This is a genomic window from Desulfurobacterium thermolithotrophum DSM 11699 (assembly GCF_000191045.1).
In the GTDB taxonomy this organism is placed as follows: Bacteria; Aquificota; Aquificia; order Desulfurobacteriales; family Desulfurobacteriaceae; genus Desulfurobacterium; species Desulfurobacterium thermolithotrophum.
In genome coordinates this window covers 401,528-497,500 of sequence record NC_015185.1, presented here as the reverse complement: position 1 = coordinate 497,500, position 95,973 = coordinate 401,528, and the positions used below count along the sequence as shown (strand labels likewise).

Here is a 95,973-nt window from a genome sequence, read left to right as displayed (position 1 = left end):
GGGTTCTTTTCACCTTTCCCTCACGGTACTATGCGCTATCGGTCGCCAGCGAGTACTTAGCCTTGGAGGGTGGTCCCCCCTGATTCCCGCAGGATTCCTCGTGTCCCGCGGTACTTGGGATCGTACCCCAGGGAGAGTGCCGAGTTTCGCCTACGGGGCTATCACCCTCTACGGCTGGCCTTTCCAGACCATTCGGCTACCCAGCACTTTTGTAACTCCCCGAAGGAGAGGCAGCTCCTTCCAGGTACGTCCCGCTACCCCGTGTGAGCAACGCCTGCCCGCTTTAACACTCACACGGTTTGGGCTGGTCCCCTTTCGCTCGCCGCTACTCAGGGAGTCTCGGTTGATTTCCTTTCCTCCCCCTACTGAGATGTTTCAGTTCGGGGGGTATCGCCTCCCGCAAAATGCGGGATGACAGGCTTTCTGCCTGCCGGGTTTCCCCATTCGGGCATCCCCGGGTCATCAGCTGTTTGCGCCTCGCCGGGGCTTTTCGCAGCTTACCACGCCCTTCCTCGCCTGCTGGCGCCAAGGCATCCACCGTGTGCCCTTAGCACCTCGGCCTGTTAACCTATCAGGAAATCTCAGTTTCCTTATTCATCTGTCAAAGACCTTTTAAGTTAATTTGGTGGAGACGGCCGGACTTGAACCGGCGACCGCCTGCTTGCAAGGCAGGCGCTCTCCCATCTGAGCTACGTCCCCACATTTCCTCTTATGGTGGGCCAGGGTGGACTTGAACCACCGACCTTACCCTTATCAGGGGTACGCTCTAACCAACTGAGCTACTGGCCCTCCTTGACAAGAGGATAAGGGACACGCACCTGCTATTCTTTAGGGGTGGGAACCTGCCCACCCCTCTCCATAAAAGGAGGTGATCCAGCCGCAGGTTCTCCTACGGCTACCTTGTTACGACTTCACCCCAATCACCAACCCTACCTTCGGCCCCTGCCTCCCTCATAAGAGGGTTAGCCCGGGGACTTCTGGTAGAGCCAGCTTTCGGGGTGTGACGGGCGGTGAGTACAAGGCCCGGGAACGTATTCACGGCCGTGTAGCTGACCGGCCGTTACTAGCGATTCCAGCTTCATGCAGGCGAGTTGCAGCCTGCAATCCGAACTGGGACCGGGTTTGGTGGGTTTTGCTCCACCTCGCGGCTTCGCTTCCCTCTGTCCCGACCATTGTAGCACGTGTGTAGCCCAGGGCGTAAGGGGCATACTGACCTGACGTCATCCCCTCCTTCCTCCGGCTTATCGCCGGCAGTCTCCCTAGTGTGCCCGGCTTTACCCGCTGGCAACTAGGGACAGGGGTTGCGCTCGTTGCGGGACTTAACCCAACACCTCACGGCACGAGCTGACGACGGCCATGTACCACCTGTGCGGCGCGCTACCCCACAAAGGGTAGCTAGTAGCCTTTCGGCTACGACACACCGCATGTCAAGCCCTGGTAAGGTTCTTCGCGTAGCATTGAATTAAACCACATGCTCCACCGCTTGTGCGGGCCCCCGTCTATTCCTTTGAGTTTCAGCCTTGCGGCCGTACTCCCCAGGCGGGGTGCTTAACGCGTTAGCTTCGGCACTGACACCTATCGGTGCCAACGCCCAGCACCCATCGTTTACAGCGTGGACTACCCGGGTATCTAATCCGGTTTGCTCCCCACGCTTTCGCGCCTCAGCGTCGGTACCGTCCTGGCTGGCCGCCTTCGCCACCGGTGTTCCTCCCGATATCTACGCATTTCACCGCTACACCGGGAATTCCGCCAGCCTCTTCCGGACCCTAGACCAGCAGTATCAGAGGCAATTCCCCGGTTGAGCCGGGGGCTTTCACCTCTGACTTACTGGCCCGCCTACGCGCTCTTTACGCCCAGTAATTTCGCGCAACGCTCGGGACCTACGTATTACCGCGGCTGCTGGCACGTAGTTAGCCGTCCCTTCCTCTCCGGGTACCGTCACGAGTGTGAGCTATTAACCCACACCCGCATCGTCCCCGGCGACAGGAGTTTACACCCCGAAGGGCTTCTTCCTCCACTCGGCGTCGCTGGGTCAGGCTTGCGCCCATTGCCCAAGATTCCCCACTGCTGCCTCCCGTAGGAGTCCGGGCCGTGTCTCAGTCCCGGTGTGGCCGACCACCCTCTCAGGCCGGCTACCCGTCGTAGGCTTGGTGAGCCGTTACCTCACCAACTACCTGATGGGACGCGAGCCCATCCCGAGGCGGCAGCTTGCAAAGCAGAGGCCACCCTTTTCACACAGCCCATGCAGGTCGTGCGCTTATGGGGTATTAGCCCGAGTTTCCCCGGGTTATCCCCCTCCTCGGGGTAGGTTGCTCACGCGTTACTCACCCGTTCGCCGGTCGCCAGCACGGGTTCCAAAAGGAACCCGCCTGCTGCCCCACGACTTGCATGTGTTAGGCACGCCGACAGCGTTCGCGCTGAGCCAGGATCAAACTCTCCAGCAAAAATATCTAAAATCCGATTTCTGGCTCAGTTCGCAAGGCTACGAGAACCTAGCGGAACACCTCAATCAAAAGCCCTCAAGGGCTTATCTATCTCCCGCAGGCGCGTGTCCCTTATTCTCCTGTCAAAGACCGCCTTCCTCAAGGCGCGATGTTTAAATTTATGCCTCTCTCCTCAGCTTGTCAACCCTTCAGCCTGTAGGCTGTAAATATATGCTTTGCAATCTTTCCGTCAAGTTTCATTTCCTTATTCAATTTTGTACAACGGCAAATATAGACCTTTAAATTTTTCTGTCAAGTGTTTGTTCGAGTTCAATACATGGTGGACACCTTGATGGTTTTTAATATATTCCTCAAACTTCTCAGCGGGAGTCTTGTAATTTAAAGAGTGATGGGGTCTAAGAAAGTTGTAAATCTTTAAATACTCAAAAAGTTTTTTATTCATCTCATCAACAGTCGGTTCTGTTCCTTCTATCATCCATAGTTCACTTTCTGTCGTTTGAATAAACCTTTCTACATGCGCATTAGTCTTGGGAGATTTCGGATAACTAAAGTAGTGTTCTATCCCTTTTCTTTTAAGATATTCGTCTAACTCCCCTAAAAATTCGCTCCCGTTATCCGTTTGAACTTTCTCTATCTTGAAGGGAAGAAATTTTTCAAGTTCTTCAAAAAACCTTCTTCCGCTCCTGCTGCTTTTTGTAGAATAAACCTTGGCAAATGCTATTCGGGTGAACTTGTCTATTGCCGTGAACTGGTAAAAGGTTTTACCGCACCAGTAGAGGTATTTAACGTCCATGAGGATTGTTCCTGGTTTGTCTGCTCTTAGTCCTTTTCTGGTGCGGTTCTTTTTCCCTTTCTGTTTCTTCCTCTTGTAGGTACTTTTTAGTTTCCAGGTTCTTTCTATTAGTCCGTGTCTTTTGAGAACCCTGTAAACTGTAGAGGATGATATTTTTACATTTAGGTATCTTTCCATGAAGGCTGCTATCTTTTCTTTGCTCCAGGTTGGGAATTTTTCCCTTATTGTGACGATGATGTGTTCTATTTCTGGTTCTGTTTGGGGTTGTCTTACTTTATGAGGTCTTTTGTTTCTGTCTTGGAGTCCTTCTATCCCGTACTTGTCGTATCTTTTTTTCCACTTGTAGAAGGTTGTTGGACTGATGCCAAAGTATCTGCATGTTTTTCTGGCGTTGCCTGTTTTGTGGTAGTACTCTATCCATTTCAGTCTTTTTTTAACGTTTCTGTCTTTTGTTAGGTCAAGTTTCTTTTTTACTCTTCTTCCTTCTTTCAGGGTTTCTTTGAATGCTGTATTTGTGCTTGATATATGGAGGGATGTTCCTTTGAATCTTTTCAATTGTTTCATCGGTGGACACCTCCTTCTGGGATTCAAAGGTTATTTTAGGGTGTCCACCTTCTATCTGAACTTCAACAGTGTTTGTTCAAGTTCAATACATGGTGGATACTTTAAGCCATTCTTTCAACATTAAAGCAGCAGCTATGTCATCGATTTCTTCTTTTTCGGTTTTTCCTAAAAATCTACACAGCTCTTTTGCTTCTAAAGAAGAGTAAGATTCGTCGATAAATACGATTTCAATTTTTTTTCCCCGTTCTTTAAGAAAAGAATCAAGTTTCAAGGCAAATTTTTTTATTTTTTCAGCCATTTTGGTTTCTTTACCTTCTGAACTTATAGGAATTCCAATAATTATTTTTCCTACATCTAATTTTTCTATCAACTCCAAGAGTTTAGAGAAAGTTTCTTTGTTGCTTTTTCTATAGATAATAGAATGAGGATTTGCAGTAAGAAGTAAAGGATCTGAAACAGCAATTCCTATTTTTTTGAAACCAACGTCAAGTGCCATTACTCTTTTCATTTTTCAACCTTTTGAAGTAGCCACTCCGATTTTTATTCTTTCTCCATCTTTAATTCTATCATCGTCACAAAGGAGCTCTCCATCTTTAACTGCTACTGCTGTTTCTGGATAGATATTTATTAATTCCATTAACTTATTTATCCTTATACTTTTCCCTTTTATTTCTATCTCTTTTTCTTTACCGTTAATTTCTAATAAAATTTTGCCCAAAATTTACCTCCTTAAAAGGATGTTTAACTATGAAAATATATCTTGATGATTGGAGAAATGCACCACCCGGATATATTCTTGTTAGAACGGTAAACGACTTAAAAGAAATAGTGAAGAAACATGGTAAAGAAATAGAGATTCTTGATCTTGATAACTATATGGAAGATTATTATCCATTTGGAGGAAATGGAATTGACTTTATTAAATGGCTTGAAGAAGCAGTTTATATAGGAGAGGTTGAACTTAACCCTAATGTTAAAATTGTTTCACACTCTTCAGATCCTCTTGCAGCAAGGAAAATAGAGGAAATTGGAGAATCTATAAAAGCTTATTTAAGGAGTAGGAGATGAAGCTATCAAAGGAAGAAGTAAAACACATAGCAATGCTTTCAAGACTTAACTTAGAAGAAGGGGAAATTGAAAAGTTTCAAGTTCAGCTAAGTGAAATTCTTAACTTTGTTGAAAAATTAAACGAGCTGGATACGGAAGGTATTGATCCAAAGTTTCAAATTATCCCACCTCAAAATGTTTTAAGAGAAGATTTGCCCGGTGTAAGTCTCTCAGGAGAAAAAGTATTTATGAATGCACCTGAAACAGATGGACAGTATTTCATAGTTCCAAAAGTTGTTAAGAAATAACAAAGATAGGAGGAAAAAATGGAGCTTATTAATAAATCATTGAAGGAGCTCAATGATTTAATAAAGAAAAAAGAAGTTAAGCCTTCGGAAATTTTAGAAGAGCTCCTTTCAAGAATAAAGGAAACTGAGCCTAAATTAAACGCTTATATTACCGTTACAGAAGAAAAAGCTAGAAAAAAAGCAGAAATTGCAGATAGAGAACTTGAAAAACTACAACCTGATGAAATTCCAGAACTTTTTGGTATTCCTCTTTCTATAAAGGATAACATAAACGTAGAAAACGTCAGAATGACTTGCGCTTCAAAGATATTGGAAAACTTTATTTCTCCTTACGACGCAACTGTAATAAAGAGATTGAGAGAAAAAGGAGCTATTTTTGTTGGGAAAAACAATCTTGATGAGTTTGCAATGGGTTCTTCAACTGAAACTTCTTACTTTGGTCCGACTAAAAACCCATGGGACTTAGAAAGAGTTCCTGGAGGTTCTTCTGGAGGATCAGCAGCAGCTGTCTCTGCAAGATCAGCTATAGCTTCTCTTGGTTCGGATACAGGAGGTTCAATTAGACAGCCAGCTGCTCTTTGTGGTGTTGTAGGTCTTAAACCTACTTACGGAAGAGTATCAAGGTATGGTCTTACAGCCTTTGCTTCTTCTCTTGATCAGATTGGTCCAATAACAAAAACTGTAGAAGATGCTGCTTACCTTATGAACATAATATCAGGACAAGATTCAAAAGATGCTACAAGTGCACGGCTTCCTGTTCCAAACTTCTTAGAAAATTTAAACAATGAAATAAAAGGTCTTAAAGCGGGACTTCCAAAGGAATATTTTGTAGAAGGAATTGAGCCTGAGGTTAAAGAAAAAGTTTTAGATGTTGTTAGAAAATTAGAATCTCTTGGAGTTGAAATAGAAGAAATATCCCTTCCAAATACAAAGTATGCAGTTGAAACTTACTACATCATTGCTCCTGCTGAAGCTTCTTCAAACTTAGGAAGATTTGACGGTGTCAGATATACCTATAGAGCAAAAAATTACGAAAACTTGATTGATATGTACTGTAAAACAAGAGCAGAAGGTTTTGGAGATGAAGTAAAAAGAAGAATAATGATTGGAACGTACACTTTAAGTGCAGGATATTATGATGCCTATTATCTAAAAGCTCAAAAAGTTAGAACTCTGATCTATCAAGGATTTGAGAAAGCCTTTGAAAAAGTTGACTTTATCGTAACACCTGTTTCACCCACAACAGCCTTTAGGCTTGGCGAGAAAACAAGCGATCCAATAAAAATGTATCTTTCAGATATTTTTACAATTGCAGTAAATCTTGCAGGACTTCCTGCTATTTCTATTCCTTGTGGATTTGACAGTAAAAACCTTCCAATAGGCCTTCAGATAATTGGAAAAGCTTTTGATGAGGTAACAATACTCAATGTTGCAAATATCTTAGAAAAAGAAATTGCATTAAATACAATACCACCTGTGTAGTTTATGTAAATCTTTATTTTGGCGGAGGCGGATAGGAATCGAACCTACCACCCCATCCTTGATGGGGCCGCCGGATTTGAAGTCCGGGGGAGACACCAGCCTCCGTCCGCCTCCAATTTGAATATTAATATCTTCTATTAAAACTTTTCTGTCAAGTGGTTGCTACTACTACTTTGTTTTTCCCCATTCTTTTAGCAGTATAAAGCGCTTGATCTGCTTTTTTTATAATGTCTTCCAGTTTACGAGATAAAGAATTATCTGCAACTCCTATACTTACACTTGTCTTGATTCCATCAATTTCTGTTTTCTCTACAGCTTTTCTGATTCGATCCGCTATTTTTCTTGCAGCTTCTAAATTGGTGTGTGGAAGAATAATTAGAAATTCCTCGCCTCCATATCTAATGGGTATATCACTTTTTCTAAGTTCGTTTTTGATTATTTCCGCAACTTTCTTTAAAACTTTGTCTCCTAGCAGATGTCCATAAGTATCATTAATCTTCTTGAAATCATCGATATCAATCATTAGAACAGAAAAGTGATATCCATATCTTTTTGAACGATGAAACTCTTTTTCAATTAATTCTTTAACTAATTCCCTTCTATATAAATCTGTAAGAATATCTTTATAAGCCTTATCTTTTAATAATTTTTTCTTTTCCTGGATAGATAACAACCATTTCTCTCTTTTAGCTACATGAACAATAAGAGAAGCAATAGAATTCAAAAATTCTCTATCTTCCTCACTTAAAGAGAAAGAGTTTCTAGGTTCTATGAATATTTTTGTATTACCATTTTCAAAAATAAAGAAGTTATCTTTATCAAATTTTAGTTTGTCTAACTTTCTCGGAATATAGTTTGATTCTTTAGAGTAGACATAAAAGTGACCATTAGTCTTTAGAATAGCAATGATGTTTTTAACGGGTAAAACGGAAGATATTTGTCTTTCGACAATGCGAAGAATTTTTGACATAAAAAGTTCCTTTATAGTTAACTCCTTTATTATTGAAAGAATGTGTCTTTTGTGTTCCTTAGCTCTAAAAGATTCAAGTTTTTCTGCTTCTATCATTTTTCCATATTCAAAGTTTTCAACAGCTAACATTATCTTTTTTATAAAATCTTTTCCCTTAATTATTGAACCATGCTGAGGAGCAATGACTTCAATATCTAGTTTTTTCAATTTTTCTATACTGTGTAGGATTATTTTTTTACAAGGCATGTATGTTTCATGAAAAGTTTTAATAGCTTCTATATATTCTTCTCCCTTTGCAAAAAGAGACCAATTTTTTTCAATCCATCCACCAAATATATCACTGGAAAAAAGTACTTTTGTTTCAGGATCATAAGTTACAATATTTCCTGCATAGTGCATGTAAGGGGTAAGAATAAACTTTAATTCTTTTCCGTTTTCTAATTCTAATTTAAACTCGTGCTGATCAACAAGATAAAAAGGAGTTAATAAGTTGTAGTGTCTAAGGAGAAAATATGTTCTCCAGTGCGTAATTATGTATCTTTCTCTATCTGGAAAAACTTTTTCTATTTCCGGAAGTGCAGATACTAAATCAGGATCTTGATGATGACAAACAATGTATTTTATATCATCTAGATTTATTAAGTATTTCAGTTTTTTCAAAGTTTCTTCAAATGTTATTAAAGAACCAGGATCAATAAGAATTGACTCCTTGCCATTTTTAATTAGGTAAGAATGACATTGAAAGAAATCATCTTGAATGTAACTACCTACCCAGTAGGTATTTTCTGCAATTTCAACGGGTTTACTAAGATCTATATTATCCATCTTTTTCCTTATAAAAATTTATTTAGAACTGTAATTTTAACAAATCATCAAGCAGCAAACCAATTTTCTTAATTAGAGGGTTTATGTTAGACATTGGAGAAGTTCTAAAAACATTGGTGCCCGGGGCGGGAATCGAACCCGCACGCCCGCAAGGGCAAGGGATTTTGAGTCCCTCGCGTCTGCCAGTTCCGCCACCCGGGCATTTTATAAAGTCAATTATAATTGTTTGATAGAAAAATTAGGAGGAAAAACAGATGAATGCAAGGGTAGGTTTTATAGGTGGTGGAAACATGGCTGAAGCTTTTATTGATGCTTTTATTAATGGAGAATTTCTTCTACCGAATCAAGTTTTTGTTTCTGACATAAATAGAAAAAGGCTTAAGTACTTAGAAGAAAAATATGGTATTAAAACTTTTAGTAATAACATTCAGGTGTCTGTAAATTCTGATATTATTTTTCTTGCAGTTAAACCTCAAATAATGACCTCTATTTTAAGAGAAATAGCAGAAACCATTTCACCTACTCAAATAATCGTTTCAATGGCTGCGGGATATCCAATAAAAAAGATAGAAGAATTAATAGGGAATGACAAAAAAATTGTAAGAATAATGCCAAACATTCTTATAAAGGTAAGAAAAGGAATAACTGCATTATGTCATAATTTTAGACTTCTTGATGAAGATTTGAAACTTGTAGAAAGTCTTCTCTCTAGCTGTTCTGAAGTTGTCAGTGTGGATGAAAAACTTTTTGATGGAGTAACAGCTCTTTCTGGAAGTGGTCCAGCATTTATTTTTCTTATGATAGAGGCATTATCTGATGGAGGAGTAAAGGTTGGACTTCCAAGAGAGGTTGCACTTAAATTAGCAATTGAAACCATAATTGGTTCTGCTATTATGGTAAAGTTAGGGGAACATCCAGAAGTTTTAAAGGATAAAGTTACGTCACCTGCAGGTACCACAATTGCGGGACTTTCAGCTCTTGAAGAAAATAGAACTCGCTATGCTTTTATGAAAGCAATAGAAGAGGCTTACAAAAGATCTATTGAAATTACAAAGCTAATAAAAGAGATGTAATGATAAAAAAACCGAAGCCAGAAAAGCGTTTTTACCGAAAGCTAATAAGGAAGAAAGAATTTCTTTCTTTTGAACTCGTAGCTGGAGAAAGTGATATTTGGGTTTCTATTCCTAAGAAAGAAGTTGCTGATTTGAAGTTTCTTAAGGAAATTCTTACCGATTATTTAATTTCATTAAGAAGTCAAATTTTATCTTACAGTGAAAGATTTCCCAAGTTTTTGAAATCATTAAAACCTCTTAAGGTAGATCTTTTAGCTCCTTCAATAGTAAAAGAGATGGCTGTTGCATCAGCGAAAGTGGGTGTCGGTCCTATGGCAGGAGTAGCTGGTGCGGTTAACAAGTTCGTAGGCAAAAGGCTAAAGTCCTTAGGAATATCACAGTTTATAGTTGAAAATGGTGGAGATGTCTTTATTTCAAGTTCTGAACCTATAGTTTCAGCTATCTTAACTGGAAATCCTAATATAGATGGAAAACTTGGAATAGAAATTCCTCCAGGGGAATGGGGACTCTGTAGTTCTTCAAGTAAAATAGGACATTCTTTAAGTTTGGGATATACTCAGATTGCAACTGTTTTATCTACTGATCCTATACTTTCAGATTGTGTTGCTACGTTTCTTGGAAATAGTAAAACGGAAGAAGAGTTTGTAAAGAGATGTAGGTCTATATCTGATATTGAGGGAACTATAGGATTAGTAAATGGAAAATTCGTGGTTTTTGGTAACTTGAAACTTGTAAAGCTTTCTTGACATGTAAACTGAATTTTTAATAAATTAATTACAATATTTGAATTAAAGGGGTTAGTTATGAAATCGAAGTTAGTTGCTTTTTTTCTGCTTTTAACAAGCAGTGCTTATGGAATTACCCTTGAGAAGGCTATAGAAACAGCACTTAAAAAGAACAATCTTATTCTTGCAAAAAGATATGAACTAAAAGAGAAAGAATCTAATTTGAAAATTTCTAAACTTCATCTTCTTCCAACTATTGATCTCTATTCAGAATACAATAAGACAACTGATCCTCCTTATGCCATAATGAACAGAATGGAAGTTCATGATTTAAACATGGTAAGCACAAACTTTAACGATCCTGGTAAATCTCAGCTTTTTAAAACGGGAGTAAGAGCAACTGTTCCTATATGGTTTGGTGGAAAGCTAAGAATAAACACAGATCTTAAAAAGAAAGAAGTAGAAGCAACTAAAAAGCAGCTAAAAAAGGATATCGAGAAAGTTATTTTTGATGTTGTTAACGCTTACTACAATCTTTTGACAGCAAAAGCTTTTGTTGAGACAGCTCAACTTGCAGTGAAAGATGCTGAAAAACGTTTAAAAGATGCTGAAGTTACTTATAGATCAGGACTTGGTCTAAAGTCAGATTATCTTAGAGCAAAAGTTTATCTTAAAGAAATGGAAGAAAACTTGGTAAAAGCAAAAAGTAATTATGAAATAGCAAAGAGAGCTCTAAACTTAGCAATAGGATTACCAATATCTCATCAAATAGAAGTTAACGAGGATCTTACCTTTAAAAATTTTCAGTTTAACCTTAGTGATCTTATAAAAACTGCTTTAAGGAATAGACCTGAACTTAAAGAGTTAAGAGTGAAACTTTCTCAAGCCAAAGATATGGAAAGACTTGCTAGGTCTGATTTTTCACCACGTATTGGAGCTTTTGGCGATTATTTCATAGCAAGTGATAAAGCTCCTTGGAATAAAGAAAATTCCAGTTGGGTCTTTGGAGTGCAAGCGTCTCTAAATATTTTTGATGGTGGTATTAAATTTGAAAAATTGAGAAAGTCAAGAATTTCCCAACTTAAAATTAAAGAATACATAGAAAAAGCAAAAAAGGGAATAGAGTTTGAGGTTTCAAAGGCATACTTTAGATTCCAGGAAGCAAAAAAAAGAGTCGAATTAGCGGAAGAAGCAATAAAGGAAGCCCAAGAATCTCTTAGAATTGTTGAGAAACGATACAAGAATGGACTTGCAACTATATCAGAGCTCCTTGACACTCAAACTGCTCTAAATCAGGCAAGAAGTAACTATGTAGCAGCTTTATCAGCTTATAGACGAGCTGTTGCTGAAATCTACTATGCAGAAGGTATCCTCAAAAATCGTTACTTTGACCTTGCTAATTAGACAACAAAATTGTTAAATTCTTTAGGCTCAACATTAGGAATATAACCATCAATTTTTAGCTACACTTGACAATATGTATCAGAAATACTATATTTCAGGGTATGAAAGCAAGGGAAGTAATGGAAATACTACGGATTTCAAGGTCAACCCTTAGGAACTTGAGAAAAGAAGGAATTTTGAAAGCTGAAAGACTTCCCAATGGACACTATGAGTTTGACCCTGAAAGTGTTTACAAGTATCTCCTTGAAAAGAGTGGAAAATCAGTAGAAAGGAAAACAGTTATTTACGCAAGAGTGTCAACTCCTAAACAGAAGCAGGATTTAATCAACCAAATAGAAGTAGCAAAAAATTTCTGTATAGCAAGAGGGTGGAAGATAGACGGGGTTTATAAAGATATTGCAAGTGCTTTAAACTTTGACAAGAGAAAAGATTTTCATCTTCTACTTAACGAAATTCTCTCCTACCGCATAGCTAAGGTGGTGATAACGTTTAAGGATAGACTTATGAGAACAGGATTTAACTTTTTTGAGAACCTGTTCAAGCGTTACGGAACGGAAATTGTTGTAATTAACAACTACACCAATGAGAAGAACGACACAGAAGAGATAATTGAAGAGATAATTACCCTTCTACATTCATTTTCAATGAAGTTTTACAGCAACCGAAGGAAAATCAGAAAGGTTTTAGAAGATGCAATCAAATAGAGTTTTGAACATTAGAATATCGGGAAAAGAGAGGAAAGAAAAGGTCAGGAAACTCCTACTTGACCTTGCTCACTTTAAAAACCTCTTAATACTTCTTATCAGGAGATACAAAGAGCTTTACGGATACTATCCGACTGACCAGTCAATCCTCTACGGACTCATAAAAGAAGGAGAATATTCCTCTAAGAAAGAAGAAAAACTCAAAAGTTTTAGAGAGGTTAAAGAAAACATCTTAAAAGATGAAGAACTTACGAGATTCTTAAAAGCTCTAAAAGAGCAGAAAAAGAAAACCGACAACAATTACATTCTTCAGCAGGTTATAAGAGACGTAGTGAAAAGTTTCAAAAGCTACAGGAAAGCATACAAAGAGTATCTAAAAAGTCCGAAAAAATTCAAAGGGACTCCCAGATCTCCAAAACCGAAGAAGCTAAAGTATTTGATGAACTTTTCGGTAGAACTCAACGTAAACACGTTTAAACGTTTAGAGGACAGCATCCTGATAAGCTTAAGAATCAACAACAAAGAATTTCTGAAAGTAAAACTACCCAAAGACTTTGACTTTGAAGTCAAGAGTATAAGACTGAAACTTTTTGGAACAGACGTTTATGCAGATGTTGTTTACAAAGCAGAACTTCCGAAAGTAGAAAAGACAGGAAAGCACGTAGCAGGTATAGACTTGGGACTCAACAACCTGATAACACTCCTTTCAACAAACAAAGACCTTAAGAGCTTTATAGTTTCGGGAAAAGAGATAAAAGCATTCAACCAGTGGTATAACAAAGAAAAGAGCAAACTCCAATCGGAAATAGACACCATCAGGAACAAGCTTTCGCAAGTAGAAGATGAAAAAGAAGGAGAAAGCTTAAAACAGTTAATTACAGAAAAACTTATAAGACTCAAAGAACTATCGGCATACAGAAAGAGGAAAATAGACAACGACTTTCACAAGATAAGCAGGAAGGTAGTTGACGTTCTAAAAGCTACTGACCACAAAAAGCTCTACATAGGGAAAGGAGCGACAGAGAGTAAGGACGGAGTGAATCTTGGAAAGAAAAACAACCAGCATTTTTGTATCAATTCCGTTCAGGAGACTAATAGAACTTATCAAATACAAAGCGGAAGAATTAGGGATAAAGGTTTTTGAAATAGAAGAACCATTTACCTCAAAGACCTCACCCTTTGCAGACATATTTGAGGTCAAAAGAATAGGGAAAGAATATCTAAAAGCGAAAGAAGAAGGGGATAAGGATTTACTTAAAGAACTCCTCATCAAGCTTAAAAAACTTACGCAAGCTGTTAGGAGACGCAGAGGAGTTTTAAAAGACAAAGTTTTAGACAAGATTTTCAATGCTGACTGTGTAGGAGCATACAACATAATCAGAGTGGGAGAGAACTCCCCAAGACTGATTAAGGACTTGAAACTTTTGTTTATTAAGCTCTGTAATCCGATTAGATTTAAGTTGACAGATTTTCTCTACAAAGTATCCTGCGAGTCTCTCTGCGAATGCAGGGGGATAGCGGGTAGTAGTTCGCTTTTAAGCAGGGTTGAGTCCTTTTGACTACCAGTTATGTGGTAATTTAACTACATTTTAATACATCTGGTAGTCAAAGGGAATACCTCGTACTCTTGGAATTTCCATAAAATTTAAAGAATCTGACTCTTTGAACGTCATACAGGATATTTAAGAAATGACATTTAACTTTTTAAAGATTAGATTTAACTTTTCAAAAGTTAGATTTAATGAAACTAGTTTCAAATTCTATGAAAATTGGGAGGAGTAATGTTTGATATAGCAGATGAGACCTTTCAAGGTCCAGTAATAAAGGTTATAGGCGTCGGAGGCGGTGGAGGAAACGCCGTTGCAAGAATGTTCGAAAGAGGAATTGAAGGTGTAGATTTTGTAGCAGTAAATACAGATGTTCAGGTTCTTTCTAAGCTACAAGTACCTATAAAGGTTCAAATTGGAGAAAAACTTACAAAAGGTTTAGGAGCTGGTGGAAAGCCAGAAATTGGGGAGCAATCGGCTCTTGAAGATGAACCAAAGATAAGAGAAATTCTTGAAGGTTCAGACATGGTTTTTATTACAGCAGGAATGGGCGGTGGAACAGGAACAGGTGCAGCTCCAATAGTTGCAAAGATTGCAAAAGATATGGGAATATTGACAGTAGGAGTAGTAACAAGGCCTTTTGACTTTGAAGGGAGAAAGAGACACGAGTTTGCAGAAGCTGGAATTAGAAGGCTAAAGGAATTTGTAGATACTCTTATGGTAGTGCCAAATCAGAAACTTATTACAGTAGCTCCAAAAGGTTTAAGCATAATAGAGGCTTTTAAGCTTGCAGACAATGTTCTTTATCAAGCTGTTAAAGGTATAACAGAGGTTATTACAAAACCTGGACTTATAAATCTTGATTTTGCAGATGTTAAGTCTGTGATGCGCAGTGGTGGTTATGCTCTTATGGGTACAGGTGAAGCAAGTGGAGAAGATAGAGCTCTCACTGCTGCAAGAAAAGCTATTGATAATCCTCTGCTTGAAAATGTTCAGGTTGAAGGTGCAAGCAAGATTTTAGTAAACATTACAGGTGGATTAGACCTTACTCTTGATGAAGCATATGCAGCTGCTGGACTTATCAAGGAAAGAGCTAAGAGGGATGACACTAACTTTTACTTTGGTGTAAGTATAGATGAATCCTTAGAAGGTTCGATAGAAGTTACCGTAATTGCTACAGGTTTTGACGAAAAGGGAAGACCTATAAGATTTTCCAGTACTGGTTTTACTGAAAGGTCTTCTACTTCTTCAATAGCTACTCCTTTTAGTAGTCAAGAAACAGTAGAAGACCTTGATATTGATATATCAAAACTTTTAGAAAGCTTAAAAGAGGAAGAATAAAGGCTTACCCCGAAAGGGGTAAGTTCTTTTATTTTAAATCTTCAAACTTTAAAGCAATTGCTCCTTTTTCTAACATTTCTTCTTTTGCTCTTTTACTGTCTCCTAAGGTCACATCAACTCCTCTTGATGCATCTTCTAAAAAGAAAACAACATATCCTAAGTTTAAAGCTCCTAAAACAGTGTTCTTTACACAGTAGTCTGTTGCTAATCCACCAATAAATACTCTTTTTATTCCTCTTTCTCGTAGTAAGGTGTCAAGAAGTGTTCCTTGAAAACCTGAATACGCTTCAAGTTCTGGTCTATCTCCTTTGTTTATTATGAAAGTATCGGGTGGAAGATTAAGCTCTTTTGCAAAGCAAGCTCCCTCACTCCATTGTACACAGTGTTTTGGCCAAAGACCTCCGTTTTCCTTGAAAGAAATGTGGTTTTCAGGATGCCAATCCCGAGTTGCAAAAATAGGTTGACCTTTAGAAACAAAAAGCTCTATGTATCTATTCAGCGGTCCAATAACTTTATCACCTTCTGGAACAGGTAGAGCTCCTCCTGGAAGAAAATCTTTTTGAACATCAACGACTATGAGAGCATCACAATAGGTTACCTTAACCATTTACTTAATCCCCTTAATTATTCTTCTACAACCAATTCAAAAGCTTTAAGTGCTATTTCTGTTGCTTTTTCAACTGTAAGTTTTGAGGTATTCAGCTTAAGATGAAATAGTTCAATTTTTGAAACATCAGCATCACAGATATCCTTGTAAAATGCCTTTTCTTTTTCATCTATTTTCTTTAGTTGCTTTTCTGCCTCATCAATAGAGATACCTACTTTTTCAGCATAAACTTTTGCTCTATCCTCAAACGGAGCTTCTACTTTTATGTGAAGGCAATTTGGATATTCTTTAAGAATACAAGCTGCCGCGTGTCCTACAATTACGACATTATTTGAAACAGCAAAGGCTACAATAGACTTTGCAAGAGCTTCTCTAAACTCTTCAAAAGTAATTCTCTCTTTTCCTTTTTCTCCTAAGATAGCTCCAAAATCTATAAAACTCCTATCAAGCTGGAAAAGGTCAAAAAGAGATAGTTTTGAAGAAACATATTCAAATTCGTTAAATTCCTCAACTTTCCATTCTGGAACGTTGAGTCTTTGTGCTGCTTCAGATAAAATTTCGCTGAAAATAACTCTGTATCCTAACTTTTCACCAATAGCTTTTGCTACATCCAATCCCAAAGAACCAAGTTCATAAGTTACGGTAACTACTCCCATTTTTCCCTCCAATAATCTTTTTTCAAAGTTTTTGTCTCCATCTAAGAGTCTATTTCTGATTTTATCAATTAACTCGATAAAGAAATCAGAATCAATGAAAGGAGGAAGAACTTCATCCAGTTGATAAAGAAAATTTTCTATCGCAGAAAGAAGTCTATTACCATAAACGGCTAATTCCTCATCTTCGTAGAGAATATCAACAGCTTCAGTAGCTCTGTTCATCTAAAACTTCCTCTAAGCTAATTTCAGGAAGATCATCTATGCTTTCAAGACCAAAATGATAAAGAAATTCTTTAGTGGTTCTGTAAAGCTTAGGTCTTCCTGGAGAATCTGATCTTCCTGCAACTTCAATTAATCCTTTTTCAAGAAGAGATTTAATAGCACCATCTGGGTTTTGTCCCCTTATCTGTGCTATTTCCTTCTTTGTTATAGGTTGCTTGTAAGCAATAATTGCTAAAACTTCAAGTAGATGTCTTGACAGTTTAACAGGTTTGTCTTCTATAAAAGGCTTAAGAAAATCTGAAAGGTCAGGAGCTGTGAAAAATTTGTATCCCCCTGCAACTTTTCTAAGGATAATACCTCTACTTTTGTACTCTTCTAGAAGCTCTTCGATAACTCTTTCTACCTCTTTTATCTCCAGTCCCAACTTTTCTGAGAGTTTCTCTAGTGCGACAGGTTCTTGAGATAGAAAAATTGCTGCTTCTATAGTCCTTTTTGTCCTATCCATCTTTCAGTATCTCTTTAACTATTTTTTCAGTAGAATCTCTGACTCCAAATTTTTTTATGTTTTCAGAAAGCTTCTTTGAAATGATTATATCAAAGAGAAGATTTTCTATTATTTTTGAGAGAGAGTCTGGAGTAAGCTCTTCTTGTCTTTTCAGTATACAACCACCTCTTTCTTGTAGTTCCTTAGCATTGTAGTACTGATGATCATCAACTGCGTAAGGAAAAGGTACAAATAAGGTTGGTATGCCAAAGAGTGAAATTTCAGAAACTGCAAGAGCTCCCGATCTTGAAATTGCTCCATCTGCTACTACATAAAGCTTCCAAATCTTTTCAAAAAACGGAAAAACTCTTGCAGTAATACCGGCTTTTTCATAAATAGACTGAAGTTCCAAAGATTTACCTTCACCTGTAATATGAACAACTTGCAGTTTATCAGAGTATTTTGAAATAAAAGGTACTGTTTTTTTCATAATTTCGTTGAGCCAAAGAGCTCCCTGACTTCCTCCAACTACTAAAAGAGTTTTTTTATAGGAATTAAGTCCTAATTCTTCTAGTATCTCCTTCTTTATCGTTTCCTTATTTTCTGCTGCTAAGACAATTTCTTTTCTTGTAGGATTTCCGGTAAAAACTGCTTTTTTCCCAAAGAACTTTTCTGCACTCTTATATCCGATGAGAACTTTCTCTGAGAATATAGAAAGTAGTTTGTTTGTTCTACCAGGAATGCTGTTTTGTTCTTGAAGAATAAGTGGAGTTCCTGTTATTTTGGCAGAGATTCCTAAGGGAAAAGAAACGTAACCACCAAAGAGAACAACTTTGTCTGGTTTAAATTCTCTTACTATTTTGAGAGCTCCTTGTACGGCCTTGAAAGTTATAAAAACATTAAAAATGCTTTTAATTCCTTTTCCTCTAACTCCTTTAACGTTAAGAAGCTTATATTTTTCTGGCAAAAGTTCTCTTTTCCTTCCTTCAATACCATTTACAGTTCCGATGTAGAAAACTTCATGTCCAAGTTCTAACAATTTTTCTGCAACTGCAAGACACGGAAAAAGGTGTCCTCCAGTACCTCCGCCTCCTAAAAGAACTTTCAAGCGTACTTCCCCTTTTCCATTATTCTAAGGTTTATCTTTTCTTCTTTTGGTAAAGATTTTGCAATACTCATAAGAAATCCTACAGCCATAAACATTGAAATTAAAGAGGTTCCTCCAAGACTCATAAAAGGAAGAGTTATTCCAGTAGTTGGGATAAGACCCAGGTTAACTCCCATATGGACTATTCCCTGAAGAAAAATATAAAGAGTGAGCCCAAGTGCCATAAATTTTCCTGACTTTTCATCAGTTCTATCTGCTATAGAAATTCCCAAGTAAAGTATAGTCAAAAAAGCAAAAAGAACTAAAATTGCACCTATAAGGCCTGTTTCTTCTGCAATGTGGGCATACATAAAGTCACTGAAGGAAAAGGTCAAAAAGAGAAGTTTTGATTGTTCTCCTTGACCAATTCCCATTCCTGTTAATCCACCTTTTGCAAAAGCTACAAAGGCTTGAACTAATTGATAACTATTGTACTTTCCTGAAGCGTGAAAGTACTGAGCTGGGTCAAAAAGCATTTTTATTCTTGCTACTCTGTAAGGAGCCGTAATAACTGCAATAGTAAACATAACTGTACCAAGCAGTGTTGGAAGTAAAATGTAACGAAGATTAAGACCAGTAATAAATAAAATAGCAAAAATAACAATTGAAAGAATCATAGCTGAACCTAAGTCTTTTTCAAGAAGAATGAGAAAAACCGGGAAAAAGGAAAGAAAAATAAAGCCTATGAATATCTTTAAAGAATTTTGAATCTCATACCACTTGTATTTTATGTAGCCAGAAACAAAGAGAATTACTAAAACTTTTGCTATTTCGGCAGGTTGTATTGAAAAGCCTCCAATGATTATCCAACTTTTGGAGTTATTTATCTCTTTACCAAACAAAAGAACAGTGATAAGAAGAAAATTAGCAATTCCATACAAAATCCATAAAGATTTTTTATTTGCTAAATTTCTATAGTCAAAGTACTTATATATTAGGAAAGAAATTGTTACTCCCATAATAAAAGCAATTCCTTGTTTTAAAGCATAAGAATAAGGAGCAATTCCACGTTTTACACAGTAAAAGTAACTACCTGTATAGACAAATAAAATACCAGCAAGAGATAAGATAATTGAAATAAAGAATATTGTAAAAGCTAATTTTCTATTATCCTGCAATCTTTTCCTCCAAAAGTTTTACAGCTTCTCTAAATTTTTCACCTCTATCCTCAAAGTTTTTAAACATATCAAAACTAGCACATCCTGGGGAAAGCAAAACTACATCGCCAGAAGATGCAAGTTTATAAGCAGTTTTAACCGCTTGAAAGATATTATCACTTATTCTTACATCAACAATATCAGAAAAAGTCTTTTTAAATTGTTCTGCAGTTTCTCCAATTGCAACTATCCCTTTTACTCTTTCTCTGACAAGTTTTCGTAAAGAAGAAAAATCCAGTCCTTTATCACTTCCACCGGCTATAAGGATAATATCTTCGTAGCTTTCAAGTGCTTTTTTTAGAGAGTCAACATTTGTAGACTTTGAATCGTTTATAAACTTTATACCGTTGATTTCAGCAACGAGCTCTGTCCGATGTGGAAGTCCATAAAAAGTTTTAAATCCGTTTAAAATTTTTTCGTTTGAAAGTTTTAGCTTTTTAAGAGCTAAGAGAGCTCCCATGTAGTTTTCTACATTGTGAATCCCTTTTAGAGGCAATAATTCTACTTCTATTTTAAAATCCTTGCAAAAGATTTTTCCCTTTTCAAAAAAGGCATCTGCTTTCCTTTTTCTACTAAAAAAGAAAAAGTTTTCTCTATTTAAATTTCTTAAGACTGGATCATCTTGATTTAAAATACAAAACTCAGAATGGCCTAAAAGCTTTAACTTTGCTTTTACGTATTCTTCAAAGCTTTTATACCTGTTCATGTGATCAGGTGTTATATTGAGGATAATAGAAATGGAAGAACGAAAATCTTTCAAATCTTCAATTTGAAAACTTGAAAGTTCCAGGACTGTTATTGAGTCGTCAGTTGTTTCCTCAGCAAAAGAGGAAAAAGGTATTCCAAAATTACCACCTATGAAAGTTTTGTAACCAGCTTCTTTAAGAACTTGATAAATTAAAGCTGTAGTTGTACTTTTTCCATTTGTTCCAGTTATAGAAATAATCTTTCCTTTAAAGTAACGATAGGCAAGTTCAATTTCTCCAATCACTTCAATACCTTTTTTCTTGTATGAAACAACGACCGAATGGTAAGATGGGATTCCTGGAGATTTAACTACAAGATCTGGAAAGTCTGGAAGTTTAGTAGGTTCTTTATCGTCATATAGAATAACTTTGTAACCTTTTTTTTCAAGGAGCTCTGCTGCAGCCTTTCCGCTTTTTCCTTTTCCAAGAACAACAGCTTTCATCTATTTTCCTCAATATTTTTTAAAAAAAATTATATAGCTCTCTAGGTTTATCACTAAAACTTATTTATCTATTCTGATTGTGAAAATTTCCTTTTTCTATTTCCTAGTACTATAGCACTATAATTAAATACAGATACTTTAAAAATTATAAGGAGGGATATTATGGCTTTCTTTTACAAGAAAAAGGAAATCAAATTTGAACCTCATCCCAAGTTTGAGGGCGTAGGCTTTGCACTTCTCATTGATGGAAAGAAAGATCCACGACTCAGTGTTTCTATGCTTGCTATAGAACCTGGGGTGGAAATCCCTATTCATATTCATGAGACTCAAGCAGATTCCATCTATGTACTTGAAGGAAAAGGTGAAGTTTACATTAATGGAGAATGGCAGGAGATCGATGCTGGGGACTATGTCCTAATTCCTCCTGGAGAAAAACACGGAGTGCGTAGCACAGGTTCTATACCTCTTAAACTTTTTATTGTGCATACTCCGCCTCTTTTTTAGATATTTAGCATCTTTCCGAATTTTCTCTTAAAGATATAGAAGGAGTGATGTAATGGTGAAGAAAACAATGGGATTTATTGGAGGAGGAAGAATTACTCGAATTATTTTAGAAGGACTGAGAAAAGGAGGTTATAAAATTCATGAAGGAACTGTTGTAAGTGATATAGATATAAAAACATTGAATGAGTTAAAAGAAAAATTTCCTGAAATAAGTGTGTCTTTTAATGATAATAGTCAGCCAGCCTCAAAAGAAATCGTTTTTATTGCTCTTCCTCTCAAAGTAGCTGATGAAGTTTTCAAAGAAATAAAAGATTATTTAAATCCAGACTCAATAGTTGTTTCTCTTGTACCCAAAATTAGCATAGCAAAGATATCCAAAAGTCTTAATGGGATTAAGGAAATAGTCCGTATGGTACCTAATGCTCCCTCCATAATAAATGAAGGGTATAATCCTGTATGTTTTTCTCCGTTCTTTACAAAAGAGGAAAAGATTGAGCTACTTTCTTTATTTAGTATTCTAGGAGCATGTCCTGAAGTTTCCGAAGAAAAACTAGAAGCGTATACGGTCTTAACTGCAGTAGGTCCAACTTATTTTTGGTTTCAACTATATCACCTACATAAACTTGCTAAATCATTTGGATTGAGTGAGCAAGAAGCAGAAGATGCGATATTGAACACAATTAAAGGTACAGTAGATACTATGTACAAATCTAAATTATCACCAGAGGAAGTTATGGATTTGGTGGCGATTAAACCATTGGAAGATGTAGAAGAAGATATAAAAAATATGTATAGCTCAAGACTTAAAAGTTTATTTCGAAGTTTAAAAGATTGAATGTTAGTTTTTAAAATCAGAAGATAGAAACATAGTAATTGAAACTTTTAAGGAGTAAGCATGTCTGATAAAAAGAAAAGCAAGAGAATATTAGACGAATTAGATATAAAAATTCTGTACTACATTTATAAAGTTGGACCAGCGTATATTAAGAAGTTATGTCAACGATTACAAGAAGATTTTGATATTATTCGAAAACATATCAAGAAATTAGAACAATTAGGTTATCTTGAACGTGTTTCAGGAAGAATAGTAGAATATCGTATTGACCGTAAAAATAAAGTTACTAAACATAGAAATCATACTTATTATAATGTAACTCGCAAAGGACGGCATTTTATTCGTAATATTGAAATAGACGTTACTGTAGATTTAAAACCACCCTATAAACGAACTTGAATTAACATGATTAAATAAAAGGTAAAGAGATGATTGATAAAAGTGTCTTTATAAAAACTTTAATGGAAAGAGCAAAAAAACTTCCTATTGGTCATTACTTGGATATTAGAACTTATAAAAGAAATAGAAGTGTATTGTTGATTAGAGAAGAAGAAGACCTATACAGAATAATTGAAAATGGTTTTTACCAAGGTGAGTTTAAAAGTACTTTCAAGGAACTAAAAAGACTTTTTAAAAAGATTCTTAAAAGGGAATTTCCTCGCAGTCATAAAATTAGACTTTACACTATGGGAGTATTTTCCGAAGAAGAGGTACATAAAATTAAAAGAAAAAAGATATGATCATGAAATTTCTTAAAATTTCAACGTTAAGTTGTTAAGTTTAAAGAAAAGGGTAGGAAAGATGTTAATTAGAAAACTAGATAATGGTGTTACATGCGCTATCAGGGAAAGAAAAGATCTTAATTCTGTAACTGTTAGTGTTTGGATAAGAACAGGAGCAGCTTTCGAAGATGACAAAACAAGAGGAATTGCTCATTTTTTAGAACATATGATGTTTAACGGAACAGAAAACTTTCCTCCAGGTTACATTGATAAAGAAGTAGAGCTCTTAGGCGGAGAAATTAATGCTGCAACTTCCTACGATTATACTTATTACTACATAAATCTTCCTTACGAACATGGAGAAAAGGCTGTTGAACTAATTTCAGAGCTCGTTCTACACCCTCTCTTTAATAATGAAATGCTTGAGAAAGAAAGACCAATAGTTCTTGAGGAGATTGCAAGAAGTAAAGATAATCCTCAAGAAATATTTTTAGAAACATTTATGGAAAAACTTTATAAAAGAGCTCCTTATAGATATCCAATTTTAGGTTTTAAGGAGACTGTTAGTTCATTTTCGATTAATGATTTTAAAACTTTTTATGAAAAGTTCTACACTCCCGAAAGGATAACTGTTTCAATAGCAGGAAAGGTAAACACAGAAAAAATTTTTGAAATTGTTGAAAAAAATTTTGGAAAGATTCAAAGAGATTCTATAGTAGTTGAACCAGAGATTGAAGAAGCTAGGGTAACTGCAGAAACTTTTGAGGTTTGTCATCCAGCAGTTGCAGTTCCGAATCTTATTTTTGGCTGGAGATTACCTCCATGTAGTAGAGAAGATGTCTACTTTGAAATACTTGACTCTCTTCTTTCTTCAGGAAGAAGCAGTATTCTCTATCAAGAGTTGAGAGAAACAGGTATAGCTTATGCAGCATATTCAAATTATCAAAATCTTTTATTTGGTTCAAACTTTTCCATAGTAGTAATAACAGATAAAGTAGAAGAAAGCAAAAAAGCTGTTAAAAAATTAGTGGAAAAAATTGTTTCTGTTTCGGAAGATGAGTTTGAGTTTGCAAAAGCGAAACTTTTTAAAGGAGAGATATTTGGTAGAGAAAGTGGAGAAGCAGAAGCTGACGCTATTGGTTATGCTTTAACTGTTATGAGAGATGCTGATTACTACAATAAATTCTTTGAAGACCTAAAAAACGTAGATTTCAAAACTTTTAAAGAGAAAATTTCTTTTCTATTAGAAGAACCTCTTATTGGAATTTTGAAAGGAGAGTAAGCCTTCAAGGCTTACTCAACACATTTAAGATTTTCTTTGAATATCTTTACACCATACTTTTCTTTAAGTTTTTCAATTTCCTTCTCAGCTAACTTTCTTGCTTTTTCAGACGTAAGCATTCTCTTAATTTGAGAGTAAGCATCACCATAAGGAAGAGTTCCTGCTGGATATCTTTTCTTAACAACTATTAAAAGAGCTCTTCCATCTGGCATTACAAGAACGTTGACATTTTTATTCTTTTCTTTAAAAACGAGAGCAGAAACAGGATTTCTGTCAATATCAGCAGATGTTACCTTCCATTCTTTACCGGTAGAATAAACATTCTTAGGTATTACTTCTTTTGGAGATTTTCCTTTTTCGATATCCAAAAGAGCTTTTTTAGCCTTATTTTCATCTGAAAACTCAAAAACTTCTATGTCTGCTCTTTCGGGAGTTTTAAGCTCAGATTTATGCTTTTCGTAGTATTCTTTAATTTCTTTATCAGTGACTTTAACTTTTGATAAGATTTTTTTCTCGAAGTCTTTTACAGCAAGATCCTCAAGTAATCTATTATAAGTTAGCTGGAAATCTGTCTTTTTATCAATTCCTTCTTTTTGTGCCAATTTTGAAAGAACATAGTATGTAACTGCTTCTTTAAGTCTTTCTTTTGGCATGTTTTTAGGAATAATAGGTTCTATATCCTTATAGTAAATGGTTATTCCATTATAAGTGGCAACAACATCGTTTGGCTTGTAACTCTTCTTCTCTTTAAACTCAATTTTATTTTCTATATTCTTTAGAATTTCGTTTCTCTTTGACTGAAACTTTTGAGCCTCAAGATTTATCCTAACTGCTTTCTCAAGTTCTGGAGTGACTTTTTTCCCTTTATAATATTTTTCTATAGCTTTTTTAACTTCTTCGTCTGAAACTTTTACTTCTCCAACTTGAGAGTTCAAATATCTATAGGCAAGTTGCCTTATTTTGAAGCTTTCTATCCTCTTCTTTACGTTTGGTTTTTCAAAAATTCCTTCATCTTGAGCAGATAAAAGTATCAGTTGTCTATCAATTATTTTCTTCAATAAGTTTTCTTTTCCTTCTTCGCCAGAGTAATATCTATTAATAACCCACTCAGGAATTGTATCTTCAATACCTTTATAGTAAGCAACAGTTATTGTTTTTCCGTCAACCTTAGCAAGTGGTGTTTCTGAAGTACAAACCTTTTCTTCCTTATTGGAAACGTTGTCTGAGTGATTAGAGTGAGAACAGCTTGATATAAGAAAGATAACTGTAGCAGCGGTTAGAAGCCTTTTCATTTTAACCTCCAAAATAAATTAATAAGACTATTTCATTCTATCATATTTTTACAATGAAAACTTTAAAATTTATCCATGAGTTTTCTTAGTATTAAATCAAAATAATTGCTGTTTTCTAAACAATTTAACCAATCTTGAGGAATAGCTGAAACTCCTAAATATCCGCCTATAAGACCACCAGTAATAAAAGCTATAGCATCTGTATCCCCACCAAAATCACCATAAGAATTAACTGCTTTAAGAACGCCTTTTCTATAGCTATTATTATTTTCCATAGCTATAAAAAGTGCTATAGAAAAAGCTTCTGGAGCGAAACTTCCGTTTCCAAGCAACACTATTAAATCGTCTATGCTTTCAATTCCCTTTAGAATTACCTGAGTAACCATGTCAAGATATGCTCTTACTATTTCTGTTTGAGCAAAGCTTCTAAGAACTTCAACAAAACCTATTCTGTCTTCTTTTGTGCTTAAAATTACTCTTCCTCCAATAACTTCTGAAGCTGCAACTGCTAAAACTCCTGCTGTGTCTATAAGAGTTTCGTCGTTGTGAGTTATAGAAGCTATTTTTGCTCCCTCTTCGTAAGACTCGTAACTACTATCCCATCTAAAAATTCCTGCTGCAAGGGCTGGAATTGCTCCGTCAATATCTGCACTTTTTACTCGAGCTTCAGCTCCATCTGCTCCACTAGCATAGGCAAGAGCTGCATTTATGTGAGAACCTGCAGGATATCTGTGAGATTTCTCATCTTTTACCCATTCTATTAGTTTGTTTATATAGAGCTCTTCATCAAATCGTCCTTTTTCAGCAAAAACTTCTAAAGCTAAAAGAAAGATTTGCGTTTCATGGGAGTACTGTCCTTTTTTAAGATAAGGACAGACTGATAAAGGAGATGGTTCTGTAAATCCTATGATTGCTCCTCCATAAGCTTTTTTTACAGTATCCCTATCCATTTCTTCTACTAAAGTTCCAAGTGCATCTCCAATAGCAGCTCCTAAGGTAGCTCCTTTTATCTTTTCATATAATGTTTCCATGTGCATTCCCCTTTTGCGTTTGGCTTTATTTACAAGGATTATAATTTAGTCATCAAAATCAAGGAGGTTTAGTGTGGAAAAATTTTATGTTACAACTCCTATTTACTACGTAAATGATATCCCTCATTTAGGGCATGCATATACAACAACTGCCGCAGACATTGTTGCAAGATTTAATAGGTTTCTTGGAAGAGATGTTTTCTTTCTTACAGGAACTGATGAACATGGTCAAAAAATACAACAAGCTGCTGAAAAAAGAGGAATGACTCCAAAAGAGTTTGTTGATACTTTGGTTCCAAAATTTAAAGAGCTCTGGGAAAAACTTAACATCTCCTATGACCACTTTATAAGAACAACAGACCCTGAACACATAAAAGCTGTTCAATACATCTTTAAGAAATGTTACGAAAATGGAGATATATATCTTGGAGAGTACGAAGGATGGTACTGTATTCCGTGTGAAACCTATCATACCGAGAAAGAGCTCTTAGAAGGAAAGTACTGTCCTATGTGTAAAAGAGAAGTTGTAAGAGTCAAAGAGGAAAGTTATTTCTTTAGGCTTAGCAAGTATCAAGATAGACTTTTAGAGTTTTATGAAGAAAATCCAGACTTTATAGCTCCTGAATTTAGAAGAAACGAGGTAATTAACTTTGTTAAACAGGGACTTAAGGATTTATCAATAAGCAGAACGAGTTTTACCTGGGGAATTCCCGTTCCTATTAACGAAAAACATGTTATCTATGTTTGGTTTGATGCGCTTACTAACTACTTAACGGCAGTTGGTTATCCTGATAATATGGATAAGGTAAACCATTATTGGCCTGCTGACCTCCATCTTGTTGGAAAGGATATTCTCAGATTCCATACCGTTTATTGGCCTGCTTTCTTAATGTCTGCTGGACTTGAAATTCCAAAAAGAGTTTTTGCTCATGGTTGGTGGACTGTTAACGGTGAAAAGATGAGCAAATCCAAAGGGAATGTTGCTAATCCGTTTGAAATTATTGAAAAATTTGGCGTTGATCAGGTAAGGTTCTTCTTATTTAGGGAAGTTTCTTTTGGACTGGACGGTGATTTTACGTATGAAAAGCTTGTTGGAAGGATAAACGGAGAGTTAGCAAACGACCTTGGAAATCTTTTTAATAGAACTCTTTCAATGCTCAAAAAGTACAGAAAAAGTATTGTTCCTGAGCCAAAGGGAGCAGAAGACGAATTAGATGTTGAGTTGAAAAACAAAGCTATTGCAACCGCTGCAAGACTAAAGGAGCTCATTCCGAAAGCAGAACTCACAAGAGCTCTTGAAGAAATTTGGCAGTTTGTTTCATTTGTAAACTTTTATATCGATAGGAGAGCTCCTTGGAGTTTAAATAAAGAAGGAAAAGAGGAACTTGATAGAGTTCTCTACAACATGGTCGAAGCATTAAGGTTCATAACTGCGTTTGTATATCCTTATATGCCTTCTTCTGCTGAAAAGATGGCTGAGATGCTAAAACTTGGTAAAAAAGCTGAAAGCTTAAGAATTTCTGAATTTGAAGATTGGGGTGGAATAAAGCCAGGAACAGAGCTTGAAAAAGGTGGTATTCTATTTCCAAGAATTGAGTATGATTCTGAAACTGGAGAGGTTTCAATAGCCAAGACAAAGAAAGGCAAATAAATGGTTAGGGGGATTTATCCCCCTTTTTTTGTTACCACTTCAAATCAAACCTTAAGCCTTCGTAATAAGAATTATTATTTCCTATTGTACCGATTAAAGAAAGTTTGCAAAAATTTCCAGACTTTAACGATATAATAATTCCTCCTTCTTCACCTACGTAACTGCCTGAAAATTGTGAGAGTCTATCGTAAAGAAACTTAATTTCCGGTTTTAGCCTATCGATTTGTTTTAGTCCAATCTTTAATTTTCTTGAAACAGTTAATTTGGCAAATCGAACGTTGCTTTCACTAGGTCTATAGATATAACCATCATTTCTAAAATATTCCTTTAGACCAAAGGTGCGAAAAGTTTTTGAGTAAATCCTATAAAGACCATAAATCTTATTTCCATAAATTTTTGTTTTTATAGAAAAGAATTCTCCCCAGCTATTATTAGTTTCTGTTCCATACTCTTTTAAATATCCAAGCTTTGTAAATTTGTTTTTATAGCTAAGTGCATAGACTGAATTGAATTCTCTTTTATTAGTCCTATAAAGGTAAGAAAATTCGAAACTTTTATATGGAACTGATAAATATAAATAGTGAAAGTTAGTACTTCCTTCTAATGTTTTTCCATTTTGTTCAAAAAAGTAACCTCCAGAGAGCTCTCGGTTAAAAGAAATACCTGTAAGATTTTCTGAAATGAAACCTAAAATAGTTAAACCTTGAAGACCTAAAGTTAAATCATTTTTCTTATAACTCAATTCTTCAAAGTGCCAAAGCTTCCTGTGAGTTTTACTGTACAAGAAGTTGTCAGCAGTGTTTCCCCAGATAACATAATCAACTTTCGAGTCTTTTCCCGTTGAGATTTTTACTTTTAGATTATCAGATTTTAGTGTTAATTTGTAAGTTGAGTGCCAAAATCCAACGTGTTTCGCTCCTTCCCATTCTTCATAACCATTTTGTAATCTATAAATTTTTTGGGAAAAGTCTCCATACTCTCCCACTATATTAAAGTAGTTTTTTACATCTAAGTTGAAACTATTATATTTATGGCGAATTGAGGAAATATCCCATCTATAGCCGCTATAAAAAGAGTATGCTCCATCTTTTCCGATGGCTGTTTGGAGAAATAAAGCTCCATTGAAGAAAGGATAATCAATTTCTCCACCAATCTCGTTACCTATTAGTTTGCCAGCAGTATCTTTTAAATGAAGTCCGTAGATTTTAAAATCAAACTCACTAAGAGAAAAGGCATAAGATACTTTTAGAAATTGAATATCTGAAAAGGAAGGTCGATAGAGAAAGCCGATTTCTCTTATTCCTTCTTTAAAACCGTAAGATGTAAAGTTTTTATTGCTATAACCAGCAGAAAATCTAAAGTTATCATAGTTAAAGCTTGAATATATAGCTGGTTTTCCATTTTCAATTGCTCCAGAAAGGAAAAATGATGAATTTCTATTCAACTGATAAGATAGCATTCCTAAAAAGACATTCTTGTTTATACCTTTACTAGTTCCTCTTGCATCAGAAATTTTTAAAAAAGAAAAGTTTAAATCATAAAAGTCTCTTTTTAACTTAAGAGAAGGACCAAAAGCATCTATGTCGTCTTCTTCTTCATTGTTAAATAAAAGATACTTTCCTTCATATCCTGCAATTTGATTCCAAACAAGAGATAAAGAATCACTCAGTCTATAAGTAAATTTACCTCCCCAAAGATAATCAGATAGAAGCGGAGAAAAGCTAAATAGCTGTTTTCCAGCAGTTAGAGTTAAATTATTGAAAATAAAATGCTCTTTTTTAAAGTAGAGCTCTTTTATATTAAAAGTTCTTATACTGTTGTCAAATAGCTTATCTTCCCTAGATGAAAAAAGAGAAACATAAGGAGCTTTTGTATTTCCAGAGATTACTGAAAGCTTAAACTTTATATCTTTTCTTAATCTAAAGAGATTTTCTACATCTAATCTATATATAAAATTATTCTTTCTTCCATCCCATTTTTCATATCCTGTTTCTCTCTTATAATTTCCCTTAAAGTTACCAATGATAAATCCTGCTTCTCCCTGAAAATTAAAATCAATAGGAGAATTTTCTGCATGAACAGGAATAGAGGAGAAAAAAAAAGGTATAGTTAGAATGATTCTTGATTTCATCTATCCTCCGGAATAGTTTGAGCTTTACTTGAATTCTACAAAAAAGAATGGAGACGAGATGAAAATTGTCGGACATGTTTCGGGAAGTGAATTACTTAAAGGGTTTGATACTGTCAGAAAGATAATTGAACTTGATATTGGAGTAGAACTTCAGTTAACGTCTAAGATACTTGATTCTTTCACTCTAAAAGAGTACGGGAAACTGCGTAAATTAGCTCAAACTAAACCCATAACGGTTCATGCTCCTTTCTTAGATCTAAATCCAGGAGCTACCGATAGGTACGTTTTAGAAGCTACAAGAAAAAGGTTTGAAGAAACTCTTATTGCCGCAAAAGTATTAGAAGCTGAAGTTATTGTTTTCCATACTGGTTTTCATCCAGCTAAAATTTATCCAATCTATGATACATGGTTAAAAACTGCCATCGAAACATTTAGATACATAGCGGAAAGAAGTTCCTGTAAAATTGCACTTGAGAATGTCTTCGATGAAGTTCCAGACCACCTTGAAAGACTCCTCAAGGAACTTCCTGAAAACGTAGGAGTATGTATAGACATAGGACACCTTAACCTTTTTTCAGAAAAACCTATAGAACTTTGGATAGAAAAATTTAAAGGTCGTATTTTCGAGTTTCACATTCACGATAATAATGGAAAAAAGGATGAGCATACAGTTGTAGGGAATGGAACTTTTGACTTTGATACTTTCTTTAAACTCTTAGAAAAGATACCTAATAGCTATATATTTAACCTTGAAAATAAAAGACCTGAGGATGTAGAAGAGAGCTTAAGGAGGATTTTAGATGATTAGGGAAATACGCATTTATCCAGATGATGTTCTGAAGAAAAAGGCTGAAGTAGTAACAGAATTTAACGAGGAACTCGAACAGCTTGTAAATGATATGTTTGAAACAATGTATAAAAGAGGTGGTGTTGGACTTGCTGCAAATCAAATAGGTATTTTAAAAAAAGTTGTTGTCATAGATCTTCATTCTGGAAAAGAAAAACAAGGAAAAGAACAGATTATTCTTATAAATCCTGAGATAGTTGCACTTGAAGGAGAAGAAGTAAAAGAGGAAGGATGCCTTTCCCTACCTGGACTCTACAAAAAGGTAAAAAGGGCTGCATATGCAAAAGTTAAGGCTCAAAATCTAAAAGGTGAAGAATTTATCATAGAAGGAGAAGGTCTTCTTGCAAGAGCTTTTCAGCATGAAATCGACCATCTCAATGGAATTGTTTTTATAGATAGGCTTTCTCCTCTTCAAAGAAGACTTGCTCTTGAGAAATACAAGAAACTTAAGAGGAAGTACGAAAGAAAGATGACTTCTCAAAAATAGATCTTTCAAAAACTTTGATTGATGTCAATGATTAAAAGTTGTACTGATATTAATTTTTTTCAAAACTTCTTAGGAGGCTAAATGATAGTTGCCATACCCGTTGAAAAAGATAGAATAAGAGTAACAAATCTGTTTGGCCCTGCACCGGGATTTATGATTATCAATACTGACACAGGAGAAAAGAAATTCATAAATAATGTTTACGCGTGTGGAGGTTGTAAGGAAGGATGTATAGAAGGAAAAAATGCTGCTGATCTCCTTGCAGAACAGAAAGTAGAAGCTTTGCTCATAGAAAAAATTTCCGAAGCACCTTTCTTGAAACTCCTGCAAAAAGGGATTGTAGTTTACGAACTACCATTGGGAACCCAAACGGTTGACGAAGCTTTAAGCCTTTTTAAAGAAGGAAAAACGAAGGTGCTATATATAAGCTCAACTTGATACCTTTTCCTAATACCCCTGAATTAAACTCTTTTTTATTAGAAACACCTATAGAACTGGGTAAACTTTACCATTCTCTTAGATAGTGCACGATATTTTGCGTAAGCTTGAGAAAAAGAGTAACCTCCTGAGATGAGTTGTCATATTGGAGTTATTCCCCAGCAAATTATGTCGTACACAATTTCTTTTAACTATTCAGCAGTTTCAAGTAACCTGTAAATGAGTTTTACTTTAAATTCAATCTTTTCTTTTAAAAGTTCTGGTGGGAAAGGAGGAAAATTACATTTTTTTGCCGTCTTAATTGCTGCTCTATCAAGGATTTTTGATCCAGAAGAGGAAACAATACTAACTTTCTTTAGTTTTCCGTTTTTTTCTATTGTTAATCCAAGTGTAACAGTTCCCTCTATCTCCATCCTCTTTGCTATAATAGGATAGTATCTATTTCTCTTTATTTCCGAAATTACAATTAATCTGTACTTATCAATGACAGAATCAATTCCGACTTCTTTTTCAATGCCGTTGTGGGAGTCATTACTACCATTATTGCCACTGTTATAATTATCAGAAACTGTTTCGTTCAATGGATTTATAATTTTATCCTTATCTTCTTCATTGCCTGCTTCTTTCTCATAATTATCTGCAAAGTTTTCTTCCATGACTATTTCCTCTGTTGTATCTTGCAAAGTATAAGGCTGAACTTTCTGTTGAATTTCTGATTGGATTGAGAGTGTTTGAAAAATCATCCAGACAAAGAACAAAACTCCCATGTTAAAGAGGATAAACTTAGCTAAAACAAACAGTTGAGCTATATGAAAGCTCTTTGTTTTCTCGTAACTTCCAACATCCTGCTTAACTTCTCCAAAAATACTCTCTATCAGTCCTCTAAACCTGTAAATTTCATCAGATTCTAAAAGCTCTTTGCATTTAAGCCTAATCTCAGATTTAATTCCCTTCCTTAATGTTTCTCTCACCTTTATGTAAGGCTTTAAGCCTGCTAACAGAACAAGCTCAATAAACTTAATGCTGTCATAAGCTTTGTCTCCTAAAAATGGCTTTCCTTTCAAAGCTCTCCATATAAATCCCCTTTCGTTTAACCACCTAACTATTTTCTCTCCAAGTTTCACTTCCGAAGCGTAACTCTCTCCAGGTAATGCAGTAAGAATGAACCTTTTTCCATCTTTTAGATGAACGCTTAATACAACAACTTTAACGTGGCTTTTTACCTCCTTTATCTCTTTGCCTCTTAGAATTTTCAATGGATAAATCTCATTGTATTTGAAGCCAGTTCCATCTATTATCAGAAATCTTAGTTCTTTATGATACTTCCCTAAGAGTCTTCGAGAGACAAAGTTCAGAAAATCTACAAGGAGAATGGAAGGTAGTTGCTTGAGTCGGTAATAATAGGTTGAAAAATCAGGAATATTCTCTCTTCCAAATATCTGAACTGCCAAATATTCAAGGTCTCTGAATGATAGGTTCCAGGCTACTTGGAGGAAAAGAAGGGTAAGAATTATCTCGTCAGGGTATTTCTTGGGTCTTCCTCTTTTGGTTTTAAAAGGATATAAATATACCAGTACAGCCTGTCCTCTCCGGTTCATGTATGTTTTTGATAGGTTGAGTACTTTGTGGAAATTTAGTCTTTTCGCTTTCATACCGGAGAGGATAGGCTTTTTTCTTAATTTTGGCAATTTTCAAACACCCTCGATTGGATTTTCCTGTTAGGAAAATTTTCGTTATTCTCGTCGGTATTTATCTCTTCTTTCTTTTTAACAGTTTTTTTGCTTATTTTCTTGACTTCGCTTTTTGTTAAATTTTCAGAGATTTTTTTATCTTTTTTAGGAAGATGTAAGGAAGGCTAACCAAAGTCTTGCCGTTCCAAGATTTTTATAACGTTGTTGAAAAAGGCAATCAGTGAGGTGAAGGTTTGAAATAGTGATTGGAAAGATAAAAATGAGAGCCTAATCAGAAAAAAGGAAGTCTAAGTTATTTTTTCTTCGTAGGGAAAGAACATGAAGGTAAGGAAAACTTGTCATCAGAATTTTAAGTCAAGGGAGCCAATTGGCTCCCTTGGTTTTAAACTTTAATTCCTTTCTTTTTTTCAACCATGTCTCTCAAGTAGTCAAACCACTCGTTAAGTCCTTCTCCTGTTTTAGAAGAAATAACAAAAATTTTAAGATTTGGATTTAGAGAAAGAGCTTCTTTTTTTACTTTCTCTACATCAAAATCAAAGTAAGGAAGAAGATCAGCTTTTGTAATAATAAAGACATTTGATGTTTTAAAGGCTTTGGGATATTTGGCTGGTTTATCAGGTCCTTCTGGTACAGAAACAAGAACAACTCTTACATGTTCTCCTAAGTAAAAGGAAGATGGACAAACAAGATTTCCAACATTTTCTATAAAGAGAATATCTGGTACTTCTCCATTCATCTGTTTTTCAAGAGCGTGAAACCCTTTATGAACGAGAGGAGCTTCAAGGTGACAAGCACCACCAGTTGTAAGCTGAATAGCTGCAGCTCCTTTGGCTCTTACTCTTTCTGCATCTCTTTCTGTTTCTATATCTCCTTCAAGAACACCTATATTAAACTCGTCCTTTAAAGCTTCAATTGTCTTTTCAAGCAAGGTTGTCTTGCCTGAACCTGGAGAACTAATGAGATTTATTGCTAATATTCCTTTTTCATCAAAATGCTGTCTATTAATCTCTGCAATTCTCTCGTTTTCTTGTAGTAAGCTTTGCTTAACTTCTATAGTCTTTTTTCCTGTATCATCTGAAACTTTCATGGTACTAACTTCATGGGAATGATCATGACTTCCGCATCCGCAAACATCACACATTTTAAACCTCCTTTTTTATAGCTATTAAAACGTTAGCAACTCCTCCCATAAATTCCTTGATTTCAGCTATTTCAAAATTAGATTCTAAAAGGATATTTTTAAATTCAGTTACAGTATAGAATTTTTTGATAGATTCGAAAAGATAATCTATAGCCTCAGAATGAGAAGGAGCAACTAGTTTAGTAAAGTTCATAAATGACTTAAATATGAAATTATTAGCTTTTGTTAAACTACTTTCTTTTTCAATTCTAAAAAAGTCTAAAATTGCCCATACTCCTCCGGATCTTATTACTCTATATGCTTCAGATATAGTTAAAGTAGGTTCTGGAGAATTTCTTACACAAAAAGATGAAAAAAGAATATCTGTGCTATTATCTTTTATTGGAAAAAATCTATTATCCGAACAAACATAAAAAACGTTTTCTTTGTTTGAAAAATTTTCTTTCGCAAGTTTCAAAAGAGGCTTACTAATGTCACAGTTTATCAACTTTGCTTTAGGGTTTTCTCTTAAGAAAAACTTTCCGACATTTCCTGCTCCTGAGCAACAATCTATAGCGGTAGAAGCATTTGGGCAAATTGCTACCGCTTTTTTTACAAGCACCTTTCTCCATTTGTCTATTTGTATAGGACTGGAAAGTCTATTTATTACTTTCTCATAGTAGATGGCAAAATTACTGTTAAATATTTCCTTTACCTTCATTTTAGACCTCTATCTCTACGTCCACAACTTCTAATTCTTCACCACTAATCAAAGAAAGATTTATAGAGCCACACTTGGGACACTCTGGAAAATAGACTGAATCTGTTTCAAATTCCATTTCACAGTCGTTACACTTATATTTAACTGGTAGCTCTTCTATAAGTAGCTCAGCACTTTTTAGTTTTTCATATTCTTCTTTCAAAGTATCAAAAGCAAATTGAAATGACTCAATAACAATACCAGAAAGTTTTCCAATTCTAACTCTAACTTTTGTTATTTTCTTGGCATTTTCCTTTTCTGCCAGTTCTGAAAGGGATTGAAGAAATCCTATGGCAATAGATGTTTCGTGCATAGCTATCCTTCCTCTTCATTAAGAGCTGTCATTACTTCATCAAGGGCTTCCCATATCTCTTTAGCTTCCTTTTCATCTATTACCTCTATGGCATTTCCAACATGAACCATAACATAATCTCCAACTTTTACTCTGTCTTCTGGTAGCAGCATAAGACTAATGTTTCTTTTTACACCCTTAGCTTCAGCGATAGCCATTGGATAATTTATTTCAACAATTTTCATAGGTACACCTACACACATCTAAACCTCCTTACATTTCCTTTCCCACCAAATATCTGGATTTTCACTTTTTTCTTTTTCTTTTGGTTCAATTCCCCAATTTTTTAATGTTTCAATAACTAATTTTTCAACTTCAGGTATTTTCTTTTCTAATTCAGGAGTGAGTGTCGTTCCGGCTTCTATAGATTTAGGAATTATTCCAATTAATTTAATTTCCTTAGGACAACTTCCCTTTACTTCGTTTAAGAGTAAAACTTCCTGAAGACCAAGTTGATGTGGAGAAAGCTTTAAGGGCAATTTATCTATAAAGAAGTCTTCTTTTTCATAAATTTTTATTTCTCCAGGTTCACCTTTCGCTTTTACAACATCTATAATGAGAAGTTTATCCAAACTATCAATTTCTGACGATAAAAAAATACCAGCAGTTCCACCATCTATTAAAACTACATTTTCGGGAAATTCATATTTTGATTTTATAACATAAAGAGCTTTAACTCCAAAACCTTCATCTTGCAATAAAATATTTCCGACTCCCATTATCCCAATTTTTTCCACAGATCTTTCCTCCTTATAAATTAATAAAGGGGGAGATTATCTCCCCCTTTCATTCTTTCATTTAAATTAAAATTATAAATTTTATTCTTTGTGAGCAAACTTGAATCCGTCGAAGATAGAAGAAATAAGTCCTTCAGGACTTTTAATATCGTTCCAAATAACAATGTAAATGTGAACCATTGCAAACCAAGCAAAGTACCAGTTAAGAATATGGTGAATAAATCTTGCTTCTTGCTGTGTTCCAAAAATTGATCCTAAAGAAACCCATAGGTTATTTTCTGGGTAGAGTAGGTATAGCCCTGTAATAAGCTGAACAATTGAAAGGATTATTGTTAGAAAATAGGAACTTCCAGCAAGAGCGTTGTGCCCGAGTCTATGCTCATGGTGATCGGTAAGATAGGCATAGTAAAGAAGTGTAGAGAATAGATTTTTGATATTTCTTCCTGTTATAGGAAGAAAATCCCACAGTTTTTCATACTTATTACCAAAGAACCAAAGGTATATTCTTGCGATAACAGCGCAGATAAAGATCATACCTGCTAAGAAGTGAATCCATCTCATATATGCCATTGTGAACTGATGACTACTTTCCATCCAAGTATTTGTCCATGGCCAGTTGATATAAAGTCCCGTAACGACTAATGCAAAAATTGATAGAGCAAAAGACCAGTGAAAGAGTCTAAATAGTATGCTCCACACATATTTCTTTTCAAAAACAGCCATCTTGCCCTCCTTATTTAGGCTTTAAAGGAGGGGGATATCCCCCCTTAAAGAGCTTTAACTTTAACTATTTCTTCTCCTTCAGTGTCAACCATGTGAACAGCACAAGCAATACAAGGGTCAAATGAGTGAACTGTTCTAAGAACTTCAAGTGGCTTTTCAGGTTCAGCTATTGGATTACCAATTAAAGATGCTTCGTATGGTCCCATTTGACCTTTTCCATCTCTTGGAGATGCATTCCATGTAGAAGGAACTACTGCTTGATAATTTTTAAGTTTTCCATTTTCTATTACGCACCAGTGAGAAAGTGTTCCTCTTGGCGCTTCGTGGAATCCACAACCTTTAATTTCTCCAGCAGGATAAGATGGTGGGTTGAAAATTTCGTAGTCTCCTCTTCCTACGTTATCAACTAACTGCTCCCACTGTTTTAGAGCAAGATCGGATAACATCTGAGCTCTTATAGCTCTTGCAATATGTCTTCCTGGTGTAGATTGAAGAGCATTTATATCTGCTTTTGTTCCTGCTAAGCTGCTAAGCATTGAAAGAGCTTGGTCAACGTACTTCTTAGTGAGTTTATGTCCTTGGGCATATCCAACAAGAACTTGCGCAAGTGGACCAACTTGCATTGGAATATAATTACCGTTATGTCTAAATCTTGGAGCTTTAGACCAAGAATACTTTTCGTTTCCATCAACATAACCACCTGGCATACCTGTATATTCAGGAATTGTATCTTCTTCCCAAGGATGTCTAGTCCAGTCGCCTTTATACCAGGAATGAGTAATATTTTCTGCAACATTGTTAATAAAGTAAGGGTCGTTAAAGCTCTTAATTGGCTTAACTGTTGATAGGTTTCCTCCTATAATTGTTCCACCTGGAAGATCAAACACTTCACCTTTCGTATCTTGAGGAAGATCAGGAACAGCAAGATAGTTATCAACTCCTCTACCATAGTTAAGCCACTCTTTATAGAAAGCAGAAATAGCAATTACATCAGGAAGATAGCAGTTATGAACAAATTCTCTAACTTCTTCAAGAAGTTGCTTAATGTAGTAAAGTCTTTCCATGTTAAGAGTTGCTTCGTTGTCAAGGTTAATAGCTGTAGATACACCACCAACTGCAAGGTTTTGGATGTGAGGAAACTTGCCACCAAGAATAGCTACTGCTTGAGTAGCTTTTCTTTGATAATCAAGAGCTTGTAGATAGTGAGTAACAGCAATAAGGTTAACTTCTGGTGAAAGTTTCATTGCTGGGTGTCCCCAGTAACCATTAGCAAAAGGGCCAAGCTGACCACTTTCAACAAATTTTCTTAGTTTATCCTGAACTGCTTTAAATACAGAAGCACCATTAAGCTTCCAATCTTGATAACTTTCAGCAATTTTTGCTGCTTTTTGAGGATCTGCTTTAAGAGCTGAAACTATATCTACCCAGTCAAGAGCTGAAAGATGATAAAAGTGAACAATGTGGTCGTGAAGTGCGTGAGCGGCAATAATGATATTTCTTATCATTTGAGCGTTGTAAGGAATTTCAAGTTGAAGAGCATTTTCTACTGATCTAACAGAAGCTAATGCGTGGACTGTAGTACAAACTCCACAGATCCTTTGAACAAACATCCAAGCATCATCTGGATTTCTTCCTTGAAGGATTACTTCTAATCCTCTCCACATTTGAGCTGAAGAATAAGCATTTTTTACATATCCATTTTCGGGTACAACTTCTATTCTAAGGTGACCCTCAATTCTTGTAACAGGATCAATTACTACTCTTTTAGCCATCTTTTAAACCTCCCCGGTGGGTTTTTTACTCTTCTGATTTAGAACCTGTAGCAAGTCTCTTTGCTACACCAATACCGGCATGAATTGCTATTGCGGCTGCTGTAACACCAAGAGCGGCTTTACCAAATTCTGTAGCACTTGCTTGAATACCTGCGCCAGGTATTTTTATGTTTGGTAATCTATCGTGGAATGGAGCCATTGTATCCCAGAAGTTTGGTTCTGTACATCCATAGCAACCGTTACCAACGGATACTGGCCATACTTCTACATCGTTAAATCTGATAACTGGACAGTTGGAGTAGGTTTCAGGACCTTTACAACCAACTTTATAAAGACAATATCCAAGCTGATGTCCAATATCTCCAAACTGTTCAACAAATCTACCTTCATCAAAGTGTGGTCTTCTTTCACAATGGTCGTGAATTTTTCTACCATATGCAAAGAGAGGTCTTCCCCATCTATCTGTAGGTGGAAGTTTCTTAAATGTTAGGTAGTAAAGAATTGTTGAAAGGAAGTTGTGTGGGTTTGGAGGACAACCAGGAACGTTAATAATAGGCTTATCCTTAATGATATCCTGAACACCTACAGCACCGGTTGGATTGGGTTTAGCTGCTTGAATTCCTCCATAAGCAGAACAAGTACCAATAGCTATTATTGCAACTGCTTTTTCTGCAGCTTTCTTAAGACTTTCAACAGCAGTTTTTCCTGCAACTTTACAATAAACTCCATCATCTTTAAGAGGAATACCTCCTTCGACTACAAGAATGTAGTTTCCTTCTTCAATAGCCTTGTGAAGATTTTCCTCAGCTTGTTCTCCAGCTGCTACCATAAGAGTTTCTTGATAGTCAAGAGAAATGAGATCTAAGATGAGAGAAGCTATATCAGGATGAGAAGCTTCTAATAAACTCATAGTACATCCTGTACATTCTTGAAAATGAAGCCAAATTACACGTGGTCTTTCAGGATCCTTAGCAGCTTCTGCCACTTTTGAAACCATTTCCATAGGTAGTCCCATGGCAGCTGTTGCAATGGCACAAGCTCTGAGGAATCCCCTACGGGAGGTGGTTCCAGGTATACCCCCCAAAAAAATGCCTCTATCCATTTTGCCCTCCTTGTATAGGGTTGTCTTTTCCTTGTCAAGATTTTACTTCTCACTTTATAAAATGTCAAGAGTATCATAAAAATTTTATTTTTTTACTTTAAATCTTCTTTATCGTTTTTATCGTTTTTATCGTTTTTCTTCTTTTCCTTAATAATTATTAAATAAAGTATATATAAAAAACATCCCTCCCCTCTTTTAGTATTTACGCTCCTTTAATTTAGTGTTAACTAAACCTTTAAAGAATAAATAATTCTAACAAAATCAAACTCTAACTAAGAAATTGGTTTATACAAATTTGAGTAGAGTATCAATAATTTCTCTTACTTCTGGATTATCTAATTTATATAAAACTTTTGTCCCCTCTTTATGAAAAGATAAAATTCCTAACTCTTTCATTAAACCGACATGTTGTGAAACTTTTGGTTGAGAAATTTGGAGTTCCTTCATTAATTCTTTAACACAAAGTTCTTTGTCGTAAACTAGGAAAAGGATTGCTAACCTTTCAGGATGACCTAAAACCTTGAGAATTTCTGCTTTTCTAATAAGCTCACCTTTTGAGATTTCGCTAAGTAAAACCATACTTAGAATACCTCCTCTTCTATGTTAATTTCACTAATACTATTCCATATTCTATAGAATCTTCTAAACCTATTATTATTCCATTTTGGTACTGGAAGTCCCATATCTACTCTTTCAAGTATGTTATCTATATTTAAGATTACTTTCTTTCTAAGCAAATTCTCAAGATATTTAACATCATTATAATTAAGAAATTTGAATTGGAGTTTTTGAGAAAAAGCTTTTTGAACTATAGAAAGAGTTCGCCACCCTCTTTCACTTCTAATTATGAAGATGGCTCTTCTTTTATCTTCGAGAGGAACGTAAGTTATATCTGAACCTCGGGCTGAAAGGTTGAGACAGTATTTACATGCACTATTAACGTAATGATGGTGTGTTTCCATATCAACCTTTATCTTTGTACCTTCAACTGTTTCTAGAATAAATCCCTCTTCTGCTACATAACTTCTTCTAACTTTACTCTTTTTTTGAGCAATGTCAAGTACTTCATACTTTAAACTTTCTTCTGTAGCTACTCCTAAACAAAGAATTCCAATTTTTAAGGCAATGGCTGTTTTAACCCAGTTGCATCCAATACCGTAGTATTGAGTCTTATTAAGACCATCCAAGATACAAGATGGAGCAACAACAGCAATCTTTTTTAGTTGATACTTTTGAATGGCTTTCTTTAGGAGAGAAATTTGTCCTCCATTAAAAGAAATATAAGATAATTCTAGATTATCAGAATTTACAAATAATTTAGGTCTTATACCAGTTTCATCTTGAGTTGTACCTATTATTCCATCTATCAGCTCTTTTTCTAACATCTTTTTCAAAACAAAATGAAGAGGATTTTCTTCTTTACAGTAAATTTCAAAAATACCCTTGAATTTTCCAAAAAGAAACTGCTTATCCAACCTTATCATGATGCTCCTCTAACTATAAACTGGTTGAGGATATGGTTTAAAACTCTGTGGACACGCAGCTAGACACGAGCCACAGTGCACACAGAGCTCAGGATTAAAGGTAGGTTTATTATATTGAAAGTTAAATCCCATAGCTTGAGAAGAACAAGCAGTAACGCATGTTCCACATCCAGTACATAACCCTTTGTTAATTATTTCTTTAACTATGTCGTAGCCTGAAGCATCTTTAGAATTTGCCATAAACTCAAAAGGTTGAAGAAAATCATCATTAACTTCTAGCAAAGCTATCATAAAGTTATAAAGTAAAGAAGGATTTGGAGGACAACCAGGAATAGCATATTTAATTTTTGGTCTTAAGAGTTCAACTTCTGTTAGAGGAATAAAAGACTGATGAGATGGTTGTGGTGCTTGGTTGCCAATACTTAACCTTCTTACACCTCCAAATGAAGCACATCCACCAACAGTAACTATTATGTTTGCTTTTTCAGCAAGTTCTTTTGCTAAATTTAAGTGTCTTTTATCTTCTATACAGAGAGCTCCCTCAACAAAGGCAATATGAAGTTTTGGAATCTCTCTTTTTTTTGTTAACCAACTAGAATAAGCAAGTTCTACTGTATCAAGAATTTCTACAAGATCTTCAAACATATCTAAAAAAGCTACTTGACATCCTGAGCAGCTTGAAAAGTGAAAAAAACCAATTTTGATTTTTATATCGGAACTATCAAAATCAAAGTTATCGCCAAAGAAGAACATCTTTACCTCTATAAGTCTTTAGTGCGCAGCACAAACCGTACATGGATCGTAAGCTCTAACTACTATTTCAACCTTAGATACAGGTATTCCTTCTAAAGCTTTTGAAATTACCATAAAATTAAACTCTGTAGGTACTATAATCTTATAATATACTATTCTTCCTCTTTTGTCCAATTTGACAATATGAATATTTGTTCCTCTTGGTGCCTCATGAACTCCAACTCCAGGTATTTCTCCATCTGAGGTAGGAAATGTTCTGTTCCACATTTCTACTTCAAATGAACGACTGGAAAGAATTTCTTCAATTCGTTCTATTGCTTCTACTGATTCTAATGCTCGTAAAATGTGGAGCTCTTTAACTCCTCCAATAGGTTTATAGTTATCAAAAAGAACTTTTCTAGCTCTTGGACCTGTTTCAACTATTTTTCCATCAACATATGGAAAAATATTGGTAATTTCTCTTTTAAGAGATGTGTGAAACAATTCTTGAGGATATTTAAATTCTATCTTACTTTTATCTATTGACTTTCCATAGAACTTATCTGTAGCAAAAAACGGTAAATCGTGTTTTCCAAAATCTTCTTCTAAATTTTCCTTTTGCCAAAATTTATCAATATTTTCCTTAAATTCCTCAAAAACCTGCTTTAAAAGTGGCTTAACTTCCTGACAAGATGCAAGAATTTTCTCCCTTACAAAATCTTCTAAAGGTTCAGAAATTCCTCCAACTTTTATATTAGGTGCATGAATGATTTCTCCTCCTATAGATTCAAGCACTTCTCCTGTAAATTTTCTAATTCTTTGAACTTTCCGTATAAAAGCAAATCTCTCTTCTCTCTTAGGAAAAATATCTTCAGAAATAACTATTTGATGAAGAAGATTATTGTAAATTCTTACCGCAAGACCTAACACTTCTCGAAGAAGTTCTGCTTCCAAAGGAACATCAATTCCAGCAGCAGATTCAACAGCTCTTGCAGAAGCTATGGAATGTGTTATCTGACAAAGCCCACAAACTCTTGAAGTAATTACAGGAGCAATAACAGCTTCTTTATCTAAAAGTAAGGTTTCAAAACCTCTAATTGGGACAAGAGCATAGTAATATCCCTTTTTAACTATTCCATTTACAACATCAAGATAAAGACCTGAATGTCCTTCAGTAAGAGGAATACCTTCCAACTTAATAATTTTTCTCAAACAAACCTCCGTAAACAGCTTGTCCTAAGGAAATTCCTCCATCATTTGGTGGGACCAACTGGTGAAGAAGAACTCTAAAGTTTTCCTTTTCTAATCTCTTTGTGAGACTTTCTGTTAAAATTTTATTTTGGAAAACACCACCAGAGAAAGCTACTATATTAATTCCAAATTTTTCTCTTAAAGATAAGGATACTTGTAATCCTATTTCAACGATGGTGTTGTGAAATTTTTTTGCAATACAGGAAATAGATACTCCTTTTTTTAAATCTTTAATGGTTTGTGTAATTACAGGTTTCCAATCTATTTCCTTGTTTAAAATATCAAATTGATAGTACTCTTTTTCTTGAGAATTTAAAGCAATCTGTTCTAAAAGAATTGCTGCTTGTGCATGGTAAGAGACAACATTTCTTATTCCGAGAATAGCAGCCACTCCATCAAAAAGTCTTCCCATACTTGATGTAGTAGCTGTGTTTATTTCCTTTTCTATCATTTGTCTTATAAATCTTATTTTCCTTTTTTCTACCTTTTTAAGAATGGTTTCGGGATCTATTCCTGCTTCTAATAGTAAAGAAACTGCTACTCTGTAAGGTTCCTTAACTGCTTTGTCTCCTCCTGGAAGTTTAAAGGTCTTTAAGTGAAAAGCTCTTTCAAACTTAGTATACTCTGCAATTAAGAATTCTCCCCCCCATATAGTGCCGTCTTTCCCGTATCCTGTTCCATCAAAGGCAAGACCAATAACTTTTTCTTTTAAAGGAACTTCATTTTCAGCCATTACAGAAATTATGTGAGCATGGTGATGATAAACTTTTACTAATTTTTCTTTAAATCTTTTCTCTCCAAACTTTGTAGAGTAATAAAATGGATGGCGATCACAAACAACAACTTGAGGTTCAACCTCGAATAAACTTAACATATCTTTTATGACTTCTTCAAAAAAACGTTCAGCTTTTGGGTTATCTATGTCTCCTATATGCTGAGAGATATAGACTTTGTTTCCTTTTGCAACTGCTATTGTATTTTTCATATGAACACCGAGAGCAAGAACTGGTCTTTTTAATTCAAATGGCAAAATAACAGGAAGAGGCGCAAAACCTCTTGAACGTCTTATTGGAATTTGTCTTCCTGCCATTATTCGGACAACTGAATCATCGCATCGTCTTGCAATACGCCTGTTATGAATTAAAGCAGCATCTGCTATTTTACCTATGATACTAATAGCTTCTTCGTTTTCTTTTATTATTGGTTCATCAGTTAGATTAGCACTTGTAGCAACTATAGGCTTTCCAAAGTCTTTAAGAATTATATGGTGAAGCGGAGTATATGGAAGAAACGCGCCAATAGTTTTGTTTTCAGGAGATATAGAATAGGCTAAATCTGTATTTTCTTTCTTTTCTAAAATTACAATTGGCGATTCTACAGACTTTAAGGCTCTTTTCTCTAAGGAAGATATATAAGCATACTTTTTTGTCGTTTCAAAATCTGGAAACATGACAGCAAAAGGTTTTTCCTCTCTTTGTTTTCTTTTTCTAAGTTCCTTTACTGCTTTTTCGTTTGTAGCATCACAGATAAGATGAAATCCTCCAAGACCTTTTAAAGCTATTATTTTTCCTTTTTCTAAATACTCAATAGTTAACCTTATGGCATCTTCTTTTTCAGCAATTTTTTCTTTTTTTTCATTAACAAAAGTAACATAAGGACCACAAATCGGACAGGCATTAGGCTGAGCATGAAAGCGCCTGTTTGAAGGATCTTCGTATTCTCTTTTGCAAAGATTACACATTTTAAATTCTTTCATTGTAGTATTTGGTCGATCATAAGGGAGCCTTTCGATGATTGTGAATCGAGGACCACAATTTGTACAGTTTATGAATGGATATCTATACCTACGGTCATTTAAATTAAAGAGCTCTCTTAAACAATCTTCACAAGTAGCAAGGTCTGGAAGGACGGAAACTTGAATTTTTCCACTTTTTTCACTTTTCCTAATTTCAAAGGATAAATAGTGCTTTTTAGGAAGGAACTTGTATTCAAGACTATATATCTTTGATATAGGAGGTTTTTCTTCTTGAAGTCTTAGAAGAAATTCTTCTAATTTTTCTTTTTCTCCTTCTACTTCAATTACAACACCAGATTCTGAGTTTAAGACGTAACCTTTTAGACCAAGTTCTGTTGCAAGTCTATAAACGAAGGGACGAAAGCCAACGCCTTGAACAACACCAGTAATACGAATTTTTAGATTTGCAATTTTTTCCATTTTTTAAAAATATATCCTCCCAAACGGGAGGAAAAGTCCTAAATACAGTTAACAGGAACAATGTTTCTATGAATACCCAATTTCTTTGGTTCTATTCCAAGAGCAAGTCCTACAAGCTGAGGTAGATGAAGAACGGGCATTTGGAAATTTTCTCCTAGTGTTTTGAGAGCTCTACCTTGGTTTGCGTCAAGATTCATGTGACAAAGAGGACATGGAGTTACTATACAGTCTGCATCCATACTCTTAGCATCTTTAAGATTTAAGCCTGTTAATTTCATTGAGAGTTCAGGAACTGGCCAAAAAGCGTGGAAACCACAACATTCAAGTCTTCTCTTACCGCTTACAGGAGTTGCTCCAAGAGCTCTTATTATCTTTTCAAGAGATTGAGGATTTTCTGAGTTTTCATAGCCAATTATATCTTTGGGTCTTATAGTATGACAGCCATAGTATGGATAAACTTTTATATTAGAGAGAGGATTAGTAACTTTCTCTCTTAAACCTTCTTCTCCAAACTCTTCTAAAAGAACCCAATGAAAGTGCTTAACATCTACATTTCCTTTATACTCGAGTCCTGCTTCTCCTAAAATTTCATTTATCTCTTTCTTTAAATCATCATCGTTATCAAGAAGATGTTTTACTTTTCTTAAAACTAAAAGACATGTACTACAAACGGTAACAATATCTCTTCCTGCTTTTTCTGCATAAGCAAGGTTTCTTGCATTTACAGCTATTTCAAGAACGTCCTTTACTTCTTCAAGAACTCCTGCACCACAGCAACTAAATTCAGGAAGTTCGACCATGTCAAGACCCAATCTATCTGAAACAGCTACAGTTGACTCATAAAGCTCTTTTGAAGCACCCTTTGCTGCACATCCAGGATAAAAAGCATACTTTCCCATCACTCAACCTCCATGGCTACTTTCATCACTTTAAGGAGTGTTTCGTGCTCCTTGATAGGTTTCATAAACGGTGAATGAGCTCTTCCCTTGAGAATTAACTTGATACCAAGAGACAAATTCTCAATTACTCCTTTTAATCCTTTAGCTCTTAAAGGTAGCAATACCTCGTTAAGCATTCCAGAATCAAGAAGTGACTTATAAAATGCCATCACGTGTCTTGCTCCAGGATTGTCTTTGAGGCCTACTTCAATAGAAAGCCCTCTCAACTTTAAAATTCCATCAACCGGAGCTATGTGTTTTGGACAAACATCTGCACATTTATTACATCTTACACAATTCCACATGTCAAAAGCATAACCAACCTTTGCTCTTTCTTTCTTAAGAGAATCTCTTGGGTCAACTGCAAATCTATAAACTCTCGCAAAGGGGAAAGGTCCTCCGTAATTACTGTTTATTCTTACTATTCCACACATAGAATAGCAACTTGTACATAGTATACAGTCTGTGAACTTATCAAACTTTTTAAGCTCCCGCGGATATACTTTACTTTCCTCATCAAGTGTTTCTGGAACAACTTCAGGATCAGGAATGAGATAAGGATTCATCTTCTCCATTCTTTCAAAAGCGCTGTCCCAATTAACTATTAAATCTCTTATGACTTCCATATTATCCAAAGGTTCAATGATAAGAGTATCGGTATTGTAGATTTCTAATTCATTAAAAACCTGTGTTTTACAGGCAAGCTTTGGATATCCATTTATTTTTACAGAACAGGAGCCACAAATTGCACTCCTGCAAAATGCTCTAAATGACAAAGTCGGATCAATGTTATCCTTTATATACTGAAGAGCCTCAAGTATTGTCATTCCTTTTGGAACATCTATTGTGTAATCTTCGTAGTAAGGTTTTTCATCTTTCTTTGGATTGAAACGTCTTATTTTAAAAGTCACCTTTTTAGTTTCCATTTCTCTCCTCCGTCTGCTTTTCACTCATTACTTCTCACTTTAATACTTTCTCTCTTCAGGTTGGAACTTAGTAATCTTCACAGGTTTCCAGCTTATCTTCAGTTCTCCATCATCTCCTTTCTCAATTATTGAGTGTTTTAAAAAGTTTTCGTCATCTCTTTGTGGATAATCTATTCTTGAGTGAGCACCTCTACTTTCTTTTCTTTCTAGAGCTCCTAAAACTATAGTTTCAGCTACTTCAACCATGTTAAGAAACTCAATAGTCTGTTGAAGATTTGTATTAAATAGCATTTCTCTATCGTAAACTTTTATATGCTTTGCTCTTTCTTTAATTTCTCTAACCTTTTCAAGAGCTTCTTTCATTTTCTTTTCTTCTCTAAATATTCCAACTCCATAGCTCATAATATCGCTTAGTTCATTTCTGAGCTCTACAAGTTTTTCTTTACCATCTGCTTCAAATAATGCTTTTATGTTTTCTTCTTCTTTCTTAACTGCAGATTCATCAAAAGGAACAAAGCTATTTTCAGAAACATAATTAATAGCGTCTTCTCCAGCAAGTTTACCGAAAACAACTATGTCTAAAAGAGAATTTCCACCAAGTCTATTAGCACCGTGAACAGAAACACAACCACATTCACCAGCAGCGTAAAGCCCTTTAATCTTTGTTCTTCCGTAAATATCTGTGTCTATTCCACCCATAGAATAATGAGCAGTTGGCCTTATTGGAATAGGTTCTTCTATTGGATCAATACCTTCAAAATCAATAGCCAACTCTCGAATTTGAGGTAGTCTTTCTAAAATCTTCTTTCTGCCAAGATGTCTAAGATCAAGATAAACAAACTCGTTCCCTTCACTGTCTTTAAATCCTCTTCCTTCCATTATCTCTGTTTCTATTGCTCGAGATACTAGATCTCTTGGAGCTAACTCCATCTTTTCTGGAGCATACCTTTCCATAAAACGCTCACCTTTATTGTTTATAAGGTATCCTCCTTCTCCTCTTGCACCTTCTGTTACAAGAATCCCTGTTCTTCTAAGGCCTGTAGGATGGAATTGAACAAATTCCATGTCCTTAAGAGGAACTCCAGCTCTTAGAGCCATTGCAGGACCGTCACCTGTATTTCCAATAGCATTTGAAGTTCTTTTCCAATAGATTCTTGCATGACCGCCTGTAGCAAGAATTACAGCTTTTGCTCTAATTCCATGAATTTCTCCAGTTTTTAAGTCAATGGCAACAATACCAGCAATCCTTTCACCATTATGAACTAAGGAAAGAGCAAACCATTCGTTAAGAAAAGTTACATTATTCTTTATGCATTGTTCATAAAGTGTTTGTAGCATTACGTGTCCTGTCTTATCTGCAGCATAACAAGTTCTTGGGAAGGATGCTCCTCCAAAAGGTCTTTGAGCAATCTTACCGTTTTGAAGTCTTGAAAAAGGTAAACCCATATGTTCCATCTCTCTGATTATTTTGGGAGCAATTCCACACATTACTTCTACAGCATCTTGATCTGCTAAAAAGTCACTTCCTTTCACAGTATCGTAAGCGTGTTTTTCAGGGCTATCTGGAGCAACATTACCTAATGCGGCATTAACTCCTCCCTGGGCTGCACCTGTATGTGAACGAGTTGGAAAAACCTTTGAAACAACAGCTACTTTTAAACCTTTCCTTTTACTTGTTTCAAGAGCGGCATATAGACCTGCTCCTCCTGCTCCAACAATGATTATGTCGTACTGAAGCATTACTCCTCCTACATTAACTGATTATTTAAAGTGATTTTACTTTATTTTATAAAAACACGAAACTAAAGCCATTAAGAAAACAATAAACATTAAATAATAGTTAATTAATGTTAATTGTGTAAAAGAATTGTAACAAAGTTGTTAAAATTTTCTAAAATGTAAAAGGTTCTCAATAAAAGTAGTTAAGTCTAGGTATTCAAGGAGGTTATTTATGCTTGAGTTTGACATAATCATTGTTGGCGGCGGTGGTGCGGGTCTTTATGCTGCACTGTGGGCTGCTGAAAATACAATATTGAAAGTAGCAGTAATGACAAAGGTCTATCCAACTCGTTCTCACACAGGAGCGGCTGAAGGAGGAATAAACGCAGTCCTTACTCACTCTGTAGGAGATAGTAAAGAAGCTCATGCTTATGATACTGCAAAGGGAAGTGATTTCTTAGCTGACCAAGATGCCATTGACATAATGTGCAAGATGGGAGCAGCTGTTATTTATGATCTTGCTCATAGAGGAGTACCCTTTTCGCGAAGACCGGATGGAAGAATAGCACAAAGGCCTTTTGGAGGAGCGTCTTTCCCAAGAACATGCTATGCTGCAGATAAAACAGGCTTTTACATACTACAAACACTTTATGAACAGTGTCTAAAAAATAACGTTACCTTTCTCAATGAATGGTTTCTCCTTTCTATCATCCACAATGGTGAAAGAGTAGAAGGTCTTACAGCTTGGGATATAAGAAATGGAGGAGTACACCTTATAAAAGCTAAAGCGGTAATTCTTGCTACAGGCGGTCATGCAAGAATCTACTGGAAAAGAACTTCAAATGCTCTTGGAAATACAGGAGATGGATCAGCTGCTGTATTAAGGGCGGGTTTACCTCTTAAAGATATGGAATTTATTCAGTTTCATCCTACAGGTCTTGCAAAGACTGGAATTCTTGTAACAGAAGGTGCAAGAGGAGAAGGTGGATTTTTAAGAAATTGTAATGGCGAAAGATTTATGAAAAGGTATGCACCGGAAAAGATGGAACTTGCGCCAAGAGATATTGTTGCACGGGCCATTCAAACAGAAATTGACGAAGGAAGAGGTTGTGGTCCTAACGGAGATTACGTTTGTCTTGATCTTACACATCTTGGAGAAGAAAAGATAAACGAAAGATTACCTCAAACAAGAGAACACGCAATTCTTTATGAAGGTGTTGATCCGGTAGAAGAGCTTATTCCTGTTGCTCCTACCGCACACTATTCAATGGGAGGGATAGACACAAATAAATACGGAGAAACACCAATAAAAGGACTTTATGCTGCTGGAGAGTGTGCTTGTGTTTCTGTTCATGGTGCTAATAGACTTGGTGGAAACTCTCTTTTAGATATTTTAGTTTTTGGAAGGCTTACTGCTTTAAAAGCAGTTGAGTATGCTGACGACGCTTCTGATACAAATCCTTCTCTTGCAAAGCAAAAAGATGATGAAAGAAGAATTCTCGGACTTATGGAAGCTAGTGGGAAAGAAAATATGGCAGATTTAAGGAAAGAACTCGGAAATGTCATGATGAAGCACTTTGGAGTATTCCGAGAAGAATCTTTAATGAAGGAAGGTCTTGAAAAGCTTAAAGAAATTAAAGAAAGAGCAAAATATGTAAAAGTTTATGACACAAGTAAAAGGTTTAACACTGATTTAATTTCAGTTCTTGAGTTTTTAAATCTTGTTGAGCTTTCAATTCCAATTGCAATTCCTGCTATTGAAAGAAGAGAAAGCCGTGGTGCTCACGCAAGAAAAGATTATCCAAAAAGAGATGACAAAAACTTTCTAAAACACTCAATAATAACTTTAAAAGAAGATGGAGATTACAAGCTAAGCTGGAAACCTGTAGTCATTAAAAAGTTTCCTCCAGAAGAAAGGAAATATTAGATGTGAAAACAAAAGGTAATTAATGAAAAGCGTATGGAGGAAAAAATGAAAACAGTTATTCTTAAAATTTTTAGGTTTAATCCTGAAAAAGATGAAACTCCATACTATCAGGATTATGAAGTTCCTGTTGAAGGAACGCTTCTTAATGCTTTTCTTTACATAAAAGAAAATCTTGATTCAACCTTGTCGTTTAGAGCTTTCTGTAGAAGCGAAGTTTGTGGTTCTTGTTCTGTAAGAGTAAATGGAAAGACAAAGCTTGCCTGTAAAACTCCTATGAAAGAATTGGTTAAGACTTGGAATGGAAAACCTTTAAGGATAGATCCTTTAAATCATTTAAAGATTATTAGAGATTTAGTAGTTGATATAGATGAACCTATAGAAAAAATGAGAACGCTCATTCCTTGGCTTGTTCCTGATCCACGAGTCGTTCCTTCAGATCCAAGACGTGAAAGCATTATCTATCCTGAAGAGATGGAAGCTTATAAAGACCAAATTCACTGTATGCTTTGTTTTTCCTGTTATTCAACTTGTGAAGCTATAAAAGATAATGAAAGGTATAGGGGACCTTTTGCTTTCTCACGAGCCTATAGATTCCAAGTAGATAGAGGAGACATTGAGACTGCAAAAGAAAAGAGAATCAGGTATTCAATTTCAGGAGGACTTTGGAGCTGTGTTCAATGCCAAAAGTGTTTACATGTTTGTCCAAAGGGTGTGAAACCGGCGGAAGATATTCAGCACTTAAGAGGTCAAGCTGTTAGAAAAGGATTTGTAGATAAACCTGGAGCTAAAAAACTAAAGCATTACGTTGACTGGATTTATGCAACAGGACAGATAAACAGACTCTACCTTCCAGAAGAAGTTTACGAAAACCAAGAGACAAGAAAGAAACTTACAAAGCTTTATGAATCAATGGGAATCGAAGTCTGGGAAGTTCCAAAGCCTGTAAAGGGTCTTTTAAGGTTTAGAGACTTTTACCTTGAGATTCTTTCAAAAGAAGACAAAGCTATGGAACTTGATTTTTCTCACATTAGAAGAATTGATAAGAAAGTAAGTGACTTCTTTAAAGCTGACATTTGTACGGTTACTGATAAGGTTCAAAAAGATAAAAAAAGTAGTGAGTCTTAAAAAACTTGGGAGGCTACTAATGATAAAAATTGGATTTTATCAAGGCTGCTGTTTTCAGGGACAAGATGCCCATATGTTTGAGACTATGAAAAAAGTTTTTGAAACTATTGACGTTGAACTTAAGCTTCTTGAAGAAACTACCTGCTGTGGAGGAAATACCATAGATGAAGAAAATAGAAAACTTTCCTATGCTATAAATGCAAGAAACATCGCTCTTGCAGAAGAGAAAGGACTTGATATGCTTATTCCTTGTAATACATGCTACATGGTGATAGCAAAAGCTAAGAAGGCTCTTGATACAAACAAAAAGTTAAGAGAAGAAATAAATGATTTCCTTAAAGAAGAAGGACTAGAGTACAAAGGAAAATCAAAAATCTGGCACCTTTTAGATTTTTTTAGAGATGTTGTTGGCTATGAAAGAATAAGAAGAGCTGTTAAAAGACCTTTAAAAGGATGGAAAGTTGCTGCCTACTATGGTTGTCATGTTCTCTATCCGAAAGAAATTGCTGTAGATAATAGTGATAATCCTTCATCTCTTCAGGAAATATTAAGAGCTCTCGGTGCTGAAGTCATAGATGACTATGAAGAGAGGAACGCCTGCTGTGGCTATCACGCTTTCTTTACAGATAAATCCATGACTTTAAGGAAACTTAATAGACTACTAGGAAATATAAAGGAAACAGGAGCAGATATTATTGCTACTCCTTGTCCTCTTTGCTTTAAGTCCTTTGATATATACCAGTTACAAATGAATAAACCTCCAATGATTCCAGCTACTTTTTTGCCTGAGCTTATGGCTTACGCCTTTGGATTTGATAAGGAAAAGTCTGGACTTGGTCACCATCTTGTAAAGGTAGAAAAAGAATAATCTCAGCTCCCCATTTTTGGGGATTTCTCTCTTCTTATCTTCCATAGATTTATAGAAAGCAAGATTAGAAAAAATCCAGTGAATAAAACCTTTAGTGGATTAGAAACTTCTTCGAGATGGACTATTTCTTTTGCGTTAATTCCTTGAACCTCAAAAATTGAGTCAAGAAAAACTCCAAATAGGATACTTCCAATAACTACTGTTGCCAAATAAATAAAAAGGGTTCTTCTACCAAGAATTTTATCTACTACTCCTATTGTAACGGCATTAGTAGCTGGTCCTGCTGTCAAAAATACAAAGGCTGCTCCTACCGGTACTCCAGCAATAATTAAGGATGCAGCTATGGGAAGAGAGGAAGTAGCACATACATACATTGGAATAGCCACTGCTAAGACTAAGATATAACTGAAAAGAGCATTCTCCCTCAGGAAAGTTTCTAAATTCTGAGGTATAAAAGTTGTAATTAAACTACCTATGACTATACCCAAGAAAAGAGGTTTTGCAATGTCTTTAAACAATGTTTCAAATCCATATTTAAGAGCTCTCTTTAAAGAGAACGTTTTTCTTTCCTGAGATTTACTACTACAACAACAGTTAGTTTTTAAAAGCGTTTCTTCCTTATAGTGAAAATCACACAATTTACTACTACTACTACAGTTAGTTTTTAAAACTATTTCTTCCTTAGAGTCTTTACCATTGAAAATAATGCTTAACAATCCAGCAACTAAGGCTAGGATAAGAGAAGTAATAACTCTATACACTGTAAAGAAAAGACCGAATATCCCATAGGTTGCTAAAATAGAATCAATTCCAGTAATGGGTGTAGCCATAGTAAATGTTAACACTGCTCCCTTGTTTGCATCTTGCTTTCTTAAAGCTCCAATAAATGGAACTACGCTACAGGAACAAAGTGGTAACGGTATACCAAAAATTGTTGCTTTAATTAATGATCCAAAATTTCCTTTTCCGAGATGCTTTTTTATGAAATCCTCAGGCAACAATTCGTGTAAAATTCCAGCTATAAAAAATCCGATGATTATGTATACTGCTTATACTGCTATAGAGTTCGTAAAAAGAAAAATATTCACGAAAAATTCCTTTAAATAATTCACTCCGGCCTCTTCAATACTAATTTATGCACCTACGGATCCTCATCATTACTTAATAAATCCTGCAAGCCTCAGTGCCAACTCAAGATCTTTTTGAAATTCAGGTTCTCCTTTTCTATTTCTTAATAGATATGCTGGATGGAACGTAGGAATAACAACAATTTCTCCAAGCTTTTGTTCTTTCCCTCTTATCCTTGAAATTGGTGTTTTTTCAGGAAGATTTAAAATTGTTCTTGCAGCAAAAGCTCCAAGACAAAGAATAACTTTTGGTTTTATAATTTCAATCTGTTTTTCAAGAAATGGATAACAACTTTTGATTTCATCTTGAGCAGGATTTCTGTTTCCTGGAGGTCTACATTTAACAACATTAGTTATAAAAATTTTATCTCTTGAAATTCCATAAAGATTTAAAAATCTTGTTAAGAGTTGTCCAGCTCTTCCAACAAAAGGTCTTCCTTGAAGGTCTTCCTGCTCTCCTGGAGCTTCACCAATAAACATAAGATTAGTCGTTGTATCTCCTTCTCCAAAAACAACATTTGTTCTTGTTTTACAGAGTCTACACTTGCAGCAGTTTAATACTTCTTCTTTTAGTTTTTCTAACTCTTTTTGCAAAGAAGATTCTTCTTTCTTAACCATCAAGAGCTCTCCCTTAGGTAATCTAACTTCATCGTAACCTATAAGTTCTAAAAACTTTAAGAAACGCTTAATATCACTCATTAAGAACTTCCCTATTTAAGAAGCCATCGTAAACCCAAGTTGTAGCTCCTTCAAGGAAAACATCATTCATATTTTTGTCAAAGTAAACTTTCAGTCTTTCTCTGTTTTTAGTTACAACCTCGATGGGTGAATTCATTTTAAAAACTTTGCCTGAAATTAAAGCAGAAGCCACTGAGCCTGTTCCACAGGCAAGAGTTTCGTCCTCGACTCCTCTTTCATAAGTTCTAACAAAAATCTTATCAAGTTGCGCTTCTACAAAGTTAACGTTTGTTCCAGAAGGTTGAAAGAGTTCAGAAAACCTTATCTTTCTTCCTACTTCCCTGACATTTACATCTTCTATCCTATCAACAAAAACTACAAAGTGGGGAACTCCGGTATTTATGAAATGACCACTTACTCCTTCAACATTTAGGTTAAGTTTAAGGTCATGAGGCTTAGTCAGTTTAACCTTTACAGTACTTACATTAACTTCGGCTTCAATTATACCTGCAAGAGTTTCAAATTTCATTTTTTGTGGTGCTATACCTTTTTGAAAAGCAAACCTTGCCACACACCGAGCACCATTTCCACACATTTCAGCAGTTGAACCATCTGAATTAAAAAATTGCCATTTAAAGTCTGCAATCTCAGAGTTCTCTATAAGGATTAATCCATCTGCACCAACTCCAGTTTTTCTTTGACAGATTTTCTGAACAGCTTTTTTTATAGGTAAGTTGTCTATAAACTTTTCGAACCCTTTGTTTCTATTATCGATGATTACAAAATCATTCCCAGTTCCCTGAAGTTTTGAAAACCTTAACTCCATTACTCTACCTCTTTCCAAACTTGTGGAAGAAGAAATCTTCTAAGTTTTCCGATTCTTGTTCTTGGAAGCTCCCTATCTATAAGCTTAAACTCTTTTACCTTTTTGTAAGATTGAAAATGTTTTGTTCTCTTGTGAATTTCTTCCTTGATAAACTCCTTTATGTCTTTAAAGTTATTTATACCTTCTTCCATAAGAAGCTCAAAATCGGGTCTTATGAGAGCTTTTAAACCTCCATCCTGATAAAAAACTCCAACTTCCAAAATGTAAGGACTTTTCACGATTTCAATTTCTATATCTTCTGGATATACATTTTTACCATTGTCAAGAACAATAACCTCTTTTGCTCTTCCTGTTATGTGAATAAAACCTTCTTCATCTATAAAACCCAGATCTCCTGTATAAAACCAACCGTCCTTAATAACTATTTCTGTTTCCTTTGGCTTATTGTAGTAGCCTTTCATAACATTGGGACCTCTAACAATTATCTCTCCCCTTTCTGTCGTTTTTACTTCAACTTCATCTATTGGAGCTCCAGCAGTTCCTATCTTTTTTTTGCCTGGTCTGTTAACGGAAATTAAAGGAGAAGTTTCTGTTAATCCATATCCTTCCAAGATATTGAACCCAAAGGCTTCAAAATCTCTCCATACATCTTCGCTCAGCTTTGCACCACCACTAATCATAAACCTAAGATTTTTACCAATTCTATTGTGAATTTCCTTAAAAACCTTTCTTTCTATAGGTTTAGCATCCAACTTTCTAAAAAGCTTTAAAGCTGTTAAAACAACATGTCTTTTTATCTTCGGAAGTTTTTTAATTTCAACCATTATATTGTGATGAATTACTTGATAAAGTTTTGGCACTCCTATCAAAATAGTTACATTCTGCTCGTTTATAGTTGAAAGAATATCTGTGGGAGTAAGTTTTTCTATGAAGACAAGTACTAGCCCAAGAGTAGCTGGAAGAAGAGCAGTTGTCATAAGAGGATAAGTATGGTGAAATGGAAGAATCGCCACAAATCTATCTTTTTCATTAAGGATATTCAACTTTTCAACTGCTTTAATATTGTGATTTAGATTTTTAACAGTTAGCATTACTCCCTTGGGATTACCAGTAGTTCCTGAAGTGTAAAGAATAAATATGACATTCTCAATGTCTCTTTTTATGAATTGAATTTTTTCTTCTTTTTCTTGGAATTCTAGTTCATCTACATTTAGAATATTGATGTGATAGCCTATGTTTTTAATAGCTTCTTTTACTTTTTCAATATTTTGACTTGAAGTAATGACAACTTTTGGTTGGCAGTCTTTAAAAATGTTAAAGAGCTCTTCACTTGAGAGAAGATAGTCTACAGGAACAGCTATACCACCTTTAAAAAGAACTGCAAAAAGGCCACTTATCCATTCAGGCCTATTTTCCATAAAAATTGCGACTCTATCTTCTAATCCAATACTTTCTAATCCTTTTTGAATTGTAGAAATCTGTTTTTCAAAATCTTTATAACTTAAAGTAGTATACTTTCCTTTTTCTTTTTTTACAAAAAGCTCTTTCTCTGGAAACTCTTCAATATTTTCTAAAACTCTTTCAAGGAAAGTCTTCATGATTATACCTCAGAGAAGATCTATTATTTCTCTTATATCTTTTTTCTTATCCTCTATAATCTCAATGAGCTCTCTGGCTTTTTTCTTGGAAACATTCTTTCCAGAAGGAATTTCACGAACTGTAAACTTTACATATCTTGAAACCGTATCTATTTCAATAGTATCGCCTACTTTTACTTCTCTTGAAGGTTTTGCTACTTGACCGTTTACTTTAACAACCTTTAAGTCACATAGTTCCTTTGCCTGACTTCTCCTCTTTACTATTCTTGATAGTTTGAGAAACTGATCTAACCTCACTTTCTTTCCTCTTACTCCTTATATTTGACGGAATAGAAACTATCTTCAAAATTAAAGAAAGAAAACCTGCTGCCAAAAAACCGGCAACAAAGGAAAATACGATAACAACAAAAACTTTTGTATGAAATATTCCAACAAAGGGTATTGTTACGCTGACATCCTGAAAATTATAGAGTGCAAAAAGCGTAACACCAATGACAATAAGAGCTACCATTAAAACATAAAAGTATTGTTTGAAAGTCATCTTAATATCCTCTAAAAGGTTAAGTAAAGGGAAGTAATTCCTATGATCATGAACCCTAAGAGTAAATTTAAACCGTTCAAAGCCATTGATACACCATGAAGCTTTAGAAAGGAATTATAGTAACTTTCATCTCTTGTCCTGTAGTATTCCATTTTTAGAGAGTTTGCTCTTGGAGTGATAAAAAATCCATTAATGAAATTAGACATATTCATAACAAGCAAGAAAAGAAGATTTAACCAGGCAACAATAGTCATTGATTCTTTTACTAAAATGTAGAAAGATACAAGAGCCAATAAACCAAATAAATTTCCTAAGACAAAATACTTAGGAAAAATAAAACCTGTGTATTTTCCTGCTTCTTCTTTCTTAAAGATTTTAAACGCAGCAGGAGCTCCAATAACTGTAAAGAAAAACATACTACCCACCCATAATGCTACACAATAGAGATAAAGAGACTTTAAAAAGAAGAACATTTCTTTTCTCCTATAAATCTGTCCATTTTAAAGTTATTGCATCAACTGGACAATTCTCAACACATATTTCACAACCATTGCATTTTTCTGGATTCATCACAACTGCTTTTTCACCACTCATTACAAAAACACCCATTGGACAAACTTCAATACAAATCTTACAGCCTATGCAGAGCCCTTGATCTATATAAGAAACTACTTTCAATAACCCATCCTCATCTTGAAAGCTTTTACTGTATTGTAAAGAAGCATTGTAATTGTCATTGGTCCTACGCCACCTGGTACAGGAGTGATTGCTGCTGCCTTTTCTTTTACTCTTTCAAAGTCAACATCACCAACTATCTTCCCGTTTACTCTGCTGATACCAATATCTATGACAACAGCTCCTTCTTTTACCATATCTTCTTTTATAAGATGCGGAACTCCTGTTGCAACACACAAAATATCCGCGTTACGGGTATAGTAAGCAAGATCGTTGGTATAAACATGACAAACCGAAACAGTTGCATTTGCATTTAAAAGCATGTTAGCTAAAGGCTTACCAACAATGTTGCTATGTCCAACCATTACTGCGTTTTTACCTTCAAGCAAGATGTTGTATTCTTCAAAGAACTTCATAACTCCTGCAGGAGTACATGGCATTAAACCCTCATCGTAAAGTCCGATAACTGCTTTTCCGACGTTAACTGGATGGAAACCGTCAACGTCCTTTTCTGGAGATATGTAGTTGATGACTTCCCTACATGAAAGGTGCTCTGGAAGTGGAAGCTGAACGATTATTCCGTCAACTGTTTTGTCTTCATTAAGCTCTCTAACAACATTGTTTAGTTCTTCTTGTGTAATATTTGCAGGAAGCTTTCTATCAATAGACCTAATACCAACGTTTTCACAAGCTTTTATCTTGTTCCTGACATAAATCTCACTCGCAGGATCATTTCCAACTAAGACTACAGCCAATGCAGGTTCTCTTCCTGCTTTTTCCTTTAATTCCTCAACTTCCTCTTTTAGCTGATTCCTAATTTTTTTAGAGAGTGCCTTCCCATCGAGTATAACTGCCATCTTCACTCCTCTTGTAAATTTGAAAAATTCTTTCAAAGTTTACTATTTTTCCATTTTTGTCAACTTCAAAAATGACTCCAGAAACTTGGATCCTTTCAGGTTTTTCAGGAACTTTAAGCTTTACAGGAAGCTGTTTTATAAATCTATAGATTCCCTCTTCCTTTCCCATTCCAATAATTGCATCAACAGCCCCGCACATACCAGCATCAGTTATATAAAGAGTTCCTTGTGGAAGAATTCTAAGATCTGCAGTCTGTATGTGAGTGTGAGTTCCCAAAACCGCTGTAGCTCTACCATCAACGTAAAATCCAAAGGCTTGTTTTTCAGATGTAGCTTCGGCATGAAAGTCTACTATTACAATGTCGGCTTCGTTTTCTTCAACTATTTTGTCAAAGACAAAAAACGGATTATCAAGACATTCCATAAATACCCGTCCCATTAAACTTATAACTAAAATCTTTTTTCCTTTGACTTCGATAAGGAAATAACCCTTTCCAGGAGTACCCTCTGGATAATTTGCAGGTCTTAAAATTGGATAATTATCTATGAACTGAAATATTTCTTTCTTATCAAACGTATGATTTCCACCTGTAAGAACGTCAACTCCGTACGAAAAGAGGTTCTTGGCAACTTTTTCTGTTAACCCAAAGCCAGCAGCGCTATTTTCACCATTAACAATACATAAATCTATTTCCTTCCTATTTTCTTCAAGCCAAAGGTGTACCGCTCTTCTACCAGGTCTTCCTACAACATCTCCAAGGAAAGCAACCTTCACGTTTCAAGCTCCTCTAAGTAGTGAACAAGATTTAAAACTTGTTCCTTTAAATGTAACACATTTTCTGTATTGCATATCAGAAAGTCAGAATATTCTAACTTCTTTCCGTAAGGAAGCTGAAATGATTCTCTTCTTATTACTTCTTTTAAATCAAATCTTCTTGAAGCTCTCAAAAACCTTTGTCCTTTATATGCGAAAACTAAAACCACAAAATCAAAAAGTTCTTGCCATCCGTATTCAAAAAGAACGGCTGCTTCCACAAAAACAATACTATCTGTGTATATTCTCTTTATAAAAGATATTTCTTCAAGAATTAAAGGATGAGTTATTGATGTCAACTTATCTAAGCTCTTTTTATCAGAAAAAACCATAGAGGCAAGTTTTTTTGTGTCTATCTCTCCATCTTCTTTGAGGATTTCTGTGCCAAATTCTTTCACTACTGCTTTATATCCTCTACGTCCCTTTAAAAGTACCTTTTTTCCGATTATGTCAGCATTAAAAACAGGATATCCAAGACTTTTGAGAATATTTGAAACAGTTGATTTGCCAGAACCAATATTTCCAGTTATTCCAACCAACACTATAACGACTCCCTTTTTTCTAGGAAACTTTCGAATATTGGAACAATCATAACAGCAATTGGCACGGATATAATAATTCCTAAGAATCCACCATAGTAGCCTCCTATAAATATAGATAAGAGAATTAGAAGTGGATTAATCCCTGTAGTCTTACTCATTACTACTGGATATATGAGATTTTCAATTCCAACTTCAGTTAGGAAGACAATTAAGACACCAATGACGTAGGTAAGCTGACCATTGTCAAAAATTGCTAAAAGAATGGAGGGAATTAAACCTGAAAAGAAACCAACGTAAGGAATCATATTAAGAACTCCTGCAACAAAACCAATGAGAAAACTGTACTTTATACCGACAAAATACAATCCTAAGGCTATATAGAATCCGACAAACGTTGCAACTGCTATTTGACCAATAAGGTAACTTGATAAAGATTCATGAACTTTTTCCAAAAGAGATTTAAGTTCATCTCTAATGCTTACAGGTGTAATTTTTAAGTAGATATCCCTAATCTTTCCAGCATTTACAAGAAAGTAATAGGTTATTAAAGGAACAATAACAACGTTAATAAAGAGAGTAAATACAGAGAAAACACCGCTAAAGAATCTTTGAACAATGTCTCTTACAGGTAAGGAGCCAAGCTGGATATAGGCACTTCTTACTAATGTTTGAAGAGTTGATGTATCAAAGTGTAGTTTTTTTAGAAGGTGTTCGCCCACGAATTTATAAGTGAAAGCATCTAACTTCTTCGTTAATTCAGGAAGGAACTTAATAAAGCTTTGAACTTGAGAAATAACAGTTGGCAAAACGATGAACAGGACTATTATCAATACGAGAAAAATAGAAAAAAGGGTTAAAATAGCAGAAATATTTGTCCTATTTTTTGTGAGTTTTCGAAAAAGGTTAAATAACGGATAAGAAAGGTAAGCAATTGCTGAACCTATGAAAAACGGCATGATAGCAGTTTTCATTGAAAATAGAAAAAAGATTAAAAGGAATATCGTTGAGAGAAGAAAACCTTCAGGTAGATATCTTTTCACTGTTAACTCTCCTGGAATGACTGCAGTTTCTCTAACTTGCTTTCTAAAAGCCTTTTAAGACCAAATGCTAAAGAAATTTTGTTGATTAGGAGATAATAAATTCATAGTCTGATAAAATTTTACTAAATTTTTGTTTTAGGGGGTTCAATGGAAATAATTTGGGCACCGTGGAGACTTTCGTATGTAAGTAAAGTTACAAAAGAGGAAAAGAAAGGTTGTTTTATTTGCAATGCCATAGAAGATAGTCCATCAAAAGACAAGGAGAATCTCCTTCTTTATAGAGGTCAAAAGGCAATAGTAATTCTTAATAGATTTCCTTATAACACAGCTCATTTAATGGTTTGTCCAATAAGACACACTGGAAATTTTCTTTCTCTTCTTCCGGAAGAACTAGCAGAAATAGACGAGCTTTTAAAACGCTCTGTAAGAGCCATAAAAAGAGCATACAATCCAGATGGATTTAACATTGGTTTAAATCTTGGAAAGGTCTCAGGGGGAAGTATGGATACTCATATCCACTATCATGTAGTTCCAAGATGGCTTGGTGATACAAACTTCATGCCAGTCATTGGAGGAGCGAAAGTAATTCCACAATCTCTTGATGAAACTTACGACATACTTAAAAAGTTCTGGGAATAGTAATGATAGACTACTTACGGAAATTTCTTCACAAAAAAGAAAAAACAACCATTGTAGGTTATCTTAAAAAGCTTTCTATAAATAGACACGATTTAATAGAACAGGTTCCAGATATTGATGTAGATAGTCCAGTTAATGCTTATGTAACGCTTGCAATGTTGTTAAAGGAAAAAGGAGAGTTCTATAAGAGTCTTAAGATATTGGAAAAGTTAAAAAAAGAAAATTTATCAGAAAGCGAGAAAAAGCTTGTTTATCTTAATCTTGCTCTTGTTTATAAATCGGCTGGCTTCTTAGATAGAGCTGAAGAGGCTTTAAAGGAAGGAATTTCTCTCTTTCCTTCTGAGAGTTTTTTCTACTATGAATTAGCTCAGATAAAAAAAAGCTCAGGAAAGTTAGAAGAAGCTGTTGAATTCTTAGAAAGAGCTGTAAGTTTAAAAAAAGAATTTGAAGATGAACTTATTCATACTAAACTTTACCTTGCTGATAGTTATATTGAAAGAGGAAGAACGGATAAGGCTTTTAAAATAGTTAGAAAACTAAACCTCAAAGTACCTATTCCTCTCTTTTATTATGTTCTTTCAAAGCTGTACTATTTTGTTGGAGAAACGGAAAAAGGATACAGAAAAGCTCTTCAAGGTATGAAGCTTTCTCCAAAACATCAAGCTCCATTTTTAAAGGTGATAGAAGAATTTGAAAGTTTATCAGAGGATAAATTAAGAGAAATAATTAAGGAAATAGGACTTTCTCCTGTAACAGGAAAAATGCTTGTTGAAAAACTTAAAGTCTCTGGAGATAAAAAACAGTTACTAACCTTGCTTCAGGAATTGAATGCCAAATTTCCATTAGATCCGGAAATAAAAGAGCTCTTTTTAAAGACTCTTTGGGAAATTGGAAAAAGAAAGCAGGTTGTTGAAGAAATTGAAAAGTTTTTACTTACTTTAAAAAAAGAGAAGAAGATTTTTAAATGTGAAAACTGTGGCTATGAAACCGATACATTTGACTGGATATGTCCAAGATGTAGACATTGGGAAACTCTGGGGATAAGCTGTGAAGGTTAACCAAGAGTTTCTAAAGGCTTTTTTAAAATCCATAAAACGCGGTAAAATTAACAAATTTCTGAAGTTAATTTTTACTATTTTCTTTATTTATTTTTCATTTTTGATAGGAAAAGACCTTTTTTTGTTTTATCTAAAACAGAAAGAAATAATAAAATTTCAGTATAGCGGAATTTCTTTTTCCTATAAGAAGGGAAACTTAATTCTAAAAGCAAATGAAATCCAATTTCAAAAGCCTGATTTAAGAGTTAAAACTTCAAAGCTAGAACTTTCATTAAAAGTGTGGGAATCCTTGAAAGAACTAAAGCCTGACTTTACCTACATAAAAATGGATAAACTTTTGGTTAATCGACTTGTTAAAAGGGAAAATAAATTTTTACCGAAATTTGCATTAAGTTTGCCTCTTAGAGTCGATACTTTTTCAGTAAAAAGATTTAGATATTTAGATCCTACCATGAACATAGAAGGGAACTCCATTTTTATCGGCAAAGAAAACTTTCACATAGGTAGGATAGAAGGGGATATTCAAAATAAAAAGTTTATACTTAAACCATTGGAAGGAAAGGTAATTGATAATGCGTTAGACTTTTCCAATTTAGAAGTTCGTTATGATCAAGTTAAACTATCGGGTAAAGGAAAAGTAAAAAAGGATCTGACAGAACTTACTTTCAATGGTTTTCTTGAAAGAAAAGAGTTAAAAGTTTCATTTAATTTAGAAAAAACAGGAAAAAATTTAGAGATAAGAGGCGTTGCTAATTTTAAGAATTTCAAGGAAATTTCTTTTTTCTTTGAAGGAAAACTTGGTAAAGAGTTTACTCTTTCAAAAGGAAAGTTAGTCTACAAGAAAATAGAAACCGATTTATCTGGAAAACTTAATCTTCAGGAATTTTCCTTAAAAGGAAAAATAAGCGGAAAAGAAATTAGAACAGATTTTATTACAGCTCGAGGAATACTTGGAACATTTTCTATAAGAGGAAATTACAAAAAACCTATCTTGAAATGGAATATTAAAGGAAAGTGGTTAGATTCTTTTCTAATTTCTTTAAAAAACGTATCCACCTTTGGAAGTTATCATGACGATAAATTAATCTTAAAGGTAAGCTCTAAACTTATTGATGTAGCTTTATATATGAATAAAGGAAACGGTAAAGGAAACTTTAAACTCAAAAACCTTGATATTAATGCTTTAAAACCTATTCTTGCAGAAAAAGAAAAATATGGAAAATGGATTCCTTCTGTCGTTCTCTCAGGAGAAGGGAAATTTAAAGTTAATGGTTACAATCTTATTTCTTACTCTGGTAATTTTACGGTTAATGAATTTTTCTTTAGAGGATTTTCTGCTTCTGGTAATCTGGAACTAAGAGGAGATAAAAGAGCTCTTTCCTATTCTTTAAGTCTTTTTTCGTCTAAAGAGCAACTTACTTCCAGAGGAAACATTAATTTGAAACAATTAACTATAGATGCTTCCTTTTGGGGAGAAAATCTAAAGTTTTCATCCCTTGATTTTCTCAAAAAACTAAAACTTAATGGAAGTGTAGATTGTGAAGGGAAACTATGGGGAAGTTTGAAAAATCCTGAAGGTGAATTTTCTTATATTTCCGAAAATTTTAGCTATCATGGTATAAGTTTAGGAAATGTAAAAGGAAAAGTAACTTTACAGAATTTTTATCTCAACGTATTCGGAAAAAGTGAGGAAGAAAAATTCTCTCTTGAAATTCTTCGTATTCATCTGAAAAAACCTCTGGAGATTACTCTAAAAGGAAATGTTCAACATATGGATGTATCTTCCCTCAGAAGGTTAATAAATCTACCAATTATTCTTAGAGGAGATATTACAGGAAAGTTTTCTATTTATTCTCCCAATATAAAAATTCCTGAGACTATAAGTTTTTCAGCAATTGTTAAAGAATTTAATGGAAATTTTTCTATAGATAAAATAAGGGGAGTTGTTAAAAAGGTTTCCGGCTCTATACTCTACAACTCGAAAAAGTTAAGTTTAGATTTTGTTGGAGATGGAAAAACTTTGAAAGCTGGGGATGTCCAGCTTGAAAATGGAAAGATTAATTTGACCTTAAAAGACGAAAAACTTCATGTTCTACTTAAAGACTTTTCTTTTGAACCTTTAAAGAAAAGTAGCGTTTCAGGAAATATTGCAGTTACATTAGACAAAAGAGAACTTAAAGGAAGTATAAAAGTAAGTGGAGACTATACTAAAGAAGATCTTTTCTTTGGAGTAGCGTTGAATTTAAGTTTACGTGGAAAGTTAGATAACTTTACCACTAAAGTAGATGGAAATCTTTCTGTTAAACATCCTTACCTTAAGAAAGTACTAAAGTTTAAGCTATCAGGAAAAGTAGAAGAACCAGAAAACTTAGGTAGTATTTCTATAAAAAGAAATAATGAAGAAGTAAAATTCCTTTTGTCAGGAGATAAAACAAATCTTGTCGGAGTTTTAAGAAATATTGGGTTGAAACTGCCGGCTGGAGAAGTCTTAATAAAAATGGCTTTTGTTAATCTTGATTTAAAAAAACTTGATGGAGACATAGCACTTCCAGCTTTTGATGTAAAGCCCGTTAGTTTCTATCGGCTTTATTCAGTTTCTGGCCTTTACATTAAGCTCAAAAATGGAGAACCTGAGATTTCTGGTTGTAGACTTTCTTATATAGATGGTTGGATAGAGCTCTCAAACTTAAAACTTGAAAATAAGAAAATAGGAGGCAAATTCCTTGCTCAATCTGGTGTAAAAGGTCTTCTGTATCTTACAGATTTAAAAAATGAAATAAAGTACATAAAGGGTACTATAGACTTTTCTGGTTCCTTTGAATATGAAAAGGAACTCAAATATTCTGTAGATTTTTCTTCAAATAGAATAGACACCAGAATTGATTTTATCTTAGAAAAACTTTCTCTTATCAATTTGAAAGGAAAACTGCAAAATGGAAAATTGTCTTCTATTTTCGCTGAGATCAATGCTGGAGACGGAAACATTGTTGTTAATGGTGGACAGGAAAAAGGAATAGTTATATCAATAGCAGATGTTTCTGCTGGTCAGCTTGGATTGTGGAAAAGTCTTATTTCAGGAAACGTGATTTTCAAGGGAAAAAGCATAAATGGAAAACTAAACCTTACAAAAATTAAGTTTCTTCTTCCTAAAGAAAAAAAAGAAAAACACCAAAGAAAGCTTCCTACAATTCCTATAGATGTTTCTGTTGATCTTTACTTTTCTGATGCTGTTGCAATCAAAGGAGATCTTTTCTATCTAAAAATTTTACCTAAGCTAAGTTTAAAAACTATCAATAAAAAGCCACTTATTTCAGGTAGCTTTTATGTTATAGATGGACGTATAGACTACATGGGAAAAGAATTTAAAGTCATTTATGGTACGGGAGTTATAGATAATCTCCTTGAGCAAAAGGGTAACATCGATATTTTGGCCACTTCCTATATTTCAGGTTACTATATTTATATGCACATAAAAGGAATTTTTGACTCGTTTAAGCTTTACCTTTCCTCAGATCCTCCATTAACAAAAGAACAAATACTTAATCTAATAATGACTGGAGCTTCTCCTGAACAGGTAGAAGCAAGTTCGGAGCTCTTTCCAGCCGTTCAAGTAGCTTACTACGCAACTTCTTATTTATTTAAACCTATAGAGAAACAATTTAAAGAAGTACTAAAACTTGAAAACTTTTCAATTGAGCCTTACATCACTAGATACGGAGAAACAGTTGCAAAGATAACTCTTATAAAGAGACTCACGAAAAGAGTTAGAATAATAGGATGTGAAACTACGGGACAACGACCAGAATATGGCGGAAGCATTCAGGTTTTCTTAACGGATAAGTATTATATTGAAGGAAAGTTCAATAGTTACTATGGACCAGAGCTTGGTGTGGGGTTTGAGATAAATGTTAGATAGAGAAAATATAGAACTCCTTGTAAAGAAGCTAAAAGAGAAAGGTGCAAAAGAAGAAAAACCTCCTCCACATGCATTGTATAGGTTGAGAAAAGATAAGGGCATTTTGACAATTTACAAAACAGGTAATGTAGTTTTTGGAGGAAAAGATCCTTCTTTTTTAAAGGAAGAAGTGGCAAAGGTCTACCTTCAAAACGTTACTGTTACAACAAAAGTTGGTTGTGATGAAGCAGGAAAAGGGGAATTTGTAGGACCTCTTGTAGTTGCCTGTGTGTGTGCGGACAAAAACTGTTTAAGAAAACTTTTGGATTTAGGAGTAAAGGATTCTAAGGCTCTTTCAAGAGAAAAGATTCTTAAAATGGCAGAAGAAATAAAAAAATACTGTCGTGGACGAGTAAAAGTTATAATGCCTTTTCAATACAATAAACTGTATGAGAAATATAAAAATCTCAATAGACTATTGGAAGATATCTACGTTGAGCTAATAGGAAGCCTATTAGCAAAGTATTCTCCTCAGGAAGTAATCGTTGATAAGTTCAGCTCAAGGATTGAACCCTTATTAAAGGAAAAATTTAAGAATACTTCTTTTAAAGTAGTTCCTAAAGCTGAAAAAGATCTTGTAGTAGCTGCTGCATCAATTGTTGCAAAAGCTGAAAGATTAAAAGCAATGGAAAAGCTAAGCAAAGAATTGGGAATAGAACTTCCAGAGGGTAATATCCAAAATGAAAAAGTTTTAAAGATCGTACCTGAAAAGCTTATTGATAAATTTGTGAAATTACACTTTAAAATAAAGGAGAGTAAGTAATGAGGAGATTAAAAAAATTTTTCACATTTTTAGGAATTGTTTTTTTCATTTTAATTCTTTTCTCCATCTTTAAAGGTTTTTTCTCGTCTAAGGTTGCTGTTCCTGGAGAAAAGATAGGAGTTGTGAAAGTTGAAGGAGTAATAAAGAGGTCTGATACTTATGTAAAGCTTCTAGATAAACTTGAAAGGAATAAAGAAATTAAGGCAATTGTATTAAGAGTAGATTCGCCAGGTGGTGTTGTGGGAGCCTGTCAAGAAATCTATGACAAAGTCAAAGAAATTACTAAGAAAAAGCCTATTGTTGTTTCAATGGGATCCATTGCAGCATCTGGAGGGTTATATATATCAGTACCAGCAACAAAGATAGTTGCTAATCCTGGAACAATAACTGGCAGCATAGGAGTTATACTCCAGGCCTACAATGTTAAAGAGTTAGCTGATAAAGTAGGAATAAAAGTAATAACTGTAAAAAGTGGAAAGTTTAAAGATCTGCTAAATCCTTTTAGAGAACCAGATAAAGGATCTCTTCAGATTCTTCAGGCCCTTATAAACGACTCGTACGAACAGTTTGTTGAAGCAGTTGCAAAAGGCAGAAAACTCCCTATAGAGAAAGTTAAAAAATTTGCAGATGGAAGAGTTTTTACAGGAAGACAGGCAAAAAAACTAGGTCTTGTTGATGAATTAGGAGGCTTTGAAAAGGCAGTTGAAATTGCAAGAAAGCTTTCAAAGTCTCCAAGTGCGAAAGTTTTTGAGGCAAAACCTGAAAGAACGTTTCTTCAAAAATTACTTGGAGAAAAGACCGAAGGTATGCTAAACAACTTATCGAGAGTTTTAAATGGTGAGATTAAAGACTTTTACCTTATGTATCTTCTTGATTAACTTTTTTTCTCTACCAGCTTTTGGATGGATAAAGGTTTACGAGAAAGAAGGAGTTATTTATATTATTGGTGAAGGAGAGAAGAAGTTTAAGAAACCTGCAAAGGAAAATCTTACATATATAAAAGCAAGAATTAGTTATTATGCTAAAAAGTATGGAATTCCTGAAAACCTCTTTCTAAATCTTGTTAAGGCTGAATCGAACTTTAATCCAAAAGCTGTTTCTTCTAAAGGAGCGAAAGGACTTTGCCAACTCATGCCAGCTACTGCTAAAATGCTTGGAGTGAAAAATCTATTTGACATCGATGAAAATCTTGATGGAGGAGCAAGGTACCTTAAAATACTCTATAAAAAGTATAAAAATTGGAAGTTAGCACTTGCAGCTTATAATGCAGGCTCAAGAGCTGTTGATAAATACGGTTCTGTTCCTCCATATAGAGAAACTCGAAACTATGTCAGGAGAATTCTTCAAAAAAGTGAAAAATTTTCTGGAGTTAGAAAAAAATACAGAATTGTCATGAAAAAAGTTGGCGATACTGTTATAATTTCGCAGGAATACATCAAGTAGGAGAAGGAAAATGAAAGTTCTTGTTGTAGGTTCAGGTGGAAGAGAACACGCTCTTGTATGGAAACTTGCTCAAAGTCCAAAGGTTGAAAAGGTTTATGGTGCACCAGGTAATCCAGGTATAGCACAGGTTGGTGAATGTATAGATATATCTCCTACTGATATAGAAAGGCTTGCCAATTTTGCAGAAAAAGAGGGAATTGACCTTACAGTTGTAGGACCTGAAGCTCCGCTTGTTGCAGGTATAGTTGATGAATTTGAAAAAAGAGGACTTAAGGTCTTTGGTCCTTCGAAGGAAGCAGCAAGATTAGAAGGTAGTAAAGCTTTTTCAAAAGAAATGATGAAAAAGTATGGTGTTCCCACTGCAGATTTTGAAGTTTTTGACGATCCTGAAAAGGCAAAAGAATATATAAGGAAAAAAGGAGCTCCGATTGTTGTAAAAGCTGATGGTCTTGCAGCTGGAAAAGGAGTTGTTGTTGCAAAAAGTGTTGAAGAAGCACTTGAAGCAATCGATAAAATAATGATAGAAAGAGTTTTTGGAGATGCAGGAAATAAAGTGGTTGTAGAAGACTGTCTATTTGGAGAAGAAGCTTCTTATCTAGTTGTAACAGATGGAGAAAACTTTATTCCTCTTGCAACTGCTCAAGATCACAAAGCAGTTTTTGACGAAGATAAAGGACCAAACACAGGAGGAATGGGAGCTTACTCTCCAGCACCTGTTCTCTCAAAAGAAATGGAAAAAGAAGTCCAAGAAAAGGTCATAAAACCGATACTTAAAGGAATGAAGCAGGAAGGACATCCATTTAAAGGAATTCTTTATGCAGGTCTCATGATAACTAGTGATGGACCAAAAGTTCTTGAGTTTAATGTAAGATTTGGAGATCCTGAAGCTCAAGTTATTCTTAGAAGACTAAAGACAGATCTTGTAGATGTATGCTTAAGCGTTATTGAAGGAAACTTAGTTGACGGTCTTGAGTGGATAGATGAAACTGCAATATGTGTTGTTCTTGCCTCAAAAGGTTATCCTGGAAAGTATGAAAAAGGAAAATTTATTAGTGGTATAGAAGAAGCCGAAAATATCGATAATGTAGTTGTTTTTCATGCCGGAACAGCAATAAAAGATGGAAAGTTTATAACAAATGGTGGAAGAGTTCTTAACGTTACAGCGCTTGGTAAAGACATTGTTGAAGCAAGAGAAAACGTTTATAATGCTGTAGAAAAAATTTACTTTGAAGGAATGCATTATAGAAAAGACATAGGACTTAAAGCCTTAAAGCATTCTTCTTAATAAAAGAAGATAATAATAAGCACGGTGCCTGGGCACCGTGCTTTGTTCAACTTAAAGAAATTTTGTTATCTCTAACTTGAGATTTTCAAATCCCCATCCAAACTTAGCAGAGATAAATACTGTAGGTGCATCTTCTTCAGGCAATTTCCCTAATAATTCAGTATATAAGATTTGGGATTTTTCGTAAGAATCAACAATACAATCGGTTTTATTTGCTACAAAAATCTTGGGTTTATTCCAAGCACCAAGTTTTTTTAAAACTTCCTTGACAGATTTAAGTTCTTCTTCAAGCTTTTTTGAAGAGACATCAAAAACTATAAGAAGAATATCGGACTCTTTAACTTCTCCTAAAGTTGCCTTAAAGGAGGCAATAAGCTCATGTGGTAGGTTCCTTATGAAACCTACCGTATCAGATATTAGAACTTTTTTATCTTCTAAATACAGAGAACCTGTTTTTACATCTAAAGTTGCAAAAGGAATATTCTTTATAAAAACATCCTTTTTGGTTAAAGCTTTAACAAGAGTTGATTTTCCAACGTTTGTATAGCCAACAACTGCAATGGTTATAAAGTTCTTTCTTTTTCTGCTTTCTCTTACCAAGCTGTATCTTTTCTCTATTTCTTCAATTTCCTTTTTGAGCTTATGGATTTTCTTTCTAAGAACTCTTGCTTCAACTTCAGTTTTTGTTTCACCGGGACCTCTTGTCCCAATACCACCACCAAGACGAGAAAGTTCTTTACCCTTTCCTCGAAGGTGAGAAAGTTGATAGGAGGCTTTAGCAAGCTCAACTTGAAGTTTTGCTTCCTTTGTTCTTGCTCTTCGTGCAAAGATTTCCAAAATGACTTCTGTCCTGTCTATAACAGGTAATCCTGTAAGGTTTTCAAGGTTTCTCTTTTGAGAGTAGGAAAGCGTATGGTAGGCAACAATCAAAGTAGCGTTTTGAGTATCTATTTCCCTAACTTTTCCTTTACCGATGTAAGTGGAAGGAGAAGGTGCTTTCCTTTTTTGGATAACTATTTGAATGACTTCTCCTCCTAAAGCTTCTATTAGACCTTTTAGCTCTTCTGTGTCAATTTCTTTTCTTGGAGTTTTCACACCAACTATGACTACTTTTTCTTTATTCATTTTCTTTTCCTTCATGAATAATTCTTTTTGTTTCATTTTAATGAACTGAGAGTGTTTGAAAAATCATCCAGACAAAGAACAAAACTCCCATGTTAAAGAGGATAAACTTAGCTAAAACAAACAGTTGAGCTATATGAAAGCTCTTTGTTCTCTCGTAACTTCCAACATCCTGCTTAACTTCTCCAAAAATACTCTCTATCAGTCCTCTAAACCTGTAAATTTCATCAGATTCTAAAAGCTCTTTGCATTTAAGCCTAATCTCAGATTTAATTCCCTTCCTTAATGTTTCTCTCACCTTTATGTAAGGCTTTAAGCCTACTAACAGAACAAGCTCAATAAACTTAATGCTGTCATAAGCTTTGTCTCCTAAAAATGGCTTTCCTTTCAAAGCTCTCCATATAAATCCCCTTTCGTTTAACCACCTAACTATTTTCTCTCCAAGTTTCACTTCCGAAGCGTAACTCTCTCCAGGTAATGCAGTAAGAATGAACCTTTTTCCATCTTTTAGATGAACGCTTAATACAACAACTTTAACGTGGCTTTTTACCTCCTTTATCTCTTTGCCTCTTAGAATTTTCAATGGATAAATCTCATTGTATTTGAAGCCAGTTCCATCTATTATCAGAAATCTTAGTTCTTTATGATACTTCCCTAAGAGTCTTCGAGAGACAAAGTTCAGAAAATCTACAAGGAGAATGGAAGGTAGTTGCTTGAGTCGGTAATAATAGGTTGAAAAATCAGGAATATTCTCTCTTCCAAATATCTGAACTGCCAAATATTCAAGGTCTCTGAATGATAGGTTCCAGGCTACTTGGAGGAAAAGAAGGGTAAGAATTATCTCGTCAGGGTATTTCTTGGGTCTTCCTCTTTTGGTTTTAAAAGGATATAAATATACCAGTACAGCCTGTCCTCTCCGGTTCATGTATGTTTTTGATAGGTTGAGTACTTTGTGGAAATTTAGTCTTTTCGCTTTCATACCGGAGAGGATAGGCTTTTTTCTTAATTTTGGCAATTTTCAAACACCCTCACAAAGCAATGAGAAAAAAGACAAAAATTGTGGCTACCTTAGGACCTGGCTCTTCGGATAAAAAAATTTTACAGAAAATGCTGGAATATGGACTAAACGTTGTAAGACTGAATATGTCTCACGGAACACACGAAGAACATAGAAAAAAAATAGAACTTGTTAGAGAAGTAGAAAAAGAAGTTGGTAAGCCAATTCCCGTTTTAATGGATTTATGTGGTCCAAAAATAAGAATAGGAAAAATAAAAAAAGAGCCTTTCTATCTTCATAGAGGAGAAAAAATTGTTTTAACAACTGGAAAGTCTGCTAAAGAAAAAATCGTTGTTAACTATCCAAACCTTCATAAAGAAGTTAAGAAGGGAGAGGTAATTCTTCTTGCAGACGGTGCTTTTAGATTAAAAGTTAAGGAAGTCAAGGATAAAGATATCATTTGTGAAGTATTGGTTGGAGGACCTTTAACTTCTCACAAAGGTGTAAATCTTCCCCATTCTAAACTTTCAGTTCCGGCTTTAACTGAAAAAGATAAAGAAGATGTAAAGTTTGGAATAGAAAATGGTGTTGACATCATTGCTTTATCTTTTGTTAGAAAAGCTGAAGATGTTATTGAGCTAAAAGAATTAATTAGTAGCTTAGGAAAAAGCATTCCTGTCATTGCAAAGATAGAAAAACCTGAAGCCGTTAAGAACATTGATTCTATTTTAGAAGTTGCAGATGGAATAATGGTTGCAAGGGGAGACTTAGGAGTAGAGCTCCCTATTGAAAAAGTTCCCGTTATTCAAAAGCAACTTATAAGAAAAGCAAATGAAGTAGGAAAACCTGTCATAACTGCAACTCAAATGCTTAAATCTATGGTTGATCTTCCATCTCCAACAAGAGCTGAAGTTACAGACATAGCAAATGCTGTTTTGGATGGAACAGATGCTCTAATGCTTTCAGAAGAGACAGCAGTTGGAAAGTATCCAGTAAAAGTTATAAGAACAATGGCAAAAGTTGCTTTTGAAGCTGAGAAAATTTACTTATACAAGCGTTATATGGATATGCCCGCTAAAACCTTGCAGGATTCCCTTGCAAAGTCTGCTTGTAATCTTTCAAGAGAAGTGAAAGTAAAAGCAATTATTCCATTTACACGAAGTGGTGTTTCTGCCTTAGCAGTTGCAAAATATAGACCTCCTGTTCCTATCTATGCAGGAGGGTGTTTGAAAATTGCCAAAATTAAGAAAAAAGCCTATCCTCTCCGGTATGAAAGCGAAAAGACTAAATTTCCACAAAGTACTCAACCTATCAAAAACATACATGAACCGGAGAGGACAGGCTGTACTGGTATATTTATATCCTTTTAAAACCAAAAGAGGAAGACCCAAGAAATACCCTGACGAGATAATTCTTACCCTTCTTTTTCTCCAAGTAGCCTGGAACCTATCATTCAGAGACCTTGAATATTTGGCAGTTCAGATATTTGGAAGAGAGAATATTCCTGATTTTTCAACCTATTATTACCGACTCAAGCAACTACCTTCCATTCTCCTTGTAGATTTTCTGAACTTTGTCTCTCGAAGACTCTTAGGGAAGTATCATAAAGAACTAAGATTTCTGATAATAGATGGAACTGGCTTCAAATACAATGAGATTTATCCATTGAAAATTCTAAGAGGCAAAGAGATAAAGGAGGTAAAAAGCCACGTTAAAGTTGTTGTATTAAGCGTTCATCTAAAAGATGGAAAAAGGTTCATTCTTACTGCATTACCTGGAGAGAGTTACGCTTCGGAAGTGAAACTTGGAGAGAAAATAGTTAGGTGGTTAAACGAAAGGGGATTTATATGGAGAGCTTTGAAAGGAAAGCCATTTTTAGGAGACAAAGCTTATGACAGCATTAAGTTTATTGAGCTTGTTCTGTTAGTAGGCTTAAAGCCTTACATAAAGGTGAGAGAAACATTAAGGAAGGGAATTAAATCTGAGATTAGGCTTAAATGCAAAGAGCTTTTAGAATCTGATGAAATTTACAGGTTTAGAGGACTGATAGAGAGTATTTTTGGAGAAGTTAAGCAGGATGTTGGAAGTTACGAGAGAACAAAGAGCTTTCATATAGCTCAACTGTTTGTTTTAGCTAAGTTTATCCTCTTTAACATGGGAGTTTTGTTCTTTGTCTGGATGATTTTTCAAACACTCTCATCTATGCAGTAACACATGATATTGAAACCTATAGGAGATTAAATCTTGTGTGGGGTGTAGAGCCATTTCTTACCACATTAGCTAAGTCTACAGATGAAATTATTAAAGAATCTATAAAAGTTGCCAAAGAAAAAAACTTAGTAAAAAGAGGAGATAAAATAATAGTGCTTGCTGGAGCTCCAACAGGCGTTCCAGGAACAACCAATATGTTAAGAGTTGTAACCATACAGTAAACGTACCATAAATTGAATTAAAATAATATTTAAATAAAGTATAGGGGAATAATCATGAAGCGTTTAATAAGTTTGACTTTTGCCTTTCTTATAGTAATTTTTATTTTCTTTGTTCCATCAATTCCTCTTCCAATTGAAATAAAAAAAGGACTTGCAGTTTTAGCATTTGCAGCTATTTTATGGATAACCGAAGCAATCCCCTTAGCAATTACCTCGCTCTCTATTCCTGTTTTAGCAGTTTTTTTGGGAATATTAGATGTTAAAGGCGCATTTTCTTCCTTTGCTCATCCAATTATTTTTCTTTTCTTCGGTGGATTCGCACTTGCAACTGCTCTTAAAAAGTACGAATTGGATAAACTCCTTGCTTTTAAGATAGTGTCAATTTCGCAAGGTTCTCTTTTTAAAACAACTATTCTTCTTTTTACTGCAACTGCTTTTGTTTCTATGTGGATTAGCAATACATCTACAACGGCAATGATGCTTCCACTGGCTCTTGGAATAGCCAAAACGGTTTCTGATGACAAAAGACTTAAGACTTTTCTTCTTTTAGGAGTTGCCTATTCTGCAAGTGTTGGGGGAATAGCAACTCTTGTTGGAAGTCCTCCTAACGGGATAACCGCTGCAAATCTCGGAATGGGATTTACTGACTGGTTAAAGATTGGACTACCAGCAGTCCTTATTCTTTTTCCTTTTCTATTTCTCATTCTTTACCTTTACTTTAAGCCTGATTTAAGAAAAAAAGTAACGATTAAAAAGTTTGTCCTTCCCATGACAAAAGAAAGAATAGGTGTTTTATTGGTTTTTCTTGTTACTGCTACTTTATGGCTCTTTAGCAAAAAAATTGCTGCTTTTATGGAAATTCATAAGTACTTTGATGCAGTTGTAGCTGTTCTTGCTGTTATTCTTCTTTTTATCTTCAAACTTGTAAACTGGGAAGAAATTAACAAAGGGACTGATTGGGGAACTTTATATCTATTTGGTGGAGGTCTTGCACTATCTCACGTTTTAAAAGTTACAGGAACGAGTAAGTTTATAGCAAGGATTTTAACGGAAAACATCGGATATTTGCCTCATATTTTAGTTGTTCTTTCAATTGTTCTTTTTATGATCTTTCTAACTGAACTCATGAGTAATACTGCAACAGCTGCAATCTTTATTCCGATTCTTATAACTACTGCTTCACAAATGAATTTATCTCCCTATGAACTGGCTCTTCCTGCCGGAATCGCGGCTTCCTGTGCATTTATGCTTCCGGTTGCAACTCCTCCAAATGCAATAGTTTACGGAACTGGAGAAATTGAACAAAGAGATATGATAAGGATAGGGTTTATTTTAAATGTGGTTTTTGCTGTTGTTATTTCTTTACTTGTAGTTCTTATTTGGAATTAGTTAACTATAATTATGTAGACCAAAATATATTTGGTTAAAATGTTTTTATTTCTTTTATTATAATGCTAAATATAATAAATTTTGCAAAAGATAAAAAATGTTTTTTTCTTCTTTCTTCTCTGATAAACCAAAGTTAAGAAGAAAAGAGAACTTTGAATCACCGTATTACTCTTTTTAAATCTAATATTCTCAACTAATTCTAAAAATGAAAGGAAAGTGATATTTTTTTTAATTACCGTAGTTTGTTTATTAACAATTCAATAAGATGATTTATAAAAATTATTTACACTTTTCTTTTTTTAGAGATATTTCTTGACACAATCTTTTTTTTTATAAACTTTTAAAATTGAGAAGAGGTAAGAAGGAGGACAAAAATGAACACAGTGCTTGTAAACTCTGAAAGGTGTATCGGCTGTAAACACTGTGAAATAGCATGTGCCATTGAGCACTCTTTGTCAAAGGACTTGTTTTCTATGCTTTCAGAAGAAGTTATTTCTAAACCGCGTATTCATGTAGAAGTTGGTAAGGACTTGCTAACATTCCCTAACAAGTGTAGACACTGCAATCCTGCCCCATGTATGGAAGTCTGTCCTACCTATGCAATTTCAAGAGACGAAAAAACAGAATCTGTGTTGGTAGATCCAGCAAAGTGTATAGCATGTAGTATGTGTGCTATTGCATGTCCCTTCGGTGTTATAACTTTTGAGAAAACCTATACTGTCCGAAGAAGTGTAAATGTAAAGTGTGATAACTGTATAGATAGACAAAAAGAAGGCAAAAAACCTGCATGTGTTGAGGCTTGTAAAACTGGAACTCTCACCTTTGGAGACGTAAATGACTTAATAAGAGAAAGAAGAAAAGAGGTAACGAAAATAGTTACAAAAACCTTAAAAGATCAAATGAATCCTAAATATCTATAAAAGCATCCTAATAGAAATCAAAAAGTGGAGGGTAAGTAAAATGCTTAAAGATTGGAAACCTGAGGACAAGTCCATAGATAAAGCAACACAGGAAATGATAAGAAAGGCAGAAAAAGAAGGAATAGAAACAGCTTGGGACAGATTAAAAGCTCAGCTTCCACAGTGTGGATACGGTCAGCTTGGAGTTTGTTGTAGGATTTGTATGCAGGGACCTTGTAGAATTGATCCATTTGGAAATGGTCCTCAGAAAGGAGTTTGTGGAGCAACAGCTGAAACAATAGTAGCAAGAAACTTGGTAAGAGCTATAGCTGCCGGTGCTGCTGGTCACTCAGATCATGGAAGACATGTAGTTTTAGCCCTAAAGGAAACGTTAGAGCATGGAACTCCTTATCCTATTAAGGATGAAAAGAAACTTAAAGATGTTGCTAAAAAACTTGGGGTACCGGTAGAAGGAAGAAAAGCAGAAGAAATAGCAAAAGATTTAGTAGAAATAGCTTTAGGAGATTTCAGTAAGCAAGATGAAGAAATAATTAAATTTGCAGATGCATATGCAAACAAAAAAAGAAAAGAAGTATGGAAGAAAACAGGTGTTGCACCAAGAAATATAGATAGAGAAATCGTCGAATCAATGCATAGAACTACCATGGGAGTTGATCATGACCCTCTTTCCCTTGTAGCCCATGGTATAAAGACTTCCATTGCAGATGGATGGGGAGGTTCTCTTATTGCTACAGAATTCCAAGACATTCTATTTGGAACTCCAAAAATAGGTAAAGGAGAGGCAAATTTAGGTGTCTTAAAAGAAGACTATGTAAATATTGTTATACACGGTCACGAGCCTGTTCTTTCAGAGAAAATCATTGAAGCAGCTCAAGATCCTGAACTGATTGAATTAGCGAAAAAATATGGAGCAAAAGGTATAAATGCTGTTGGTATGTGTTGTACTGGACTAGAGCTCCTTATGAGACATGGAACTCCAATAGCAGGAAATTACCTTCAGCAGGAATTAGCAATCGTTACAGGTGCTGTTGAGGCAATGGTAGTTGACGTTCAGTGTATCATGCCTTCGTTAGTTGATGTAGCTAGATGTTTCCATACAAAGATTATAGATACAAGTAGCTTAGCTACTTTCCCAGGAGCAGTTCATGTTAAGTTTGATGAAATGAGAGCTGATGAAATAGCAAGAGAAATTGTAAGAATAGCGGTAGAAAACTTCCCTAACAGAAATAAAGACAAGGTTCAAATTCCTAAAGGTAAATCAGAAGCTATTGGAGGTTTCTCAGTAGAAGCCATTTTAGAAGCGCTTGGAGGAACTCTCAAACCTCTTGAAGAGGCAATAGTTTCTGGAAAAATTCGTGGTGTTGTTGGAATTGTTGGATGTAACAACGCAAAGATAAGACATAACCACAATCACATAGTTCTTACAGATGAACTAATCAAGAATGATATTCTTATCATAGGAACTGGTTGTTGGGCAACTGCATGTGCAGAGCACGGAATATTCTTGCCAGAATATGCAGAAAAGGCAGGAGAAGGATTAAAGAGTGTATGCAAGGCATTAGGTATTCCTCCTGCTCTTAACATGGGTTCCTGTGTCGATTGTTCAAGGATGTTAGTTCTTGCAGATCTTATGGCAAGAGACCTTGGAGTTGATATTTCAGACCTTCCTCTTGCAGGTTCTGCACCAGAGGCAATGACAGAAAAAGCTGTATGTATAGGAACTTACTTTGTTGCATCAGGAATTCTTACCCACCTTGGAATAGTGCCTCCAACTGTAGGAAGCGTAGAGGTAACAAAACTTCTAACAAAGGATGCAATGAATATAGTAGGTGGTGCTTTCTACATAGAGCCAGATCCTATCAAGGCAGCAAAAACTTTAATTGACCATATAGAATCTAAGAGAAAAGCTTTAGGTATTTAATTAAGGGCTTAAAGGAGGAGGTTCTTTCTCCCCTTTCTATCTTTTCACACATTTAGGCAAGGAGTAAAATAAAAATGGAAAAAACAATAGATAAAAAGATAATAGATGAAATAATCGAAAAATATAAAAATCCATCAGGAAAAGTTATAAGTATCTTAGAAGATATCCAAGAAAAAAATAAATATCTTTCAAAAGAGGCACTAGAGTACGTTTCAGAAAAGCTCAATATACCTCTTTCTCAACTTTATAGTATTGCTACATTTTATTCATTTTTTAACTTAAAGCCTGTAGGAAAACACATCATCAGTGTTTGTACAGGAACTCCTTGTCATGTAAAGGGAGCTCCTCAACTTATAAAAACTTTAGAACGTCTTCTTGGAATAAAACAAGATGAAGTTTCTGAAGATTCTAAGTTTTTCCTTACCACTCACGATAGAAGTTTTTCTCTTACTGCTGCAAGATGTTTTGGATGCTGTTCTATGGCACCTGTAATCAGAATAGATGACAAAATCTATGGTTACGTTACGGTTAATGATCTTCCTAAGATACTTAAGGAATATGGATGGAGAGAAAAATGAAAATAGTTTCTATCAAAGATTTACAAAAGGTAGCAGAAAAAGGATTAAAGAAGCTTAAACCAAAAAACAAGATACGTATTAGTGTAGGACTTGCTACTTGTGGCATTTCTGTAGGTGGAGCTCTTTTATACGATCTATTAGAGAAAAAAATAAAGGAATTTGGACTAGAAAATAAAGTAGAGCTCTCTAAAACTGGTTGTATTGGTTTTTGTAAAGAAGAACCTATTGTAAATATAAAAATTCCTGGTAAAGCCATAGTAGTTCTTCATAGAGTTACTCCCGAAGATGTAGATGAAATATTAAAAACAATTGCCGATGACGAATACAAATTTCCCAAGGTATTTTTCCAGATAGATAAATGGGATCACATTACTTCTTTTATAGATTATGGAGAAAAGTTTCCAGAAATTCCAACTTGGAATGAAATTGATTTCTTCAGATATCAAAAAAGATTAGTCTTAAGAAACTCAGGTATTATAAATCCAGAAGATATAGAAGAATACATTGCAGTAGGTGGATACAAATCTCTTTTTAAAGCATTTAAAGAAATGAATCCTGATGAAATTATAGAGGAAATAAAAAAATCAGGCTTAAGAGGAAGAGGAGGAGCTGGATTTCCTACTGGTCTTAAATGGGAATTTGCAAAGAAAGAAAAAAGTGACGTGAAATACGTAATATGCAACGCTGACGAAGGCGATCCCGGTGCTTACATGAACAGAAACGAAATGGAATCTGACCCTCATATGATAATAGAAGGAATGATAATCTGTGGTTACACAATAGGAGCAAACGAAGGCATTATTTACGTAAGAGCTGAATATCCGTTAGCTATCGAAAGATTACAGAAGGCAATAGACGATGCAAGAAGTCTTGGTTTTCTTGGGAAAGATATTCTTGGAACAGGATTTGATTTTGATATAACAATAGTCAAAGGTGCAGGTGCTTTTGTCTGTGGAGAAGAAACTGCACTTATAGCTTCTATAGAAGGTAAGGCTGGAAGACCTAAACCAAGACCACCATTTCCTGCTCAAAAAGGTTTGTGGGGAAAACCCACCAATATAAACAACGTTGAAACATGGAGTAATATCCCTATCATAGTAGAGAAGGGAGGAGATTGGTTTTCAAAGTTTGGAACAGAAAAAAGTACAGGTACAAAAGTCTTTTCACTTGTTGGAAAAGTTGAAAACGTTGGACTTGTAGAAGTAGAACTTGGAACACCTGTCAGAAAAATTATCTACGATATAGGAGGCGGTACCAAAAAAGGAAAGATAAAAGCTGTACAAACAGGAGGTCCTTCAGGAGGATGCATTCCTTCTAAGCTATTTGATACACCTGTAGATTATGAACACCTTGCAGAAGTTGGTTCTATAATGGGTTCTGGTGGTGTTGTAGTAATGGATGAAGATACGTGTATGGTAGATACGGCAAAGTTTTTCCTCGATTTTTCTGTAGATGAATCGTGTGGAAAATGTGTTCCATGTCGGGAAGGACTAACTCACATGTACGAAATTCTTGATAACATAACAAAAGGTAAAGCCTCCATAGAAGATGTAGAAACTCTAAAAGAACTTTCAGAAACCGTTAAAACAACATCATTATGTGGTCTTGGACAAACAGCGCCTAATCCTGTGCTTACTACACTTGAGTACTTTTACGAAGAGTATATAGAACACGTTGTTAATAAACGTTGTCCTGGAAAGGTTTGTAAGGACTTAATTCAGTACGTAATTATTCAGGAAGCTTGTAAAGGTTGCACCGTATGTGCATTAAAATGTCCTGTTAACGCTATTTATGGAGAAAGGAAGAAACCACACGTAATTGATCAGTCGGCATGTATTAAATGTGGAGCTTGTCTGGAAGTGTGTAAATTTGATGCCGTTAGAAAAGTTTCAGAAGGAATAGGTGGTGGAAAATGAAGGAGCTTGTAAGCGTTTATATAAATGGAAAAAAATATGAAGCAGAAAAGGGAGAAATGCTTATAAACGTTGCTAGAAGAAACGGTATAAAAATACCTTCTCTTTGTTATGAAGAATTTCTTGAACCTTATGGTTCGTGTCGTATATGTATAGTAGAGGTAAAGGAAGGTGCAAGACCTGGTATTACTACATCTTGTTCTCTGGCATGTGTAGAAGGGTTAAAAGTTGAAACTGATACACCAGAAATCATTAGACATAGAAAAATGTTAATTGAGCTCTATTTGGCACAAGCTCTAGAAGCAGAAAAAATAAAGGAACTTGCAAAAGAATACGGTGTAAAGTCTACAAGATTTAAGAAAAAGTACAAAAAAGATGATCCTCTCAACAATAAATGTATTCTCTGTGGTCTTTGTGTAAGGGTTTGCAACGAAGTTATGGGATATGGTGCCATAAACTTTATTAATAGAGGACATAAAACCAAAGTAAATACTCCATACTTTGAGCCTAGTAATGTTTGTTCTGGATGTAAGGCATGTGTTGAGATTTGTCCAACTGATGCCATAACAGTAAAAGAGGAAGGCAATAAAAGAATTTTTGTTTCTTGGAGTAATACTACTGTAGAACTAGAAAAATGTGAAGAATGTGGTAAGTACTTTGCATCAGAAAAACTTGTAAGTAGAGTTCTTACTAAAGTTTATCCTAATGCTTTACACTTTGATGATACTTTTAAGAAATTGTGTCCAGAATGTAAAAGGAAATATATGTTATCACACAATATTACTGAATTAAGGAGAGGTTTAGAAAATGGCAGGTAAAAGCAAGAAAAAACTTGTTGAAGTGGCAAAGGAGTTAAAAGAGAAGTCTTCAATGGAAAATAAAGACTTAGAATTTAGAGTTGTCGTAACTGGAAAAGGAGGCGTTGGAAAAACAACTACTTCGGCTATCTTATCTCATCTTTTTGCAAAAGATGGATATAAAGTTCTTGCTATAGATGAAGATCCTCAGATGAACTTACCTTATTCCTTAGGGTTAGATGAAGAAAAGGCAAAGGAAATAGTTCCACTGTCCCACAATTTTGACTATATAGAGGAAAAAACTGGGGCAAGACCAGGCTCATCATGGGGACTCTTTTTAAGTCTTACTCCTGATGTTGACGATGTAGTAGATAAATTTGGAATAAAGGTTACAGATAATATTAGTGTGTTGGTAATGGGAACTGTTGTTCAAGCAGCAACTGGCTGTCTTTGTCCTGAAAATACACTACTTGATGCTGTTGTAAGATATATTTCCCTACGGAAAAATGAAGTTATCATAATGGATACTCAAGCTGGAGTAGAACATTTTGGCAGAGCTCTCTCAAAAGGCTTTAGACACTGTGTTGTCGTAACAGACTATACTTTTAACTCCATCCAAGTTGCTAAACATACTGCTACATTGGCTAAGCAGATAGGTATTCCTAATGTTTATCTTCTTGTTAATAAAATTAGAAAAGAAAGCGATATAGAAAAAGCAGAGAAGTACCTTTCAGATAGTGGAGATATCTTTAAAAAAGTTTTCTTTGCAAAGCACAGTGAACAAGTTTTAGATAATGAACCTTTTGTAGCACCAGTCTTAGAGCTAGAAGATGAATATGTCAAAACTTTAATAAAACTTAAAGAAGAGCTAAAGAAAAATAATGAGTAAGTAAAGCCACTTCTTCCTCTGTTTAGTACAATTTTGACAACGACTTGATAGAAGGAGGAAGAAGTGGAAACCCTTTACAAAATAGCTGCAATATTTTTTGATATTATTTTTGTTCTCCTAGTCTCATATTTTACTTTTGTCTTTGGCTTGAGGCTTTATTGGAAATTCAAATCAAAGAGAATGAGAGGACAGGAACTTCCCATTTTAGAAGGTGAGTTTTTAAGACTTAAGAGAGGAAAAGGAGTAATTTACTTTCATGCTCCAAATTGCCGTCCCTGTAAATTTATTGATCCTGTAATAAAGAAACTTTCTAAAGAACTTAAGAAAGTTGCGTTTATCAAGGTTAATATTGCTGAAAAGCCAGAACTTGCAAGAAAATTTGGAATACTTGCAACACCTTCAATTATTATTACTAAGGATGGACATATAGAAGAAGTTCTCATGGGGCCTGTTACTGAGGGAACATTAAGAGAGAAACTAAAGTAATTAGATTTCGGGAATCTATAATTTGAACTCCAAACAAAACCTGGAGGCTGAGAATGAAGATAGCTCTTGCTTGTGATCATGGTGGCTTTCGTTTAAAGGAAACTATTAAGGCTTACCTTGAGGAACTTGGAATAGAGTATATCGACTATGGAACTTATTCAGAAGAATCTGTAGATTATCCTGACTTTGCCTATAAGGCTGCCAAAGGAATAGTAAATGGAGAAGCAGATAGAGGAATCTTTATCTGTGGAACGGGAATTGGGATTTCCATTGCAGCTAATAAAGTAAAGGGAATTAGAGCAGCCCTTTGTTACAATGTGTTTTCAGCAGAGATGAGCAAAAGACACAACAACGCAAATGTTTTATGTCTTGGTGGAAGAATTTTAGGGGAAGAATTAGCAAAAGCAATTGTAAAGGTGTGGCTTGAGACTCCATTTGATGGTGGAAGACATGAAAGAAGAATAAATAAGATTTCAGAAATTGAAAAGCTGGAGGAATGATGCTCATAATTGCTGGTCCCTGTGTAATTGAAGATAGAGATACAGTCTTTGAAGTAGCAAAAAAAATAAGGGAATTAAAGGATAAATACCCTAAGCACATGTGGATTTTTAAAGCTTCATTCGATAAAGCCAATAGAAGTTCAATCGATTCTTATCGGGGACCAGGAATAGAAAAAGGACTTGAACTTTTATCCGAAGTGAAAGAAAAATTTGAACTTCCTATAACTACTGATATCCATGAACCTTGGCAGGCAGAAATTGTGGGAAAAGTTGTAGATATAGTCCAAATTCCTGCCTTTTTGTGCCGCCAGACTGATCTTATTGTTGCTGCTGCAAAAACAGAGAAAATAGTAAATGTAAAAAAAGGACAGTTTATGGCACCTTGGGATATGGCAAATGTTGTTGAGAAATTAAGAAAAAGTGGTGCTTCAGAGATTTTACTAACTGAAAGAGGAACAACGTTTGGCTACAATAACTTAGTTGTTGACTTTCGTTCTATTCCAATAATGAAAAAGTTTGGGGTAAAAGTTCTTTTTGATGCTACTCATTCAGTTCAAAGACCCGGTGGGCTTGGGAAAGTTAGTGGAGGTGACAGGGAATTTGTCCCGTATCTTTCTCGTGCGGCTATCGCTATTGGAGTTGATGGGCTCTTTTTTGAAATTCATCCTGAACCTGAAAGAGCTCTTTCTGATGGAGCTAACATGCTGAATTTGGAAGACTTTGAAGTTTTAATAGGAAAACTTATAAAGCTTTACTCCTTTATGAAGGAGAACTTCTAAAATGAAGGATGACTCTATACACGATATAGTCAAGATTCTCAGAAAAGAAACTAAAAAGTGGAATACTCCTATAGTTTCTCTTATGTCACAAACTGAAAGAGATCCCTTTAAAATACTTATTGCCACTGTTCTTAGCTTAAGGACAAAAGATGAAATTACAGCTAAAGCAGCTAATAAGCTCTTCCAGGTTGCAGATAACCCTTACGATATGTTAAAGCTTAAAGAAGAAGAAATAGCTTCCTTAATTTATCCTGTAGGTTTTTACAGAAGAAAAGCTAAGAATATAAAAGAAATATGTAAAGTACTTATAGAAAAGTACAATGGTAAAGTACCAGATGAAATAGACGAGCTTTTAAAACTACCAGGTGTTGGAAGAAAAACGGCAAACTTAGTCGTTACCTTAGGATATGGGAAACCGGGTATATGTGTTGACACACATGTTCATAGAATTTCAAATAGACTTGGCTATGTAAACACAAAAACACCTGAAGAAACAGAATTTGCTCTTAGAGAAAAACTGCCAAAAGATTATTGGATTGAAATAAATGACCTTCTTGTTTCATTAGGACAGCACATATGTCATCCAACATCCCCAAAATGTTCTCAGTGTCCAATTGAAAAATACTGCGACAAACGGGATGTAAAAAGGAGCAGATAATGAAGCTTTCTCCTCTTTTTACTGATCTTTATCAGCTTACAATGATGTGCGCTTACTTAGATAACAACAAGAGAGAATGGGCAGCTTTTGAACTATTTGTTAGAGAGCTCCCAGAAAAAAGGAATTACTTAGTATATGCAGGACTTCAAGAAATCGTTGATCTAATAGAAAGTTTGCGTTTTTCAAAAGAAGATATTGACTATCTTTATTCTTTAAAGCTATTTCCTGACTGGTTTTTAGACTTTTTGAAAGAGTATCGATTTTCTGGACTTCTTTATTCCATGAAAGAAGGAACTCTTTTTTTTCAACACGAACCCGTTCTTCGAGTAGAAGCTCCTATTTATGAAGCTCAGCTTCTTGAAACAGCTATAATGAACCAAATTCATGCTTCTTCGTTGATAGCTACAAAGGCAGCTCGTGTTTTTTCTGTTTCTAAAGGAAAACTCCTTGCAGATTTCTCTTTAAGAAGAACACACGGTATAGATGCAGGTTTAAAAGTTGCAAGAAACAGTTATATTGCTGGATTCAATTCTACTTCTAATGTATTAGCTGGGAAAATCTACAAAATACCTGTTGTAGGAACTGTAGCTCACTCCTTTATAACTTGTTTTGATTCAGAAGAGGAGGCCTTTAGAGCCTATGCTAAAACATTTCCTCATAATACAGTTCTTCTTGTTGATACTTACGATACCATTGAAGGAGTAAAAAAAGCAATAAAAGTTGCAAAAGAACTGGAATCTAAAGGCTACAAACTAAAAGGAATAAGACTTGATAGCGGTGATATAGTTGAGCTCTCAAGAATTTCAAGAAGACTTCTTGATGAAGCTGGATTAAATCACGTTAAAATTATTGTAAGTGGTGGTCTTGACGAGTACAAAATAGATGAAATTTTGAAAGAAGGAGCTATTGTTGACGGTTTTGGAGTTGGTACGAGAGTAGGGACATCTGCTGACGTTCCTTATATAGATTTTGTTTATAAGCTCGTTGAATTTGATAAAAAACCTGTAATGAAGACAAGTAAAGGAAAAAAGATGTATCCAGGAAGGAAACAGGTTTTTAGACAAAAAAATGGTGATGTAGTAGGTAGCTTTGATGAAAAACTTCCTGGAGAGCCTCTATTAGAGAAAATAATTGAAAATGGAAATCTTGTAAAAGAACTTCCTTCTCTAAATGAAATAAGAGATTATTTCATTTATCAATTTAATAAATTTCCGGAAAGAATCAAAAACATACATAGAAAAGAAGAGTATCCTGTAACCATAAGTCAAAAATTAGAGAATCTATACGAAACTTTAATGAAAAAGCTTTTATCTGGAGGTTAAATTCTGTTGAAAGACATAAAAATAATTACGATTGATGGTCCGGCAGGAGCGGGAAAGAGCTCTATTGCAAAAGAAATTGCAAAAAGATTTGGCTTTACTCATCTTGACTCTGGTGCCATTTATAGGACAATAGGAATTGCCTGTAAAAAAGCAGGTGTAAATCTTGAAAATGAGAAAGAAGTTCTTGAAGTTGCAAAAAAAATAAGGATAGAACTGAAGGAAGGTAAGGTTTTTCTTAATGGAAATAATGTAACAGAAGAAATTAGAACTCCTGAAGGAGGAATGTTAGCTTCAAAAGTAGCTCAATTTAAAGAAGTCAGAGAAATTGTTGTAAAAATATTAAGAGAATTAGCTAAAGGGAAAAAGATAGTTATAGATGGCAGAGATGCCGGTACTTATATATTTCCTGAAGCAGATTTAAAAATTTACTTAACTGCTTCTCCTGAAGAAAGAGCAAGGAGAAGATATAAAGAACTATTAAAAAGAGGATTTAATGTCTCTTTTAATGATATATTAAAAGAAGTAATAGAAAGAGACAAAAGAGATAAAAACAGAAAGTTTGCCCCCTTAGTAATTCCTGACGGTGCTGTGATTATCGATACTACAGAAAAAAATTTAGAAGAAGTTCTTCTAAAAATTTTTGAACTCATAAATTTTAGAAACTGAAAAGCTATGAAGTGAAAGTAACAGAAGAGATTGAAAGATTAATTTCCTTTTCCTATTTTAATTATAGCTTTTTACAAAATTTTTACGAGTAAGGAGGAAGACAATGAATTGGAATACACTGAAAACTACTATATTACTTGGTCTTTTAACGGGAATGTTGCTTGTTTTTGGAAAGCTTCTTGGTGGAAATGTTGGAATGGTTATTGCTCTATTTATGGCAGCTATAATGAACTTTGGAAGTTGGTATTTTTCAGACAAAATAGTTTTATCAATGTATGGAGTAAGACTCCTTGAAAAAGAAGATGCTCCTGTTCTTCATGAGATAGTTGAAAAACTTGCAAAGAATGCAGGTATTCCAAAACCTAAGGTTGGTATTGCTCCTATGGATGTTCCAAATGCATTTGCAACAGGTAGAAATCCAGAAAATGGAGTAGTTGTTGTAACTCCAAAAATTGTAGAGCTCCTTGATCAAGATGAGCTTGAAGGAGTACTTGCTCATGAAATTGCTCATATCAAGAATAGAGACACTCTCATTCAAGCAGTCGCAGCAACAATTGGTGGTGCAATTACAACCTTAGCAAATATGGCTCAGTGGTTTCTCCTTTTTGGAGGAGCAAGGAGAGAAGAGGAAGATGGTAGCTGGGCTGAAGTAATAGGTACAATTCTAATGGTAATTCTTGCACCTATTGCTGCAACTCTCATCCAGATGGCAATCTCAAGATCAAGAGAATACAAGGCAGACGAAACAGGAGGCATGATTTCAGGTAAACCGGAAGCTCTTGCAAGTGCACTTAAAAAACTTGAAGAGTACTCTATGAGAATCCCACCAGAAATAGCTAAAGCAGAAGTAAATCCAGCAACAAGTCATCTCTTTATTGTTAATCCATTAAAAGGAGATACAATAGCAGCTTTATTCTCTACCCACCCACCAACAGAAGAAAGAGTAAGGAGACTTTTAGAGCTTGCTAAGAGACTCTTTGGCAGAATTAGAGAGACCTTGTGGAGGTGGTAATTGATTGAGGGATAAACTTCCGGACATAAAGGATTACTTAAAAGGGTGTGCACAGACAAATCTTATTCACAGGTTTGATATCTCCACCATCTCCCATTTCTTTGGGAGATGGATTCCCTTTGCTTTTGCAGTTGGCATCGTTACTGGTTCTATTGCTTCATTGATGGATATAGTAATAGTTAATCTCAACAACTTCCTCTCCTCAAATCTTCCTTTTCTTTTTCTGTACCCACTTGTTGTATCGGTATTGGTTGGGTATGCTCTAACAGTAGATTCATCGATTGGAGGTCCCGGAATTGGTTATTCAATTCTTCATCTGAAGACAAAAATATACATTCCTGTCCGCTCAGTGATACTCAAACTGATAACCTCAACACTCGTTCTCTCAGGTGGTTTTATTGCCGGAAGGGAAGGTCCTTCCTTTTACATCGGAGTGGCCATTGGTGAGTGGCTCGGTAAAGCCTACGGACTGGGTAAGAAATACAAACCTCTCTTAGGGCTTATCGGCGGTGGAGCTTTTACCGGAGCTCTCCTAAAAGCACCTCTTGGAAGTGCTATTTTTGCTATGGAACTTGAAGAGATGTACAACCTTGACTATAGACCTTTTGTTCCTATGATTATTGCTTCCATTGTCAGCTATCTTACATTTTCCTTTTTCAGAGGAGAAAGCGCGTTTATCTATCTTACAAAAAATCCAGAGTGGAGTTTGCAAATTATTCCCTATATCGTTGTAATGGGACTAGTAATAAGTCTGCTTATTTACCTTTATACTTTTGTTTTCCATACAGCTTCCTGTACTTCAAAGTACTTTTCCTCAAAAGATAGACCTTTAATAGGAACTTCTCTTGCGCTTCCCTTTTTACTCATTCTTTACTTAACTACTCACGATGTAGATTTTCTTTCCACTCCAGCCCACATGGGAATAATTTCAAAACTGGCACAAATCCCTTTTCCTATTTTAGTAGATATAGTAGTTATCTTATGCGTTATTATTGTTACAAGTTTTACTCTCTCCTTTGGAATTCCCGGAGGAATCATTTTGCCAAACTTACTCATTGGAGCAGCGGTCGGAAATATGTTTGGACATATATTTCCTGACCAAATAGTTGTTTTCACTCTTGCTGGAATGGGAGCAGCATTAGCAGCTGGAGCAAAAACACCATTAGCTGCAATTGTCATGATTACAGAAATGACTCATGCCGATGTTGTAATTCCTATGACAGCTGCAATAATTACGAGCTATACTACAAGTTTTGGTTTCTGTCTTTACTTAGGACAAGAAATGAAACTTAAACCTATGGCAGGAGAAAAGAGTGGAAATTCTAAGGAATAGAAAAATTGTTTTAGGAATAACCGGAAGTATAGCTGCTTATAAAGCTGTAGAAATTTTAAGAAAACTTCAAAAAGCTGGAGCAGAAGTTAAAGTTGCAATGACTCCTTCTGCATTAAAGTTTGTATCTAAGCTTACACTTCAGACACTTTCTGAATATCCAGTGTACTATGAAACCATTCCTGAAGACACCGTAGAGATAAGACACACATCTCTATCTGCCTGGGGAGAACTGTTCATCGTCGCTCCGTCAACAGCAAACACAATTGCAAAAATTGCCTGTGGTATCGCTGATAATCCTGTTACAGATCTTGCACTCTGTTTCGGAAAGGGAATTATCTGTCCTGCAATGAATGTCAGGATGTATGAAAACCCAGTAACTCAGGAAAATCTGAAAAAACTAAAACAACTGGGATATGAAATTGTTGAACCAGGTCGTGGCTTTCTTGCATGTAAAGAAGAAGGAAAAGGAAGACTTGCCGAGGTCGAAGATATTCTGGATGCTGCCTCATACTGGTTTATTCCCAAACTGCTAAAAGGTAAAAAAGTGGTTGTAACTGCTGGAGCCACAAGGGAGTACATAGACCCCGTTAGGTTTATCTCAAATCCCTCTTCCGGTAAGATGGGCTTTGCGCTTGCAAAAGCCGCAAGAGGTGCAGGAGCTGAAGTAACACTGATAACGGGAAAAACCCACCTTAGAACGCCTTACGGTATAAAGAGAATAGATGTCGAAACAGTTGAAGAGATGAAAGGAGTCGTTCTTGAAGCTACAAAGGATGCCGATATCTACATTTCGGCTGCAGCAATTGGTGACTATAGACCGATAAAGAGAGAAGAGAAAAAAATCAAAAAGTCGGAAAAGAAGTTAATACTCGAACTTGAAAGAACACCGGACATCTTAAAACTTATAGGTGAAAGAAAAAGAAATGGACAGATCGTGATTGGATTTGCAGCAGAGACAGAGAGTTTGTTTGAAAATGCAAGGAAGAAAATCGAAAAGAAAAACCTTGACGCAATAGTTGCAAATGACGTTAAAAAGGGAATATTTGGTAGTGACAAGACGGAAATCTTCTTTATAACGAGAAAAGGAGAATTTTTAATTTCAGGTTCTAAAGAAGAAGTTTCTATTAAAATAGTTCAACTCATTTATGAAAACTTCTTTAAAGGAGTGGAGTAAAGAAATGTTTGGATTTTTTAGAAGAAAACCAAAGCTTGAAGATGAGCTAAAGAAAAATCCTTATCAACCAGAGAAGTGGTTAAAGCTTGCAGAAAAGGATGAAAGAAAAGCTCCAGAAGCTATTATTAATACGCTTATTTACAGTAATGGAGAATTATTAGATACTGTTGTTAAAAAGATAAAAAGCTTTGCAATCTTTAGAGAAATTGAACCATTCATACCAAAAGTCGAAGAAAAGCTTGGTAAAGAGTACGCTTCATTTTTACTAGGAATTGTTGAGGAATATAAAGGAAATCTTCAAAAAGCAAGAAACCTTTACGATGTAGCCAGAAATAGCCAAGATTCTACTCTTTCTTTTCTTTCAAACTACTACATTGCTTCCATCTACACAAAAGAGGAAGTCTACGACTTGGCTTACAAAGCACTCAAAGAGATTGAGGAAAAAGTTCCTGAAAACTACAAGCTGGAATTTATGGTTAAAAAGAGAGAACTTGAGGAAAAACTGGGACTTTCCGGTTCAAAACTACTAAAGAGCTTTAAAGAAGGTTTAAAGAAAACTAGAGACGCTTTAGGTCTTTCAGCTTTTAAAGGTAGAGAAGTAGATGAATCTCTTTTTGAAGAGCTGGAAGAAAAGCTTATCCTTGCTGATGTTGGTGTAAATACAACTTTAGAGTTAATAGACTACTTGAGAAATGAGGCAAAGAAGAGAAAAATCAAAAGCTCCGACCAGCTTCTTGAGCTCCTCAAAGGAAAACTTAAAGAGATGCTTTCAAAGTGCAGAGGTTCTTTCAATATTTCAGAAAAACCCTCTGTCATCCTTGTTCTTGGCGTTAACGGTGTTGGAAAGACAACAACAATTGGAAAACTTGCAAAACAGCTAAAAGAGAAAGGTTACTGTGTAGTCCTTGCAGCAGGGGATACTTTCAGAGCAGCAGCCATTGAACAGCTTGAAGTCTGGGCTGAAAGAGCAGGAGTAAGAATCATAAAAGGACAAGAGGGAACAGATCCAGCAGCCGTTGTCTTTGATGCAATACAGAGTGTAAAAGCAAAGGGAGATGATATTCTCATAGTCGATACTGCAGGAAGGCTTCACAATAAAGACAGGTTGATGAAGGAAATCCATAAGATCAAAAAAGTTATTGGAAGAGAGTTTCCAGGACAGCCTGCTGAGATTTTATTGGTACTTGATGCAAACACAGGCCAGAATGCAATCTCCCAGGCAAGAGCTTTTAAGGAAATTACAGATGTAACAGGCATAGCTCTCACAAAGCTTGACGGAACCGCTAAGGGAGGAATCGTCATCGCCATCTGTAACGATCTGAAAATACCTATAAAACTTGTAGGCATAGGAGAAAAAATAGAGGACCTAAGGAAGTTTGACCCTAAGGAGTTCGTTGAGGGATTGTTTGAAGTTGAAAAAGAGTAACTTAGAATTACGCAAGAAAAAGAGGCAACAAGATTTTTGTTCTCTCTTTTCCAATTTTTCTTCGCAGTGTTTCCTTGATAGAAACAGCTAAAATTTCTGCTAATTTTACTGGAACTGCATTACCTATCATTTTATAGCCAGCGTCCAATTTCTCATACACAAAAATAAAATCGTCAGGAAAAGTTTGAATTCTTGCACACTCTCTTACCGATAACCTGCGATAAGGATAAGGCGATTCTGGGTCAAAAATATATTTATCTTTTGAAACCTTTATCATTTTATTCGCCTGAGGATGAATAGGTGCATGCCTTCCACTTGCTTGAATAGTGAAAGAAGGCTCATTCCATGACCTTACCCTATTTCTTGACATATAAATAGAGGAAAATGAACCAATATAGTATTCATGATTTGGAACAATAACCTTCGGATTATGCCTGTTTTTCTCAAGAGGTTCAACAACGTTATCTTTTAAATCGTATATCGCATCCCGTAGTGTCTTTTTCCGGTCAAAAGGTTTAGGGAAAGAGTAACTAATTTGAAGATCCTTTCTAAAACCAATTATGAAAACCCTTTTTCTATTTTGAGGAACTAAGTAGTCATAGGTATCTATTAACTTATAATAAATATCATAACCAGCTTTCTCTAAGGAAGTTAGTATAAGATTAAAAGCTTTTTTATGTCTCCTATGCAAGATTCCAGCAACATTCTCAAATAAAAAGAAATAAGGTCTTTTTCTTGAGATTATGTCTATATAGTTTAGAACTAATCTTCCTCTTTCATCTTCAATTCCCTTCCTATTACCAGCCTCGCTCCAGCTTTGACAAGGAGGTCCCCCTATTATTCCCACGCAATCTGGAATATCAGAAACAGGAATAACTCTCAAGTCCCTCTTGTCCAAATAAGTCCCCGGAAAGTTTCTCGTATAAGTTTCCCAAACATCTTTATCATTATCATTCGCCCAAACAATGGAAAAACCAGCTAATTCAAAACCTAAGTCTAATCCTCCACAACCTGAAAACAGAGACACTATCTCCATTTATCCTCCACTACATCTTCAACACAATAAGAGTAGAATCTATTATACTTGCAGGATTAGCTGGGTTCTTCACCTTTAGCGACCTTTCCCTAATAAACCCTTCCTCCCTCAGTTCAAAATATTTTTCCAAGATCTCCTCTTCTGTTTCCTGTAAAATCCTTTGCAGTTTTTCTTTCCTCAAAAGAATCAAAACTTTGTTATTCTCATCTTTAAATTCCTCTATCCCATTTATATCACCAAAAGTTCCCTTAGGAGAAAGGATATTCCACATTCCGCGAATTCTTAAATCGGTAATACCTAAAGGGTCTACCCTATCTATTTTTGCCAGTTCTTTCGTTTTCTTCATTTCTAACCCAATATCTGTCAATGAGTGCTTAACAGCTTTCTTTATAACGTTAAAACATCTCTCGTAAACTTCTTTATCTGCAGCATATAAATCTCCATAAATCATATAAAGTCTATGAATGAGCATTCTTTTTACTACTCCTATGGAGTAAATAAGATCTTTTTCCTCCCAATCCTCAGCCTTCCTACAACTATTTGTTATTCTCGGATCTGTCCTATACAATTTATTCTTGGGATAAGAGCTATTAAGAGGTATTTTCTTCCTCAAACCGTCCGATTCTATTTTCTTAACTTCAACAGCATCGCCACCTTTAATCATCAGGTCAGGAGGATTATTTTGATTCCCTAAATAAGAAAAAACCTCACTAAAGATCTTTATTTTTTCACTCTCTGACTCTAAATTATAGGTTCCAGCAAACATATCTCTTACAAAGTGCTCTAAAGCTTCTCCAGAGCTATTCACTCTACTTCTATAAACCGAAACATCAATAGAGGGAAGACCATAACCAAAGGCTTTAATGTAAGAAGATAAATTCACTATAAAGTCAATAATCGTTTTCACAGCCAACGTATATACCCTCCCTAAGCTAAGAGTTTAGATTTAAAATATAAGCCAATCCATACCCTCAACGCTAACAAAAACAATAACATAGTCTCTGATACGTTTTTACACTTCTCTCAAAACTTCTTTCGGCTCAAAGGAGGTTGCTCTGATTGCAGGATAGATTCCTGATAGAAGACCTATAAGTATGGAAAGTATGGAAGATATTATTGCTCCTTTAAGAGGTATGTAAACTACCCAACCGGCTATTTTTGATATTAGAGTAACTACTAAAAGAGCAGTAACTATTCCAAAAAAAGCTCCTAATAAAGACAAGACAGTTGATTCGATGAGAAATTGTTTAAAAATATCAAATCTTGTGGCGCCAAAGGTTCTTCTGATTCCAATTTCTATTAATCTTTCATAAACAGAGAGTGTCATGACAGCCAGTATTCCAAGAGCTCCCACACTAAAAGCTATAACCGCAACAATTATTGAGAGCTTTGAAAAGATTTCTATTGCCTGTTTTTTTGTGTTTACTACAT

96 protein-coding genes, 4 tRNA genes, 2 rRNA genes and 1 pseudogene (2 of these 103 only partly in view) are annotated in these 95,973 nt (G+C 35.1%); 49 read left to right on the top strand and 54 right to left on the bottom strand.

The genetic code is table 11. From position 1 onward, the window contains the following. The 7 genes from DESTER_RS02550 to DESTER_RS02520 all read right to left on the bottom strand — a co-directional run. Positions 1 to 561 (bottom strand): 23S ribosomal RNA (locus DESTER_RS02550); it reaches 2,416 nt to the left of the window's first position. 62 nt (positions 562 to 623) lie between these two features. Further along, positions 624 to 699, bottom strand: a tRNA-Ala gene (locus tag DESTER_RS02545). A gap of 13 nt (positions 700 to 712) precedes the next feature. Next, positions 713 to 789: transfer RNA gene (locus tag DESTER_RS02540), tRNA-Ile, on the bottom strand. A gap of 72 nt (positions 790 to 861) precedes the next feature. Beyond that, positions 862 to 2,444, bottom strand: a 16S ribosomal RNA gene (locus DESTER_RS02535). The 16S and 23S rRNA genes sit together here with 2 tRNA genes alongside, the layout of an rRNA operon. A gap of 244 nt (positions 2,445 to 2,688) precedes the next feature. Then, positions 2,689 to 3,801 carry an IS481 family transposase gene (locus DESTER_RS02530; RefSeq protein WP_013638103.1) on the bottom strand — a complete coding sequence of 371 codons (1,113 nt, stop codon included), beginning with the start codon at positions 3,799 to 3,801 and terminating at the stop codon, positions 2,689 to 2,691. A gap of 82 nt (positions 3,802 to 3,883) precedes the next feature. Further along, the gene (gene ruvX, locus DESTER_RS02525; protein ID WP_013638102.1) at positions 3,884 to 4,309 is read right to left on the bottom strand and encodes a Holliday junction resolvase RuvX; all 426 of its coding nucleotides are present in this window, start codon (positions 4,307 to 4,309) and stop codon (positions 3,884 to 3,886) included. A 3-nt stretch (positions 4,310 to 4,312) separates the two neighbouring features. Then, the gene (locus DESTER_RS02520; protein ID WP_013638101.1) at positions 4,313 to 4,519 is read right to left on the bottom strand and encodes a ubiquitin family protein; all 207 of its coding nucleotides are present in this window, start codon (positions 4,517 to 4,519) and stop codon (positions 4,313 to 4,315) included. A 29-nt stretch (positions 4,520 to 4,548) separates the two neighbouring features. On the opposite strand from DESTER_RS02520, the gene DESTER_RS02515 reads away from it, so the two are divergent. From DESTER_RS02515 to gatA, 3 genes are read left to right on the top strand one after another with little or no spacing between them, the layout of a single operon-like run. Beyond that, positions 4,549 to 4,869: a cyclic-phosphate processing receiver domain-containing protein gene (locus DESTER_RS02515; RefSeq protein ID WP_013638100.1), complete on the top strand. Its 321-nt coding sequence runs from the start codon at positions 4,549 to 4,551 to the stop codon at positions 4,867 to 4,869. Next, positions 4,866 to 5,156: an Asp-tRNA(Asn)/Glu-tRNA(Gln) amidotransferase subunit GatC gene (gene gatC, locus DESTER_RS02510; protein WP_013638099.1), complete on the top strand. Its 291-nt coding sequence runs from the start codon at positions 4,866 to 4,868 to the stop codon at positions 5,154 to 5,156. Before DESTER_RS02515 ends, gatC begins: the two co-directional genes overlap by 4 nt. Before the next feature lie 18 nt (positions 5,157 to 5,174). Beyond that, a complete protein-coding gene (gene gatA / locus DESTER_RS02505) occupies positions 5,175 to 6,638 on the top strand; it encodes an Asp-tRNA(Asn)/Glu-tRNA(Gln) amidotransferase subunit GatA (RefSeq protein ID WP_013638098.1) in 1,464 nt (487 codons plus the stop codon). 19 nt (positions 6,639 to 6,657) lie between these two features. Here the strand turns inward: gatA and DESTER_RS02500 are convergent. The 3 genes from DESTER_RS02500 to DESTER_RS02490 all read right to left on the bottom strand — a co-directional run bounded on the left by DESTER_RS02500 (position 6,658) and on the right by DESTER_RS02490 (position 8,634). Next, a tRNA-Sec gene (locus DESTER_RS02500) sits at positions 6,658 to 6,752 on the bottom strand. Between the two features lie 37 nt (positions 6,753 to 6,789). Then, the gene (locus tag DESTER_RS02495) at positions 6,790 to 8,433 is read right to left on the bottom strand and encodes an oxygen-binding di-iron domain-containing protein (RefSeq protein ID WP_013638097.1); all 1,644 of its coding nucleotides are present in this window, start codon (positions 8,431 to 8,433) and stop codon (positions 6,790 to 6,792) included. Between the two features lie 114 nt (positions 8,434 to 8,547). Further along, a tRNA-Leu gene (locus DESTER_RS02490) sits at positions 8,548 to 8,634 on the bottom strand. Between the two features lie 53 nt (positions 8,635 to 8,687). Here DESTER_RS02490 and proC point away from each other — a divergent pair. The 7 genes from proC to ftsZ all read left to right on the top strand — a co-directional run bounded on the left by proC (position 8,688) and on the right by ftsZ (position 15,227). After that, the gene (proC, locus tag DESTER_RS02485; protein ID WP_013638096.1) at positions 8,688 to 9,506 is read left to right on the top strand and encodes a pyrroline-5-carboxylate reductase; all 819 of its coding nucleotides are present in this window, start codon (positions 8,688 to 8,690) and stop codon (positions 9,504 to 9,506) included. Continuing rightward, positions 9,506 to 10,252 (top strand): UPF0280 family protein, encoded by a 747-nt coding sequence (locus DESTER_RS02480; RefSeq protein ID WP_013638095.1) that lies wholly within the window; start codon positions 9,506 to 9,508, stop codon positions 10,250 to 10,252. Before proC ends, DESTER_RS02480 begins: the two co-directional genes overlap by 1 nt. Before the next feature lie 57 nt (positions 10,253 to 10,309). Further along, complete coding sequence (locus tag DESTER_RS02475; RefSeq protein WP_013638094.1) at positions 10,310 to 11,635, top strand: TolC family protein; 1,326 nt, start codon at positions 10,310 to 10,312, stop codon at positions 11,633 to 11,635. Between the two features lie 101 nt (positions 11,636 to 11,736). Then, complete coding sequence (locus DESTER_RS02470) at positions 11,737 to 12,339, top strand: IS607 family transposase (protein WP_013638093.1); 603 nt, start codon at positions 11,737 to 11,739, stop codon at positions 12,337 to 12,339. Beyond that, positions 12,326 to 13,483 (top strand): transposase, encoded by a 1,158-nt coding sequence (locus tag DESTER_RS02465; protein ID WP_244829555.1) that lies wholly within the window; start codon positions 12,326 to 12,328, stop codon positions 13,481 to 13,483. The genes DESTER_RS02470 and DESTER_RS02465 overlap by 14 nt, the downstream gene beginning before the upstream one ends. Next, positions 13,383 to 13,898 (top strand): transposase, encoded by a 516-nt coding sequence (locus DESTER_RS08380; protein ID WP_244829553.1) that lies wholly within the window; start codon positions 13,383 to 13,385, stop codon positions 13,896 to 13,898. The genes DESTER_RS02465 and DESTER_RS08380 overlap by 101 nt, the downstream gene beginning before the upstream one ends. 222 nt (positions 13,899 to 14,120) lie before the next feature. After that, positions 14,121 to 15,227, top strand: coding sequence for a cell division protein FtsZ (gene ftsZ / locus DESTER_RS02460; protein WP_013638092.1), 1,107 nt, complete (start codon positions 14,121 to 14,123; stop codon positions 15,225 to 15,227). A 28-nt stretch (positions 15,228 to 15,255) separates the two neighbouring features. Here ftsZ and DESTER_RS02455 read toward each other — a convergent pair whose 3' ends face one another. Genes DESTER_RS02455 through murD form a run of 6 tightly spaced genes read right to left on the bottom strand, consistent with a single transcriptional unit; the run spans position 15,256 to position 20,689 of the window. Continuing rightward, positions 15,256 to 15,834 carry a nicotinamidase gene (locus DESTER_RS02455; protein ID WP_013638091.1) on the bottom strand — a complete coding sequence of 193 codons (579 nt, stop codon included), beginning with the start codon at positions 15,832 to 15,834 and terminating at the stop codon, positions 15,256 to 15,258. 17 nt (positions 15,835 to 15,851) lie between these two features. Continuing rightward, positions 15,852 to 16,712, bottom strand: a complete 861-nt coding sequence (locus tag DESTER_RS02450) for a cytidylate kinase-like family protein (protein WP_013638090.1) — start codon at positions 16,710 to 16,712, stop codon at positions 15,852 to 15,854. Continuing rightward, positions 16,696 to 17,217, bottom strand: coding sequence for an SMC-Scp complex subunit ScpB (gene scpB / locus DESTER_RS02445; RefSeq protein WP_013638089.1), 522 nt, complete (start codon positions 17,215 to 17,217; stop codon positions 16,696 to 16,698). Before scpB ends, DESTER_RS02450 begins: the two co-directional genes overlap by 17 nt. Continuing rightward, positions 17,210 to 18,304: an undecaprenyldiphospho-muramoylpentapeptide beta-N-acetylglucosaminyltransferase gene (gene murG, locus DESTER_RS02440; protein ID WP_013638088.1), complete on the bottom strand. Its 1,095-nt coding sequence runs from the start codon at positions 18,302 to 18,304 to the stop codon at positions 17,210 to 17,212. Before murG ends, scpB begins: the two co-directional genes overlap by 8 nt. Next, positions 18,301 to 19,461, bottom strand: coding sequence for an FtsW/RodA/SpoVE family cell cycle protein (locus DESTER_RS02435; protein WP_013638087.1), 1,161 nt, complete (start codon positions 19,459 to 19,461; stop codon positions 18,301 to 18,303). Before DESTER_RS02435 ends, murG begins: the two co-directional genes overlap by 4 nt. Continuing rightward, the gene (murD, locus tag DESTER_RS02430; protein ID WP_013638086.1) at positions 19,451 to 20,689 is read right to left on the bottom strand and encodes a UDP-N-acetylmuramoyl-L-alanine--D-glutamate ligase; all 1,239 of its coding nucleotides are present in this window, start codon (positions 20,687 to 20,689) and stop codon (positions 19,451 to 19,453) included. The genes DESTER_RS02435 and murD overlap by 11 nt, the downstream gene beginning before the upstream one ends. Before the next feature lie 162 nt (positions 20,690 to 20,851). Here murD and DESTER_RS02425 point away from each other — a divergent pair, with 162 nt between their 5' ends. The 5 genes from DESTER_RS02425 to DESTER_RS02405 all read left to right on the top strand — a co-directional run bounded on the left by DESTER_RS02425 (position 20,852) and on the right by DESTER_RS02405 (position 24,032). Further along, complete coding sequence (locus DESTER_RS02425) at positions 20,852 to 21,193, top strand: cupin domain-containing protein (protein WP_013638085.1); 342 nt, start codon at positions 20,852 to 20,854, stop codon at positions 21,191 to 21,193. 52 nt (positions 21,194 to 21,245) lie between these two features. Beyond that, positions 21,246 to 22,028, top strand: coding sequence for a pyrroline-5-carboxylate reductase family protein (locus DESTER_RS02420; RefSeq protein ID WP_013638084.1), 783 nt, complete (start codon positions 21,246 to 21,248; stop codon positions 22,026 to 22,028). A gap of 60 nt (positions 22,029 to 22,088) precedes the next feature. Further along, positions 22,089 to 22,427, top strand: a complete 339-nt coding sequence (locus DESTER_RS02415; RefSeq protein WP_013638083.1) for a DUF2250 domain-containing protein — start codon at positions 22,089 to 22,091, stop codon at positions 22,425 to 22,427. A 29-nt stretch (positions 22,428 to 22,456) separates the two neighbouring features. After that, positions 22,457 to 22,768, top strand: coding sequence for a hypothetical protein (locus DESTER_RS02410; RefSeq protein ID WP_013638082.1), 312 nt, complete (start codon positions 22,457 to 22,459; stop codon positions 22,766 to 22,768). Positions 22,769 to 22,829: 61 nt separating this feature from the next. Further along, positions 22,830 to 24,032 carry a M16 family metallopeptidase gene (locus DESTER_RS02405; protein WP_013638081.1) on the top strand — a complete coding sequence of 401 codons (1,203 nt, stop codon included), beginning with the start codon at positions 22,830 to 22,832 and terminating at the stop codon, positions 24,030 to 24,032. Between the two features lie 11 nt (positions 24,033 to 24,043). Here the strand turns inward: DESTER_RS02405 and DESTER_RS02400 are convergent, their stop codons facing one another. After that, the gene (locus tag DESTER_RS02400) at positions 24,044 to 25,324 is read right to left on the bottom strand and encodes a peptidyl-prolyl cis-trans isomerase (protein ID WP_013638080.1); all 1,281 of its coding nucleotides are present in this window, start codon (positions 25,322 to 25,324) and stop codon (positions 24,044 to 24,046) included. A gap of 62 nt (positions 25,325 to 25,386) precedes the next feature. Then, on the bottom strand, positions 25,387 to 26,355 hold the full coding sequence (locus DESTER_RS02395; protein WP_013638079.1) for an ADP-ribosylglycohydrolase family protein: 969 nt from the start codon (positions 26,353 to 26,355) through the stop codon (positions 25,387 to 25,389). Between the two features lie 73 nt (positions 26,356 to 26,428). Here DESTER_RS02395 and metG point away from each other — a divergent pair, with 73 nt between their 5' ends. Next, positions 26,429 to 28,006, top strand: a complete 1,578-nt coding sequence (gene metG / locus DESTER_RS02390; RefSeq protein WP_013638078.1) for a methionine--tRNA ligase — start codon at positions 26,429 to 26,431, stop codon at positions 28,004 to 28,006. A gap of 31 nt (positions 28,007 to 28,037) precedes the next feature. Here the strand turns inward: metG and DESTER_RS02385 are convergent, their stop codons facing one another. Beyond that, the gene (locus DESTER_RS02385; RefSeq protein WP_013638077.1) at positions 28,038 to 30,137 is read right to left on the bottom strand and encodes a hypothetical protein; all 2,100 of its coding nucleotides are present in this window, start codon (positions 30,135 to 30,137) and stop codon (positions 28,038 to 28,040) included. A 58-nt stretch (positions 30,138 to 30,195) separates the two neighbouring features. Between DESTER_RS02385 and DESTER_RS02380 the strand changes: the two genes are divergently transcribed. The 3 genes from DESTER_RS02380 to DESTER_RS02370 all read left to right on the top strand — a co-directional run bounded on the left by DESTER_RS02380 (position 30,196) and on the right by DESTER_RS02370 (position 31,909). Further along, positions 30,196 to 30,945, top strand: coding sequence for a sugar phosphate isomerase/epimerase family protein (locus DESTER_RS02380; RefSeq protein WP_013638076.1), 750 nt, complete (start codon positions 30,196 to 30,198; stop codon positions 30,943 to 30,945). Then, positions 30,938 to 31,471, top strand: a complete 534-nt coding sequence (def, locus tag DESTER_RS02375) for a peptide deformylase (RefSeq protein ID WP_013638075.1) — start codon at positions 30,938 to 30,940, stop codon at positions 31,469 to 31,471. The genes DESTER_RS02380 and def overlap by 8 nt, the downstream gene beginning before the upstream one ends. A gap of 81 nt (positions 31,472 to 31,552) precedes the next feature. Then, complete coding sequence (locus DESTER_RS02370) at positions 31,553 to 31,909, top strand: NifB/NifX family molybdenum-iron cluster-binding protein (protein WP_013638074.1); 357 nt, start codon at positions 31,553 to 31,555, stop codon at positions 31,907 to 31,909. Between the two features lie 191 nt (positions 31,910 to 32,100). On the opposite strand, the gene DESTER_RS08475 is transcribed toward DESTER_RS02370, so the two are convergent. The 18 genes and pseudogenes from DESTER_RS08475 to sdhA form a co-directional block, all read right to left on the bottom strand. Then, positions 32,101 to 32,565 carry an energy transducer TonB gene (locus DESTER_RS08475; protein WP_274530073.1) on the bottom strand — a complete coding sequence of 155 codons (465 nt, stop codon included), beginning with the start codon at positions 32,563 to 32,565 and terminating at the stop codon, positions 32,101 to 32,103. Positions 32,566 to 32,634: 69 nt separating this feature from the next. Further along, positions 32,635 to 33,597 (bottom strand): annotated as a pseudogene (locus DESTER_RS08370) (IS5 family transposase); the annotation flags it as partial. Between the two features lie 385 nt (positions 33,598 to 33,982). Beyond that, positions 33,983 to 34,741, bottom strand: a complete 759-nt coding sequence (hypB, locus tag DESTER_RS02360; protein ID WP_013638072.1) for a hydrogenase nickel incorporation protein HypB — start codon at positions 34,739 to 34,741, stop codon at positions 33,983 to 33,985. Between the two features lies 1 nt (position 34,742). After that, complete coding sequence (locus DESTER_RS02355; protein ID WP_013638071.1) at positions 34,743 to 35,441, bottom strand: class I SAM-dependent methyltransferase; 699 nt, start codon at positions 35,439 to 35,441, stop codon at positions 34,743 to 34,745. 1 nt (position 35,442) lies between these two features. Continuing rightward, positions 35,443 to 35,793 (bottom strand): hydrogenase maturation nickel metallochaperone HypA, encoded by a 351-nt coding sequence (gene hypA / locus DESTER_RS02350; protein WP_013638070.1) that lies wholly within the window; start codon positions 35,791 to 35,793, stop codon positions 35,443 to 35,445. Positions 35,794 to 35,795: 2 nt separating this feature from the next. Continuing rightward, a complete protein-coding gene (locus DESTER_RS02345) occupies positions 35,796 to 36,035 on the bottom strand; it encodes a HypC/HybG/HupF family hydrogenase formation chaperone (RefSeq protein ID WP_013638069.1) in 240 nt (79 codons plus the stop codon). After that, positions 36,036 to 36,569 (bottom strand): HyaD/HybD family hydrogenase maturation endopeptidase, encoded by a 534-nt coding sequence (locus DESTER_RS02340; RefSeq protein WP_013638068.1) that lies wholly within the window; start codon positions 36,567 to 36,569, stop codon positions 36,036 to 36,038. It lies immediately after the preceding gene. An 81-nt stretch (positions 36,570 to 36,650) separates the two neighbouring features. After that, the gene (gene cybH, locus DESTER_RS02335) at positions 36,651 to 37,292 is read right to left on the bottom strand and encodes a Ni/Fe-hydrogenase, b-type cytochrome subunit (protein ID WP_013638067.1); all 642 of its coding nucleotides are present in this window, start codon (positions 37,290 to 37,292) and stop codon (positions 36,651 to 36,653) included. 44 nt (positions 37,293 to 37,336) lie between these two features. Then, complete coding sequence (locus DESTER_RS02330; RefSeq protein WP_013638066.1) at positions 37,337 to 39,064, bottom strand: nickel-dependent hydrogenase large subunit; 1,728 nt, start codon at positions 39,062 to 39,064, stop codon at positions 37,337 to 37,339. 25 nt (positions 39,065 to 39,089) lie between these two features. Continuing rightward, positions 39,090 to 40,166: a hydrogenase small subunit gene (locus tag DESTER_RS02325; RefSeq protein ID WP_013638065.1), complete on the bottom strand. Its 1,077-nt coding sequence runs from the start codon at positions 40,164 to 40,166 to the stop codon at positions 39,090 to 39,092. Between the two features lie 285 nt (positions 40,167 to 40,451). After that, positions 40,452 to 40,745, bottom strand: a complete 294-nt coding sequence (locus tag DESTER_RS02320) for an ArsR/SmtB family transcription factor (protein WP_013638064.1) — start codon at positions 40,743 to 40,745, stop codon at positions 40,452 to 40,454. 2 nt (positions 40,746 to 40,747) lie between these two features. Further along, a complete protein-coding gene (locus DESTER_RS02315; RefSeq protein ID WP_013638063.1) occupies positions 40,748 to 41,650 on the bottom strand; it encodes a Coenzyme F420 hydrogenase/dehydrogenase, beta subunit C-terminal domain in 903 nt (300 codons plus the stop codon). A 9-nt stretch (positions 41,651 to 41,659) separates the two neighbouring features. Next, positions 41,660 to 42,403, bottom strand: a complete 744-nt coding sequence (locus tag DESTER_RS02310; protein ID WP_013638062.1) for an NADH-quinone oxidoreductase subunit B family protein — start codon at positions 42,401 to 42,403, stop codon at positions 41,660 to 41,662. Between the two features lie 18 nt (positions 42,404 to 42,421). Beyond that, complete coding sequence (locus DESTER_RS02305; protein ID WP_013638061.1) at positions 42,422 to 43,594, bottom strand: nickel-dependent hydrogenase large subunit; 1,173 nt, start codon at positions 43,592 to 43,594, stop codon at positions 42,422 to 42,424. Then, entirely contained in the window at positions 43,578 to 45,848 is a 2,271-nt protein-coding gene (gene hypF / locus DESTER_RS02300) for a carbamoyltransferase HypF (protein ID WP_013638060.1), read from the bottom strand. The genes DESTER_RS02305 and hypF overlap by 17 nt, the downstream gene beginning before the upstream one ends. 38 nt (positions 45,849 to 45,886) lie before the next feature. Next, positions 45,887 to 46,747 (bottom strand): CoB--CoM heterodisulfide reductase iron-sulfur subunit B family protein, encoded by an 861-nt coding sequence (locus tag DESTER_RS02295; RefSeq protein WP_013638059.1) that lies wholly within the window; start codon positions 46,745 to 46,747, stop codon positions 45,887 to 45,889. Next, positions 46,747 to 47,712 (bottom strand): succinate dehydrogenase/fumarate reductase iron-sulfur subunit, encoded by a 966-nt coding sequence (locus DESTER_RS02290; protein ID WP_013638058.1) that lies wholly within the window; start codon positions 47,710 to 47,712, stop codon positions 46,747 to 46,749. The genes DESTER_RS02295 and DESTER_RS02290 overlap by 1 nt, the downstream gene beginning before the upstream one ends. Before the next feature lie 39 nt (positions 47,713 to 47,751). Continuing rightward, a complete protein-coding gene (gene sdhA, locus DESTER_RS02285) occupies positions 47,752 to 49,452 on the bottom strand; it encodes a succinate dehydrogenase flavoprotein subunit (protein WP_013638057.1) in 1,701 nt (566 codons plus the stop codon). Positions 49,453 to 49,663: 211 nt separating this feature from the next. Here sdhA and DESTER_RS02280 point away from each other — a divergent pair, with 211 nt between their 5' ends. The 3 genes from DESTER_RS02280 to DESTER_RS02270 are packed head-to-tail and all read left to right on the top strand — an operon-like array spanning position 49,664 to position 53,351. Further along, positions 49,664 to 51,358, top strand: coding sequence for an FAD-binding protein (locus tag DESTER_RS02280; protein ID WP_013638056.1), 1,695 nt, complete (start codon positions 49,664 to 49,666; stop codon positions 51,356 to 51,358). Between the two features lie 45 nt (positions 51,359 to 51,403). Next, positions 51,404 to 52,483: a succinate dehydrogenase/fumarate reductase iron-sulfur subunit gene (locus DESTER_RS02275; RefSeq protein ID WP_013638055.1), complete on the top strand. Its 1,080-nt coding sequence runs from the start codon at positions 51,404 to 51,406 to the stop codon at positions 52,481 to 52,483. 19 nt (positions 52,484 to 52,502) lie between these two features. Beyond that, a complete protein-coding gene (locus DESTER_RS02270) occupies positions 52,503 to 53,351 on the top strand; it encodes a CoB--CoM heterodisulfide reductase iron-sulfur subunit B family protein (RefSeq protein WP_013638054.1) in 849 nt (282 codons plus the stop codon). A 2-nt stretch (positions 53,352 to 53,353) separates the two neighbouring features. Here the strand turns inward: DESTER_RS02270 and DESTER_RS02265 are convergent, their stop codons facing one another. The 12 genes from DESTER_RS02265 to DESTER_RS02210 form a co-directional block, all read right to left on the bottom strand. Then, positions 53,354 to 54,388 (bottom strand): SO_0444 family Cu/Zn efflux transporter, encoded by a 1,035-nt coding sequence (locus DESTER_RS02265; RefSeq protein WP_338009588.1) that lies wholly within the window; start codon positions 54,386 to 54,388, stop codon positions 53,354 to 53,356. 120 nt (positions 54,389 to 54,508) lie between these two features. After that, positions 54,509 to 55,177, bottom strand: coding sequence for a uracil-DNA glycosylase (locus tag DESTER_RS02260; protein ID WP_013638052.1), 669 nt, complete (start codon positions 55,175 to 55,177; stop codon positions 54,509 to 54,511). Continuing rightward, positions 55,170 to 55,982, bottom strand: coding sequence for a diaminopimelate epimerase (dapF, locus tag DESTER_RS02255; protein ID WP_013638051.1), 813 nt, complete (start codon positions 55,980 to 55,982; stop codon positions 55,170 to 55,172). Before dapF ends, DESTER_RS02260 begins: the two co-directional genes overlap by 8 nt. Further along, entirely contained in the window at positions 55,982 to 57,580 is a 1,599-nt protein-coding gene (locus tag DESTER_RS02250) for an AMP-dependent synthetase/ligase (RefSeq protein ID WP_013638050.1), read from the bottom strand. Before DESTER_RS02250 ends, dapF begins: the two co-directional genes overlap by 1 nt. 9 nt (positions 57,581 to 57,589) lie before the next feature. Next, positions 57,590 to 57,877 (bottom strand): RNA-binding S4 domain-containing protein, encoded by a 288-nt coding sequence (locus DESTER_RS02245; protein WP_013638049.1) that lies wholly within the window; start codon positions 57,875 to 57,877, stop codon positions 57,590 to 57,592. After that, the gene (locus DESTER_RS02240; RefSeq protein WP_041737344.1) at positions 57,807 to 58,121 is read right to left on the bottom strand and encodes a lipopolysaccharide assembly protein LapA domain-containing protein; all 315 of its coding nucleotides are present in this window, start codon (positions 58,119 to 58,121) and stop codon (positions 57,807 to 57,809) included. The genes DESTER_RS02245 and DESTER_RS02240 overlap by 71 nt, the downstream gene beginning before the upstream one ends. A gap of 11 nt (positions 58,122 to 58,132) precedes the next feature. Continuing rightward, the gene (locus DESTER_RS02235; RefSeq protein WP_013638048.1) at positions 58,133 to 58,594 is read right to left on the bottom strand and encodes a DUF4149 domain-containing protein; all 462 of its coding nucleotides are present in this window, start codon (positions 58,592 to 58,594) and stop codon (positions 58,133 to 58,135) included. Positions 58,595 to 58,604: 10 nt separating this feature from the next. Further along, the gene (locus DESTER_RS02230) at positions 58,605 to 58,799 is read right to left on the bottom strand and encodes an ATP-binding protein (RefSeq protein WP_013638047.1); all 195 of its coding nucleotides are present in this window, start codon (positions 58,797 to 58,799) and stop codon (positions 58,605 to 58,607) included. Next, positions 58,796 to 59,653, bottom strand: a complete 858-nt coding sequence (gene folD / locus DESTER_RS02225; RefSeq protein ID WP_013638046.1) for a bifunctional methylenetetrahydrofolate dehydrogenase/methenyltetrahydrofolate cyclohydrolase FolD — start codon at positions 59,651 to 59,653, stop codon at positions 58,796 to 58,798. The genes DESTER_RS02230 and folD overlap by 4 nt, the downstream gene beginning before the upstream one ends. Next, positions 59,619 to 60,428, bottom strand: coding sequence for a TIGR00282 family metallophosphoesterase (locus tag DESTER_RS02220; protein WP_013638045.1), 810 nt, complete (start codon positions 60,426 to 60,428; stop codon positions 59,619 to 59,621). Before DESTER_RS02220 ends, folD begins: the two co-directional genes overlap by 35 nt. After that, a complete protein-coding gene (gene coaE / locus DESTER_RS02215) occupies positions 60,425 to 61,009 on the bottom strand; it encodes a dephospho-CoA kinase (protein WP_013638044.1) in 585 nt (194 codons plus the stop codon). Before coaE ends, DESTER_RS02220 begins: the two co-directional genes overlap by 4 nt. Further along, positions 61,009 to 62,049, bottom strand: a complete 1,041-nt coding sequence (locus tag DESTER_RS02210; RefSeq protein WP_013638043.1) for an AI-2E family transporter — start codon at positions 62,047 to 62,049, stop codon at positions 61,009 to 61,011. The genes coaE and DESTER_RS02210 overlap by 1 nt, the downstream gene beginning before the upstream one ends. Positions 62,050 to 62,196: 147 nt before the next feature. On the opposite strand from DESTER_RS02210, the gene DESTER_RS02205 reads away from it, so the two are divergent. From DESTER_RS02205 to purD, 7 genes are all read left to right on the top strand, one after another. Continuing rightward, positions 62,197 to 62,688 carry an HIT family protein gene (locus DESTER_RS02205; protein ID WP_013638042.1) on the top strand — a complete coding sequence of 164 codons (492 nt, stop codon included), beginning with the start codon at positions 62,197 to 62,199 and terminating at the stop codon, positions 62,686 to 62,688. A gap of 2 nt (positions 62,689 to 62,690) precedes the next feature. After that, on the top strand, positions 62,691 to 63,746 hold the full coding sequence (locus DESTER_RS02200) for a tetratricopeptide repeat protein (RefSeq protein WP_013638041.1): 1,056 nt from the start codon (positions 62,691 to 62,693) through the stop codon (positions 63,744 to 63,746). A gap of 121 nt (positions 63,747 to 63,867) precedes the next feature. Beyond that, on the top strand, positions 63,868 to 67,662 hold the full coding sequence (locus tag DESTER_RS02195; RefSeq protein WP_148223764.1) for a translocation/assembly module TamB domain-containing protein: 3,795 nt from the start codon (positions 63,868 to 63,870) through the stop codon (positions 67,660 to 67,662). After that, the gene (gene rnhC, locus DESTER_RS02190; protein ID WP_013638039.1) at positions 67,652 to 68,464 is read left to right on the top strand and encodes a ribonuclease HIII; all 813 of its coding nucleotides are present in this window, start codon (positions 67,652 to 67,654) and stop codon (positions 68,462 to 68,464) included. Before DESTER_RS02195 ends, rnhC begins: the two co-directional genes overlap by 11 nt. Further along, a complete protein-coding gene (gene sppA / locus DESTER_RS02185; RefSeq protein ID WP_013638038.1) occupies positions 68,464 to 69,342 on the top strand; it encodes a signal peptide peptidase SppA in 879 nt (292 codons plus the stop codon). Before rnhC ends, sppA begins: the two co-directional genes overlap by 1 nt. Beyond that, positions 69,299 to 69,907 carry a lytic transglycosylase domain-containing protein gene (locus DESTER_RS02180; RefSeq protein WP_013638037.1) on the top strand — a complete coding sequence of 203 codons (609 nt, stop codon included), beginning with the start codon at positions 69,299 to 69,301 and terminating at the stop codon, positions 69,905 to 69,907. The genes sppA and DESTER_RS02180 overlap by 44 nt, the downstream gene beginning before the upstream one ends. Before the next feature lie 10 nt (positions 69,908 to 69,917). After that, the gene (purD, locus tag DESTER_RS02175; RefSeq protein ID WP_013638036.1) at positions 69,918 to 71,192 is read left to right on the top strand and encodes a phosphoribosylamine--glycine ligase; all 1,275 of its coding nucleotides are present in this window, start codon (positions 69,918 to 69,920) and stop codon (positions 71,190 to 71,192) included. A gap of 51 nt (positions 71,193 to 71,243) precedes the next feature. On the opposite strand, the gene hflX is transcribed toward purD, so the two are convergent. Both hflX and DESTER_RS02165 read right to left on the bottom strand, forming a co-directional pair. Next, positions 71,244 to 72,332, bottom strand: coding sequence for a GTPase HflX (gene hflX, locus DESTER_RS02170; RefSeq protein ID WP_174249856.1), 1,089 nt, complete (start codon positions 72,330 to 72,332; stop codon positions 71,244 to 71,246). A gap of 22 nt (positions 72,333 to 72,354) precedes the next feature. Further along, positions 72,355 to 73,329 (bottom strand): IS5-like element ISDeth1 family transposase, encoded by a 975-nt coding sequence (locus tag DESTER_RS02165; RefSeq protein ID WP_013638034.1) that lies wholly within the window; start codon positions 73,327 to 73,329, stop codon positions 72,355 to 72,357. On the opposite strand from DESTER_RS02165, the gene pyk reads away from it, so the two are divergent. The 20 genes from pyk (at position 73,323) to ftsY (ending at position 93,506) form a co-directional block, all read left to right on the top strand. Then, the gene (pyk, locus tag DESTER_RS02160; RefSeq protein WP_244829550.1) at positions 73,323 to 74,681 is read left to right on the top strand and encodes a pyruvate kinase; all 1,359 of its coding nucleotides are present in this window, start codon (positions 73,323 to 73,325) and stop codon (positions 74,679 to 74,681) included. The genes DESTER_RS02165 and pyk overlap by 7 nt on opposite strands. Beyond that, a complete protein-coding gene (locus DESTER_RS02155; RefSeq protein ID WP_244829548.1) occupies positions 74,581 to 75,522 on the top strand; it encodes an IS5-like element ISDeth1 family transposase in 942 nt (313 codons plus the stop codon). The genes pyk and DESTER_RS02155 overlap by 101 nt, the downstream gene beginning before the upstream one ends. 35 nt (positions 75,523 to 75,557) lie before the next feature. After that, the gene (locus DESTER_RS02150; RefSeq protein WP_041737335.1) at positions 75,558 to 75,743 is read left to right on the top strand and encodes a pyruvate kinase alpha/beta domain-containing protein; all 186 of its coding nucleotides are present in this window, start codon (positions 75,558 to 75,560) and stop codon (positions 75,741 to 75,743) included. A gap of 54 nt (positions 75,744 to 75,797) precedes the next feature. Continuing rightward, positions 75,798 to 77,132 carry a DASS family sodium-coupled anion symporter gene (locus tag DESTER_RS02145; protein ID WP_013638032.1) on the top strand — a complete coding sequence of 445 codons (1,335 nt, stop codon included), beginning with the start codon at positions 75,798 to 75,800 and terminating at the stop codon, positions 77,130 to 77,132. 374 nt (positions 77,133 to 77,506) lie between these two features. Further along, a complete protein-coding gene (locus tag DESTER_RS02140; RefSeq protein ID WP_013638031.1) occupies positions 77,507 to 78,052 on the top strand; it encodes a 4Fe-4S dicluster domain-containing protein in 546 nt (181 codons plus the stop codon). A gap of 40 nt (positions 78,053 to 78,092) precedes the next feature. Continuing rightward, a complete protein-coding gene (gene cooS / locus DESTER_RS02135; protein WP_013638030.1) occupies positions 78,093 to 79,973 on the top strand; it encodes an anaerobic carbon-monoxide dehydrogenase catalytic subunit in 1,881 nt (626 codons plus the stop codon). Between the two features lie 74 nt (positions 79,974 to 80,047). Next, complete coding sequence (locus tag DESTER_RS02130; protein ID WP_013638029.1) at positions 80,048 to 80,551, top strand: NADH-quinone oxidoreductase subunit NuoE family protein; 504 nt, start codon at positions 80,048 to 80,050, stop codon at positions 80,549 to 80,551. Further along, a complete protein-coding gene (gene nuoF, locus DESTER_RS02125) occupies positions 80,548 to 82,467 on the top strand; it encodes an NADH-quinone oxidoreductase subunit NuoF (protein WP_013638028.1) in 1,920 nt (639 codons plus the stop codon). The genes DESTER_RS02130 and nuoF overlap by 4 nt, the downstream gene beginning before the upstream one ends. Continuing rightward, on the top strand, positions 82,464 to 83,282 hold the full coding sequence (locus DESTER_RS02120; protein WP_013638027.1) for a 2Fe-2S iron-sulfur cluster-binding protein: 819 nt from the start codon (positions 82,464 to 82,466) through the stop codon (positions 83,280 to 83,282). The genes nuoF and DESTER_RS02120 overlap by 4 nt, the downstream gene beginning before the upstream one ends. Beyond that, a complete protein-coding gene (locus DESTER_RS02115; RefSeq protein ID WP_013638026.1) occupies positions 83,272 to 84,150 on the top strand; it encodes an ATP-binding protein in 879 nt (292 codons plus the stop codon). The genes DESTER_RS02120 and DESTER_RS02115 overlap by 11 nt, the downstream gene beginning before the upstream one ends. Positions 84,151 to 84,213: 63 nt before the next feature. After that, on the top strand, positions 84,214 to 84,636 hold the full coding sequence (locus DESTER_RS02110; protein ID WP_013638025.1) for a thioredoxin family protein: 423 nt from the start codon (positions 84,214 to 84,216) through the stop codon (positions 84,634 to 84,636). 53 nt (positions 84,637 to 84,689) lie between these two features. Then, a complete protein-coding gene (gene rpiB / locus DESTER_RS02105) occupies positions 84,690 to 85,136 on the top strand; it encodes a ribose 5-phosphate isomerase B (RefSeq protein WP_013638024.1) in 447 nt (148 codons plus the stop codon). Continuing rightward, positions 85,136 to 85,915, top strand: a complete 780-nt coding sequence (kdsA, locus tag DESTER_RS02100) for a 3-deoxy-8-phosphooctulonate synthase (protein ID WP_013638023.1) — start codon at positions 85,136 to 85,138, stop codon at positions 85,913 to 85,915. Before rpiB ends, kdsA begins: the two co-directional genes overlap by 1 nt. 1 nt (position 85,916) lies before the next feature. Next, positions 85,917 to 86,573 (top strand): endonuclease III domain-containing protein, encoded by a 657-nt coding sequence (locus DESTER_RS02095; RefSeq protein WP_013638022.1) that lies wholly within the window; start codon positions 85,917 to 85,919, stop codon positions 86,571 to 86,573. Beyond that, a complete protein-coding gene (locus tag DESTER_RS02090) occupies positions 86,573 to 87,895 on the top strand; it encodes a nicotinate phosphoribosyltransferase (RefSeq protein ID WP_013638021.1) in 1,323 nt (440 codons plus the stop codon). Before DESTER_RS02095 ends, DESTER_RS02090 begins: the two co-directional genes overlap by 1 nt. Positions 87,896 to 87,901: 6 nt before the next feature. After that, positions 87,902 to 88,561, top strand: coding sequence for a (d)CMP kinase (gene cmk, locus DESTER_RS02085; protein WP_013638020.1), 660 nt, complete (start codon positions 87,902 to 87,904; stop codon positions 88,559 to 88,561). A 103-nt stretch (positions 88,562 to 88,664) separates the two neighbouring features. After that, complete coding sequence (locus DESTER_RS02080) at positions 88,665 to 89,573, top strand: zinc metalloprotease HtpX (protein WP_013638019.1); 909 nt, start codon at positions 88,665 to 88,667, stop codon at positions 89,571 to 89,573. Between the two features lie 4 nt (positions 89,574 to 89,577). After that, a complete protein-coding gene (locus DESTER_RS02075; protein WP_013638018.1) occupies positions 89,578 to 90,906 on the top strand; it encodes a chloride channel protein in 1,329 nt (442 codons plus the stop codon). Then, positions 90,887 to 92,080: a bifunctional phosphopantothenoylcysteine decarboxylase/phosphopantothenate--cysteine ligase CoaBC gene (coaBC, locus tag DESTER_RS02070; RefSeq protein WP_013638017.1), complete on the top strand. Its 1,194-nt coding sequence runs from the start codon at positions 90,887 to 90,889 to the stop codon at positions 92,078 to 92,080. The genes DESTER_RS02075 and coaBC overlap by 20 nt, the downstream gene beginning before the upstream one ends. 4 nt (positions 92,081 to 92,084) lie before the next feature. Further along, complete coding sequence (gene ftsY / locus DESTER_RS02065) at positions 92,085 to 93,506, top strand: signal recognition particle-docking protein FtsY (protein WP_013638016.1); 1,422 nt, start codon at positions 92,085 to 92,087, stop codon at positions 93,504 to 93,506. Positions 93,507 to 93,513: 7 nt separating this feature from the next. On the opposite strand, the gene DESTER_RS02060 is transcribed toward ftsY, so the two are convergent. The 3 genes from DESTER_RS02060 to DESTER_RS02050 form a co-directional block, all read right to left on the bottom strand. After that, complete coding sequence (locus tag DESTER_RS02060; protein WP_013638015.1) at positions 93,514 to 94,542, bottom strand: DNA cytosine methyltransferase; 1,029 nt, start codon at positions 94,540 to 94,542, stop codon at positions 93,514 to 93,516. A gap of 10 nt (positions 94,543 to 94,552) precedes the next feature. Beyond that, positions 94,553 to 95,449 (bottom strand): NgoPII family restriction endonuclease, encoded by an 897-nt coding sequence (locus DESTER_RS02055; RefSeq protein WP_244829575.1) that lies wholly within the window; start codon positions 95,447 to 95,449, stop codon positions 94,553 to 94,555. Between the two features lie 105 nt (positions 95,450 to 95,554). Beyond that, positions 95,555 to 95,973, bottom strand: partial view of an ABC transporter permease gene (locus DESTER_RS02050; protein ID WP_013638013.1) — the 3' portion only. The gene runs 775 nt beyond the window's last position; 419 of the gene's 1,194 nt are visible here — the last part of the coding sequence; the start codon falls outside the window, past its right edge; it ends in the stop codon at positions 95,555 to 95,557.

Excerpts from the sequence above, each read along its gene's own strand:
- DESTER_RS02530 (WP_013638103.1), bottom strand. The coding sequence starts at position 3,801 with ATGAAACAATTGAAAAGATTCAAAGGAACATCCCTCCATATATCAAGC.
- ruvX (WP_013638102.1), bottom strand. The coding sequence starts at position 4,309 with ATGAAAAGAGTAATGGCACTTGACGTTGGTTTCAAAAAAATAGGAATT.
- DESTER_RS02515 (WP_013638100.1), top strand. The coding sequence starts at position 4,549 with ATGAAAATATATCTTGATGATTGGAGAAATGCACCACCCGGATATATT.
- gatC (WP_013638099.1), top strand. The coding sequence starts at position 4,866 with ATGAAGCTATCAAAGGAAGAAGTAAAACACATAGCAATGCTTTCAAGA.
- gatA (WP_013638098.1), top strand. The coding sequence starts at position 5,175 with ATGGAGCTTATTAATAAATCATTGAAGGAGCTCAATGATTTAATAAAG.
- DESTER_RS02495 (WP_013638097.1), bottom strand. The coding sequence starts at position 8,433 with ATGGATAATATAGATCTTAGTAAACCCGTTGAAATTGCAGAAAATACC.
- proC (WP_013638096.1), top strand. The coding sequence starts at position 8,688 with ATGAATGCAAGGGTAGGTTTTATAGGTGGTGGAAACATGGCTGAAGCT.
- DESTER_RS02480 (WP_013638095.1), top strand. The coding sequence starts at position 9,506 with ATGATAAAAAAACCGAAGCCAGAAAAGCGTTTTTACCGAAAGCTAATA.
- DESTER_RS02475 (WP_013638094.1), top strand. The coding sequence starts at position 10,310 with ATGAAATCGAAGTTAGTTGCTTTTTTTCTGCTTTTAACAAGCAGTGCT.
- DESTER_RS02470 (WP_013638093.1), top strand. The coding sequence starts at position 11,737 with ATGAAAGCAAGGGAAGTAATGGAAATACTACGGATTTCAAGGTCAACC.
- DESTER_RS02465 (WP_244829555.1), top strand. The coding sequence starts at position 12,326 with ATGCAATCAAATAGAGTTTTGAACATTAGAATATCGGGAAAAGAGAGG.
- ftsZ (WP_013638092.1), top strand. The coding sequence starts at position 14,121 with ATGTTTGATATAGCAGATGAGACCTTTCAAGGTCCAGTAATAAAGGTT.
- DESTER_RS02455 (WP_013638091.1), bottom strand. The coding sequence starts at position 15,834 with ATGGTTAAGGTAACCTATTGTGATGCTCTCATAGTCGTTGATGTTCAA.
- DESTER_RS02450 (WP_013638090.1), bottom strand. The coding sequence starts at position 16,712 with ATGAACAGAGCTACTGAAGCTGTTGATATTCTCTACGAAGATGAGGAA.
- scpB (WP_013638089.1), bottom strand. The coding sequence starts at position 17,217 with ATGGATAGGACAAAAAGGACTATAGAAGCAGCAATTTTTCTATCTCAA.
- murD (WP_013638086.1), bottom strand. The coding sequence starts at position 20,689 with ATGAAAGCTGTTGTTCTTGGAAAAGGAAAAAGCGGAAAGGCTGCAGCA.
- DESTER_RS02425 (WP_013638085.1), top strand. The coding sequence starts at position 20,852 with ATGGCTTTCTTTTACAAGAAAAAGGAAATCAAATTTGAACCTCATCCC.
- DESTER_RS02420 (WP_013638084.1), top strand. The coding sequence starts at position 21,246 with ATGGTGAAGAAAACAATGGGATTTATTGGAGGAGGAAGAATTACTCGA.
- DESTER_RS02415 (WP_013638083.1), top strand. The coding sequence starts at position 22,089 with ATGTCTGATAAAAAGAAAAGCAAGAGAATATTAGACGAATTAGATATA.
- DESTER_RS02410 (WP_013638082.1), top strand. The coding sequence starts at position 22,457 with ATGATTGATAAAAGTGTCTTTATAAAAACTTTAATGGAAAGAGCAAAA.
- DESTER_RS02405 (WP_013638081.1), top strand. The coding sequence starts at position 22,830 with ATGTTAATTAGAAAACTAGATAATGGTGTTACATGCGCTATCAGGGAA.
- DESTER_RS02400 (WP_013638080.1), bottom strand. The coding sequence starts at position 25,324 with ATGAAAAGGCTTCTAACCGCTGCTACAGTTATCTTTCTTATATCAAGC.
- DESTER_RS02395 (WP_013638079.1), bottom strand. The coding sequence starts at position 26,355 with ATGGAAACATTATATGAAAAGATAAAAGGAGCTACCTTAGGAGCTGCT.
- DESTER_RS02385 (WP_013638077.1), bottom strand. The coding sequence starts at position 30,137 with ATGAAATCAAGAATCATTCTAACTATACCTTTTTTTTTCTCCTCTATT.
- DESTER_RS02380 (WP_013638076.1), top strand. The coding sequence starts at position 30,196 with ATGAAAATTGTCGGACATGTTTCGGGAAGTGAATTACTTAAAGGGTTT.
- def (WP_013638075.1), top strand. The coding sequence starts at position 30,938 with ATGATTAGGGAAATACGCATTTATCCAGATGATGTTCTGAAGAAAAAG.
- DESTER_RS02370 (WP_013638074.1), top strand. The coding sequence starts at position 31,553 with ATGATAGTTGCCATACCCGTTGAAAAAGATAGAATAAGAGTAACAAAT.
- DESTER_RS08475 (WP_274530073.1), bottom strand. The coding sequence starts at position 32,565 with ATGGAAGAAAACTTTGCAGATAATTATGAGAAAGAAGCAGGCAATGAA.
- hypB (WP_013638072.1), bottom strand. The coding sequence starts at position 34,741 with ATGTGTGATGTTTGCGGATGCGGAAGTCATGATCATTCCCATGAAGTT.
- DESTER_RS02355 (WP_013638071.1), bottom strand. The coding sequence starts at position 35,441 with ATGAAGGTAAAGGAAATATTTAACAGTAATTTTGCCATCTACTATGAG.
- hypA (WP_013638070.1), bottom strand. The coding sequence starts at position 35,793 with ATGCACGAAACATCTATTGCCATAGGATTTCTTCAATCCCTTTCAGAA.
- DESTER_RS02345 (WP_013638069.1), bottom strand. The coding sequence starts at position 36,035 with ATGTGTGTAGGTGTACCTATGAAAATTGTTGAAATAAATTATCCAATG.
- cybH (WP_013638067.1), bottom strand. The coding sequence starts at position 37,292 with ATGGCTGTTTTTGAAAAGAAATATGTGTGGAGCATACTATTTAGACTC.
- DESTER_RS02330 (WP_013638066.1), bottom strand. The coding sequence starts at position 39,064 with ATGGCTAAAAGAGTAGTAATTGATCCTGTTACAAGAATTGAGGGTCAC.
- DESTER_RS02325 (WP_013638065.1), bottom strand. The coding sequence starts at position 40,166 with ATGGATAGAGGCATTTTTTTGGGGGGTATACCTGGAACCACCTCCCGT.
- DESTER_RS02320 (WP_013638064.1), bottom strand. The coding sequence starts at position 40,745 with ATGGTTTTACTTAGCGAAATCTCAAAAGGTGAGCTTATTAGAAAAGCA.
- DESTER_RS02315 (WP_013638063.1), bottom strand. The coding sequence starts at position 41,650 with ATGATAAGGTTGGATAAGCAGTTTCTTTTTGGAAAATTCAAGGGTATT.
- DESTER_RS02310 (WP_013638062.1), bottom strand. The coding sequence starts at position 42,403 with ATGTTCTTCTTTGGCGATAACTTTGATTTTGATAGTTCCGATATAAAA.
- hypF (WP_013638060.1), bottom strand. The coding sequence starts at position 45,848 with ATGGAAAAAATTGCAAATCTAAAAATTCGTATTACTGGTGTTGTTCAA.
- DESTER_RS02295 (WP_013638059.1), bottom strand. The coding sequence starts at position 46,747 with ATGGGAAAGTATGCTTTTTATCCTGGATGTGCAGCAAAGGGTGCTTCA.
- DESTER_RS02290 (WP_013638058.1), bottom strand. The coding sequence starts at position 47,712 with ATGGAAACTAAAAAGGTGACTTTTAAAATAAGACGTTTCAATCCAAAG.
- sdhA (WP_013638057.1), bottom strand. The coding sequence starts at position 49,452 with ATGCTTCAGTACGACATAATCATTGTTGGAGCAGGAGGAGCAGGTCTA.
- DESTER_RS02280 (WP_013638056.1), top strand. The coding sequence starts at position 49,664 with ATGCTTGAGTTTGACATAATCATTGTTGGCGGCGGTGGTGCGGGTCTT.
- DESTER_RS02275 (WP_013638055.1), top strand. The coding sequence starts at position 51,404 with ATGAAAACAGTTATTCTTAAAATTTTTAGGTTTAATCCTGAAAAAGAT.
- DESTER_RS02270 (WP_013638054.1), top strand. The coding sequence starts at position 52,503 with ATGATAAAAATTGGATTTTATCAAGGCTGCTGTTTTCAGGGACAAGAT.
- DESTER_RS02260 (WP_013638052.1), bottom strand. The coding sequence starts at position 55,177 with ATGAGTGATATTAAGCGTTTCTTAAAGTTTTTAGAACTTATAGGTTAC.
- dapF (WP_013638051.1), bottom strand. The coding sequence starts at position 55,982 with ATGGAGTTAAGGTTTTCAAAACTTCAGGGAACTGGGAATGATTTTGTA.
- DESTER_RS02250 (WP_013638050.1), bottom strand. The coding sequence starts at position 57,580 with ATGAAGACTTTCCTTGAAAGAGTTTTAGAAAATATTGAAGAGTTTCCA.
- DESTER_RS02240 (WP_041737344.1), bottom strand. The coding sequence starts at position 58,121 with ATGACTTTCAAACAATACTTTTATGTTTTAATGGTAGCTCTTATTGTC.
- DESTER_RS02235 (WP_013638048.1), bottom strand. The coding sequence starts at position 58,594 with ATGTTCTTCTTTTTAAAGTCTCTTTATCTCTATTGTGTAGCATTATGG.
- folD (WP_013638046.1), bottom strand. The coding sequence starts at position 59,653 with ATGGCAGTTATACTCGATGGGAAGGCACTCTCTAAAAAAATTAGGAAT.
- DESTER_RS02205 (WP_013638042.1), top strand. The coding sequence starts at position 62,197 with ATGGAAATAATTTGGGCACCGTGGAGACTTTCGTATGTAAGTAAAGTT.
- DESTER_RS02200 (WP_013638041.1), top strand. The coding sequence starts at position 62,691 with ATGATAGACTACTTACGGAAATTTCTTCACAAAAAAGAAAAAACAACC.
- rnhC (WP_013638039.1), top strand. The coding sequence starts at position 67,652 with ATGTTAGATAGAGAAAATATAGAACTCCTTGTAAAGAAGCTAAAAGAG.
- sppA (WP_013638038.1), top strand. The coding sequence starts at position 68,464 with ATGAGGAGATTAAAAAAATTTTTCACATTTTTAGGAATTGTTTTTTTC.
- DESTER_RS02180 (WP_013638037.1), top strand. The coding sequence starts at position 69,299 with ATGGTGAGATTAAAGACTTTTACCTTATGTATCTTCTTGATTAACTTT.
- purD (WP_013638036.1), top strand. The coding sequence starts at position 69,918 with ATGAAAGTTCTTGTTGTAGGTTCAGGTGGAAGAGAACACGCTCTTGTA.
- hflX (WP_174249856.1), bottom strand. The coding sequence starts at position 72,332 with ATGAAGGAAAAGAAAATGAATAAAGAAAAAGTAGTCATAGTTGGTGTG.
- DESTER_RS02155 (WP_244829548.1), top strand. The coding sequence starts at position 74,581 with ATGAAAGCGAAAAGACTAAATTTCCACAAAGTACTCAACCTATCAAAA.
- DESTER_RS02145 (WP_013638032.1), top strand. The coding sequence starts at position 75,798 with ATGAAGCGTTTAATAAGTTTGACTTTTGCCTTTCTTATAGTAATTTTT.
- DESTER_RS02140 (WP_013638031.1), top strand. The coding sequence starts at position 77,507 with ATGAACACAGTGCTTGTAAACTCTGAAAGGTGTATCGGCTGTAAACAC.
- cooS (WP_013638030.1), top strand. The coding sequence starts at position 78,093 with ATGCTTAAAGATTGGAAACCTGAGGACAAGTCCATAGATAAAGCAACA.
- DESTER_RS02130 (WP_013638029.1), top strand. The coding sequence starts at position 80,048 with ATGGAAAAAACAATAGATAAAAAGATAATAGATGAAATAATCGAAAAA.
- nuoF (WP_013638028.1), top strand. The coding sequence starts at position 80,548 with ATGAAAATAGTTTCTATCAAAGATTTACAAAAGGTAGCAGAAAAAGGA.
- DESTER_RS02120 (WP_013638027.1), top strand. The coding sequence starts at position 82,464 with ATGAAGGAGCTTGTAAGCGTTTATATAAATGGAAAAAAATATGAAGCA.
- DESTER_RS02115 (WP_013638026.1), top strand. The coding sequence starts at position 83,272 with ATGGCAGGTAAAAGCAAGAAAAAACTTGTTGAAGTGGCAAAGGAGTTA.
- rpiB (WP_013638024.1), top strand. The coding sequence starts at position 84,690 with ATGAAGATAGCTCTTGCTTGTGATCATGGTGGCTTTCGTTTAAAGGAA.
- kdsA (WP_013638023.1), top strand. The coding sequence starts at position 85,136 with ATGCTCATAATTGCTGGTCCCTGTGTAATTGAAGATAGAGATACAGTC.
- DESTER_RS02095 (WP_013638022.1), top strand. The coding sequence starts at position 85,917 with ATGAAGGATGACTCTATACACGATATAGTCAAGATTCTCAGAAAAGAA.
- DESTER_RS02090 (WP_013638021.1), top strand. The coding sequence starts at position 86,573 with ATGAAGCTTTCTCCTCTTTTTACTGATCTTTATCAGCTTACAATGATG.
- DESTER_RS02080 (WP_013638019.1), top strand. The coding sequence starts at position 88,665 with ATGAATTGGAATACACTGAAAACTACTATATTACTTGGTCTTTTAACG.
- ftsY (WP_013638016.1), top strand. The coding sequence starts at position 92,085 with ATGTTTGGATTTTTTAGAAGAAAACCAAAGCTTGAAGATGAGCTAAAG.
- DESTER_RS02060 (WP_013638015.1), bottom strand. The coding sequence starts at position 94,542 with ATGGAGATAGTGTCTCTGTTTTCAGGTTGTGGAGGATTAGACTTAGGT.